This is a genomic window from Azospirillum argentinense (assembly GCF_000632475.1).
Taxonomy (GTDB): domain Bacteria; phylum Pseudomonadota; class Alphaproteobacteria; order Azospirillales; family Azospirillaceae; genus Azospirillum; species Azospirillum baldaniorum.
The window spans coordinates 1,111,678-1,223,588 of the sequence record NZ_CP007793.1 but is presented as its reverse complement, the minus strand read 5'-3'; the positions used below and the strand labels follow the sequence as shown (position 1 = coordinate 1,223,588).

The 111,911-nt window shown below is 68.1% G+C and carries 103 protein-coding genes, 2 tRNA genes and 1 pseudogene (2 of these 106 only partly in view); 49 read left to right on the top strand and 57 right to left on the bottom strand.

Annotated features, from left to right (window positions below; all coding sequences use genetic code 11):
- Both ABAZ39_RS05740 and ABAZ39_RS05735 read left to right on the top strand, forming a co-directional pair.
- Positions 1-423, top strand: the 3' portion of a protein-coding gene (locus tag ABAZ39_RS05740; protein ID WP_038527610.1) for a DUF488 domain-containing protein. Its footprint begins 45 nt before the window's first position; only the last 423 of its 468 coding nucleotides appear in the window; the start codon falls outside the window, past its left edge; its stop codon occupies positions 421-423.
- 8 nt (positions 424-431) lie between these two features.
- Complete coding sequence (locus ABAZ39_RS05735; protein ID WP_038527608.1) at positions 432-881, top strand: GNAT family N-acetyltransferase; 450 nt, start codon at positions 432-434, stop codon at positions 879-881.
- Between the two features lie 15 nt (positions 882-896).
- Here ABAZ39_RS05735 and ABAZ39_RS05730 read toward each other — a convergent pair whose 3' ends face one another.
- The 3 genes from ABAZ39_RS05730 to ABAZ39_RS05720 form a co-directional block, all read right to left on the bottom strand.
- On the bottom strand, positions 897-1,670 hold the full coding sequence (locus ABAZ39_RS05730; RefSeq protein WP_038527606.1) for a hypothetical protein: 774 nt from the start codon (positions 1,668-1,670) through the stop codon (positions 897-899).
- Between the two features lie 208 nt (positions 1,671-1,878).
- Positions 1,879-3,456: a cisplatin damage response ATP-dependent DNA ligase gene (locus ABAZ39_RS05725; protein WP_038527604.1), complete on the bottom strand. Its 1,578-nt coding sequence runs from the start codon at positions 3,454-3,456 to the stop codon at positions 1,879-1,881.
- A complete protein-coding gene (locus ABAZ39_RS05720) occupies positions 3,453-4,439 on the bottom strand; it encodes a ligase-associated DNA damage response exonuclease (protein WP_103038984.1) in 987 nt (328 codons plus the stop codon). Before ABAZ39_RS05720 ends, ABAZ39_RS05725 begins: the two co-directional genes overlap by 4 nt.
- 149 nt (positions 4,440-4,588) lie before the next feature.
- On the opposite strand from ABAZ39_RS05720, the gene ABAZ39_RS05715 reads away from it, so the two are divergent.
- Together ABAZ39_RS05715 and ABAZ39_RS05710 are read left to right on the top strand one after the other, a co-directional pair.
- Positions 4,589-5,509 (top strand): pseudouridine-5'-phosphate glycosidase, encoded by a 921-nt coding sequence (locus ABAZ39_RS05715; RefSeq protein WP_038527600.1) that lies wholly within the window; start codon positions 4,589-4,591, stop codon positions 5,507-5,509.
- Positions 5,510-5,619: 110 nt separating this feature from the next.
- Positions 5,620-6,033 carry a hypothetical protein gene (locus tag ABAZ39_RS05710; protein ID WP_038527598.1) on the top strand — a complete coding sequence of 138 codons (414 nt, stop codon included), beginning with the start codon at positions 5,620-5,622 and terminating at the stop codon, positions 6,031-6,033.
- Between the two features lie 78 nt (positions 6,034-6,111).
- Here ABAZ39_RS05710 and ABAZ39_RS05705 read toward each other — a convergent pair whose 3' ends face one another.
- The 4 genes from ABAZ39_RS05705 to ABAZ39_RS05690 form a co-directional block, all read right to left on the bottom strand.
- A complete protein-coding gene (locus tag ABAZ39_RS05705; protein WP_038527596.1) occupies positions 6,112-6,996 on the bottom strand; it encodes an S-methyl-5'-thioadenosine phosphorylase in 885 nt (294 codons plus the stop codon).
- Positions 6,997-7,073: 77 nt separating this feature from the next.
- On the bottom strand, positions 7,074-7,772 hold the full coding sequence (locus ABAZ39_RS05700) for a rhomboid family intramembrane serine protease (protein WP_051657825.1): 699 nt from the start codon (positions 7,770-7,772) through the stop codon (positions 7,074-7,076).
- A gap of 126 nt (positions 7,773-7,898) precedes the next feature.
- Positions 7,899-12,218, bottom strand: a complete 4,320-nt coding sequence (locus ABAZ39_RS05695; protein ID WP_038530814.1) for a translocation/assembly module TamB domain-containing protein — start codon at positions 12,216-12,218, stop codon at positions 7,899-7,901.
- 113 nt (positions 12,219-12,331) lie between these two features.
- Positions 12,332-14,260, bottom strand: coding sequence for an autotransporter assembly complex protein TamA (locus ABAZ39_RS05690; protein WP_247881633.1), 1,929 nt, complete (start codon positions 14,258-14,260; stop codon positions 12,332-12,334).
- Positions 14,261-14,531: 271 nt separating this feature from the next.
- Between ABAZ39_RS05690 and typA the strand changes: the two genes are divergently transcribed.
- Positions 14,532-16,358, top strand: a complete 1,827-nt coding sequence (gene typA, locus ABAZ39_RS05685; RefSeq protein WP_014240708.1) for a translational GTPase TypA — start codon at positions 14,532-14,534, stop codon at positions 16,356-16,358.
- A gap of 126 nt (positions 16,359-16,484) precedes the next feature.
- Positions 16,485-16,958 (top strand): OsmC family protein, encoded by a 474-nt coding sequence (locus ABAZ39_RS05680; RefSeq protein ID WP_038527594.1) that lies wholly within the window; start codon positions 16,485-16,487, stop codon positions 16,956-16,958.
- A gap of 55 nt (positions 16,959-17,013) precedes the next feature.
- On the opposite strand, the gene ABAZ39_RS05675 is transcribed toward ABAZ39_RS05680, so the two are convergent.
- From ABAZ39_RS05675 to ABAZ39_RS05670, 3 genes are all read right to left on the bottom strand, one after another.
- Entirely contained in the window at positions 17,014-17,196 is a 183-nt protein-coding gene (locus ABAZ39_RS05675; protein ID WP_038527592.1) for a hypothetical protein, read from the bottom strand.
- On the bottom strand, positions 17,196-17,372 hold the full coding sequence (locus ABAZ39_RS33895) for a CsbD family protein (protein WP_014240705.1): 177 nt from the start codon (positions 17,370-17,372) through the stop codon (positions 17,196-17,198). Before ABAZ39_RS33895 ends, ABAZ39_RS05675 begins: the two co-directional genes overlap by 1 nt.
- A 121-nt stretch (positions 17,373-17,493) precedes the next feature.
- A complete protein-coding gene (locus ABAZ39_RS05670) occupies positions 17,494-17,907 on the bottom strand; it encodes an HIT family protein (protein ID WP_081862896.1) in 414 nt (137 codons plus the stop codon).
- A 439-nt stretch (positions 17,908-18,346) separates the two neighbouring features.
- Here ABAZ39_RS05670 and ABAZ39_RS05665 point away from each other — a divergent pair, with 439 nt between their 5' ends.
- Positions 18,347-20,956 carry a glycosyltransferase family 2 protein gene (locus ABAZ39_RS05665; RefSeq protein WP_038527590.1) on the top strand — a complete coding sequence of 870 codons (2,610 nt, stop codon included), beginning with the start codon at positions 18,347-18,349 and terminating at the stop codon, positions 20,954-20,956.
- A gap of 108 nt (positions 20,957-21,064) precedes the next feature.
- Here the strand turns inward: ABAZ39_RS05665 and ABAZ39_RS05660 are convergent, their stop codons facing one another.
- Positions 21,065-21,349, bottom strand: a complete 285-nt coding sequence (locus tag ABAZ39_RS05660) for a hypothetical protein (protein WP_144243463.1) — start codon at positions 21,347-21,349, stop codon at positions 21,065-21,067.
- 300 nt (positions 21,350-21,649) lie between these two features.
- Here ABAZ39_RS05660 and ABAZ39_RS05655 point away from each other — a divergent pair, with 300 nt between their 5' ends.
- Positions 21,650-22,384, top strand: a complete 735-nt coding sequence (locus ABAZ39_RS05655; protein WP_246653612.1) for a Crp/Fnr family transcriptional regulator — start codon at positions 21,650-21,652, stop codon at positions 22,382-22,384.
- A 234-nt stretch (positions 22,385-22,618) separates the two neighbouring features.
- The gene (locus ABAZ39_RS05650) at positions 22,619-23,032 is read left to right on the top strand and encodes a response regulator (protein WP_038527588.1); all 414 of its coding nucleotides are present in this window, start codon (positions 22,619-22,621) and stop codon (positions 23,030-23,032) included.
- 25 nt (positions 23,033-23,057) lie between these two features.
- Here ABAZ39_RS05650 and ABAZ39_RS05645 read toward each other — a convergent pair whose 3' ends face one another.
- Positions 23,058-23,765: a Crp/Fnr family transcriptional regulator gene (locus ABAZ39_RS05645; RefSeq protein ID WP_038527586.1), complete on the bottom strand. Its 708-nt coding sequence runs from the start codon at positions 23,763-23,765 to the stop codon at positions 23,058-23,060.
- 162 nt (positions 23,766-23,927) lie between these two features.
- Here ABAZ39_RS05645 and ABAZ39_RS05640 point away from each other — a divergent pair, with 162 nt between their 5' ends.
- Positions 23,928-24,341 (top strand): hypothetical protein, encoded by a 414-nt coding sequence (locus ABAZ39_RS05640; protein ID WP_014240695.1) that lies wholly within the window; start codon positions 23,928-23,930, stop codon positions 24,339-24,341.
- Here the strand turns inward: ABAZ39_RS05640 and ABAZ39_RS05635 are convergent.
- Both ABAZ39_RS05635 and ABAZ39_RS05630 read right to left on the bottom strand, forming a co-directional pair.
- Positions 24,313-24,852, bottom strand: a complete 540-nt coding sequence (locus ABAZ39_RS05635; RefSeq protein WP_038527584.1) for an isoprenylcysteine carboxyl methyltransferase family protein — start codon at positions 24,850-24,852, stop codon at positions 24,313-24,315. The two genes, ABAZ39_RS05640 and ABAZ39_RS05635, sit on opposite strands and share 29 nt — an antisense overlap.
- 11 nt (positions 24,853-24,863) lie before the next feature.
- Entirely contained in the window at positions 24,864-25,913 is a 1,050-nt protein-coding gene (locus tag ABAZ39_RS05630; protein WP_038527582.1) for a type III polyketide synthase, read from the bottom strand.
- A gap of 166 nt (positions 25,914-26,079) precedes the next feature.
- Here ABAZ39_RS05630 and ABAZ39_RS05625 point away from each other — a divergent pair, with 166 nt between their 5' ends.
- Positions 26,080-26,805, top strand: a complete 726-nt coding sequence (locus ABAZ39_RS05625; RefSeq protein WP_051657822.1) for a DUF502 domain-containing protein — start codon at positions 26,080-26,082, stop codon at positions 26,803-26,805.
- A 21-nt stretch (positions 26,806-26,826) separates the two neighbouring features.
- On the opposite strand, the gene recG is transcribed toward ABAZ39_RS05625, so the two are convergent.
- The 4 genes from recG to cobU form a co-directional block, all read right to left on the bottom strand.
- A complete protein-coding gene (gene recG / locus ABAZ39_RS05620; protein ID WP_038527581.1) occupies positions 26,827-28,908 on the bottom strand; it encodes an ATP-dependent DNA helicase RecG in 2,082 nt (693 codons plus the stop codon).
- Positions 28,909-29,275: 367 nt separating this feature from the next.
- On the bottom strand, positions 29,276-30,733 hold the full coding sequence (locus tag ABAZ39_RS05615; protein ID WP_038527579.1) for a cobyric acid synthase: 1,458 nt from the start codon (positions 30,731-30,733) through the stop codon (positions 29,276-29,278).
- A 3-nt stretch (positions 30,734-30,736) separates the two neighbouring features.
- On the bottom strand, positions 30,737-31,348 hold the full coding sequence (gene cobO / locus ABAZ39_RS05610; protein ID WP_038527577.1) for a cob(I)yrinic acid a,c-diamide adenosyltransferase: 612 nt from the start codon (positions 31,346-31,348) through the stop codon (positions 30,737-30,739).
- Entirely contained in the window at positions 31,345-31,869 is a 525-nt protein-coding gene (gene cobU / locus ABAZ39_RS05605) for a bifunctional adenosylcobinamide kinase/adenosylcobinamide-phosphate guanylyltransferase (protein WP_038527575.1), read from the bottom strand. The genes cobO and cobU overlap by 4 nt, the downstream gene beginning before the upstream one ends.
- Positions 31,870-32,077: 208 nt before the next feature.
- On the opposite strand from cobU, the gene ABAZ39_RS05600 reads away from it, so the two are divergent.
- From ABAZ39_RS05600 to ABAZ39_RS05590, 3 genes are all read left to right on the top strand, one after another.
- Positions 32,078-33,073 (top strand): extracellular catalytic domain type 1 short-chain-length polyhydroxyalkanoate depolymerase, encoded by a 996-nt coding sequence (locus tag ABAZ39_RS05600; protein ID WP_247881632.1) that lies wholly within the window; start codon positions 32,078-32,080, stop codon positions 33,071-33,073.
- Between the two features lie 86 nt (positions 33,074-33,159).
- Complete coding sequence (locus ABAZ39_RS05595) at positions 33,160-33,435, top strand: hypothetical protein (protein ID WP_038527573.1); 276 nt, start codon at positions 33,160-33,162, stop codon at positions 33,433-33,435.
- A gap of 64 nt (positions 33,436-33,499) precedes the next feature.
- Positions 33,500-33,883, top strand: a complete 384-nt coding sequence (locus ABAZ39_RS05590) for a hypothetical protein (protein WP_038527571.1) — start codon at positions 33,500-33,502, stop codon at positions 33,881-33,883.
- Positions 33,884-33,899: 16 nt separating this feature from the next.
- On the opposite strand, the gene ABAZ39_RS05585 is transcribed toward ABAZ39_RS05590, so the two are convergent.
- Entirely contained in the window at positions 33,900-34,358 is a 459-nt protein-coding gene (locus ABAZ39_RS05585; RefSeq protein ID WP_038527569.1) for a hypothetical protein, read from the bottom strand.
- A 163-nt stretch (positions 34,359-34,521) separates the two neighbouring features.
- Between ABAZ39_RS05585 and ABAZ39_RS05580 the strand changes: the two genes are divergently transcribed.
- The gene (locus ABAZ39_RS05580; RefSeq protein WP_038527567.1) at positions 34,522-35,175 is read left to right on the top strand and encodes a DsbA family oxidoreductase; all 654 of its coding nucleotides are present in this window, start codon (positions 34,522-34,524) and stop codon (positions 35,173-35,175) included.
- Complete coding sequence (arfB, locus tag ABAZ39_RS05575) at positions 35,175-35,594, top strand: alternative ribosome rescue aminoacyl-tRNA hydrolase ArfB (protein WP_014240675.1); 420 nt, start codon at positions 35,175-35,177, stop codon at positions 35,592-35,594. The genes ABAZ39_RS05580 and arfB overlap by 1 nt, the downstream gene beginning before the upstream one ends.
- Positions 35,595-35,600: 6 nt before the next feature.
- Here the strand turns inward: arfB and ABAZ39_RS05570 are convergent, their stop codons facing one another.
- Positions 35,601-36,044, bottom strand: coding sequence for a PRC-barrel domain-containing protein (locus ABAZ39_RS05570; RefSeq protein WP_014240674.1), 444 nt, complete (start codon positions 36,042-36,044; stop codon positions 35,601-35,603).
- A 157-nt stretch (positions 36,045-36,201) separates the two neighbouring features.
- On the opposite strand from ABAZ39_RS05570, the gene ABAZ39_RS05565 reads away from it, so the two are divergent.
- Positions 36,202-38,082, top strand: coding sequence for an AI-2E family transporter (locus ABAZ39_RS05565; RefSeq protein ID WP_038527563.1), 1,881 nt, complete (start codon positions 36,202-36,204; stop codon positions 38,080-38,082).
- Positions 38,083-38,085: 3 nt separating this feature from the next.
- Here ABAZ39_RS05565 and ABAZ39_RS36410 read toward each other — a convergent pair whose 3' ends face one another.
- The 4 genes from ABAZ39_RS36410 to ABAZ39_RS05545 all read right to left on the bottom strand — a co-directional run bounded on the left by ABAZ39_RS36410 (position 38,086) and on the right by ABAZ39_RS05545 (position 43,937).
- Positions 38,086-39,069: an ACT domain-containing protein gene (locus tag ABAZ39_RS36410; RefSeq protein WP_081862893.1), complete on the bottom strand. Its 984-nt coding sequence runs from the start codon at positions 39,067-39,069 to the stop codon at positions 38,086-38,088.
- 4 nt (positions 39,070-39,073) lie between these two features.
- The gene (gene mfd, locus ABAZ39_RS05555; RefSeq protein ID WP_038527561.1) at positions 39,074-42,700 is read right to left on the bottom strand and encodes a transcription-repair coupling factor; all 3,627 of its coding nucleotides are present in this window, start codon (positions 42,698-42,700) and stop codon (positions 39,074-39,076) included.
- A gap of 10 nt (positions 42,701-42,710) precedes the next feature.
- Positions 42,711-43,013 carry an FAD assembly factor SdhE gene (locus ABAZ39_RS05550; RefSeq protein ID WP_038530795.1) on the bottom strand — a complete coding sequence of 101 codons (303 nt, stop codon included), beginning with the start codon at positions 43,011-43,013 and terminating at the stop codon, positions 42,711-42,713.
- A 132-nt stretch (positions 43,014-43,145) separates the two neighbouring features.
- The gene (locus ABAZ39_RS05545; protein WP_038527559.1) at positions 43,146-43,937 is read right to left on the bottom strand and encodes a crotonase/enoyl-CoA hydratase family protein; all 792 of its coding nucleotides are present in this window, start codon (positions 43,935-43,937) and stop codon (positions 43,146-43,148) included.
- 199 nt (positions 43,938-44,136) lie between these two features.
- On the opposite strand from ABAZ39_RS05545, the gene ABAZ39_RS05540 reads away from it, so the two are divergent.
- From ABAZ39_RS05540 to ABAZ39_RS05530, 3 genes are all read left to right on the top strand, one after another.
- Positions 44,137-44,733 (top strand): hypothetical protein, encoded by a 597-nt coding sequence (locus tag ABAZ39_RS05540; protein WP_038530793.1) that lies wholly within the window; start codon positions 44,137-44,139, stop codon positions 44,731-44,733.
- Positions 44,734-44,908: 175 nt separating this feature from the next.
- Entirely contained in the window at positions 44,909-46,207 is a 1,299-nt protein-coding gene (gene egtB, locus ABAZ39_RS05535; protein ID WP_038527557.1) for an ergothioneine biosynthesis protein EgtB, read from the top strand.
- Between the two features lie 99 nt (positions 46,208-46,306).
- Positions 46,307-46,639 carry a (2Fe-2S) ferredoxin domain-containing protein gene (locus tag ABAZ39_RS05530; protein ID WP_038527555.1) on the top strand — a complete coding sequence of 111 codons (333 nt, stop codon included), beginning with the start codon at positions 46,307-46,309 and terminating at the stop codon, positions 46,637-46,639.
- A gap of 89 nt (positions 46,640-46,728) precedes the next feature.
- Here ABAZ39_RS05530 and ABAZ39_RS05525 read toward each other — a convergent pair whose 3' ends face one another.
- Complete coding sequence (locus ABAZ39_RS05525; RefSeq protein ID WP_014240665.1) at positions 46,729-47,892, bottom strand: nicotinate phosphoribosyltransferase; 1,164 nt, start codon at positions 47,890-47,892, stop codon at positions 46,729-46,731.
- 365 nt (positions 47,893-48,257) lie between these two features.
- On the opposite strand from ABAZ39_RS05525, the gene ABAZ39_RS05520 reads away from it, so the two are divergent.
- The 3 genes from ABAZ39_RS05520 to ABAZ39_RS05510 all read left to right on the top strand — a co-directional run bounded on the left by ABAZ39_RS05520 (position 48,258) and on the right by ABAZ39_RS05510 (position 51,315).
- Positions 48,258-48,785: a flagellar basal body-associated FliL family protein gene (locus tag ABAZ39_RS05520; protein WP_081862892.1), complete on the top strand. Its 528-nt coding sequence runs from the start codon at positions 48,258-48,260 to the stop codon at positions 48,783-48,785.
- 111 nt (positions 48,786-48,896) lie between these two features.
- Complete coding sequence (gene gor / locus ABAZ39_RS05515) at positions 48,897-50,249, top strand: glutathione-disulfide reductase (protein WP_038527553.1); 1,353 nt, start codon at positions 48,897-48,899, stop codon at positions 50,247-50,249.
- A gap of 169 nt (positions 50,250-50,418) precedes the next feature.
- Positions 50,419-51,315 carry a manganese catalase family protein gene (locus tag ABAZ39_RS05510; protein ID WP_038527551.1) on the top strand — a complete coding sequence of 299 codons (897 nt, stop codon included), beginning with the start codon at positions 50,419-50,421 and terminating at the stop codon, positions 51,313-51,315.
- An 82-nt stretch (positions 51,316-51,397) separates the two neighbouring features.
- Here ABAZ39_RS05510 and ABAZ39_RS05505 read toward each other — a convergent pair whose 3' ends face one another.
- Positions 51,398-52,741 (bottom strand): AmpG family muropeptide MFS transporter, encoded by a 1,344-nt coding sequence (locus ABAZ39_RS05505; RefSeq protein WP_038527549.1) that lies wholly within the window; start codon positions 52,739-52,741, stop codon positions 51,398-51,400.
- A 217-nt stretch (positions 52,742-52,958) separates the two neighbouring features.
- Between ABAZ39_RS05505 and ABAZ39_RS05500 the strand changes: the two genes are divergently transcribed.
- Complete coding sequence (locus ABAZ39_RS05500; protein WP_014240660.1) at positions 52,959-54,344, top strand: class II 3-deoxy-7-phosphoheptulonate synthase; 1,386 nt, start codon at positions 52,959-52,961, stop codon at positions 54,342-54,344.
- Positions 54,345-54,432: 88 nt separating this feature from the next.
- On the opposite strand, the gene ABAZ39_RS05495 is transcribed toward ABAZ39_RS05500, so the two are convergent.
- The 6 genes from ABAZ39_RS05495 to ABAZ39_RS05470 form a co-directional block, all read right to left on the bottom strand.
- On the bottom strand, positions 54,433-54,885 hold the full coding sequence (locus ABAZ39_RS05495) for a flagellar basal body-associated FliL family protein (protein ID WP_038527547.1): 453 nt from the start codon (positions 54,883-54,885) through the stop codon (positions 54,433-54,435).
- A gap of 140 nt (positions 54,886-55,025) precedes the next feature.
- The gene (gene gabD / locus ABAZ39_RS05490; RefSeq protein WP_038527545.1) at positions 55,026-56,519 is read right to left on the bottom strand and encodes an NADP-dependent succinate-semialdehyde dehydrogenase; all 1,494 of its coding nucleotides are present in this window, start codon (positions 56,517-56,519) and stop codon (positions 55,026-55,028) included.
- 141 nt (positions 56,520-56,660) lie between these two features.
- A complete protein-coding gene (panC, locus tag ABAZ39_RS05485) occupies positions 56,661-57,551 on the bottom strand; it encodes a pantoate--beta-alanine ligase (RefSeq protein ID WP_051657820.1) in 891 nt (296 codons plus the stop codon).
- Between the two features lie 152 nt (positions 57,552-57,703).
- The gene (locus tag ABAZ39_RS05480; RefSeq protein ID WP_014240656.1) at positions 57,704-57,868 is read right to left on the bottom strand and encodes a hypothetical protein; all 165 of its coding nucleotides are present in this window, start codon (positions 57,866-57,868) and stop codon (positions 57,704-57,706) included.
- Between the two features lie 231 nt (positions 57,869-58,099).
- Positions 58,100-58,174, bottom strand: a tRNA-Val gene (locus ABAZ39_RS05475).
- 132 nt (positions 58,175-58,306) lie between these two features.
- Positions 58,307-58,381: transfer RNA gene (locus ABAZ39_RS05470), tRNA-Val, on the bottom strand.
- Positions 58,382-58,546: 165 nt separating this feature from the next.
- Between ABAZ39_RS05470 and ABAZ39_RS05465 the strand changes: the two genes are divergently transcribed.
- Positions 58,547-59,452, top strand: coding sequence for a DUF3108 domain-containing protein (locus tag ABAZ39_RS05465; RefSeq protein WP_160174801.1), 906 nt, complete (start codon positions 58,547-58,549; stop codon positions 59,450-59,452).
- Between the two features lie 4 nt (positions 59,453-59,456).
- Here ABAZ39_RS05465 and ABAZ39_RS05460 read toward each other — a convergent pair whose 3' ends face one another.
- Both ABAZ39_RS05460 and ABAZ39_RS05455 read right to left on the bottom strand, forming a co-directional pair.
- Positions 59,457-59,735, bottom strand: a complete 279-nt coding sequence (locus ABAZ39_RS05460; RefSeq protein ID WP_038527542.1) for a hypothetical protein — start codon at positions 59,733-59,735, stop codon at positions 59,457-59,459.
- 144 nt (positions 59,736-59,879) lie between these two features.
- A complete protein-coding gene (locus ABAZ39_RS05455) occupies positions 59,880-60,560 on the bottom strand; it encodes an HAD-IA family hydrolase (RefSeq protein ID WP_038530783.1) in 681 nt (226 codons plus the stop codon).
- Between the two features lie 306 nt (positions 60,561-60,866).
- Between ABAZ39_RS05455 and glmU the strand changes: the two genes are divergently transcribed.
- Together glmU and glmS are read left to right on the top strand one after the other, a co-directional pair.
- The gene (gene glmU, locus ABAZ39_RS05450; RefSeq protein ID WP_038527540.1) at positions 60,867-62,222 is read left to right on the top strand and encodes a bifunctional UDP-N-acetylglucosamine diphosphorylase/glucosamine-1-phosphate N-acetyltransferase GlmU; all 1,356 of its coding nucleotides are present in this window, start codon (positions 60,867-60,869) and stop codon (positions 62,220-62,222) included.
- 57 nt (positions 62,223-62,279) lie between these two features.
- Positions 62,280-64,106, top strand: a complete 1,827-nt coding sequence (gene glmS / locus ABAZ39_RS05445; RefSeq protein WP_038527538.1) for a glutamine--fructose-6-phosphate transaminase (isomerizing) — start codon at positions 62,280-62,282, stop codon at positions 64,104-64,106.
- Positions 64,107-64,183: 77 nt separating this feature from the next.
- Here the strand turns inward: glmS and ABAZ39_RS05440 are convergent, their stop codons facing one another.
- A complete protein-coding gene (locus ABAZ39_RS05440) occupies positions 64,184-65,431 on the bottom strand; it encodes an amidohydrolase family protein (RefSeq protein ID WP_038527535.1) in 1,248 nt (415 codons plus the stop codon).
- A 79-nt stretch (positions 65,432-65,510) separates the two neighbouring features.
- Between ABAZ39_RS05440 and ABAZ39_RS05435 the strand changes: the two genes are divergently transcribed.
- The gene (locus ABAZ39_RS05435; protein ID WP_038527532.1) at positions 65,511-65,909 is read left to right on the top strand and encodes a nuclear transport factor 2-like protein; all 399 of its coding nucleotides are present in this window, start codon (positions 65,511-65,513) and stop codon (positions 65,907-65,909) included.
- A 32-nt stretch (positions 65,910-65,941) separates the two neighbouring features.
- Here the strand turns inward: ABAZ39_RS05435 and ABAZ39_RS05430 are convergent, their stop codons facing one another.
- On the bottom strand, positions 65,942-66,646 hold the full coding sequence (locus tag ABAZ39_RS05430) for a GntR family transcriptional regulator (protein ID WP_038527529.1): 705 nt from the start codon (positions 66,644-66,646) through the stop codon (positions 65,942-65,944).
- Positions 66,647-66,879: 233 nt separating this feature from the next.
- Here ABAZ39_RS05430 and ABAZ39_RS05425 point away from each other — a divergent pair, with 233 nt between their 5' ends.
- The 3 genes from ABAZ39_RS05425 to ABAZ39_RS05415 all read left to right on the top strand — a co-directional run bounded on the left by ABAZ39_RS05425 (position 66,880) and on the right by ABAZ39_RS05415 (position 69,563).
- Positions 66,880-67,722, top strand: a complete 843-nt coding sequence (locus ABAZ39_RS05425; protein ID WP_038527526.1) for an ABC transporter ATP-binding protein — start codon at positions 66,880-66,882, stop codon at positions 67,720-67,722.
- Between the two features lie 3 nt (positions 67,723-67,725).
- The gene (locus tag ABAZ39_RS05420; protein ID WP_038527523.1) at positions 67,726-68,499 is read left to right on the top strand and encodes an ABC transporter permease; all 774 of its coding nucleotides are present in this window, start codon (positions 67,726-67,728) and stop codon (positions 68,497-68,499) included.
- A 98-nt stretch (positions 68,500-68,597) separates the two neighbouring features.
- Positions 68,598-69,563 (top strand): ABC transporter substrate-binding protein, encoded by a 966-nt coding sequence (locus ABAZ39_RS05415; RefSeq protein WP_247881631.1) that lies wholly within the window; start codon positions 68,598-68,600, stop codon positions 69,561-69,563.
- A gap of 270 nt (positions 69,564-69,833) precedes the next feature.
- Here the strand turns inward: ABAZ39_RS05415 and ABAZ39_RS05410 are convergent, their stop codons facing one another.
- From ABAZ39_RS05410 to ABAZ39_RS05375, 8 genes and pseudogenes are all read right to left on the bottom strand, one after another.
- Positions 69,834-70,958: an AI-2E family transporter gene (locus tag ABAZ39_RS05410; protein WP_200885628.1), complete on the bottom strand. Its 1,125-nt coding sequence runs from the start codon at positions 70,956-70,958 to the stop codon at positions 69,834-69,836.
- Positions 70,959-71,024: 66 nt separating this feature from the next.
- On the bottom strand, positions 71,025-74,150 hold the full coding sequence (locus ABAZ39_RS05405) for an efflux RND transporter permease subunit (protein ID WP_038527517.1): 3,126 nt from the start codon (positions 74,148-74,150) through the stop codon (positions 71,025-71,027).
- Entirely contained in the window at positions 74,147-75,262 is a 1,116-nt protein-coding gene (locus tag ABAZ39_RS05400; protein WP_038527514.1) for an efflux RND transporter periplasmic adaptor subunit, read from the bottom strand. The genes ABAZ39_RS05405 and ABAZ39_RS05400 overlap by 4 nt, the downstream gene beginning before the upstream one ends.
- Before the next feature lie 50 nt (positions 75,263-75,312).
- The gene (locus ABAZ39_RS05395) at positions 75,313-76,425 is read right to left on the bottom strand and encodes an efflux RND transporter periplasmic adaptor subunit (protein WP_051657818.1); all 1,113 of its coding nucleotides are present in this window, start codon (positions 76,423-76,425) and stop codon (positions 75,313-75,315) included.
- A 27-nt stretch (positions 76,426-76,452) separates the two neighbouring features.
- Entirely contained in the window at positions 76,453-77,664 is a 1,212-nt protein-coding gene (locus ABAZ39_RS05390; RefSeq protein WP_081862891.1) for an acetate/propionate family kinase, read from the bottom strand.
- A gap of 7 nt (positions 77,665-77,671) precedes the next feature.
- Positions 77,672-78,601 (bottom strand): annotated as a pseudogene (locus ABAZ39_RS05385) (bifunctional enoyl-CoA hydratase/phosphate acetyltransferase); the annotation flags it as partial.
- A 42-nt stretch (positions 78,602-78,643) separates the two neighbouring features.
- Positions 78,644-79,120, bottom strand: coding sequence for a hypothetical protein (locus ABAZ39_RS05380; RefSeq protein ID WP_038527507.1), 477 nt, complete (start codon positions 79,118-79,120; stop codon positions 78,644-78,646).
- A 47-nt stretch (positions 79,121-79,167) separates the two neighbouring features.
- Positions 79,168-81,390: a DUF3141 domain-containing protein gene (locus ABAZ39_RS05375; protein WP_247875049.1), complete on the bottom strand. Its 2,223-nt coding sequence runs from the start codon at positions 81,388-81,390 to the stop codon at positions 79,168-79,170.
- Between the two features lie 985 nt (positions 81,391-82,375).
- Here ABAZ39_RS05375 and ABAZ39_RS05370 point away from each other — a divergent pair.
- From ABAZ39_RS05370 to ABAZ39_RS05360, 3 genes are all read left to right on the top strand, one after another.
- Positions 82,376-82,777: a Rap1a/Tai family immunity protein gene (locus ABAZ39_RS05370; RefSeq protein WP_038527504.1), complete on the top strand. Its 402-nt coding sequence runs from the start codon at positions 82,376-82,378 to the stop codon at positions 82,775-82,777.
- Between the two features lie 86 nt (positions 82,778-82,863).
- Complete coding sequence (locus ABAZ39_RS05365; protein WP_038530771.1) at positions 82,864-83,148, top strand: YMGG-like glycine zipper-containing protein; 285 nt, start codon at positions 82,864-82,866, stop codon at positions 83,146-83,148.
- Positions 83,149-83,301: 153 nt separating this feature from the next.
- Entirely contained in the window at positions 83,302-84,126 is an 825-nt protein-coding gene (locus ABAZ39_RS05360; protein ID WP_200885627.1) for an aminoglycoside adenylyltransferase family protein, read from the top strand.
- Positions 84,127-84,154: 28 nt separating this feature from the next.
- On the opposite strand, the gene ABAZ39_RS36060 is transcribed toward ABAZ39_RS05360, so the two are convergent.
- Positions 84,155-84,700 (bottom strand): hypothetical protein, encoded by a 546-nt coding sequence (locus ABAZ39_RS36060; protein ID WP_051657816.1) that lies wholly within the window; start codon positions 84,698-84,700, stop codon positions 84,155-84,157.
- Positions 84,701-84,921: 221 nt separating this feature from the next.
- Positions 84,922-85,770, bottom strand: coding sequence for a DUF2092 domain-containing protein (locus tag ABAZ39_RS05350; RefSeq protein WP_051658071.1), 849 nt, complete (start codon positions 85,768-85,770; stop codon positions 84,922-84,924).
- Positions 85,771-86,250: 480 nt separating this feature from the next.
- On the opposite strand from ABAZ39_RS05350, the gene ABAZ39_RS05345 reads away from it, so the two are divergent.
- The 3 genes from ABAZ39_RS05345 (at position 86,251) to ABAZ39_RS05335 (ending at position 90,428) form a co-directional block, all read left to right on the top strand.
- Complete coding sequence (locus ABAZ39_RS05345; RefSeq protein WP_137103079.1) at positions 86,251-86,874, top strand: hypothetical protein; 624 nt, start codon at positions 86,251-86,253, stop codon at positions 86,872-86,874.
- Positions 86,875-86,998: 124 nt separating this feature from the next.
- Complete coding sequence (locus tag ABAZ39_RS05340; RefSeq protein ID WP_051657815.1) at positions 86,999-88,912, top strand: esterase/lipase family protein; 1,914 nt, start codon at positions 86,999-87,001, stop codon at positions 88,910-88,912.
- A 25-nt stretch (positions 88,913-88,937) separates the two neighbouring features.
- Complete coding sequence (locus tag ABAZ39_RS05335; RefSeq protein WP_051657814.1) at positions 88,938-90,428, top strand: hypothetical protein; 1,491 nt, start codon at positions 88,938-88,940, stop codon at positions 90,426-90,428.
- 20 nt (positions 90,429-90,448) lie between these two features.
- Here ABAZ39_RS05335 and ppk2 read toward each other — a convergent pair whose 3' ends face one another.
- Entirely contained in the window at positions 90,449-91,279 is an 831-nt protein-coding gene (ppk2, locus tag ABAZ39_RS05330; protein WP_038530758.1) for a polyphosphate kinase 2, read from the bottom strand.
- Between the two features lie 115 nt (positions 91,280-91,394).
- The gene (locus tag ABAZ39_RS05325) at positions 91,395-91,646 is read right to left on the bottom strand and encodes a hypothetical protein (RefSeq protein ID WP_014239554.1); all 252 of its coding nucleotides are present in this window, start codon (positions 91,644-91,646) and stop codon (positions 91,395-91,397) included.
- A 518-nt stretch (positions 91,647-92,164) separates the two neighbouring features.
- On the opposite strand from ABAZ39_RS05325, the gene ABAZ39_RS05320 reads away from it, so the two are divergent.
- Positions 92,165-94,057 (top strand): tetratricopeptide repeat protein, encoded by a 1,893-nt coding sequence (locus ABAZ39_RS05320; protein ID WP_038527498.1) that lies wholly within the window; start codon positions 92,165-92,167, stop codon positions 94,055-94,057.
- A gap of 15 nt (positions 94,058-94,072) precedes the next feature.
- The gene (locus ABAZ39_RS05315; RefSeq protein ID WP_103038957.1) at positions 94,073-94,498 is read left to right on the top strand and encodes an EF-hand domain-containing protein; all 426 of its coding nucleotides are present in this window, start codon (positions 94,073-94,075) and stop codon (positions 94,496-94,498) included.
- Positions 94,499-94,604: 106 nt separating this feature from the next.
- Here ABAZ39_RS05315 and mepK read toward each other — a convergent pair whose 3' ends face one another.
- Positions 94,605-95,189, bottom strand: a complete 585-nt coding sequence (mepK, locus tag ABAZ39_RS05310) for a peptidoglycan L,D-endopeptidase MepK (RefSeq protein WP_247875149.1) — start codon at positions 95,187-95,189, stop codon at positions 94,605-94,607.
- Between the two features lie 370 nt (positions 95,190-95,559).
- Here mepK and ABAZ39_RS05305 point away from each other — a divergent pair, with 370 nt between their 5' ends.
- The 4 genes from ABAZ39_RS05305 to ABAZ39_RS05290 all read left to right on the top strand — a co-directional run bounded on the left by ABAZ39_RS05305 (position 95,560) and on the right by ABAZ39_RS05290 (position 98,407).
- Entirely contained in the window at positions 95,560-96,879 is a 1,320-nt protein-coding gene (locus ABAZ39_RS05305; protein ID WP_038527489.1) for a pentapeptide repeat-containing protein, read from the top strand.
- A 97-nt stretch (positions 96,880-96,976) separates the two neighbouring features.
- Positions 96,977-97,258, top strand: a complete 282-nt coding sequence (locus ABAZ39_RS37650; RefSeq protein ID WP_081862890.1) for a rubredoxin — start codon at positions 96,977-96,979, stop codon at positions 97,256-97,258.
- A 50-nt stretch (positions 97,259-97,308) separates the two neighbouring features.
- On the top strand, positions 97,309-97,764 hold the full coding sequence (locus tag ABAZ39_RS05295) for an Lrp/AsnC family transcriptional regulator (protein WP_038527484.1): 456 nt from the start codon (positions 97,309-97,311) through the stop codon (positions 97,762-97,764).
- 19 nt (positions 97,765-97,783) lie between these two features.
- Positions 97,784-98,407 carry a LysE/ArgO family amino acid transporter gene (locus ABAZ39_RS05290; protein ID WP_038527481.1) on the top strand — a complete coding sequence of 208 codons (624 nt, stop codon included), beginning with the start codon at positions 97,784-97,786 and terminating at the stop codon, positions 98,405-98,407.
- Between the two features lie 32 nt (positions 98,408-98,439).
- Here ABAZ39_RS05290 and ABAZ39_RS37380 read toward each other — a convergent pair whose 3' ends face one another.
- Positions 98,440-98,568, bottom strand: coding sequence for a hypothetical protein (locus tag ABAZ39_RS37380; protein WP_256380053.1), 129 nt, complete (start codon positions 98,566-98,568; stop codon positions 98,440-98,442).
- Positions 98,569-98,891: 323 nt separating this feature from the next.
- On the opposite strand from ABAZ39_RS37380, the gene ABAZ39_RS05285 reads away from it, so the two are divergent.
- A complete protein-coding gene (locus ABAZ39_RS05285; RefSeq protein WP_308217004.1) occupies positions 98,892-99,923 on the top strand; it encodes a patatin-like phospholipase family protein in 1,032 nt (343 codons plus the stop codon).
- Between the two features lie 6 nt (positions 99,924-99,929).
- Here the strand turns inward: ABAZ39_RS05285 and ABAZ39_RS05280 are convergent, their stop codons facing one another.
- Both ABAZ39_RS05280 and ABAZ39_RS05275 read right to left on the bottom strand, forming a co-directional pair.
- On the bottom strand, positions 99,930-100,889 hold the full coding sequence (locus ABAZ39_RS05280; protein ID WP_038527479.1) for an SAM-dependent methyltransferase: 960 nt from the start codon (positions 100,887-100,889) through the stop codon (positions 99,930-99,932).
- 9 nt (positions 100,890-100,898) lie between these two features.
- Positions 100,899-101,876 (bottom strand): alpha/beta hydrolase family protein, encoded by a 978-nt coding sequence (locus ABAZ39_RS05275; protein WP_038527476.1) that lies wholly within the window; start codon positions 101,874-101,876, stop codon positions 100,899-100,901.
- Between the two features lie 202 nt (positions 101,877-102,078).
- Between ABAZ39_RS05275 and ABAZ39_RS05270 the strand changes: the two genes are divergently transcribed.
- Together ABAZ39_RS05270 and ABAZ39_RS05265 are read left to right on the top strand one after the other, a co-directional pair.
- Positions 102,079-102,345, top strand: a complete 267-nt coding sequence (locus ABAZ39_RS05270) for a (2Fe-2S)-binding protein (protein WP_038527473.1) — start codon at positions 102,079-102,081, stop codon at positions 102,343-102,345.
- A gap of 560 nt (positions 102,346-102,905) precedes the next feature.
- The gene (locus ABAZ39_RS05265) at positions 102,906-103,226 is read left to right on the top strand and encodes a hypothetical protein (protein WP_038527471.1); all 321 of its coding nucleotides are present in this window, start codon (positions 102,906-102,908) and stop codon (positions 103,224-103,226) included.
- Positions 103,227-103,245: 19 nt separating this feature from the next.
- Here the strand turns inward: ABAZ39_RS05265 and ABAZ39_RS05260 are convergent, their stop codons facing one another.
- The 3 genes from ABAZ39_RS05260 to ABAZ39_RS05250 all read right to left on the bottom strand — a co-directional run bounded on the left by ABAZ39_RS05260 (position 103,246) and on the right by ABAZ39_RS05250 (position 107,767).
- Positions 103,246-105,009: a sensor histidine kinase gene (locus ABAZ39_RS05260; RefSeq protein WP_038527468.1), complete on the bottom strand. Its 1,764-nt coding sequence runs from the start codon at positions 105,007-105,009 to the stop codon at positions 103,246-103,248.
- A 132-nt stretch (positions 105,010-105,141) separates the two neighbouring features.
- Positions 105,142-105,744, bottom strand: a complete 603-nt coding sequence (locus tag ABAZ39_RS05255) for a response regulator transcription factor (RefSeq protein ID WP_038527465.1) — start codon at positions 105,742-105,744, stop codon at positions 105,142-105,144.
- Positions 105,737-107,767, bottom strand: coding sequence for a sensor histidine kinase (locus ABAZ39_RS05250; RefSeq protein ID WP_051657812.1), 2,031 nt, complete (start codon positions 107,765-107,767; stop codon positions 105,737-105,739). Before ABAZ39_RS05250 ends, ABAZ39_RS05255 begins: the two co-directional genes overlap by 8 nt.
- Positions 107,768-107,917: 150 nt before the next feature.
- Here ABAZ39_RS05250 and ABAZ39_RS05245 point away from each other — a divergent pair, with 150 nt between their 5' ends.
- From ABAZ39_RS05245 to ABAZ39_RS05235, 3 genes are all read left to right on the top strand, one after another.
- Positions 107,918-108,928: a TRAP transporter substrate-binding protein gene (locus ABAZ39_RS05245; protein WP_038527462.1), complete on the top strand. Its 1,011-nt coding sequence runs from the start codon at positions 107,918-107,920 to the stop codon at positions 108,926-108,928.
- 119 nt (positions 108,929-109,047) lie between these two features.
- Positions 109,048-109,746 (top strand): TRAP transporter small permease, encoded by a 699-nt coding sequence (locus tag ABAZ39_RS05240; RefSeq protein ID WP_103038948.1) that lies wholly within the window; start codon positions 109,048-109,050, stop codon positions 109,744-109,746.
- Positions 109,743-111,041: a TRAP transporter large permease gene (locus tag ABAZ39_RS05235; RefSeq protein ID WP_038527456.1), complete on the top strand. Its 1,299-nt coding sequence runs from the start codon at positions 109,743-109,745 to the stop codon at positions 111,039-111,041. The genes ABAZ39_RS05240 and ABAZ39_RS05235 overlap by 4 nt, the downstream gene beginning before the upstream one ends.
- A 91-nt stretch (positions 111,042-111,132) precedes the next feature.
- Here the strand turns inward: ABAZ39_RS05235 and ABAZ39_RS05230 are convergent, their stop codons facing one another.
- Both ABAZ39_RS05230 and ABAZ39_RS05225 read right to left on the bottom strand, forming a co-directional pair.
- On the bottom strand, positions 111,133-111,489 hold the full coding sequence (locus ABAZ39_RS05230; RefSeq protein WP_038527454.1) for a zinc ribbon domain-containing protein YjdM: 357 nt from the start codon (positions 111,487-111,489) through the stop codon (positions 111,133-111,135).
- A gap of 119 nt (positions 111,490-111,608) precedes the next feature.
- On the bottom strand, positions 111,609-111,911 hold the end of the coding sequence (locus tag ABAZ39_RS05225) for a methyl-accepting chemotaxis protein (protein WP_081862889.1). It continues 1,311 nt past the right edge of the window; only the last 303 of its 1,614 coding nucleotides appear in the window; the start codon falls outside the window, past its right edge; its stop codon occupies positions 111,609-111,611.

Sequence of the window (111,911 nt, the reverse complement as noted above, 5' to 3'; positions counted from 1 at the left end):
GCTTCCTTCGACTCCGTTCTGCGTGCATTGAAGGCGCGGAGCGTCGGGGTCCTCCTCGACGTGCGTGAGTTGCCCTTGTCCCGCCGCGCCGGCTTTTCCAAGAGGCCGCTGTCCGCCGGGCTGGAGGAGGCCGGAATCGGCTACGTCCACCTGAAGGGGCTGGGCACGCCCAAGGAGGGGCGCGTCGCCGCACACCAGGGCGACCTGGACCGTTTCTGGTCGATCGTGGATGCGAAGATGCAGACCCCGGAAGCGGAGCATGACCTGAACCGCGCCGCCGCGCTGGCGCGGGAACGCCCGGCCTGCCTGCTCTGCTTCGAGGCGTCGCCGCACCTCTGCCACCGGCTCCGCGTCGGTGAATTGCTTCACAGCCGTTTCGGCTTCACGGTGGAGCATCTGACTCCCGCCGAACCCTCCTTTTAAGGCCCGACATGCACTCCCGCTGGTACCGCTTCGCCGATTTGTCCGCCTGCACCTTCCACGACATGCTCCACCTCCGCCAGAGCGTTCTGGTGGTGGAACAGGCCTCGCCCTTTCCCGACCTCGACGGACGCGACCCGGTGGCGCAGCATCTGGCGCTGTACGAGGGCGACGCACCGACACCCGTCGGCTACGCCCGCATTTTCGGTCCGGATGCCGACACCGGCACGACCTCGTTCGGGCGGTTGGCGGTCGCTCCGGCGTGGCGCGGCAAGGCGTTGGGCCGTCGGCTGGTCGCGGAATGCCTGGAACGGCTGGCCCAGGAATGGCCAGAGCACGACGTGCAGATCAGCGCGCAGCTTTACTTGGAGAGCTTTTACGGCGGCTTCGGCTTCCGGCGCGTCAGCGAGATTTACGACGACGTCGGCATCGACCACATCGACATGCGGTTGAGCCGATAGGAATGAAAATCCTGTCTATTTCCTGGCCTCGGCCAGGATATCGCCGGCTTCCTTGCGGATGACGTTCAGGTTCTTCAGCAGGATCGCCAGCGCCTGATCGTAGTTGAAGGCCTCCTCCGACTCGTCCGGGATGTCGGTGTCGTCGGCGGCGACAGAGACCTTGGCCTTCTTCTTCACGGTCGCGAAATACTCGCTGCCGGTGTTCTCGAATCCCTTGATCGCCTTCTGCAGGGCATCGACGTCGTTGGCCCGCGTGGCGGCGTCCAGCGCCTTCGTCGCTTTCTCCAGCCCGCTCGACGCCCGGAAGGCGAGCAGGAAACCCTCGGCGGGCTTCTTCTTGCCGGTCAGCGCCTCGAACATCTTCTTGGCGGAGGTCCAGTCGGCGAAGAAGGTGGTGGCGGGCATCTCCTTGGCGCTGCCCGCCTTCTCCAGCTTCTTCAGGACGGACTGGCTTTCCAGCTGGGCCATCTGCTCGACGTTCATGGCGCCGCCCAGCATGTCGGCCGCCACCTCGACCGCGCCCTCGTTCTTCGCCTTCTGCGCCTTGACGATCACCGCGCTGAGCTTCGCCCGGAAGATCTTGGTCGCCTGGAGCAGATCGGCCAGCGCCGCGCGCAACGCCTTGGCGTCCCCGGCCTTGTAGGCCTTGTCCCAGGCCGCGGCAGCCTTCTCCACATCGCCCGACTTCTTCACCACCGCCAGGGCGTCGCCCGAGTTCGGGATCTTCTTGGCCTCGGCCTCGCACTTCGCCTTGTGCTTCTTGAATTCGGGAGCGGCGGCGAACGGCATGGTCAGGTCTCCGGCTTGATGTCTTCCACCCCGCTCGACCGCAGCGAACGGTTGCAGAAGACTAAGCGCCATCCCGCCGGCGTCAACGCGGACCCGGTTCAAAATGGAAGAAGCGGCTCCGCCCAGCTTAGAGCTCCTATCAAAACCCGTGGAAAGTGGGCTGAAGCCGTTGATTTACCTCAGCCCTACCCGGTTTTGATCCGCACTCTTAGCCGACGACCATCGCCTGGAGCGTTTCCAGCCGGTCGGCCTCCGCCGCCGGCTTGTCCCAGCGGATGCGGTGGACGCGCGGAAAGCGCATCGCCAGACCGCTCTTGTGGCGGTTCGACGGGTGCACACTGTCGAAGGCGACCTCCAGCACCAGCCCCGGCTCGACCTCGCGCACCGGGCCGTAGCGGCGGGTGGTGCGGTTGCGCACCCAGCGGTCGAGTTCCACCAGCTCCGCGTCGGTGAAGCCGAAATAGGCCTTGCCCACCGGCACCAGCTCCTCGCCGCGCCAGACGCCGAAGGTGAAGTCCGAGTAATAGCTGGACCGCTTGCCGTGCCCGCGCTGGGCGTACATCAGCACGGTGTCGAGGGTCAGCGCCCCGCGTTTCCATTTGAACCAGGGCCCCTTGGGACGCCCAGCGACGTAGACGCTGTCCTTGCGCTTCAGCATCAGCCCTTCGATGCTGTTCTCCCGGCTGCCCTCGCGCAGGCCCTTCAGCGCCTCCCAGCCCTCGAACGGCACCAGCGGCGACAGGTCCATCCGCCGGGGCCGCACCGCGTCGTGCCAGCGCTCCAGCCGGGCGCGCCGCTCGGTGAAGGGCAGGCTCCGCAGATCCTCCTCGCCGTCGAACAGGATGTCGTAGAGCCGCACCCAGGCGGGAAACTCCTTGAGCATCGCCGCGGTGACCGTCTTGCGGTTCAGCCGCTGCTGAAGGTCGTTGAACGGCGCGATCTCGCCCTCGTCGCGGGCGACCAGCAATTCGCCGTCCAGCACGGCGTCGAAGGTCATGTGGTCGGCGATGTCGGGAAAGGCGCCGGACACGTCGTCGCCGGTGCGGCTGTAGATGCGCCGCTCGCCGCCGCGGGCCGCCAGCTGCACGCGGATGCCGTCCCATTTCCACTCCGCGGCGTAGTCGGCCGGATCGAGACCGCCCATATCCTCCTCCTCCAGCGGATGGGAGAGCATCAGCGGGCGGAAGCCGGCCCCCTTCCCCGCCGCCGGCCGGTCGGACCTCCCCTCCAGCCAGGCGAACAGGTCCGCGTAGGGCGGGGTCAGCCCGTGCCAGCACTCCTCGATATCGCCGAGATCGACCTTGCCCCACTCCGCCAGCGCCGTCTTGGCCAGCCGCGCCGACACGCCCACCCGCAGGCTGCCAGTGATGAGCTTGAGCAGCGCGAAGCGGCCCGAGGAATCCAGCGTGTCGAGCCAGCCTTCCACCAGACCCATCACCTGCCCGCGCTTGGCCGCGCGCAGAGTCTCCACCACCTCCGTCATGGACGGCGGCAGGCTGTTCGCCCGCTCCGGACGCTCCGGCCAGATCAGCGCCACCGTCTCGGCAAGGTCGCCCACATAATCATAGGACAGGGCAAAAAGCTCGGGATCGACGCGGGTGGCGACCAGTTGCCGGATCGCCGCCGGCTTGGCCTCGTGGAAGACCAGCGATTCCGTCAGGGCCGCCAGAGCCCAGCCACGGTCGGGGTCGGGCGTGGTGGCGAAGAAGTCGGCCAGCAGGCGGATCTTCCCGTTGCGCGCCGGCATGAAGACCAGCCCGTCGATCAGCGCGGAGAAGTTCCTCACGCACCCTCCTCCTCAAAGCCGACCAGGGCCAGGGCGCGGGCGCGGATGCCGCGCTGGGTCGCGTGGTGGACCAGCGCCTCCTCCCGGCCATGGGTCACCCAGACCTCGGGCGCGGCGACCTCGTCGAGCGTCTGGACCAGTTCGTCCCAATCGGCGTGGTCGGAAATGACCAGCGGCAGTTCCACGCCGCGCTGGCGCGCCCGCTGACGCACCCGCATCCAGCCGGAGGCCATCGCCACCACCGGGTCGGTCAGCCGCCGCGCCCAGCGGTCGGCCACCGCGCCCGGCGGGGCCAGCACCAGGGCGCCCTTCAGCTCCTCCTTGGCCGCCACGGTGGCCGGGCGAAGCTCGCCCAGGGGCACGCCGAAGCCCTCGTAGAGCTTGCAGATCGGCTCCAGGGCGCCGTGCAGATAGATCGGCCGGTCGTAGCCGGCGGCGCGCAGCAGGGAGATCACCCGCTGGCATTTGCCCAGCGCGTAGGCCCCGACGACATGGCTGCGCTCGGGAAAGATCGACAGCGAGTGCAACAGCTTGTCGATCTCCCCCAAATCCGGCGGGTGGCGGAAGACCGGCAGGCCGAAGGTCGCTTCGGTGATGAAGACGTCGCAGGGCACCGGCTCGAAGGGCGCGCAGGTTCGGTCGAAGCGCCGCTTGTAGTCGCCGGACACCACCACCCGCGTGCCCGCATGCTCCAGCACCACCTGCGCGCTGCCCAGCACATGGCCGGCGGGGACCAGACGCACCGTCACGTCGCCGATGCGGATCGCCTCGCCATAGTCGAGCGTCTGCGTCGCCGCCCCCGCCCCCTCGCCCAGCCGTTGCCGCATGATGGCGAGCGTCCCGGCGGTGGCGAGCACATGGGCGTGGCCGGGCCGGGCATGGTCGGAATGGCCGTGGGTGACGACCGCGCGCTCCACCGGGCGCAGCGGGTCCACGTAGAAGCCGCCGGGCTCGACATAGAGCCCCTCGGGGCAGACCTTCATCCAGCGTTCGGCGGGGGGGCGGGAGGGGCTTTGTGCAGGCATGTGCTGCAATATAGGCCGTCCTCGCGAAAGGACAAAATTCCGATTCCTAAGGTTGCGCCGGCGCAAACCACAGCGCAGGATGCGGGAGAACGAGGGAGATTCCGACCATGCACCACCGCCTGTCCCCAACGCCCGAGGTCGCCGCCGCCCTGGCCGAGGGCCGACCCGTGGTGGCGCTGGAATCCACCGTCATCTCCCACGGCATGCCCTACCCGAAGAACCTGGAAACGGCGACGGCGCTGGAGGACGCGGTGAGGGCCGAGGGGGCGGTTCCCGCGACCATCGCCGTTCTCGATGGGCGCATCCGCGTCGGGCTGGACGGTGAGTCTCTGGAGCGGCTCGCCAAGGGCGGCACCAGCGTCATGAAGCTGAGCCGTCGCGACCTGCCCGTCGCGCTGGCGACCGGGGCGCTGGGGGCTACCACCGTGGCCGCCACCATGATCGCCGCAAGGCTGGCCGGGATCGCCGTCTTCGCCACGGGGGGCCTGGGCGGGGTGCACCGCGGCGCCGAAACCAGTTTCGACGTGTCGGCGGACCTCGACGAGTTGGCCCGCACCAGAGTCTGCGTCGTCTGTGCGGGCGCGAAGTCGATTCTTGACCTGCCGAAGACGCTGGAGGTGCTGGAGACCCGCGGCGTCCCCGTCCTGGGTCTGGGCACCGACGCGTTTCCGGCCTTCTACAGCCGCAACTCTGGTCTGCCCGTCTCTCATCGCTGTGACAACGTGCATGAGGTCGCGGCGATCCTGAGGGCCAAATGGGAGCTTGGGCTGGAGGGTGGCGTGGTCCTCGCCAACCCCATCCCGGAGGCCGACGCGCTGGATGGCGAGGTCATGGAGCGGGCCATCGCGCAGGCGCTAAAGGATGCGGAACATCATGGAATCACTGGAAAATCCGTGACGCCTTTTCTCCTTGCGGCGCTGGAGCGGATCACCGGCGGGCGCAGCCTGACCGCGAACATGGCGCTGATCCGAAACAACGCCGTGACTGCGGCGCAGCTGGCAGCGGCTTACGCGGCGCTGGCCTCCTGACCGGTCATAGGCCGTTACGCATAAGAGGTAAGCCATCCGTGACGTCCGGATTTAAGTCCCCGTTAACCGACGCCGGGTGAATCTGCGCTCGTTCTTCAGCGGAGGTCTCTATGCGTGCGCCCAGCCCGTCGAACCTGGTTTCCCGGATGATCGCCATGGCCGCCCAGCCCGACGAGGGCATCGGCGACACCGACAACCGCCCGGCTGCGCGGGTCAAGAAGATCGTCTGGGCCTCCCAGGCGGCGAAATTGCGGGGTTCCCTCTCCTCCCGCCTCGTCCACGAAATCGAGTGCGCGGTGTCCGCCGACCTCGACAGCATGGAACTGCCGGAAGTGTTCTTCACCTCCGTCGAGTTCGCCGGCCGCGTCATCACCTGCGACCTCGACGCTTCGGGCACCGCCTCGATCTTCGGCCTGATCGATATCAGCGATTACGACGAGCTGGTGGAAGAGGCCGGCGACGACGCGCTGTTTGGCGTCGATTGGGACGGCGTCTACGTGACCCCGGCACGCACCCGCCACTGAGGCTTTCCACGCGACCCAAGGAAAAAGCCGCGGGACCCGGACGCACGCCGGGTCCCGCGGCTTTTTGCGTTGGCGTCCTCAGCCCAGCGCGCGGGCGAGGATGACGTCGAGAGCCTTCAGCATCTCCGGGTCCCGCTTGTCCGGCGCGGTCATGATCGCGTGATCGAGCGCGGTGTGGCAGCCCTGGGCGCACAGCCCGTCACGCGCCTGGACCTTTGGCGCGAGCGTCTTGACCAGCGACCGGGCCTTGCCGGCGTTGGCGACCACCACGCGGATGACGGCGTCCACGGTGACGTGGTCGTGCTCCGGATGCCAGCAGTCGAAATCGGTGACCATGGCGACGGTCGCGTAGCACATCTCCGCCTCGCGGGCGAGCTTGGCCTCCGGCATGTTGGTCATGCCGATCACGTCACAGCCCCAGCTCCGATACAGCTCGGATTCGGCCTTGGTCGAGAATTGGGGGCCTTCCATGACCATGTAGGTGCCGCGGCGCTGGTGCGGCACCTTCAGCTCCACCAGCGCCTCCTCGATCAGGTCGCCCAGCCGCCCGCAGACCGGATGGCCCAGCGCCACATGCGCCACCAGACCGGTGCCGAAGAAGCTCTTGCTGCGGGCGAAGGTGCGGTCGATGAACTGGTCGATCACCACGAAGGTGCCCGGCGGAAGATGCTCCTTCAGCGAGCCGACGGCGGAGACCGACAGGATCTCGGTCACGCCCAGCGCCTTCAGCGCGTAGATGTTGGCGCGGAAGTTCAGCTCGGACGGCGCGATGCGGTGACCGCGGCCGTGGCGCGGCAGGAAGACCAGCTTCTGGCCGTTCAGCTCGCCCGTCAGCAGCTCGTCCGACGGGTCTCCGAAAGGCGTTTCCACCTTCACCCAGCGTTGATTCTCCAAGCCATCGATGTCGTAGACGCCGCTGCCGCCGATCACGCCGAGCACCGGCGCGGACCCGGTTTCCGCCATAGTCACATGCCTCCGTCAATGGGAGGGCGCAGTATTCCGCCCCGGCCCGGCAAAGGCAACGGTCACGGCGGAGGCGGTCACAGCGTTCGCAGCAGAACCACCACCAGGGTCAGATAGACGGCGGCCTTCGCCGCGGTGCTGAGGCGCGCCACGCTCCACAGCGCCACGCCGGGGCGGCGGAACAGGGCGACCAGCGCCATCCCCGCGCCGAACCCGCCGAGATGGGCTGCCCAGGCCACATCGCCCAGACTGGAACCCGGAGCCGGCGGCATCAGCGTCATCGCCACGTTGATCGCCAGGAAACTGCCCACCACGAAGGAGGCGGGAACCCGCGGCCCCGGCGTCACGCCGAGCGTCGCCTGCGGGTGCAGCAGCAGAAAGGCCCCCATCACCCCGCAGATCCCCCCGCTCGCCCCGACCAGCGGTGCCATGGGATCGACGGCTAACGCTCCCTCCACCATGGCCCCCGACGCCGCGCAGAGCAGAAAGAACAGCAGGTAGCGCAGGCTGCCCATCGCCAGCTCGACCGCACCGCCGAAGGCCCAGAGCGCCAGCATGTTGCTGACCAGATGCACGATGTCGCTGTGGATCAGGACATGGCCGAACAGGCCGCGCCCCACCGCCCAGGTCGGTAGCGGCCCAGCCGTCTCCACCGTTCCGAAGAAATAGGCGGGAACGAAGGCGAGGGATTCCGGTGGCAGGCCCAGCACGAAGGCCAGCGTGCAGGCCATGACGATGCCCTGGTTGACGTAGGGAATCCTTCTGGCAGCGCGCACCGCTCCCCCTTCGCCGATGACCGAAGCCTTGGCGGCCCGGCCTTCATCCTTGCTCGATATGGGGGCTCTTGCGCCGATGACCAGCGCCCGAAAGCGGCTCGCAAGCAGGTTGGAAGGTCGGACCTATCAGTAATTCCACTCCCACTTGACGCCGACGCGGGTGTCGGAATCGGCGCCGACATCCGCCTGGGCCTTGATGTTCTTCGTGATGTCGACCTCGACGGTGGCGCGGCTCTGGTTCGCGCCAATGCCTTGCTCCACGCCGACATAGACGCGGTCGCTGACGTAGCGCCCGGCCTCCACCGCCCCGCCCTTGCCGTCGGCACCACCGGTGAATTCCAGCCGGTCGACACCGAGGCCGCGGCGCAGGTTGCCGAGCAGGCCGGGCCCTCCGCCGCCGAAGCCGGCCAGAGTCGCCGCGGACTGCGCAAGCTGGACCGCCTCCACCGCGTTCAGGTTGCCGACCGATTTCCCGAACAGCACCGCGGACAGCACCTCATCCTGCGGCAAGCCTTGCGGGGAGGTCAGCTCCAGCTTCGGCTGGCCGGCGGTGCCAGTGACCAGAACCTGGGCGGTCACATCGTTGGCGGTGGCCTCGGCCAGGAAGTCCAGCCGCGGGTCGATGGTGGGACCGCCGTCGAATTCGATGATGCCGCGCTTGAAGACGAAGGTCTTGGCGAGAAGGTCCAACTCGCCCTTCAGCATGTTCAGCCGGCCGCTGACCAGCGGCTGGCTGGAGGTGCCGGTGACGGCGAGTTGGCCGGCGAACTCCGCCTCCAGCCCACGGCCCCGGACGAAGATCTGGTTCTGCGCGTTGATCGTCAGGTCGAGGATCATCGCGAAGGCCGGCTCAGGCGCCGCCGCCTGCCCATTGCCCGCCTGCCCGTTCTTCAGGCTGACCGGCTGCGCCTTGCGGCCCTTGCCAACCTCGACGACCTTCAGGTCCACCACGTTGGGCGGGGTCTGGTTGGGAATCTGGATCTCGGCCCGCTCGATCCGCACAGGACCGGCCAGCCGCGGATTCAGGAAGCTGCCGGTCAGGGTCAGGTTGGTGCCGAGGGTGACCGCCGCCAGATCGTTCTGCACCAGCCGCGCCCGGTCGGCCTGGATGACGAGGTCGAGCTGCTGCTGCAGGTCCACGGCGGCGGGGCGGATCACGCCGCGGGCGCTGATCTCGCCGCCGTTGGTGGTCCGTCCGCGGAAGCTCTGGATGGTGAAGACGTCGCCGTCGCCGACGATACGGGCGTCGATGTTGCTGATGATGGCGCCGCTCGCCCGGTTCTCGTAGCGCCCGTTGGCCAGCGTCACCGTGCCGCCCAGCCGCGGGGCCGCCACGGTGCCGTCGACGCTGACGTCCAGCCGCAGCGTGCCGCGCGCCCGGTCGCCGCTCGCCGCCAGCAGGTCGTTGGCGAGCGAGGCGTCGATGGCGCCGCGCAGCGCCGCCTCCAGACGGCCGCGCTCCGGCACCGAGAAGGCCAGCGTGTCCGGGTTCATCGCCAGCGGCGCGGCGGCGGTCAGGGTCACCCGGCCGGCGTTGTTGCTGGTGGCGACGTCGCCGTCCACCGACAGGCGGGCCTCCCTCCAGCGAGCGTTGACGGTGGCGTTCAGGCCCGGCACGCCGGCCTGGGTGGTCTGCTGCGCCTTCAGGTTGGCGACGCGCAGCGTGGCGTCGGCCTGCGGGCGGCGGACGGTGCCACCGAGGGTCGCCTGCGCGTTCAGCGTGCCGTCCAGCCGGAGGGTCGGATTCGCCAGCCGGGCCAGCGCCATCGGCACGCGGTCGAGCCGCAGCTCGCCCGACAGTCGTTCCCCGTTCAGTCCGAGATCGGCGGCGAGCTGGGCGTTGCCGCTGACCAGCCGCAGGCCGGACACCTCATAGCGCCGCTCGCCCAGGGCGATGGCGGCGGGCTGGGTCAGCCGGAAGGATTCACCGCTGTAGCGCCCCTGGAGCCGGTCCAGCCGGATGCGGTTCAGCGCGCCGCTCTGGGTGAACTCCCCGGCCAGTTCGAGCCCCAGCGGGTCGCTTCCGGCCCCCGCCGCCTCCGCCCGGAAGGCCGCCTTGGCGAGCGAACCGTCCACGCTGGCCGTCACCCGGGACAGGTCGTTGCCGGCGGCGGCCCCATCCTGAAGCTCCACACGCGCCTTGCCGCTGGCGTTGCCCAGCGCGTCGGCGACATCGGCGTTGGCGGTCAGGCGGCGGGCGGCGAACAGCGGACCGCCCTCGCCTTCCACGCGGAGGTTGGTGGCGTTGGCGGTCAGGTTGGCCGCCTGCTTGCCGTTCGGCGCGTCGAGCGCGACGGTGAAGCCCGCCGCTCCGGTCAGTGGCACGCCGGCCAGCTCCGACAGCGCCTGAAGCTGCGGCAGGGTGCCGTCGAGCTTGCCGGTCGCCGTCATGACGTCGAGCGCCACGCGCACCGCCCCGGTGATCCGGTTCGGCCCGTTCGCCAGCGCGAGGTCGCTGATCCGCAACACCTGCCCATCCAGCGCGTAGGCGGCGTCGGCGGTCAGCCCGGCGCCGGCCAGTTCCGTGCGGGCCGACACACGCCCCTGCGGGGCGGCCGGCAGGTTCTCCGCGGTGGCGTTCAGCCGCGTGTCGCCGAAGCGGCGCCCCTGCACGGCGAGGTTCCGCGCGTGCAGCGCCGCTTCCGCCACCAGCGCGTCCAGCGGACCTCTCGCCGTCGCGTCGAGCGTCAGGATGCCGGCCATCTCCGTTCCGGCGGCGGTGCCCACCGGGGCGAGGTCGGCGATCTCCAGCCGGGTCTTGGCGTCCACCGCCCCGTCCACCAGGGCCGCATCACCCGTCAGCCGTCCATTGCGGCCATCCACCGTCAGGTCGGTGAGGCGCATGGCGCCGCCCGGCTCCATCACCGCCTGCGCGCCCAGGCTGACGTCGCGGCCAAGCACGCCGTCGGCGGGCGTTCCGGTTTGCAGACCACGCAGCGCGCCGCTGAGACCAGCCGTCAGCGTGCCGTCCTCCTGCCGGCGCACCGGCCCGGCCAGGGCCAGCGACCCGGCCAGCGGTTGCCCGGCGAGGGCGGAGAGACGCGACAAGTCGTCGGCGTTCAGCGACACCGTCACATCGGCGGTCTGGCCCCAGCCGGTCACGCTGCCCTGCGCCCCGGCGCTGGCCGCCGCGGTGGTCAGGGTCAACCCCTCGATCCCCACCGCCCCGGTGTCGGCGTTGATCAGCGCCCGCCCGTCCAGCCGCACCTCCGGCCCGGCCACCGAGGCCAGGGCGGGATCGTCGGCGGCGAGGTCGTGGATCAGCCCCTCCACCACCACGGTCAGCGCGTCCAGCGTGCCCTGAGCGGTGCCCGACACGGTGCCTTCCCGCCAGGCGATGCCGGGGGCGAAACCATGGAGGGTGGAGTCCGGCCCGGCCTGGACCTCGTAGCGCAGGTCGAGGCTGCGGCGGTCGGCGCCGACACGCCCCGAGAGATTGGCCGTGGCGGCGGCGGTCTCGACGGCCACCGGCTGCAGGGTCAGGGCGCCGTCCGGAGCGACCACCACGGTGCCTTTCAGCGCCGGCTGCGGCCCGGCCAGCGGCGCGATGTCGGGGCCGAGCAGGGACGCCACGTCGCCGCTCGCCGCGATGGAGACGGCGTGCCCTTCCGGCACCGCCTTGATCGTGGCGTCGGCGGCCAGCCGGGCGGCGTTCTCCGCCGCCGCGGTGAAGGTGCCCTTCCAGTCGTCCAGCGAGCCCTGCCCGTCCAGCGATGCGTTGACCGGCGGTGCGCCGGGGATGTTCAGCGCGGTGGCGATCAGCCCGCCCGCCGGCTCCGACGCCTTCAGATTCAGGTCGAGCCGCTTGTCGTCGGGATTGAAGGCGACGTCGAGCGCCACCGTGCCCGGCTGCTCGCCCAACCGGTCCACGTTCAGATGCGCTTCGAGCGACGACCCTCCGGAGGCGAGGTCCAGCGAACCGTCGATCTTCAGCCGCGCCTCCTGCCCGATCAGCGGCTCCGCCAGGACCAACTCGGCGATGGCCAGCTTGTCCACGGCGACGCCCACCGGCAGGCTGGGCAGCAGCGAGGTCGGCCCCTGGTCGGGCGGCGGCTCCGGCCCTTCGGTGGGCAACGGCGCCCGCACCACGACGACGCGCTGCGCCTCGATGGCGTCGGCCTTGGCCCGCCCGGTCAGCAACGCGGTCGGGGCGAGGTTGACCCGCAGATCCTCCAGCCGCAGCCACACGCCCTCGCGGTCGGCGACGGTGACGTCCGAAATCGTGAAGTTGATGGGGACCGCGCCGCCGATGGTGCCGATCCGGACCTGAAGGTCGGGGCCGTTCACCGCCTTCTCAATGGTCTGGGCGATCCAGCGCCGCACCGCGTTGGCTGGACCCCAGCCGCCCCCTTCGGTGTCGGCCGCGCGGGCGGCCTCCGTCAGGACCGCCCCGGTCAGGACGGCGAAGGCCAGAAGAAGGACGATCAGACGACGCAGACCCGACACCACGCACCCCGTTGCGGCATTCCCCGAATGGTATAACGGGAAAGAGCATGGGCGATCCCGATCCAAGTGGCAAAAATGCGACCCGGCCCGGCATCACCGGTTGAAAGGACGAATCAGAAGGCCTGACCCAGACTGAGATAGAGCTGCCACTTCGCATCGCCGGAATCGGCGTTCAGCGGGAAGGCAACGTCGGCCCGCAGCGGCCCGAAATCGGTGTAGTAGCGGGCGCCGATGCCCGCACCGACCTTCAACGGTTCCTTGAAGTCCGGGAAGGCGCTGTCGAAGACGGTGCCGGCATCGACGAAGGGCACGATGCCGACGGTCTCGGTCACCCTGACGCGCAATTCCAAACCGGCTTCGAACAGCGAGCGCCCCCCGGTCGGGTCGCCGTAGATGTCGCGCGGTCCGGCCTTCTGGAAGCCATAGCCGCGCACCGACCCGCCGCCGCCCGCGTAGAAGCGATGGTCCGGCGGAACCTGGTCCAGCGACGCCCCCACCGTGCTGCCGACGCCGATGCGCGCCGCCGCGACGTAGCGCCCGTCGTCGGACAGATCGCGGTAAGCCGACGCGTTGATCTGGAAGCTGGTGAAGATCGACTCCGTATCCCCGGCGTAGGGGAACCAGGGGGTGGCGAGCAGCGAGGCTCGGTAGCCCCTGGACGGGTTCAGCAGATTGTCCGAACCGTCCCAGGCGATGCCCAGCGGCACGCCGATGAAGCCGGTCTGGTACTCCCGCAGGTTGTTGCGGACTCGCCCCCGCTCTCCAGACACGCCGTAAGAGATCTTGAGCTGGTCGGTCACCTGCCGCTCCAGCGAGGCCGAGCCGATGGTGGCGACCCGGTCGTAGGCCGGCGGCTGCTCCGACGCGACCTGGAAATCCAGGATCAGCGACTGGCGCGGCGCCAGGAAGTCGGGCTTGCGGAAGTTGGCGGACAGGCGGATATCCGGGAGGTCCAGGCTGCCGCGCGGCCCCTGCCCGGCACCGTTGTCGCCGCCGATTCGCCCGACCTCGACGCCCAGCCGCAGCCGCTCCGCCCCGCCGAACAGGTTGCGGTGGCCCCAATAGGCCGAGCCGCCCACGCCATCCTCCGACGAGTAGAAGGCGCTGGCCCCGATGAAGCGGTGCAGCTTCTCGGCCAGGGTCACGTCCACCGGCGTGACGCCGCCCGGCCCCGGCTCCTCGGCCAGCCGCACCCGCACCGTGTCGAACACGTCGAGCTGGGCGATCTGCTGGCGCGCCCGGTCGACCTTGGCCGGGCTGTAGATGTCGCCCTGCTTCCAGGGCAGGCGCCCGCGGATCAGCCCCTCGTCGACGCTGGCCAGCCCGTCGATCTTCGTGTCGCCGAACATCACCAGCGGGCCGGGATCGACCGAGTAGGTGACGTCCATGCTGTGGTCGTCGTGGTCCACCACCACCCGCCGCTCGGCGACGGTGGCGAAGGGGTGGCCGCGGTCGGTCATCCGGCGCAGCAGCGCGGACTGCGCGTCCACCACCTGCGGCGCGCGCGCCCGCTCCCCCACCGGCAGGCCGATGTCGCCGGGGGTCACGTCGCCGCCCGGCAGCGGCGCGCCGTCAGTGGAGGCAATGGTGATGGTCTTGAAGCGGTAAGGCGTGCCGGGCGTCACCGCCACGGTTACCTTGGCCGGCGTCCGGGCCGCGTCCACCCGAATGTCCAGCACGGCGTCGTAGAAGCCGGCGGAGCGCAGCGCCGTCTGCAGACGGTCCCGGTCGCTGTCGGCCCGCCGCTCCAGCCCCAGCACCGACGGCGGAGGGTCGTCCTTCAGGCTGACCAGCGAGGAGCTGTCGCGCAGCAGGTCGCGCAGCTCGTCGTCCTCCAGCCCGGTGAACTCCACCTCGTAGGGGATCTGTGGGCCAGGGGCGTTGGGAGTGGGGTCATCCTGCCCGGAATCGTCCTGCGCCGCTGGAGGCGGAGCCGCGTCCGGCACGGGGTCCTGCGCGCGCAACGGGTCGCCCGGCACGGCGACGAGCGCGCTGGACAGGAGAATGACGGCGAGGCGGGAAGCGGAAACGCGGCTGGTCATCACCGGACCATGTGGGATTCCGAGACGCAGACGCCAATGATTCGGTCGCCTTGGCGCAAGGAAATTCCGCATAGGCGCTTTGGGCGAGTTTCCCCCACCACGCCGCTTGCGTTATGAAGCCGGATCATTATATTGCGTCGCAACAGTTTCCCCGGCAGAGCCCCCCGATCGATCTCGGAGGGTTTTTTTGTTGTGCGCGGCCGACGTGCCGCGGTGTCGGGGCGGCATTGCGCAACGGAAGCCCCAGAGCGGATTTAAGAGTCCCCGACACATGAATCTTCGTAACGTCGCCATCATCGCGCACGTCGACCACGGCAAGACGACCCTGGTCGATCAGCTCCTCAAGCAGGCCGGTTCGTTCCGCGAGAACCAGCAGGTCGCCGAACGCGCCATGGACTCCAACGACCTGGAGCGCGAGCGCGGCATCACCATCCTGGCCAAGTGCACGTCGGTTCTGTGGAACGACCTGCGCATCAACATCGTGGACACCCCCGGCCACGCCGATTTCGGCGGCGAGGTCGAGCGCATTCTCTCCATGGTGGACGGCGTGGTCCTGCTCTGCGACGCCGCCGAAGGGCCGCTGCCGCAGACCAAGTTCGTGCTGGGCAAGGCGCTGAAGCTGGGCCTGCGCCCGATCGTCGTCATCAACAAGGTGGACCGTCCCGACGGCCGTCCGCACGAGGTGCATGACGAGGTGTTCGACCTCTTCGCCTCGCTCGACGCCTCGAACGAGCAGCTCGACTTCCCGACCCTGTTCGCCTCGGGCCGCAACGGCTGGGCGACCACGGACCTGGAGAACGGCGCCCGCGAGACGCTGACCCCGCTGTTCGAGCTGATCCGCGATCACGTCCCGCCGCCCAAGGTGGAAGAGGACCTGCCCTTCGCCATGCTGGCGACCACGCTGGAGGCGAACCCCTATCTGGGCCGCATCCTGACCGGCCGCATCCAGACCGGCAGCGTCAAGGTCAACATGGCCATCAAGTCGCTGAGCCGCGACGGCAAGCTGATCGAGAACGCCCGTATCAGCAAGGTGCTGGCCTTCCGCGGCCTTGAGCGCGTTCCGGTGGACGAGGCGCACGCCGGCGACATCGTCGCCCTGGCCGGCCTGACCACCACCACCGTGGCCGACACCATCTGCGCGCCGGAAGTGGCCGAGCCGCTGGCCGCCCAGCCGATCGACCCGCCCACCCTGGCGATGACCTTCTCGGTCAACGACAGCCCGCTGGCCGGCCGCGAGGGCGACAAAGTCACCAGCCGCATGATCCGCGACCGCCTGATGCGCGAGGCCGAAGGCAACGTCGCCCTGCGCGTCAGCGACACCGAGGGCGGCGACGCCTTCGAGGTGGCAGGCCGCGGCGAACTGCAGCTTGGCATCCTGATCGAGACGATGCGCCGCGAGGGTTATGAGCTGGCCATCAGCCGTCCGCGCGTGCTGTTCAAGACCGACCCGCTGAACGGCCAGCGCCTGGAGCCGATCGAGGAAGTCGTCGTCGACGTGGACGAGGAGTTCTCCGGCACCGTCGTTCAGAAGATGGCGGAGCGCAAGGCGGACCTCATCGAGATGCGTCCGTCGGGCGGCAACAAGACCCGCATCGTCTTCCACGCGCCGTCGCGCGGCCTGATCGGTTACCAGGGCGAGTTCCTGACCGACACCCGCGGCACCGGCATCATGAACCGGCTGTTCCACGGCTACGCCCCCTACAAGGGCACGATCGCCGGCCGGCGCACCGGCGTGCTGATCTCCAACGCCGACGGCACCGCGGTCGCCTACGCGCTGTGGAACCTGGAGGATCGCGGCCCGATGCTGATCGATCCGGGCGTTCCGGTCTATCAGGGCATGATCATCGGTGAGCACACCCGCGGCAACGACCTTGAGGTCAACGTCATCAAGGGCAAGCAGCTCACCAACATCCGCACCACCAGCAAGGACGAGGCGGTCCGCCTGACCCCGCCGATCCAGATGACGCTGGAGCGCGCCCTGTCCTACATCGGCGACGACGAGCTGGTCGAGGTGACGCCGAAGTCCATCCGCCTGCGCAAGCGCTACCTCGACCCGAACGAGCGCAAGCGTCACGCCCGCGCCGCCGAAGCCAGCTGAGGCTGACGGGCAAGGCATTGTTGAGATCGCGGGAGGGCTTCGGCCCTCCCGCTTTTTTTATGGCCCGTTTTCTTTTCAGCGGCGGTGACCGCGGTTACCCTCCCGGAAACACATCCGGAGGGACCAATGTCAGGGCGCGAACACCAGTACGGCACGACGGTGACCTGGACCGGCAACCAGGGAACCGGAACCTCGGGCTACAAGGCGTACAGCCGCGATCTTGAGATCACCACGCCCGGCAAGCCGCCGATCCCCGGCTCGTCCGACCCGGCCTTCCGCGGCGATCCCGCGCGCTACAACCCCGAAGACATGCTCGTGGCCTCGCTCTCGGCCTGCCACATGCTGTGGTACCTGCATCTGTGCGCCGTGAACGGCGTCAGCGTGACCGCCTACACGGACGATGCCGGCGGAACGATGGCCGAGGAGGCGCACGGCGGGGGCCGCTTCACCGACGTCGTCCTGCGCCCCCAGGTCACCCTCGCCCCCGGCAGCGATTCCGCCAAGGCCGTGGCCCTGCACCACGAGGCCCATGAGAAATGCTTCATCGCCAATTCGGTGAATTTCCCGGTGCGGGTCGAGGCGCGGATCACCGTTGAGTGACAAAGAAAAATGAATGACAAAGAAAAACCCCCTTCCGGATGGAAGGGGGCGATTCCTAGTCCCGCAAGCTCTTCTTCTTGATGTCGGGCTTCTCGCCCAATTCGTCGAACTTCTCCTGGACCGGCTTGTCGGGGTCGCCCGAGGCCTGCCCGGTTTCCTCGATGAGCTTGTCCTCGATCCGCTGTGCGGCGTCGGACGGGGCATCGTCCTTGCGATGCCCCCGCTCCTCCGTGCCCATCACTTGTCGCCTTTGAGGATGTCCTTCACCTTGCCGACGACCTTGTCCAGCTTGCCCTCGGCCTTGTCGGCGCGGCCCTCGTCCTTCAGATCCCGGTTGCCGGTCAGGTCGCCGGCCTGCTTCTTGACTTCGCCCTTCAGCTCCTTGCCGGCACCCGTGATGCGATCGGTGTTCATGGTGCCCTCTCCTTTGATCGTTGAATGTTTCAGCGACCGTAAACAGGGCCGCAGGAGAAACGTCACGCCTTCGCTTGGTCGCAAAAGGAGAGGGTACCGTCGCGTTCGGCTTTGTCTGGCCTCACTTTTGGCCCAACTCCTCCCCGATCTTTCGGGTAAGGCTGTCCCGCTCCTCCGGGCTGTAGCGCTCCGCGAAGCCCGACCCCCAAACCGGCCCCGGCCACGCCGGGTCCGTCCTGGAGCGGGCGATGACGTGGATATGAAGCTGCGGAACCAGATTGCCCAGGGCCCCGACGTTGATCTTGTCCGGGCTGAACAGGGTTTCCAGCGCTCGCGAGGCCTGGGCGATCTCGTCCACCAGCCGGTGCTGGTCCTCTCGGGACAGCTGGTGGATCTCCGTCAAGCCATGCCGGGCGGGAACCAGGATCAGCCAGGGCCACACCCGGTTGTCCATCAAAAGGACACGGCACAGCGGCCATTCGGCGATCGGGGCGGTATCGGCCTGCAAACGGTCGTGGAGATGGAACATCGTCATGGGGTCCCGTGTCTTCCCTGTGCTGACTTCCCTTCGGCCCGTAAGGATTTCCTTGCGGTGTCCGGGGAAGAAAACGCCCATCCGGCACGTTCGTCCAGTGGGGATTGCTGCGGCTGCAGGTCTGGGCACCGGCGCGTCGGAGTGGGACTGGTTGCGGGACTAGGAAAAATGTATAAACTGCCGCACGATCTTTATTCGGTCCGGTGATGTTCTGGTCGGAGGCGTTCGGTCTTTCGGCTTATACGGATCGCGCGGCGGATTGAGGCGTGTCCTGCAACCAGGGTGGTGGGTACGGGTGTTCGGTCCGAAGGCGGTGTCGGGGCGGCGAGTCCCCCTGCGTGCCGATCCGGTTGAACCCCTTCGCTGAAGTGAAAGATGCCCGGCCGGGGCGGACAAAGCCAGGACGGCCGGCAGACGTTTGGGACAAAGAAAGACGGTCATGCGCAAGTCGGCGATCGCGGCTCTTCTTCTCGTGATCCTGGGCAACATCGGAGTCTGGGCGCTGTGGAACCGCCCGGTCGCCGAACGGTCCTGGGGCGGCGCCATCAGCGGCGTCGGCTACACGCCCTTCCACCCGGACAAGAGCCCGTCCAAGGGCGACAAGGCCTCGGCGGAAGACATCGAGAAGGACATGAAGGCCCTGGAGGGGTCGGTCAAGGGCGTGCGCATCTACTCCACCACCGACGGGTCGGAGCAGACGGCGCCCATCGCCCGCAAGTACGGGATTCCGATCACCGCGGGCGCCTGGATCGCCGGCAAGCCGGAGATCGACGAGCCGGAGATCAACGGGCTGATCAAGCTGGCGCGCGACAACAACAACGTCCGCCGCGTCCTGGTCGGCAACGAGGCGATCCTGCGCGCCGACGTCACCGTCCCGCAGGCCATCGAATACATCAAGCGCGTGAAGAAGAAGGTCAATGTCCCGGTCTCCACCGCGGAGCCGTGGCACGTCTGGCTGGAGCATCCGGAACTGGCCGACGCCGTGGACTTCCTGGCCGTCCACCTGCTGCCCTACTGGGAAGGCGTGCCCGCCGACCAGTCGGTCGATTACGCCATGTTCCGCTACAACGAGCTGAAGACCAAGTTTCCGAACAAGCACATCCTGATCTCGGAAATCGGCTGGCCGGCCGACGGCCCGTGGCGCCGCGGCGCCGAGGCGAGCCAGGTCAACCAGGCCAAGTTCATCCGCACCTTCCTGAACGTCGCGGCGCAGAACAAGCTCGACTACTTCATCATGGAGGCCTTCGACCAGCCCTGGAAGCGGGAGATCGAAGGCACCGCCGGCACCAGCTGGGGCCTGTGGGACGCGTGGCGCAAGCCGAAGTTCCCGATGATCGGCGAGGTGACGGAGCTGCGGAACTGGCCGCTGCTCTGCGGCATCTCCATCGCGGTGGGCTTCCTGCCGCTCGTCTTCTTCTTGTGGCGCCGCGGCGGCGACCTGAAGTTCGGCGGACAGGTCTTCTACGGCGCGATGATCCAGGGCGTGTCGTCGGTGCTGGTCTTCACCTTCACCGCGGCCAGCGTCGCCGGCCTCGCCACCACCACGGAAATCGCCTGGGGCATCCTGGTCTTCTGCCAGCTCGTCCTGCTCGCCGTCATGCTGATCGACGGGCTCGAACTGACGGAGGTCGTCTGGCAGGACCGCTTCAAGCGCAAGTTCCAGCCTTGCTCGGCCGCCCCCCTGCCCAACGCGCCGAAGGTGTCCATCCATGTGCCCTGCTACAACGAGCCGCCGCACATGGTCATGGAGACGCTGGACGCGCTGGCCCGGCTGGACTACCCGAACTACGAAGTCCTGCTGCTCGACAACAACACCAAGGACCCGGCGGTGTGGCGCCCGGTCGAGGAGTACTGTCGCAAGCTGGGGCCGAAGTTCCGCTTCTTCCACCTGGACAACTGGCCGGGCTTCAAGGCCGGCGCGCTGAACTTCGGGCTGGCCCAGACGGCGCCGGACGCCCAGCACATCGCCGTCATCGACAGCGACTATCAGGTCCATCCCGACTGGCTGAAGGCGACCATCCCGCATTTCGACCGGCCGGAGGTCGGCTTCGTGCAGTCCCCGCAGGACTACCGGGACTGGAGCCACGACCTGTTCCAGCGGATGATCAACTGGGAATACGCCGGCTTCTTCCATATCGGCATGATCCAGCGCAACGAGCGCAACGCGATCATCCAGCACGGCACCATGACCATCATCCGCAAGTCGGCGCTGGAGGAGGTCGGACGCTGGGGCGAGTGGTGCATCACCGAGGACGCCGACCTTGGCCTGCGCCTGTTCGAGCACAAGTACGAGGCCGTCTACATGCCGGAGAGCTACGGCAAGGGCCTCGTCCCCGACAGCTTCTCCGCCTACAAGACGCAGCGCTTCCGCTGGGCCTACGGCGCCGTTCAGATCCTCAAGCACCACTGGCGCGATCTGCTGCCGGGCGGCACGCGCCTGACCGCCGGGCAGAAGTACCACTTCGTCACCGGCTGGCTGCCCTGGTTCGCCGACGCCGCCCACATGATCTTCGGCATCGCCGGCATCATCTGGTCGCTCGGCCTGCTGGCCTTCCCGAAGTATTTCGAGTTCCCGCCCAGCGTCTTCATGATCCCGACGCTCAGCGTCTTTGCCTTCAAGGTCGGCGCTTCGCTTTGGCTGTACGAGGCGCGCGTGAAGTGCGGCTTCTGGGACAAGGTGGGGGCGGCCATCGCCGGCATGGCGCTGACCCACACGGTGGGTCGCGCCATGTGGCTGGGCATGCTCACCTCCGGGCGCCCCTTCGTCCGCACGCCGAAGTGCGAGAACCAGCCGGCGCTGATGCAGGCCTTCCTGATGGCGCGGGAGGAGATCGCACTGCTGCTGGGCCTGTGGGGCGCCGCGTTGGCCATCGTGGTGGTGTTCGGTCACGAGAACCGCGACGCCTTCATGTGGTCGGGCCTGCTGGTCGTGCAGTCGCTGCCCTACCTGTCGGCCTTCATCACCGCCCTGATCAACGCCTTCCCCAACATCGGGCTGGGCAAGCAACGGCCGGAGCCCACGGAAGCCGCCAAGGCCGGGGCGGACTGACCACACCCACCCATCGGATCATCGGCCCGGATCGCAAGCATGAAGAGAGCCCCGCCGGAATGGCGGGGCTCTCTTCGTTTCGCCCGGAAAGGCGTCCCGTGCGCGTTCTCAGTCCTGGGAACCGCCGTCTGCCATCTGCCCGATCCCGATCTGCACCGATGCGGGATGGGTGGCGTTCACCTGAATCATCAGGCGCTCGACGATCTGCAACGCCAAGCGATGCAGGTTCGGGTCCTCGCCCTTTGGATCGCGATTTTGGTGGGCGGCAGCGGCGTCCTCGAGCGCTGCATGCGCTTCCTCGAGCCGTAAGACACCGCGTTCCACCAATGCGAGCATAAGGGATTCACAAATCGAGAGGGCAGCCAGTCCCGCCGCATCCCGCTCCGCCGCCATGCCGCCCCCCGCACTCATCTGTTACCACCGACGGCCGTTCAAAACCCCATACGGCCAATGCCACCAACAGTTTTGTATATGATCCCTCACCTGTCCGGTCGAGAAAATCTAACCCCCATTAACCTATGTTATAGATGGTTTTATCGTTTGGCTTAATCGTTCGAGGCCGCCCGGAATTGGGCTGGCAGTGGCACTCGCTTCGGGGCCATAACAATTGGACGATCAAAGGCTGGAACAGAAATGACCCGCGCCCAGGCCAACATACCGTCATCTCCACTGGGGCGCAAGATAACCAGTTACATGAGCCTGACAGACGAGGAGAAGAGTTTCCTCAACGAGTTGGAGCGCAATGTTACCCGGCACGGTTCGCGTTCTGATCTGCTTCAGCAGGGAGAACGCTACGGTTGCGTGCGGGTGATGCGCAAAGGTTGGGCAATCCGTCACAAAGCGCTTCCCGACGGGCGGCGGCAGGTCGTCAATTTTGTCCTGCCCGGGGATATCATCGGCTTTTACTGCAACCTGTTCGAGACGGCGGACCATGGCGTCACCACCCTGACCCCGGCGGAGGTCGCCAACTTCCAGCCGGAACGAATCATCGAACTGTTCAAGCTCTTCCCCCGTCTGGCCGCCGCCCTCGCCTGGTCGGGCGCCAAGGAGGAGGCGATCATCGCCGAACGCCTGCTCAGCGTCGGGCGCCGCACCGCGCTGGAGCGCACGGCCCACCTGATCGTGGAACTGTTGCGGCGGCTGAGCATCGTCGGGCTGGTCGAGGAGGGGCGCTTCACCCTGCCGGTCACCCAGGAAATCCTGGCCGACGCGCTGGGGCTCAGCATCGTCCACATCAACCGGACGCTCCGGCGGTTGCGCGACATCGGGCTGATCGATCTGGCCGGGCAACAAATCACCGTTCACGATGTGAAGCAGCTCGCCTCGGTCGGCCAGTTCGACGAGCTGTACCTGCATCTGATCCAGGCGCCCAAACAGCTGGAGCACGCCTTGGACGCCAAGTCCGACCGGAAGCGCGCGGGGGACTGATCGGATTTGCGATCCTCTTCGATATCCCCTTCCGATTAACCTATGACAATGCGTCGGCGCGCCGTTCGATATAGAATCTTAATTACCTGCACAGATAACCAAGCAGACGGACCACGGAGCGGACAGCGGCCACCCCCGCAACAGCTTTCCCAAACAGGCCGGACGGGCGGTATCGGGCAACCGGCATCGCCGTCCCGCTGTTCACCGGTTTCCCCGCTGTTCATTGGATAACGCATGACCGACGCCCCCCTCGCCGGCCGATCCGCAAGCTCCGGCACACTGACCGTCGCCCTTCTCGAGGACGACATGGTGCTGTGCCTGTGCATGGAAACCCTGTTCGAGGATTGGGGAATGGTGTTGGTCAGCGCCCCGACGCCAGCCGCGCTGCTGGACGCGCTGAACGGCGGGGCGCTCCCCGACATCCTGGTCGCCGATTACCATCTGGGACGTCACGGCAAGGCGCCGGAATCGGTCAGGGAGGTTCTGGCGGACGTCGGTTCCGCCCTGCCCGTCATCATCACCACCGGCGATGAATCCGTGGCCACCAAGGCGGAGATCCGCGCCGCGGGCTGGCATTTCCTGCCCAAGCCCTACGATCCCGAATCGCTTCGCGCCCTGATCCTCACCGTTCTGGGGCGGGAGGACTGAGGGGCCGTTTCCAGGCAGCGTTCCGTCAGGCGCCGGCCCGGACGTCCTCCACCAACGCTTCCAACCGGTCCAGGTCGCGGACGACCAGCGCGTCGGCCCGCCGCTCCACCAACCCATCGCGGGCGAGGTCGTTCAGCACGCGGGCGACCGTTTCGCGCGCGGTGCTGACCCGGCTGGCAATGTCGGCATGGACGGGGATCGGAGCGATCACCGCCGTCGCCCCTTCCACCCGCCCCCGCTTGGCGAGCCGCAACAGTTCGGCGTGAACACGGTTGTTGGCGCCCAGCGTCGACAGTTCCATCACCCGGTCGGTGGCGATGCGGACGACCCGGCACAGCCGCCTCATCACCGCCATGGCGAGGTCCGGGTGACCGGACACCAGTTCCTGAAAGGGCCGGGGCGCCAGGAAGGCGATCAACGTCCCCTCCTCCAAGGCCATCGCGGAGGCCGAGCGGGGAAGCCCGTCGATGGCAGCCATCTCGCCCAGGAAGCCGCCGGCCTCGATGTCGTCGAAGCTGATCTCGCGCCCCGCCGGGGAATGGCTCAACACCCGCACGCGCCCCTGGACCACCAGCGCGACGTCCCGCGACTCGCCCTGGTGGTCGATGATCTGCTCGTTCGCGTGGAAGCGGCGCCAGCGGCACTGGCGCGCCACGGCGGCGCGCTCCTCCGCGGACAGCGGGCTGAGAAGCGTGATTTCATCCAGCCGGGAAGCTCCAGCGTCGGCAGGCACGGGGTCGCATCCTTTTCTGACAACCGCCCTCAAGCGCAGCGCGGAGCATAGCCGGGCCTGCGCAAAGGTGGAACCGTCTCCCTCCAACGGGTGGCGCTAACGTCCCGTTAACCCTGAAAGCGGCAGAACGGACGGGACGCGCCCACCGGAATTGAGAGAGCCATGTCGTTCCAACTGCCCTCCGGCCCCGTTCCCCGCAGCCTGATCCCCTACGCCGGCCGCGTGGATTCGCAACGCCTGCTGTCGGTCGTCGCCATCCCCTTCGCCGCGGCCATCGCCATGGCGACCGCCGTGGCGGCGATGGGCGGCGTGACCGACCCCATCGCCGAGGCCGGCGGGCCGATGTACTTCGTCCTGAACTTCGTGAAGTTCTGCTATCTGGCGGTGTCGATGGCCCATCTGTCCGGTGCCCTGGCGGAGCGCGCCAACGGCGGCCTGCCCGCCGGCCTGTGGCTGGACGAGATGGACCGCGAGGAACCCGAGTCCCGCGAATCCTTCTGGCATGCCTTTCCGAACCACCTCGACGGGGCGGCCATTGCCGGCTGCGTCACGATGCTCTGCTTCCTGCTGACCTGAGCGCGCGCCGTCCGGACAGCGCGCCGTCCTCGACACGGATGCGGTGCAGGGTCAGCGGCACGTTCAGCAGCGTGGCCAGCACCGCGATCCACCACGCCCCGAAGACCAGGGGCAGCACGGCCAGTTCGCCCGCCACGACCAGATAGTTGGGGTGGCGGACCCAGCGGAACGGCCCGCGCCGCACCAGCGGCGCGCCGGGCAAGGTGACGATGCGGGTGGTCCAGAACCGCCCCAGTGTGGCGATCACCCAGACCCGCCCGGCCTGGAGCAGCACGAACAGGGCGAGCAGCCAGCCGTTGACCGGCGCGTCCGCCGGAACGACGGCGAACAGCAAGGCCAACCATCCGGCGTGCAGCCCGACGAACAGCGGGTAATGGGCGGCCCCGACCTCCTGCGCTCCCTCGGCCAGCAGGCGGCGCGTGTTGCGTTGGGCGACGACGAGTTCGCCCAAGCGCTGGGCGGCGACCAGCAGCAGGATGACGTGGGGCCAGCCCAGCGGCAGCGTTTCCATTCCAAGCGCTCCTAGAGGTCGACCTGGGCCATCGCAGCCGTGAAGCCCGGGCCGAGCGCGGTCATCAGATGCGGGCCGCGGGCGCCGGACGCGATGCGCCGCTCCAGCACGAACATCACGCTGGCCGCCGACATGTTGCCGCAGCGGCGCAGCACCGCCCAGGCGTCGTCCAGCCCGGCGGACACCGGGGTGCAGACCTCCTCCAGCGCGTGCAGCACCTTGGCGCCGCCGGGGTGGACGATCAGCCCGACGAGATCGCCGCGGGCCAGCCGCCGCCGATCCAGGAAGCCGTCGAGCACCGATTCCAGCCGGTTGCGGATCAGCGCCGGGATGCTCTGGCTGAAAATCACGCCGAGACCGTCATCCTCGACCCGCCAGCCCATTACGTCCTGCGTTCCCGGCCAGGTGTGTTCCGCCCCATCCACGAGGCGCGGTTCTTCTCCCTCTGCATCGGCGCGCAGCACCGCCGCCGCCGCGCCGTCTGCGAACAGGGCGCTGGCGACGACGTTGGTCGGCGTCGCTTCGGCCGCGCGGAAGGCCAGTGTGCAAAGCTCGACCACCAGGAACAGCACCGTCCGCCCCGCCATCGCCTGGGCGATCTGCCCGGCGCGGGTCAGCCCCAGCACGCCGCCGGCGCAGCCCAGCCCGAACAGCGGCAGACGCACCGTGTCGGGGCGGAAGCCCATGCGCTCCAGCAGAAGGGCCTCCAGGCTGGGCGTGGCGATTCCGGTGGTCGAGGCGCAGACGATGGCGTCCACGTCCTGCGGCCTCAGGCCGGCATGGGCCAGCGCCCGCCCCGCCGCTTCCTCCAGCAACGCCAGAGCGCCGTCTCGGAAGGCGGCGGTGCGCTCCGGCCAGCCGCGCGGTTCCATGTACCAGTCGATGGGCATGACCGCGTGGCGGGTTTCGATGCCGGTGTTGGCAAAGACCGGCACCAGCCGTTCGAAGTCGCGCATTCGCGGCCCGAAGACGGCCCGCGCGACGCCGAGCGCCTCGTCCTGGCCGAGACGATGGGGCGGCAGGGCCGTGGCGAGCGAGAGGATGCGGGGGGTGTGGGTCATCCTCAGCGATGTGATGCGCGCGGGGGTGGCGGACCAGCCCTCCGGAGGGAGTTCCTTCGCTTTCTCCCCGACGACTCTTTCCCGTCGTCCGATACGTCGTTGTGGATTGAGCAGGAGCCATGTCCTGTATCACTATAGCGGGCGTCGGATTTTCGGGGGTGGGGCGGTGGATCGGAACGAGCAGGACAGCCAGAGCGCGGCGGACGAGAGCACGTCCCACCGGCCCGCCGGCATCGGGCTGATGGGGCGGCTGCGCGCCTATTTCCTGGCGGGCGTTCTGGTGACGGCGCCGATCGCGGTCACGGTCTATCTCGGCTGGTGGCTGCTGGCCTTCATCGACGGGCATGTGCGCCCGCTGATCCCCTCCGCCTACAATCCCGAGAATTACCTGCCCTTCTCGATCCCCGGCATCGGGGTGCTGACGCTGATCATCGTGCTGACCCTGATCGGCGCCTTCGCCGCCGGCTATGTCGGGCGGCTGGTGGTGCGCATCGGCGAGGGCGTGGTGGAGCGCATGCCGGTCGTCCGCTCCGTCTACGGGGCGGTGAAGCAGATCGTCGAGACGGTGCTCGCCAAGAAGTCCAAGGCCTTCCGCGAGGTGGTGTTGGTCGAGTTCCCGCGCCATGGCATGTGGTCGCTCGGCTTCATCACCGGCGGCGCCCATCCGGAGATCCAGAAGATCTCCGAAGAGGAGATGGTGCACGTCTTCATCCCCTGCGCCCCGCCGACCGCCGGCTATCTGGCGATCCTGCCGCGGCGCGAGGTGACCGTTCTGGACATGACGGTGGAGGACGGGCTGAAGCTGGTGATGTCCGGCGGCATCGTCACCCCACCCGACCGCAAGCCCCGCGAGGTGAAGGCCGCGCTTCTGGACGAGCGCAAGCGGGCGTGAGAATGTCCTGACACGCTTTACTTACCCCGACCGCAACGTCTTGGCCGCCGCGTCCCGTTCGAACAGGTACAGCAACGTTCGCAGCGCCTGACCGCGCTCGCCAGCCAGATCGGGATCGCGATCCACGATCAGCTTCGCGTCGTCGCGGGCCGCCCCCAGCAGGTCGCCGTGCACCGCCAAATCGGCCATGCGGAACTCCGGCAGGCCTGACTGGCGGGTGCCCAGCACCTCGCCGGCGCCGCGCAGCCGCAAATCCTCCTCGGCGATGACGAAGCCGTCCTCGGTGTCGCGCATCGTCTTCAGCCGGGCGCGCGCCGTCTCGGTCAGTTGCGGGTCGAACATCAGCAGGCAGGAGGACGGCTTCTCGCCGCGCCCCACCCGGCCGCGGAGCTGGTGAAGCTGGGCGAGGCCGAAGCGTTCGGCGTGCTCGATCACCATGACGGTGGCCTCGGGCACGTTCACCCCGACCTCGATGACCGTGGTGGCGACCAGAACGTCCAGGTTGCCGGCCTGGAAGGCGGCCATCACCGCGTCCTTGTCCGGCCCGCGCATCTTGCCGTGGACCAGCCCCACCCGGTCGCCGAAGGTGGCGCGCAGGAAGGCGTGACGCTCCGTCGCGGCGGCGAGGTCGGTCTGTTCCGATTCGTCGACCAGCGGGCAGACCCAGTAGACCCGCGCGCCCTCCTGCACCTTGCGGTGGATGCCATGGACCACCTCCTCCAGCCGGTCGAGCGCGATGGTCACGGTCTGGATCGGCTTGCGCCCCGCCGGCTTCTCGGTCAGGCGCGACACGTCCATGTCGCCGTAGGCGGTGAGCGTCAGCGTGCGCGGAATCGGCGTCGCCGTCATCACCAGCACGTCCACCGCCCGCCCCTTGGCGGAGAGTTGGAGCCGCTGGTGGACGCCGAAGCGGTGCTGCTCGTCGATCACCGCCAGCGCAAGGTCCTTGAAGGCAACATCCTCCTGGAACAGCGCGTGGGTGCCGACCAGCAGCGGCAGCTCGCCCGAGGCCAGACGGTCCAGCACAGCCTGCCGCGCCTTGCCCTTGTCGCGCCCGGTCAGCAGGGCGAGGTCCACCCCCGCCGCCTTGCACAGCGGGGCGAGGCTTTCGGCGTGCTGGCGGGCCAGGATCTCGGTCGGCGCCATCAGGGCGGCCTGATGGCCGGCCTCCACCGCGTTCAGCATCGCCATCAGCGCGACCACCGTCTTGCCGCTGCCGACGTCACCCTGGAGCAGGCGCAGCATCCGCCGCTCCGCCGCCATGTCCTCGTAAATCTCCGCCAAGGATGTGGCCTGGGAGTTGGTCAGCGAGAAGGGCAGCGCCGCGGCCACCTTGGCGCGCAGCCGCCCGTCGCCTTGGATGACGCGGCCCGACAGGCGGCGCTGCTGCATGCGGACCAGCGTCAGGGCGAGCTGGTTCGACAGCAGCTCGTCATAGGCCAACCTTCGGCGGATCGGGTTGGTCGGGGCGAGGTCGGCCTCGTCCTCCGGCGTGTGGGCGCGGCGGATCGACTCGTGCCACGTCGGCCAGCCGTTGCGCGACCGCCACGCGGCGTCCTGCCATTCCGGCAGTTCCGGCACGTCGTTCAGCATGGCGCGCACGGCCTTGCGCAGCGTCTTGGCCGGAAGCCCGGCGGTCATCGGATAGACCGGCTCCACCGCCTCGATCTCGTCCTTCGACTCCAACGGGACCACGGCGTCGGGGTGGGTGATCTGCGGCGTGTCGTGGAACCACTCGACCTTGCCGGACACCACCACCGTCTTGCCGACCGGCATCTGCCGTTCCAGCCAATCGCCCTTCACATGGAAGTAGATCAACTCCAGCACGCCCGTCTCGTCGGTGCAGCGGACCTTGTAGGGATGGCGGGAATTGTGCGGGGCGGCGTGCGAATCGATGCGCACCGTCATGGTGGCGATCCGCCCGTTCGGCGCCTCGGCGATCTTCGGGGCGTAGCGGCGGTCGATGACGCCGCACGGCAGGTGCCACAGAAGGTCCACGACCTGCGGACCGGCCAGCTTTTCGACGAGCTTGCCCAGCCGGGGACCGAGGCCGGGGAGCGCCGTCACCGGGCGGAACAGGGGGAAGAGAACGACGGGACGCACGGGAATGGAGTCTCGGCAGCGGGGATACGGGGGCCTGTGGCACCCATTCAAGCCCGCCGAGGGGGCTCCGCGTCAAGCGCGGCGGTTTCCGAAAAAGGCCGGGGAGGGAAAAGAAGACGGCGGTGTGCAAGGGTTCGGGGGGAAGCCTGGGCGGGGGACGCCGATCCAAGGCAAAAACCCGATGCACACCGCCGCAAGAAACGATCCGAGGGTATGCGGGAACATTCCGGATCGTGTGTGGCCGGCGGCGGGAACCGCCGGTGGATGACTCGCCAGTAATCAAACGTCGTCAATGACTGCAGTTGTAGCGTCGCCCGCCTGACCCCAGCGTTGCGGGATCATGAAATCCGTTTCATGAAGCTGCCGCTCACCGCGCCGCGGCCAGCAGGGTGTCGATGTCCACATGCTCCTCCAGCCGGGCGGCGATGCGGTCGAGCGCCTGTTCGACCGTCGCCGCGTAGGATTGGCCGGACGCCTCACCGCCCAGCCCCGCCAGGAAGGCGGCGCGGAAGCCGTCCGTCCCGAACAGTCCGTGCAGGTAACAGCCCATCACCCGCCCGTCGGCGGACACCGCGCCATCCGTCTGACCGTTCGCCAGGGTCAGCATCGGGCGGGCGCGGTCCGGCCCCTCCGTGCGGCCCATGTGCATCTCGTAGCCGGCGACCGCGGCCCCCGTGGCGGCCTCCGTCCCGGTTGCCTCCTCCAGCACCTTCGGCCCCTTCAGCACGGTGTCCACCTCCAGCAGGCCCAGCCCCTCGGCCTCGCCCGGCGGCCCCTCGATGCCGTCCGGATCGGCGATTCGCCGGCCGAGCATCTGGTAGCCGCCGCAGATGCCCAGCACCCGCCCGCCGCGCCGGCGATGGGCGGCGAGATCGACGTCCCAGCCCTGGGCACGCAGCACCGCCAGATCGGCGATGGTCGCCTTGCTGCCCGGCAGGATGACCAGATCGGCGTCGCCCGGCAGCGGCTGGCCGCGCGGCACCATGGACAGGGCCACGTCCGGCTCCTGGGCCAGCGGGTCGAAATCGTCGAAGTTGGCGATGCGCGACAGCATCGGTACGGCGACGCGCAACCGCCCCCCGGAGCGGGTCTTCCAGGTGTCCAGCGCCACCGCGTCCTCCGCCGGCAGCAGGGCGGCATCGACCAGCCAGGGCACGACGCCGAAGCTCGGCCAGCCCGTGCGCTCCGTGATGACCGAGAGGCCACCGTCGAACAGCCGCACGTCGCCGCGGAACTTGTTGATGAGGAAGCCGGCGACCAGCGCCCGCTCCTCCGGTGGAATCAGGGCGTGGGTGCCGACGAGGCTGGCGATCACCCCGCCGCGGTCGATGTCGCCGACCAGCACCACCGGCACGCCGGCCGCGGTGGCGAAGCCCATGTTGGCGATGTCGCCGGCCCGCAGGTTGACCTCGGCCGGGCTGCCCGCCCCCTCGACCACCACCACGTCAGCCTCGGCCTTCAGGCGCTCGAAGCTGTCGAGCACGGTGGGGAGAAGCTGCCCCTTGCGCGACTGGTAGTCGCCGGCCCGCGCCGTGCCCGCCACGACGCCGCGCACCACCACCTGGGAGCCGACGTCCGACTGTGGCTTCAGCAGCACCGGGTTCATGTGGACGGACGGCGCTACCCCGCAGGCCCGCGCCTGGAGCGCCTGGGCGCGCCCGATCTCCCCGCCGTCGGCGGTGACGGCGGCGTTGTTGGACATGTTCTGCGGTTTGAAGGGCCGCACGGTCAGGCCGCGGCGGACCAGCGCCCGGCACAGCCCGGCCACCAGAAGCGACTTGCCGACGTCGGAGCCGGTGCCTTGGAGCATGATCGCGCGCGGCATGGCTCAGAACTCGATGCCCGGCTGGGCCTTGATGCCCGCCTGGAAAGGGTGCTTGACCAGCGTCATCTCGGTCACGAGGTCGGCGGCCTCGATCAGCTCCGGCTTGGCGGTGCGGCCGGTGACCAGCACATGCAACCCCTCACGCCGCCCGGTCAGCACCGGAAGCACCTCCTCCACCGGCAGATAGCCCATGCGCAGGACGATGTTCAGCTCGTCCAGCACGACGAGGCTGTATTTCGGGTCGGCCATCAGTTCCTGCGCCTTGGCCCAGGCGGCCTTGGCGGCGGCGATGTCGCGCTCGCGGTCCTGGGTCTCCCAGGTGAAGCCCTCGCCCATCGTGAAGAAGTCCACGAGGTCGTCGAAGCGCTCCAGCGCCACCGTCTCGCCGGTGGACCAGGCGCCCTTGACGAACTGCACCACCCCCACCCGCATGCCGTGCCCGGCGGCGCGCAGGATCAGGCCGAAGGCGGCGGTGGACTTGCCCTTGCCGTTGCCGGTGTTGACCATCAGCAGGCCCTTCTCCTGCGTCTTGCTGGCCATCACCCGGTCGTGCAGCGCCTTGCGCCGCTTCATCTTCTCGGCGTGGCGCTCGTTCTGGTCGGCGTCTTCGGTCATGGTGTCTCTCCCTTCAGCAGCAGCGGCAGCCCGGCGGCGACAAAGGCCACCCGCTGGGCCACGGCGGCGATGTCCTGATGCAGCCGCCCCGCATGGTCGCGGAAGCGGCGGGCCAGCGCGTTGTCCGGCACGATGCCCAGCCCCACCTCGTTGGAAACCAGCACCACCCGCCCCTCCACACCGGCCAAAGCGGCCAGCAGCTCGGCGGAGCGGACGGGCACGTCGGCGTCGGCCATCATCAGGTTGGACAGCCACAGCGTCAGGCAATCGACCAGCACGCCCGTCCCGGCACCGGCGTGGCGGCGCAGCGCGCCGGGCAGGTCGAGCGGCTCCTCCACCGTCGTCCAGCCGGGGCCGCGGTCCTCCTTGTGACGGGCGACGCGGTCGGCCATCTCGGAGTCCCAGACCTGGGCCGTGGCGATGTAGACCCGCGGGCCGGGCGATGCGGTCACCAGTCCCTCGGCGTAGCGGCTCTTGCCGGAGCGGGCGCCGCCCAGGACGAGGGTGATGTCGGTGCTCATGACGGTCGGCTCACCTGGACGCTTGCGGGTATTGGGCGACGCTTGGCGGACGGGCGCTTGCGGAACCGGATGGTTAGCGCAGTTGGCGCCCCGGCGCAAACCGCCATGGAGTTGCCGGAGCGGAGTGCAGATCGGAGGTTGTCCTCCGCCACCTCCGTCCCGTACCATCCGCCGCCTTCCCTCCCGAACGATCCCGGAGCCGCCGATCGTGACCGACACCACCCGGCCCCGCCCGGCCCTGGCCCGCGCCGCAGCCTTCCTCCGGCGCCTCGCCGGCAAGCTGTTCCGCCGCGGCGCGCCCGTCCCTCCGCCCCCGCCGAAGCCCGTCCCCGTGACGGAGCCGATGGAATCCGGGATCTTCACCGGCGACTCCGGCTCGCTCGCCTATCGGCTGTTCGTGCCGAAGGGTGTGGCGGCGGGCCCCCGCCCACTGCTGGTCATGCTGCACGGCTGCACCCAGTCGCCGGAGGACTTCGCCGTCGGAACCCGCATGAACCGTCTGGCCGAGGAAGCCGGCTGCCTCGTCCTTTATCCGGAGCAGACCCCCGCGGCGAATGACAAGAAGTGCTGGAACTGGTTCAACCCCGACCACCAGCGCCGCGAGCGCGGCGAACCGGCGCTGATCGCCGGAGCCACCCGGCAGGTCCTGGCGGAGCAAGGGGCCGACCCGCAGCGCGTCTACGTCGCCGGGATTTCCGCGGGCGGGTCCGCCGCGATGGTCCTGGTGACGACCCACCCCGACCTGTTCGCCGCGGTGGGCGTCCATTCCGGCCTGCCCTACGGCTCGGCCAGCGGCGTGCCGTCCGCCCTGCTGGCGATGAAGGCCGGCTCCTCGCCCGGCCAGCGTCCGGCAGCCGGGGCTCCGGTGGTTCCGGCCATCGTCTTCCACGGCGACGCGGACAAGGTCGTGCACCCGCGCAACGGCGACCATGTGATGGCGCAGGCCACCGCCAACGCCGAGGGACTGACCGCGAAGACCGAGGAGGGACAGGCACCCGGCGGGCGCGGCTTCACCCGCACCGTCCACAAGGACCGCGATGGAGCAACGCTGTTCGAGCAGTGGATCGTCCACGGCAGCGGCCACGCCTGGTCTGGCGGCAGCCCGGACGGCACCTACACCGACCCGCAGGGGCCGGACGCCGCGCGGGAGATGCTGCGCTTCTTCCTGTCCCACCGGCACGCCGAGCCCGCAGAAAGCTCGTGAGTCCGCGGTTACCACTTTTGCACAGCCGAATTCGCGACGTCCGTGCCATAAACTTCCTCAGCACCCACCAGCCCACCGATCCGGCCATGCGCGTCACCGCTCTCCGCCTCGCTGCCCTCGGCGCCCTCGCGCTGTGCCTGTCGGCGTCGCCCACGGTCCAGGCCGCCAACGTCTCCGCCGGGCAGGCCGAGGCGAAGGAGGCCGCCAAGTCGCTGGGCAACTGCACGCCCGCCAAGGTGGAGGTGATGAGCTACGTCACCGGCCGATCCGGCCAGACCGTGTTCAAGGTGGGCTGCACGGAGGACAAGGACACCTTTGTGCTGGTGCAGTGCCGGTCGCGAATCTGCACGCTGCTGCGCTGATTCACGGCTTCTTAATGAGGTTCGCCTGGAATCGGATCGAACACGGGACGGGGTGCGAAGGGTGATGAGGCTCGCTCAGTCAATCGCGGTGCTGGCGTTGGCGGTGGTCCCGCTCGGCGCTTGCGGCGGGCCGATGATGGTCGCCAGCCTCGGCGCCGATCTTGCTTCCGTCACCAGCACCAAGAAGACGCTTGGTGATCACTTGGTGTCCGCCGCAACCGGGCGCGACTGCTCGTCCGTGTCCTTCTCGGAAACCGGGCATTACTGCCCGGAGAAGGTGTACGTCGACCGTTCCCGTGTCTATTGCTACAAGACGCTGGCCGATGTGGATTGCCACCACATCCCCGACCCCCACCGCAACGGCCACACGGCCCTGGCGAGCCCGCCGCCGGACATCCGGCCGGAACCGCGGCAGCCGGGCTGGATCGAACGGATGACGGCGGAGTAAGCCCCCGCGCCGTTCCTCAGCGCATCTTCTTCGCCACGAAGGCCTTGGCGAGGGTCATCATCGCCTTTTCATGGCTGACGCCGCCCTGCCCGCCCTTGCCGGCGGGAACCACCATGGTGGCGGACTTCACCGGAGCGGGTGAACCGGCGCGGCCACGCGGCGCCGGTGCGTCCTCACCGGGATCGCGGCCGAGGCGGCTCAGCACGTCGGCCAGCGCCTCCTTGCTCAGCGCCGAATCCGCGGAACCACGGGACCGGCCCGGCTGCGCGGGCGCAGACCGGCTGGGCGCCGACGGGCGGACGCCCCGCTCGATCGCCGCCGCGGCGATGGCCTTCAGGAAAGGCTGCGAGATGCCCAGCAGGAGCTGCGGGTCCTCGACCGCCCAGGCCATCAGAAGCTTCTGCGCGGTCGCCCGGCTCCCCTTGGCCGCCACCAGCGCGTCGCGCACCTTGCCGTCCACATAGGAATTCGCCATCGCCACACGCCTCCGACCGCCGCGGACGCTCATCCGCGCAACAGGGCGACTCTCCGGCGGCAAGGGTTAACAAAGGGTTGCAAAGGCGGTTGCCCGAACGCGGCAGGGCGCCCCATGGGCAGGGCGGTTGCGCGGCGGGGCGGGAATGGGGGATAGTGGGCCTATGCTGATCGAAACCTATGCCGACCTGATCTGCCCCTGGTGCTACATCGGAAAGCGGCGGCTTGCCCGCGCCCTGGCCGACCGGCCCCGCGTCCAGGTGGAATTGCGCTGGCAGCCCTTCCAGCTCAACCCGGACATGGCGGCGGGCGGCATGGAGCGCAGCGCCTATCTGGCGGCCAAGTTCGGCGGCACGGAGCGGGCGCGGCAGATCCATCTGGTGGTCGAGGAAACGGCGGAGCGCGACGGCCTGCCGCTGCGGCTGGACCGCATCCGGCGCACGCCCAACAGCTTCGACGGTCACCGGCTGATCCGCATCGCCACCCGCCACGGGCTGGGCGACCGGATGGCCGACGCGCTGTTCCACGCCTATTTCGTGGACGGGCTGGACATCGGCGACCGCGACACGCTGGCCGCGACCGCCGCCGGCCTGGGCTTCGATTTCGCGGAGATCAAGACTCTGCTGAACGGCGATGCGGAGACCACGGCGGTCTTCAATGCCGACGCCACGGCGCGCCAGCTCGGCCTTCAGGCGGTGCCCTGCTACATCTTCAACCGGCGTTACGCGCTGTCCGGCGCGCAGGAGCCCGCCAGCTTCCTCCCGCTTCTCGACCTCGGGGTGGAGGAGCAGGAAGGCGTGACGGCGGCGGCCGACTGATGATCCGGGTCACCCCGCGCATCAGCCTGGACGAGAGCGAGCTTCAGGAAAGCTTCATCCGCGCGTCCGGTCCCGGCGGCCAGCACGTCAACAAGACGGACAGCGCCGTCCAACTGCGCTTCGACGTGGCGGCCTCGCCGAACATCCCGGACGACGTGAAGGCCCGGCTGGTCCGGCTGGCCGGCTCGCGCATGACGGCGGCGGGCGTGCTGATCATCGTCGGCGACACCTACCGCAGCCAGCTGCGCAACCGCGAGGACGTGCGGGAGCGGCTGATCGACCTGATCCGCGACGCGACGGTGGTGCCGAAGAGCCGCCGCCCGACCAAGCCGACCCTTGGCTCCAAGAAGCGTCGCCTGGAGGCCAAGGGTCAGCGGTCGGACATCAAGCGTCTGCGTTCCGGCAAGCCGGAGGACTGACGCCGCTTAGTGCGGGGTCTTCTGACGGTTCAGCGAGACCATGTTCCCGCCATACTGGAACTCCGGCAGGTTGGCGAACTGGTCCTTGGTCAACTGGGTCGCCACGAGGGCGTCCTGCTGCTGGTTGTAGCGGACGTTGTCGATGTCCAGCGCGACGTTGTGCCCGCCGATGCCCATGATGCCGCCGGTCGAGACCACCAGCTGGCTCGGGCGGTTGCTGCGGTTGAACAGCACGTCCTCGACCTGCCCCACCTTCTGCCCGTCATAGGCGACGACCGACTTGCCCAGCATGGCCTGCGGCTCGATCCGCGAGGCGGTCTGGAGCGATTGCTCGGACATCGGGCGGGATGCCTGCTCGCTTCCCCCACCGAACCAGCTCGACGTCTCGGCGCAGCCCCCCAAAGCCAAAAGCGCGACCGCCGACAGGACCGGAACAGCAACCTTACGCATAGCCCCCTCCTTCTGACGAGATAACCACGCGGGTTTAAACAGGCCGTCGACCGCAATCGTCACGGTGTCTTGCGGCGATCACGCCCGACGCGCCGGAACGCGCCGCGTCCGGCCGCGTTCTGCACTCTCTCAACTCTCCCCCGAGGCTCCGCAGATCATGGCCGAAGACACCGCCCGCCGGTTGCAGGCCCGCCCCATTCCGGTGCCGAAGGCCGCCCCTCCCGCCTCCACCCAGACGACGCTGCTGGTCATCGCGCTGGTGGTGGCGACCCTGTATCTGGGAAGCGACATCCTGGTCCCCATCGCGCTGGCGGTGCTGCTGACCTTCGTCCTGGCGCCCATCGTCAGCCGGTTGGAGCGGCTGCGCCTGGGCCGGGTGCCCTCGGTGCTGGCTGTGGTCGTGCTGGTTTTCGCGGGGATTGCCGGCTTCGGCATGGTGGTCGGCGGGCAGATCGCCGATCTCGCCAACAACCTGCCCAGCTACCAGAAGAATGTGCATGACAAGCTGGATTCGCTGCGCTCCCGCGCCACGTCGGCGGGCAGCGGCGGGGTGGTGCAGCAGGCCACCGAAGCCTTCCGCGACCTGAAGCAGGGTCTGGAGCAGGTGACCGGCGACACCCCGCCCGCCGCCACGGCTCCGACCAGCGCCCTGCCCGCCCCCGGCGCCGGCGCCGCGCGGGAGCCGGTGCCGGTGCGGATCGAGCAGGACGGCTCCGACGCGCTGACCATCATCAGCGACGTGCTGGGGCCGGCCATGGCCCCGGTCGCCACGGCGGGCATGGTATTGGTCTTCACCATCTTCATGCTGCTGCAGCGCGAGGATCTGCGCGACCGGCTGATCCGGCTGGCCGGGTCCGGCGACCTCAGCCGAACGACGGAGGCGATGAACGACGCGGGCGAGCGGGTCAGCCGCTATCTGCTGATGCAATGCGTGGTCAACGTCACCTACGGCCTGCCCATCGGGATCGGGCTGTGGCTGCTCGGCGTGCCGAATCCGCTCTTGTGGGGCATGCTGGCGACGGTGCTGCGCTTCATCCCCTTCCTGGGGCCGGCGATCGCCGCGGCCTTCCCGATCCTGCTGTCCTTCGCGGTCGATGCGGGATGGACCCTGCCACTGCTCTGCATCGCCCTGTTCGTGGCGGTGGAGCTGTTCTCCAACAACGTGGTGGAGCCCTGGCTCTACGGCTCGGCCACCGGTCTGTCGTCGCTGGCGATCATCGTCGCGGCGGTGTTCTGGACGACGCTGTGGGGGCCGGTCGGGCTGCTGCTGGCGACGCCGTTGACCGTCTGCCTCGTCGTGTTGGGGCGGCACGTTCCGCAGCTTCATTTCCTGGAGGTGATGCTGGGCGACCGGCCGGTCCTGCCCGACGAGGCCAAGCTGTACCAGCGTCTGCTCGCCCGCGACCCCATCGAGGCCATGGAGATCGCCGAGGAGAAGATGAGCAAGGGCGGGTTGGTCGAGGCGGGACACGGCCTGCTGATTCCCACCCTGTCGCTGGCCGAGCAGGACCGCCAGCGCAACCGCCTGAATCCGGAAGGGCGACAGGCGGTGGCCGAGGGCATGACGACGCTGCTGGACGAGATGATGGAGTCCTCGCCGCCTGCCGCGGAGGACACGCCGCTGGTGCTGTGCATCGGCGCCCGCAACGACCTGGACGAGGCGGCGGCGGCTCTGCTCGGCCACATGCTGCGCCCACGCGGGCTGCGCGCCGACGTGATCCCCTGCGAGAAGGTGTCCGTCCGCTCCATCGCCGCTCTGGCCCCGACCGGCGTGTCGGCGGTGGTGCTGTCCTACCTGAACCCGTCCGCCCTGTCGCACGCCCGTCGGCTGGTACGCCGGTTGCGCCTGCATTTCGGCCCGAACGTGCCGATCCTGCTTTGCCTGTGGAGCGCCCATCCCGAAGCGGACGCGCCCGAGCACGCCATATCCCAGACCACCGCCGACCGCGTCGCCACCAGCCTGACCGGCGCCGTCACGCAGTTGGAGGAGCTGGGCGTGCTCGCCGTCGTCGAAGCGGAGAAGGCCTCTCAGGCATAAGGGTCAGGACGGCGCCACGACGGTGCAGACGCGCTTCAGCGCGTCGGCTGCGCGCTCCACGTCCTCGTCACGCACCAGCACGTAATCGGTGTCGTAGGTGGACATGGCGAAGATCGGCACCCGCGCCTGGGCCAGCGGCACGGCGATGCGCGCCAGCACCCCGAACAGGGAAAAGTCCAGCGGCCCCTCCACCTTGAAGGCGCGCCAGCCACGCTCCGCCGTCACGCCCTCCGGCACGCGGGACTCACGGCAGAGAATCGACAACTCCTCCCCCGTGCGGGTCGCGCTGACCAGCGGGTCGGTCCAGTCGAGCCAGCCGGGCATCCCGTCCCCCGGCGCCAGCCGCGCCACCGCCAGCCGGTCGGGCAGGACCGATAGGGTCAACGGCTTGGTCTCCGGCAGCAGGGCGGCGTCCAGGGTCGCGCGATCCACCTCGAACGGCTTCAGGATGCGTTTGGCCCGTGCGGCCAGCGACGGGATGCGCGAGCGCATGGCCCGGCCCAGCATGTCCGCCGCGACCGGGCGAAGCTCCGGATCGTCCGCCGCCAGATCGACCATGGCCTGAAGCGCGGCGCTCTGCACGATCCGGCTGGCCCGGTTCTCGAACCAGCCTTCCAGAAGCGCCACGGCGCGCCCTCGCTGCTCCTCCGTCAGGGTCAGGCGGGGAAGGATGGCCGCCAAGTGCCAACGCACCTCCGCCTGCTCGATCGCCGCGGCGTCGGTCAGCAGCCGTTCGGCGAAGGCGTCCAGCGGACGGGCATCGCCGCGCGACACCCGGTCCAAGGCGTCGGCGGCGCGCATCCGCACCCCGGCGTCGCCGTCGAACAGGCAGGCGACCAGTTCCGGCAGCCGGGCGGGATCGGCGGCCACCGCCTCCGCCACCGTGGGAATGCTGCCGAAGGCCCGCCGGTCGCCGCCGAGCGCCAGGGCCTTCGCCAGGCCCTTGTCCCTGGGCCCGATATCCTTGGGCCCCCCATCCTTTTTCATCGCCTCAGCGCCGCCCGAAGGGACGCGAGGGAATGTTCCGCCCGAACTTCGACCCGGCCTTCAGCGCGCTGGGACGCGGCGGCGGTGGAGGCGGCGGTGGCGGAGGCGCCTCGCCCTTTGGCACGGCGCCGCCGCCGGCCATCTGGGCGAGATCGCTCATCAGCCGGTTGACGCCGCGCACCCGCTGGGCCTCATCGGCCCATTCGCGGGTGTAGACCAGCTTGTGGTCGGGCCGCAGCTTCATCAGGCTCATCTGCTGGCTGATGTAGGTCAGCAGCTTGGCCGGCTCGGCGTAGCTGTTGTTGCGGAAGGTCAGAACGGCGCCCTTCGGCCCGGCGTCCACCCGTTCCACCCCCGCCTGACGGCAGAGCTGCTTGATGGTGACGACGTCCAGCAGGTTCTCCACCTCGCCCGGCAGCTTGCCAAAGCGGTCGATCAGCTCCGCCGCGAAACCGTCGATCTCCGCCCGGTCCACCAGATCGGCGATGCGGCGGTAGAGCGACAGGCGCACCGTCAGGTCGGGGACATACTCCTCCGGGATCAGCACTGGGGTGCCCAGGTTGATCTGCGGGGTCCAGGGCTGGTCCTCCGCGCCGCTCGGCACCTGCCCGTCCATGTTGGCGCGGGCGTTGGCGACGGCCTCTTCCAGCATGTGCTGGTACAGCTCGACGCCGACCTCCTTGACGTGGCCCGACTGCTCCTCGCCCAGCAGGTTGCCGGCGCCGCGGATGTCCATGTCGTGGCTGGCCAGCTGGAAGCCGGCGCCCAGGCTGTCCAGCGTCTCGATGACGTGCAGCCGCTGCTGCGCCGTGCCGGGCAGCGGCTTGTTCGGCGCGTAGGTGAGGTAAGCGTAGCCGCGCACCTTCGACCGGCCGACGCGCCCGCGAATCTGGTAGAGCTGGGCTAGGCCGAACATGTCCGCCCGGTGCACGATCAGCGTGTTGGCGTTGGGGATGTCGATGCCGCTCTCGATGATGTTGGTGGCGAGCAGCACCTCGAACTTGCCCTCGTCGAAGGCGGTCATCACCTCTTCCAGCTCGCTGGCCGGCATCTGGCCGTGGGCGGTGACGATCTTCACCTCAGGCACCAGCTCGCGCACCCGCTCGGCGACCTTGGGCAGGTCCTCCACGCGGGGGCAGACGTAGAAGGTCTGGCCGCCCCGGTAATGCTCGCGCAGGATGGCCTCGCGCACCACCACCGGGTCGTAGGGCAGCACGAAGGTGCGCACCGCCAAACGGTCCACCGGCGGGGTGGCGATCAGCGACAGCTCGCGCACGCCGCTCAGCGCCATCTGGAGCGTGCGCGGGATCGGCGTGGCGGTCAGCGTCAGGACGTGCACGTCGGCGCGCAGCTCCTTCAGCCGCTCCTTCTGCTTCACGCCGAAATGCTGCTCCTCGTCGACGATGACCATGCCGAGCTGCTTGAACTGCACGCCCTTGCCAAGCAGCGCGTGGGTGCCGATGACGATGTCGGCGGTGCCCTCCGTCAGCTCCTGCTTGACCTTGGTCTGCTCCTTGGGCGTCACCATGCGCGACAGTTGCACGACGCGCAGCGGCAGCCCGGCGAAGCGCGTCGTGAAGGTCTTGAAGTGCTGCCGCGCCAGCAGCGTGGTCGGCACCACCACGGCGACCTGCTGGCCGCTCATGGCGACGAGGAAGGCGGCGCGCAGCGCCACCTCCGTCTTGCCGAAGCCGACGTCGCCGCAGACCAGCCGGTCCATCGGACGGCCCGAGCCGAGATCGGTGAAGACCTCCTCGATGGCCTTCAGCTGGTCGTCGGTCTCCGGATAGGGGAAGCGGGCGGCGAATTCCTGATAGACGCCTTCCGGCGTGTAGACCGGATCGGCCTTCTTCAGCATGCGCTCGGCGGCGATCTTCAGCAGCGCCTCGGCCATGTCCTTCAGGCGCTTCTTGACGCGGGCCTTGCGGCCCTGCCAGCCGGCCCCGCCCAGCTTGTCGAGCTGCGCATGCGCGTCCTCCGACCCGTAGCGGGTCAGCACCTCGATGTTCTCGACGGGGACGTAGAGCTTGTCGCCGCCCTCGTAGATCAGCCTCAGGCAGTCGTGCGGCGCCCCGGACACCTCAAGCGTCTCCAGCCCGTCGTAGCGCCCGATGCCGTGGTCCATGTGCACCACGAGGTCGCCGGAGGCCAGCGCCGTGTATTCGGCGATGAAGTTGGCGGCCTTGCGCTTCTTCTTCGCCGCCGGGCGGACGAGGCGGTCGCCGAGGATGTCCTGCTCGGTGATGACGGCCATGTCGGCGGAGGTGAAGCCGTGCTCCATCCCCAGCACGATCATGCCGATGATGTGGCGGTCGAAGCGGCGGACGTCCTCGACGCTCTCCGCCGGCTCCAGCCCCGGAATGCCGTGGTCGCCCAGCACCGTCATCAGACGGTCGCGGGAGCCCGCGGAATAGCCGGCCACCAGCACGCGCCGCCCGTCGGCCCGCAGCGCCCGGATGTGGTCCTTCACCGCCTCGAAGACGTTGACGTCGGGGCGAGCCCGCTCCTCGGCGAAGTCGTGGCCGCGGCGCCCGCCGGCGTCCAGCGTTCCCTTGATGCCCGGCGGCGTGCCGAAGGGCTGGAGCTGCGCCACGGCGTGGGCGGCGAACAGGTCGTCCCAGGCCTGGGCGTCGAGGAACATCATGCCGACCGGCACCGGCTTGTAGACCGGCGAGCCCGTCCGCTTCTCGATGACGATCATGCTCTCGCGGGAGGCGTGGAAGTCCACCACCTGCGCGATGCGCGAATCGCGCGCCTCCGTCGCCTGATGGTCCAGCGACAGGATGGCCTTGGGCATGTAGGCCAGCAGCGATTCCATCGTCTCGTGGAACAGCGGCAGCCAATGCTCCATGCCGCCGTACTTGCGCCCGGCGCTGATCGCCTCGTAAAGCGGGTCGTCGTCAGTGACGGCGCCGAACAACTCCCGGTAGCCGGAGCGGAAGCGGGCGATGCCGGCCTCGTCGAGGAAGACCTCCGACATCGGCTTCAGGTCGACGCCGTCGCGCTTGTCCGTGGTGCGCTGCGACATCGGGTCGAAGCTGCGCACGGCCTCCAGCTCGTCGCCGAACAGGTCGAGGCGCAGCGGCTCGTCGGTGCCCGGCGGAAACAGGTCGACGATGCCGCCGCGCACGGCGAACTCGCCCGGCTCGCGCACCGTCTGGGCGCGGGTGTAGCCGTTGCCGGCCAGATAGCGCTGCAGCTTCTCCAGGTCGATTCGGTCGCGCAAGCGTGCCGAGAACACCGCGTCGCGGAAGGCGGCGCGGGGCGGCACCTTCTGCACCATGGCGTTGACGGTGGTCAGCACGACCAGCGGCGGCGCGTCCGCCTTGCGCGCCATAAGGCGGGTCAGCGTGTCGATGCGCTTCGCCACGATGCCGCCGTTGGGCGACACCCGGTCGTAGGGCAGGCAGTCCCAGGCCGGGAAGACCTGCACCTCCAGCGACGGCGCGAAGAAGGCCAGCGCCTCCGCCAGCTGGGCGGCGCGGGTGTCGTCGAGCGCGACGTGGAGGAGTCCGGCGCTCCCCGCCCGCTTGGCGAGGTCGGCGAGGACGCGGGCGTCATGACCGGCGGGGGCGCCGCCGACCAGAAGGCGGCCGGAGCGTCCCGGCTGCAACTGTTCGAAGCTGGGCAAGGATCGGGCCTCAGGACCCCTGACGGGGCGTGTAGCGGAACTTGGTCAACAGCTGCATGACGTCGGTGTCATGCTCGGCGGGCAGCGGCTCGCGCCCGGCGTACCAGTTGTAGAGGTCGGGGTCGCTGAGTTCGAGCAGCGCCTCGTAACGGTCGAGCTGCGCGTGGTCGAAGTCCGGGACGTGAGCGTCGGCGAAGCTGCCGATCAGCAGGTCCATCTCGCGCATGCCGCGGTGCCACGACCGGAAGCGCAGCCGCTTGCGCCGGTTTTCCAGGGACTCGCCGCTCTCGGACAGGGTGTTCTCGTCGCTCATGCCATCCACGCCAAAAAGCCCCGGCCCCGGAAGATAGGGGGCGGAGCGGTCCACATCCACCCCCGCATCCTGCACACCGGCGCGCCCGCGCGCAAACCGAAACGCCGGACGATCCCCCGGAAGGAGCTTGATTCAGCGCGCCAGCCACGCCTCCAGCCCGTCGCGCAGGTCTGCCCCCGGCGCCAGCCGGGCGAAGCGTTCCGTCTCCACCGCCAGCCCTTCGCCGATGGTCATGTTCAGCCCACGGGTCACCGCCCCCAGGATGCCGGACACCGCCGCCGGGGAGTGTCGGACGATCCGCCCGGCCAGTTCGAACGCCGCGGGCAGCAGCGCGTCATGGGCCACCACCTGATTGACCAGCCCCACCGCCAGCGCCGTCGCCGGCGGGAAGGCGTCGCCGGTCAGCAGCCATTCCAACGCCCGCTTCCGCCCGGCGTTGCGGGGAAGCCGCTGCGTTCCGCCGAAGGTCGGCATCATGCCGAGCTTGATCTCCGCCTTGGAGAAGGTCGCCCGCTCGCTGGCCACGGCGAGGTGTGCCGCCTCCAGGATCTCGCAACCGCCGCCGTAGCAGATGCCGTTGACCGCGGCGATGATGGGCTTGGGGAAGGCCTCGATCCGCGCGCACAGGGTCTGGCCGGGCCGGAAGGCGCGCACCGCCGCCTCCGGTCCCCGTCGGACGGCCGGGGTGAACTCCGCGATGTCCGCCCCGGCGGAGAAGGCCCGCTCCCCGGCGCCGGTGACGATGATCGCCCGCACCGCCGCGTCGGCCTCCAGCGCGTCCAGCGTGTCGAGCATGGCGGCGGCCAGCGCCGTGCTGATGGCGTTCAGCTTGGCTGGGCGGTTCAGGGTGAGGGTGGCGATTCCCCCGGCGGTGACGCACAGCACGGGGTTGGCGGGGTCAGCGTGTTTGGTCGTCAGGGACATGGCGCGTTCCTTTTGTCCTGCGTTTGGGATGCCCCACTGTCGAGCCCGAGCCACGCTCCTGACAAACGAGTACGCCGCGTGTTCGGGTGAGCAACGCTCATCTGAAACCGGGCCTCCGCCGCAGGCCAAAGCGTCACCTTGACAGAATCACGACAGTTGGTACACTGAACAGTCCCAGCCACTTGTCGTGGAGGTCGCCATGACCGACGGATCGATCGGACGCCCGGAACCCCTGGTCCGCTCGGCTGGCGTGGTGGAGCGCACCGGCAGCGCGACCGACCGCAGGAAACGGCGACAGAATCGGCAGGACCTGCAACAGCAGGAACGCGAGCAGCAGGAGCGCCGCGACCAGGACGAGGCCAACCACAAGCGGCGGCGCCTCTACGACCTGCTGTTCGACGAGATCGATGAGCTGGACACGCTGAACGCCGGGCAGCGGGCGCGCATCAAGCAGAATCTACGCGCGCAGCTCGCCAACCGCCGTCCGCCGCCGCACCTCGCCCCCAACCTTGCCCAGCCGCCGCCGGCGGACGAGGACATCGAACGCATCGCGGCGGAACTCCTCGAAAAGGCCGTCGCGGCCCACTCGGTCGATCACGACCACATCGTCGACATGGCGGCGCCGACTCATCCGGCGCTTCCGCCCGGACAGACGGCGGAGAATGTGGCGCTCGCCAACCAGCTCCGCGATTGCCTGGAACAGCGGACGACGACATCGCGGCGCGTCGCCGTGTATCTGCGCCTGCTCCTGACGCTCGAAGGCGCCTTCCGTCCGCATCTGGTGGTGGACGCCTGACCCCAAGCCCACCGCGGGTGCGATGCGCGAATTCGGAGAAAGCCCCCCTCCGATGCGCCACCCAGGATGGTTGGACCATGCGGCACAATGGACCTGTTGTTTCTCCGGCGGAGTCCGGGCGCGTTCCCGCGCCGTTCCCGCCGCGGAAAACCCGCTCCCGCAGGGAGGTTCCCCCGTGCCCGACACCCATCTCGCCACGCACGCCCAGCCGTCCGGCGACGCCCTTCGCCAAGCCCTTTCCACCCGTTTCCAGAAGATCCGCGCCCGCACCGCCGAACTCGCGGCCCCCTTGTCGCCGGAGGATCTGATGGTCCAGTCGGTGGCCGATGGCGCGCCGGCCAAATGGCACCTCGCCCACACGACGTGGCTGTTCGAAACCACCGTCCTGGTGCCCTGCAACCCCGGTTACCGCCCCTTCGACCCGGCCTTCCTGACGCTGTTCGCCGCGCGCGACGACCGGTTCGGCAGCCACCAGCTTCCCTCTCCCACCCTGCGCCTGCTTTCCCGGCCCAACGCAGCGGAGGTGATGCGCTACCGCGACCATGTGAACGCCGCGGTGCTGCACCTGCTGAACCAAGCCGACGAGACAGAGTTGCCGGAGATCGCCGACCGTGTGATCGTCGGCATCACCCACGAGCGGCGCCACCAGGAACGGCTGCTGACCCACATCAAGCACGCCTTCTGGAGCAACCCGCTGCGCCCCGCCTACGACCAGCCGCCGCAGGCCGTGCCGGCCCCGCCGCAGCCGGAACGCTGGATTGAGCATGAGGGCGGCCTCGTCGAGATCGGGCGGACGGAGGACTGGGCCGGATTCGACCATGAGGGGCCGCGCCACCGCGTCCATCTGGAGCCCTTCCGCCTCGCCGCCCTGCCGGTGTCCTGCGGCGCCTTCCGCGACTTCATCGAGGACGGCGGCTACGCGAAACGCTCGCTCTGGCTCGCCGACGGCTGGGAGGCGGTGCAGACCGAGGGTTGGCAGGCCCCGCTCTATTGGGAATGGCGCGACGGCGCGTGGCAGATCTTCACCCTCTACGGCATGCGCGCGCTCGATCCCGCCGAGCCGGTCTGCCATGTCAGCTGGTTCGAGGCCGACGCCTTCGCCCGCTGGGCCGGCAAGCGCCTGCCCGAGGAGGCCGAATGGGAGGCCGTGGCGTCGCGCTGCGACAGCATGGGCAACCTGCTGGGCACCGGCCACCGCCATCCGCGCCCCAGCACCTGCCACGGCGACGGCCCCTGGCAATTGTTCGGCGACGTGTGGGAATGGACGCGCAGCCCCTTCACACCCTACCCCGGCTACCGCCTGCCGGACGGGGTGGACGAGGCCGTCCATGGCCGCTTCATGATCAACCGCATGGTGTTGCGGGGCGGCAGCTGCGTCACCCCCTTCGACCACGCCAACCCGACGACCCGGCATTACCTGCGGCCGGAATCCCGTTTGTCCTTCACCGGCCTGCGGCTGGCAGAGGATGCCTGATGAATAGGACAGCCGAGACATTGGAATCGTTTTAAACGGTAGCGCTGCACCGCAGCAAGCTCTATAACCATAATTAAATTATGGCCTATGGAGCCTTCGATGTCTCTCGACCTGCCTCAGGTGTTCCGCCACCACGTCTTTTGTTGCGCCCAGCAGCGCCCGCCCGGCCACCCGCGCGGGAGCTGTGCGGCGAAGAACGCCCACCCGCTGTGGGAGCAGCTCGGCCAGCGCATCCAGGCCAAGGGGCTGCTGGACGTCGGCATGGCTTGGACCGGTTGTCTCGGCTTCTGCTCCGCCGGGCCGCTGATGGTGGTCTATCCGGAGGGGCTGTGGTACCGCCCGGAAACGCCCGCCGACATCGACGAGATCGTCGACTCGCACCTCGTCAACAACACGCCGGTCGAACGGCTGGTGATGGTGCTGACCCGCTGAACGCAAAGGCTGAACGCAAAAGCCCCTCCGCGGCATAGCCGGCGGAGGGGCGTTCTCCTTGCGGAACGACAGTGTGCGAAACGACGATGCTACTTGCGGAACAGGAACTCGCGGCCGACCTTCACGCGCTTCTCGCCGTCGTACTCGATGATGTCGGCGGTGGCGTAGGTCTCGGTCCAGCGCTCGGGCAGATAGCTGCCGGTGCCGATGATGTCGACGGGGGCGTTGGCCTCCGCCATCAGGCGGCATTTCGCCGGGCCGAAGCCGGAACTGGCGACGATCTTCACCGCCGGGAATCCGGCCTCGTCCAGCTTCTCGCGCATGAAATGGATCGCCGCGGCCGACACGCCGGTGCCGATCAGGTAGCGAAGCTGCGTCTCGTCGCGGTAGCCGCGGATGGAATGGGGCGCGTGCCGCTCCAGCACCGCGTAGGAACCCGGCGGGTCCAGCCCTTCCAGGAAGCGCCCGCCCGGCGTGTCGAGCCGCACCGCCAGCTTGCCCTGCGCGGCGAGACCGGGGAAGCGGCGGCAGACCTCCAGCGCGTCGGTCACCTCGCGCCCGAAGTAATCGACCAGGACGGTCAGCGGCAGCTCGGGGAAGGTCTCGTGGAACATCTCCGCCGCCCGCACGGTCGATCCGGCATAGCCGATCAGCGCGTGCGGCATCGTGCCCATGCCCTTCTTCTGGCCGAAGAAATGGGCGGTGGCGTCGGTGGCGTTGCCGATGAAGCCCTTGGCGCCGACCTTGCGCTTCGCCCGGTCCGACCCGACCGAGGCGGCGTAGGCCATCATCTCCTCCATCTCCGTGCCGGCGCAGTGGCGCGCCTCCATGGCGAGGAAGGCGGTCTTCGGCAGGTCGGCGCACATGGTGAAGGCATTGTAGGCGCCGACGCAGGCGGGGCCGAGCTTCTGCAGGATGATCGTCTCGGTGTCGACCAGATGGTAGAAGGAGCCGGTGATGTAGAGGATCGGCTCGCCCGCACCGACCCACTTTCCTTCCGGATAGTTCAGGACGATGTCGAGGTCGAAGCCGCGCTCCCGCGCCACCGCCTCCAGCCATTCGATGGCGAGTCGCGGCGCGCAGACCACCGGGCGGCGCATGAAGATGGCGTAGGTGACCTTCTTGTCACCGAATTTCCCGACCGCCTCCTTGGTCCGCTTGAAATAGGTGTCGGTCCATTCGGTGATGGCCGACGCGGGCGGATGGCTGGCGGGCGTGTGACTGGCCGGCGGCTGGTTCCTGGTCTCGTCCATGGCGATGTCCTTGTCTTCCCGCTCTTGCCCTTCACGATGGCCCCGTCCGGAGGCCGCCCCCGCGGCGGGAGAACGGCAATCCGACTGAGAAACCAGCATTATACGCCCCGGCCCTCCGGTGGAAGAGGCTTCATCCGCTTCGGCCAACCGCCGCAAGCAATGGTGATTTACCGAAAATACACTACGAAATCCGGCGCATTTCAAACACAAAGAAGCTGAGAAGAGATGCGCAATTCCTGACTGTAATGCGCTGTCACCAAAAAGTATAAAATACCTGTATTTGACGGCTTTCTTTTACCCATCCACCATACACCCAAGAACAGGCACCACCCCCTTCCGGTGCCGGGAAAAGCGACGAGGTCGGCATGAGCCGGACAATCCGCCAGAACGCGCCGAACATTGCGGCAGGCTCCTCGACGATGGGTCCTTCGACGGCAGCCCCCTCGACGCTGGATCGCCTGAGCCGGCGGGTGGTGGTCGGGCTTCTCTGCACCATGGCCGGTCTGGCCGCCGCGGGCACCGGCGGGGCCTTCCTGCTGAAGCCCGGCACGGCGCAGGCCGGGCGCGTGGTAGGGGACACGCTGCGCACCGCCGCCAACTACGCACGGCTGCCGGCGATGATCTTCACGCTGAGCGACGGCGACCGGCTGCGCGAGCTGCGGGTCCGCGTGGTGCTCGACATGGAGCCGACGGCCCCCGCCAAGACGGTGGAGAGCTATGGACCGCGCATCGCCAGCGCCATGACCAACGTGATGCTGGAAACCGACCCCGGCGAGCTGCGCGGCCGCAACGGCGCCTTCTACATCAAGGACGCGGTGATGCGCACCGCCGCGAAGGAACTCGGCGCGATGAAGATCCGGCAGGTGCTGGTCCAGGAACTCGTCATGCGCTGACGGAAGGCCCGCTCCGCCCATGCCGATGCCGGCCCTCCAACGCTCGACAGGGGAGCCGGAATGGGGAACACTCCCCTCCCGTTCGGATCTTGGGATTGCAAGGAGACGGCCGTGGCCGAGTTCGATTTCGACCTGTTCACCATCGGTGCCGGCTCCGGCGGCGTCGCGGCCAGCCGGCGGGCCGCGGCCATGGGGGCCAAGGTCGCCATCTGCGAAGGCAGCCGGGTCGGCGGCACCTGCGTCATTCGCGGCTGCGTGCCGAAGAAGCTGCTGGTCTATGCCGCCCAGTTCCGCGACGCCTTCGAGGACTCCAGCGCCTATGGCTGGTCCACCACCATGCCGGCCTTCGACTGGGCGACGCTGATCGGGCGCAAGGACGCCGAGATCGACCGGCTGAACGGCATCTACATCAAGATGCTGGAGAACTCCGGGGTCACCCTGCACACCGGCTTCGGGCGGCTGATCGACCGCCACGCAGTGGAGGTGGCGAACCAGCGCTACACCGCGAAGAACATCCTGGTCGCCACCGGCGGCTGGCCGGCGCTGCCCAAGATTCCGGGCATCGAGCACGCCGTCACCTCCAACGAGGCGTTGCAGCTCGGCACCCTGCCCCACTCCGTCATCATTCTCGGCGGCGGCTACATCGCCGTGGAGTTCGCCGGGATCTTCCGCGGCCTGGGCGCCGAGGTCACGATCATGATCCGCGGCGAGGAGCTGCTGAACGGCTTCGACGACGACATCCGCGTCGCGCTGGCACAGGAGATGCGCAAGCGCGGCATCACCATCCTCACCCGCACCCAGCCGGTGAAGGTCGAGGAAGGCCCCGGCGGCTTCACCGTCACCGACCAGCTCGGGCGGGAGCATTCCGCCGGCCTCGTCATGGCGGCGACCGGGCGCCGGCCGAACACGCGCGACCTTGGGCTGGAGGCCGCCGGCGTGGCGCTGGACGACGCCGGGGCGATCCGGGTGGACGAGTATTCGCGCACCAGCGTGGACAACATCTTCGCCGTCGGCGACGTGACCGACCGCATGGCCCTGACCCCCGTCGCCATCGCCGAGGGGCGCGCCTTCGTGGAGACGCTGTTCAACGACAACCCGACCAGCATCAGCTACGCCAACATCCCGACCGCCGTCTTCTCCATCCCGCCGCTCGGCACCGTCGGCCTGACCGAGGCGGAGGCGCGGGCGAAGTACGCCACCGTGGACATCTACAAGGCCGGCTTCCGCCCGATGAAGCACACCATGTCGGGCCGCGACGAGCGCGTCCTGATGAAGCTGGTCGTGGACGGCGAGAGCCAGCGCGTGCTCGGTTGCCACATGATGGGCATGGACGCGCCGGAGATCGTCCAGGGGCTGGGCATCGCCCTGAACTGCGGCGCCACGAAGAGAGATTTCGACCGGACCATCGCCCTCCATCCCTCTACCGCGGAAGAGTTCGTCCTGATGCGCGAGAAGGTGTCCTGACGATCGGACATAAAACCAAAGGTCAGGAGCCCGATTTCCTGGAACGCTTCTAAGAAGCCTGTGTTGAGGGCACACGACGATGGCGGCGGCACTCACGGCGGCGGTCAAGCACCCCCGCGGAAGCCACCGCCTTCCATCCTTCATCAAGGCTCCCGGAGGGCTCCTACGCATGTTCATGCACAACAAGAACCTGATGTACACCGTCCGCGTCGCCGAACCGGACCCGAAGCTGGCCAGCCTGATGCTGGAACAGTTCGGCGGACCCCAGGGCGAGTTGGCGGCGGCCTTGCGCTACTTCACGCAGGGCCTTTCCGACGAGGACCCGGGCCGCAAGGACATGCTGATCGACATCGCGACCGAGGAACTGAGCCATCTGGAGATCATCGGCAGCATCGTCGCCATGCTGACCAAGGGCGTGAAGGGTAAGCTGGCCGAGGGCGCCGAGGAGGTCACCGACCTCTACGCCGACATCGCCAAGGGCAACGGCAGCCACACGCTGGCCCTGCTCTACGGCGGCGGCCCGGCGTTGACCAACTCCGCGGGCCAGCTCTGGAACGCCGGCTACATCGACAGCATCGGCGAGCCGACCGCCGACCTGCGCTCCAACATCGCCGCGGAATCGCGGGCCAAGATCATTTACGAGCGCCTCATCAACATCACCCCGGACCCGGGCGTCAAGGACGCGCTGACCTTCCTGATGACCCGCGAGGTGGCGCACCAGAAGATGTTCGAGAAGGCGCTCTATTCCATCGAGAACAACTTCCCGCCGGGCAAGCTGCCGGGCAACCCGGAATACACCGACAAGTACTACAACATGAGCCAGGGCGACGGCGACATGCGCGGCCCGTGGAACCAGGGCGAGCAGTGGGAGTTCGTGAACGTCACCCCCGACCAGGGCCCGGTCAGCGGCGGTGACGGCAACCCCTCGGTCCGGCTGGCGGCCGAAGAGATGAAGGCCGTCAACGAGGCCGCCAAGCGCACCATGTCGCGCACCGACGTGAACCCGGTGACGGGTGCCGACCTCGGCGCCGGCCCCGGCTCCGGCAAGATGACCCCGGTGAAGTAACCCCTACCGTCCCAATTCCCCTCCCCCGCCCAGCGGGGGAGGGTCAGGGTGGGGGCAAGTGTTGGATTGCCGACTTCCCCACCTAAACCTTCACAACCGCCTCATCCCGCCTTGGCCGCGTCATCAGCCACAGCAAAACCAGCAGCCCGGGCACCGCCCCACCGGTGGACAGCAGGAAGAAGCTGCTCCAGTCCATCCGCTCCGCCAGCCAGCCGGACGACGCCCCGAACAGGTCCCCGCCCAGCTTGTAGAAGCTGCTGAGCAGCGCGTATTGCGTGGCCGTGTAAGCGGTGTTGCACAGGCTCGACAGATAGGCGACGAAGGCCGCCGTCGCGATGCCGCCGCAGACATTCTCCAGCGCCACCGTCACCGCCAGCGCCGACACGTCGTGCCCGACCTGCGCCAGCATGACGTAGCCGAGATTGGACAGCATCTGCATCAGCCCGCCGACCAGCAGCCCGCGCAGCACGCCGATGCGCCCGACCAGCACGCCGCCGATCAGCCCTCCGATGATCGTCGCCCACAGGCCGAACAGCTTGGTGACGTTGGCGATCTCCGTCTTCTCGAAGCCGAGATCGACGTAGAAGGGCGCCGACATCACCCCGGCCAGCACGTCCCCCAGCTTGTAGCAGGCGATGAACAGCAGGACCGCCGCCCAGGCCGGGCGCGTCATGAACTCCACAAAGGGCGCCACGACGGCGCCGTAAATCCAGGCCAGCAGGTCCGCCTTCCAGCCCGTCAGGTGCGGGCGGGCGGCCAGCCAGTCGGCCACATGCTGCTCCCGCGCCTTGGACTCCGCGGTGTCCGCGACCTTCGGCTCGCGGTTCAGCAGGATCGTCACCATGCCGACCGCGACCAGCCCGGCCATGACGTAGTAGGCGACGTGCCAGCCGAAGAACTCCGCCAGGTACAAGGCCCCCGCCCCCGCCGCCAGCATGCCGAAGCGGTAGCCGAGCACGAGGATGGCCGCACCGGCGGCCTGCTGGTGCTCCTCCAGCACCTCGACGCGGTAGGCGTCGACCACAATGTCCTGGCTGGCCGAGAAGAAGGCGACCACCACCGCCAGCATGGCGGTCCACCACAGGTCGGTGACCGGGTTGGTGCTGCCCAGCCCGATCAGGGCCGCCATCAGCCCGGCCTGCGCCACCAGCGCCCAGCCGCGTCGCCGTCCGAACAGACGGGTCATCACCGGCAGGCGCAGCCGGTCGATCAGCGGCGCCCAGACGAACTTCAGGGCGTAGGGCATGGTGACCAGCGCGAACAGGCCAATGGCCGTCTTGCTGATGCCGCCTTCGCGCAGCCAGATCGACAGGGTGGACCCGGTCAGCGCCAGCGGCAGCCCTTCGGAAAACCCAAGGAACAGAATGGCCAGAACGCGCCGGTCAAGATAGACGGAGGCCGCCTGACCCCAGGAGGATGGTTTCACCCGCTCAACCCTTCCGCACACCTGCGTAACCGTCTGTATAAGCTCCAGCCGGACGCCCCGGCCAGCGCGCTTTTTCGGGCGCGACGCCGCATCATCCATTGCGGAAGTTGCGGTCGAAACTATGGAAAAATTTCCCGGCGACCGCTATACAGAGTACCCCTCTGGCCGCCATCCGGCCATCGAGAGGAACCCTTAGCACAAGGAAAGAGCGGGCGTCATGGTTGAGCGTTGGTCCCCCGACAGCTGGAGGTCGAAGCCGGCGAAGCAGCTTCCGACCTATCCGGACCCGTCCAAGGTCGAAGCGGTCGAGCAGCGCCTGTCCTCCTATCCCCCGTTGGTCTTTGCGGGCGAGGCGCGCCGGCTGAAGGACAGCCTTGCCGCCGCCGCCGCCGGCAACGCCTTCCTGCTGCAGGGCGGCGACTGCGCGGAGAGCTTCGCGGAGTTCCACCCGAACAACATCCGCGACACCTTCCGCGTCCTGCTGCAGATGGCCGTCGTGCTGACCTTCGGCGCCGCCATCCCGGTGGTCAAGGTGGGCCGCATGGCCGGGCAGTTCGCCAAGCCGCGCTCCGCCGACACCGAGGTGCTGGAGGGGATCGAGCTTCCGTCCTACCGCGGCGACATCATCAACGGCTTCGACTTCACGCCGGACGCCCGCGTTCCCGACCCGGAGCGCATGATGCAGGCCTACACCCAGGCCGCCGCCACGCTGAACCTGCTGCGCGCCTTCTCCCAGGGCGGCTACGCCGACCTGCACAAGGTCCATCAGTGGACGCTGGGCTTCGTTGAGCGCTCCCCCGCCGGTGAACAGTTCCGCGAGATCGCCAACCGGCTGGACGAGACGCTGGGCTTCATGGCGGCCTGCGGCATCACCGCCCAGACCACCCCGCAGATCCGCGAGACCGAGTTCTTCACCAGCCACGAGGCGCTCCTGCTGCCGTTCGAGCAGGCGATGACCCGCGTCGACAGCACCACCGGCGACTGGTACGACGTCTCGGCCCACATGCTGTGGATCGGCGACCGCACCCGCCAGCTGGACGGCGCGCATGTGGAGTTCCTGCGCGGCGTGAAGAACCCGATCGGCCTGAAGTGCGGCCCGACGACCGATCCGGACGAACTGATCCGCCTGATCGACCTGCTGAACCCGACCAACGAGCCGGGCCGCCTGACCCTGATCGTCCGCATGGGCGCCGACAAGGTGGCGGAGAAGTTCCCGCCCCTGCTGCGCAAGGTGCAGCGCGAGGGCCGCGTCGTCGTCTGGTCCAGCGACCCGATGCACGGCAACACCGTCAAGTCCTCCAGCGGCTACAAGACCCGCCCGGTGGAAAAGGTGCTGTCGGAGGCACGCGATTTCTTCGCGGTGCACGAGGCCGAGGGCACCCACGCCGGTGGCGTCCATTTCGAGCTGACCGGTCAGGATGTGACGGAGTGCACGGGCGGCGCCCAGGCGATCACCGACCACAAGTTGGCGCTGCGCTACCACACCGCCTGCGACCCGCGCCTGAACGCCAGCCAAGCGCTGGAGTTGGCCTTCCTGCTGGCCGAGGAGCTGAAGCGCGCGCGCCTGAAGCGCGATGCCGACCGCCGCGCCGCGGCGGAGTAAGGCGTTTCCCTGGGGGCGATTTTCCCCCTCCCCGAGGGACGGGAGGGACCCACGCGCAAGCGTGGGAGGGTGGGGGCAGCGCCCTCTCCTACCGCACCACCATCCGCTCCAGCAGCACCTCGCGCACGCGAATGGCCTGCGCTTCGCGTTTCATCACGCTCGCCACGGTGCTCTTGATCAGGTTGGCGCCCTCGGCCCCGTTCAACTGGCCAGGCTCGATCTGGCGCAGACGGTCGGCCATCTGGTCGGCGATGCGGGGGACGAAGGGCGTGGCCGGGTTCGGGTCCCCCGTGGGCTCGATCTCCAGCAGAATGCGGATGTCCACCAGACGCGCGTCGCTGCCGCCCAGCGTGAAGGTCATCGTCGGCAGGGACGCGTAGGTCTTCTGCGCCTTGCGGTCGCCACCGGCGCTTCGCGTGCCGGATGTGCCGGAGACCACCGTCCAGGTGCCCAGCGCGGCGAGCAGCACCAGAAACACCGCGACGAGGACGGGCATCAACGACACCGATTCCCCATCGGAGCGCCGCAGCAGGAACCGCACGGGCCGCCTTTCCCCCATCATTCCCCTGGATGGGGCATGGGCATATTTAATGATGATTTATCCTAGATAAAAAAACGGGGCCGGTCAAAGCGCGTCGCGCGACCAGCCCCGCTTTTTTACTTGAAATCAGCGCCCGTCCTTCAGCCGCCGATGCCGCCCATGCACAAATACTTGATTTCCAAGTAATCCTCGATGCCGTACTTGGAACCCTCGCGGCCGATGCCGCTTTCCTTCATGCCGCCGAAGGGAGCGACCTCGGTGGAGATGATGCCCTCGTTGATGCCGACGATGCCGTATTCCAGCGCCTCCGCCACCCGCCAGACGCGCCCGATGTCGCGGCTGTAGAAGTAGGCGGCCAGACCGAACTCGGTGGCGTTGGCCATGCGTACGGCCTCCTCCTCCGTCTCGAAGCGGAACAGCGGGGCGACCGGCCCGAAGGTCTCCTCGCGGGCCACTTTCATCGCCGGAGTCACGTCGGCGAGGATGGTCGGCTCGAAGAAGCTGCCGCCCAGCTCGTGCCGCTTGCCGCCCAGCACCACGCGGGCGCCCTTCTCCGTGGCGTCGCGGATGTGGTCCTCGACCTTCTCCACCGCCGCCATGTCGATCAGCGGCCCCTGCTGCGCCCCCTCCGTGGTCAGGCCGGGGCCGACCTTCAGCGCCTTCACCGCCTCGGCCAGCTTGGCCGCAAAGGCGTCGTAGACTCCGGACTGCACCAGCAGCCGGTTCGCGCAGACGCAGGTCTGGCCGGTGTTGCGGTACTTGGACGCGATGGCGCCCTTCACCGCCTCGTCGAGGTCGGCGTCGTTGAAGACCAGGAAGGGCGCGTTGCCGCCCAGCTCCAGCGAGATCTTCTTCACCGTGCCGGCGCATTGGGCCATCAGCTCCTTGCCGATCTCGGTGGAGCCGGTGAAGGTCAGCTTGCGCACCGTCGGGTTGCCGGTCATCTCGCCGCCGATGGCGCGGGCAGAGCCGGTGACGACGCTGAGGATGCCCGCCGGAATGCCCGCCCGCTCCGCCAGCACCGCCATGGCGAGCGCGGTCAGCGGGGTCGCGGTCGCCGGCTTGATGACCATCGGACAGCCGGCGGCCAGCGCCGGGCCAGCCTTGCGGGTGATCATCGCCGCCGGGAAGTTCCACGGCGTGATGGCGGCGGTGACGCCGATCGGCTCCTTCGTCACGACGATGCGGCGGCCCGGCAAATGCTGCGGGATGGTGTCGCCGTAAACGCGCTTGCCCTCCTCGGCGAACCATTCGATGAAGGACGCGGCGTAGGCCACCTCGCCCCGCGCCTCGGCGAGCGGCTTGCCCTGCTCCGCCGTCATGATGCGGGCGATATCCTCCTGGTTCGCCATCATCAGGTCGAACCATGTCCGCAGGGTCTTCGCACGCTCCTTCGCGGTCAGGGTGCGCCAGGCCGGCCAAGCGCGCTCGGCGGCGTCGATGGCGCGGCGCGTCTCGTCCGCGCCCATCATCGGCACGCTGCCCAGGACGCTGCCGTCGGCGGGATTGGTCACCTCCACGGTCTTGCCGCTGTCGGCGTCGATCCACCGGCCATCGACGAAGCACTGGAAGCGCAGCAGCTCGGCGTCCTTCAACCCAAGACGGCGGGCGGTGTCCACGGAATCGTACGGCATGGTGCCTTCCTTCCCTCGTTTCTTGCGCGCGGCCTCGCGGTCGGCCGCGCGTTCGGCAGAGAGTATAGGGCACCTCGCCCGCTCTGCGATCCTTCCCGTTGTGTGGGCAGGCCGCGCGGACCGGGGAAGAGAGGTCGGCGGTTACGCCGGAAGGACCGGCACGTTGTCGATCAGGCGGGCCTTGCCCATCCAGGCGGCGGCCAGCAGGCGAGCCGGACGCTCCGCGCGGGTCACCGGCACCAGCGTGTCGGCGTCGCGCAACTCGACATAGTCGATGGAGCCGAATCCGGCGGCGGTGATGCGCGTCCGCACCGCCTCCAGGGCCGTGGCGGCCTCCGCCCCGCCGGCCAGCGCCGTGGCGGCGTCGCGAAGCGCGCGGTTCAGCTCCGGCGCGCGGGCGCGCTCGTCGGCGGACAGATAGGCGTTGCGCGAGGACATGGCGAGCCCGTCGGCCTCGCGCACCGTCGGCAGCCCCTCCACCCGCACCGGGATGTCGAGATCGCGGGCGAAGCGGCGGATGACCATGAGCTGCTGGTAGTCCTTCTCGCCGAACACCGCCACATCGGGCTGGGCCTGCAGGAACAGCTTGGTCACGACCAGGGCGACGCCGCCGAACATCTGGGGCCGGAAGGTGCCGCACAGCCCCTCCGCCGGGCCGCCGACCGAGATGGCCGTGGCGAAGCCCTCCGGATACATCGCGCGCACCGTGGGGGCGTAGAGCAGATGGCAGCCCGCCGAGGCGAGCTTGCGCGAATCCCCGGCCTCGTCGCGCGGGTAGCGGTCGAAGTCCTCGTGCGGGGCGAACTGGGTCGGGTTGACGAAGACGCTGGCGACCACTTGATCGGCCAGTTCCCGCGCGCGGCGCACCAGGGCGAGATGGCCGTCGTGCAGCGCCCCCATGGTCGGCACCAGGGCCACCGTTTTGCCGTCGCGATGCCAGGCGGAGACCTGGGCGCGGAGATCGTCCACGCTGCGGACGACCGGCAGGGGCTGTTCCGACTCCGGCAGGCGGGCGGCGGCGAGGGAGGTCATGGCGGGTGCTCCACAGGCGTCATAAACGGCGCTGGGATAAACCGCCGGATCGGCGCTGTCCAGTCATGGAATTAACCGGGCGAGCCCAAATTTGAAATTTTTCCATCCTGCGGGCGGGTCGGACCGCGAAGCCCACCCCGCCCGCGGGCGGGTCAACGCATCAGCGTGACGACGACCAGATAGGTCAGGTTCACCCAGGCGCCGAGCGTGGCCAGGAGGACCAGGGTGGCCGGAGACAGGACCACCGAACCGAGGATCACGACGAGCGCCACGACCAGCAGGCCGAGAGCGAGAAGGGTCACGCGCGTATCTTCCATGTCACTGCTTCCAGATGATTGAGCAAATCGGATGCTGGAAGCGATAAACGAAAACCCCACGGGCTGTAGCTGATCTGAATCAACTGCGGTGGCGTTCGTCTCAAAAAGGCACACGCGACTGGGCAAAGGTATTTTGTGGTGTTGCGTCCAAGCACAGGGCCACGCAACCGGCGCGACGACCCATTACTGGCGAATTTCAACGATGTCTGGGAGAAGAGGCGGTGTTTGGGATGGTGGGCGCAGTAGGGATTGAACCTACGACCCCACCCGTGTGAAGGGTGTGCTCTCCCGCTGAGCTATGCGCCCATCCCAAAGAAACAACCGCTGACGCACCACAGAGACGACAACGCGGAGCCCGACGGACCCCGATCTTGATCGGCCCATATGGTGGAAGGGATGGTACCATCCGCAAAGCCCTCGAACCACCGGACTTTGGGATGGTGGGCGCAGTAGGGATTGAACCTACGACCCCACCCGTGTGAAGGGTGTGCTCTCCCGCTGAGCTATGCGCCCATCCCAGTAAAACCGCGTCGGCATCAGGCTCGTTTCGCTGTCGCGTCGTTGCCGCCGCTGCGGTGAGGCGGGTTTCTAAAGGCCCCGCCCCCTCCTGTCAAGCACCTGTTTCACACCAATATCAAAGAAGCCCTTCCGCCCGGAGCCCCCGATGAGCCAATGGACATGACGCACCGGACCGCGCTTCCCACCCAGTTTCCCGCCAAGCGCCCCCCGGCCGCCCTCGTCGCCGCCCTCATCGCAGGAATGTGCGCGGCGTTCGCCGGGCTGTTCCCCCTGCCCGCCCTGGCGCAGCGCTGGCAGTTGGACTACCGCGTCCATGTCGGCGGTGTGGCCGTGCTCGACGCGCGGGCAGAACTGATCCTGACCGAGGGCCGCTACAGCGTCCAGGTCAACGCCGCGACGGACGGCTTTCTGGGGCGCCTGTTTCCCTGGGAAACGCAATCCTTGAGCGTCGGCACGGTCGGGCCGGATGGCGTCGCCCCGATCCGCCACACCCAGTCCGGCGTTCTGCGCGGTTCCCCGCGGACCGTCACCTTGGACTATGGGCCGGGCGGCCGCGTCCGCACGCAGGTCTCCCCGCCCCCGGAGGAGGAGGACCGCGATCCCGTCCCCGAGGACCTCACCCGTCAGACCCGCGATCCGTTGAGCGGAGTCGTGGAACTGCTGCTGGCCGGACTTCACGGCGAGGGATGCCAGCGCACGGTGCCGATTTATGACGGGCGCCGCCGGTACGACATGATCTTCACGGACCGGGGAATGACCACGGTCGGGGCATCGCGCCATTCGGTGTTCTCGGGCGCAGCCCGGCAATGCCGGGTGTCCCACAAGCCGATCGCCGGCTACGAGCGCACGCCGCGCCAACCCTTCTGGCAGCGTGGCGGAGGCCGGGAGGAGCGCCCGCCCGTCGATCTGTGGATCGCTCCGGTGGAGGGGGCCGGCCCGCCCCTGCCCGTCCGGCTGGAGACCGACAGCGGATTCGGCGGGGTCGTCGTCCACCTCATCGCCGCCCGCAAGACCGATCAGACGGCGGAGCGTCCCGCCGAACCGGCGCCGTCACCGCTTCGTTGACGGGTCAGGCGCGCCCGACGCTGCCGCTGCAGGCGGTGGGATGATAGAGCAGTTCGGCCATCGGCCGCTCGGCCAGCGCCTGTTCGCACAGGCGGTTGAACTCGGCCATCTTGCGCTGGAGGTCGCTGTGGTAGGCCATCATCCGGTCGAAGTCGGCGGTGGCCGAGTCGATCTGGCTGTTGGCCGGGGTAAAATTGGCGGTGTGGCCTTCGATGGACAGAACGTCGGCGGAGAGGGTGTTGCCGGTCTGGGTCTTACCGGGGAAGGCAAGGATCTGGGCCATCGGGTGTCTCCTTCGCTCACCACCATTCGATGCACCCATCCAACTACATTTACCTTTCGTTAGCCACTGTTAATCTCTCGTTAACCATGACAAGAAGGAGACCTACGGCGAAGCCCTCGCTGGACCCGGCCGCGCGGCCGGCACTCAGGCGCCCAGCCGCCGCAGGGCGTCCGGCAGATCGGCGATGCGGTCGAGCAGGATGTCGGCGCCCAGCTCCTGCACCGGCATGCGGGGATAACCGTAGGTCATCGCCACCACCGGCACCCCGGCGGCACGGGCGGCCTTAACGTCGTTGCGGTTGTCCCCCACCATCGCGGCGCTGCCGCCGCCCAGCGCCTCGACCACCCAGGACAGATGGCGCCCGTCCGGCTTCTTCACCGGCAGCGTGTCGCCGCCGGCCAAAGCGCCGAACAGCGGCGACAGGCTCAGCGAGTCCAGCAGCTTGCGGGTGATCCGCTCCGGCTTGTTGGTGCACAGCCCCAGCCTGACGCCGCTGTCCGCCAGCACCCCCAGGGTTTCCGGGACGCCGGGATAGAGCACAGGAGGCTCGTCGTCCTGGAAATAGGCGTCGAGATAGTCGGCCAGGGCCGTCTTCAGAGCATCCTCGGTTAGGGCGTCGCCGGTCGCCGCGAAGGCCTGCCGGACGAGGGCGGCCGATCCGTCACCCACCATACCGCGCACCTGCTCCTCGCTGATGGCCGGCCGCGCGAAGCGGGACAAGGTGCGGTTGAGCACGCGGGTCATGTCCCGCGCGCTGTCGATCAGCGTGCCGTCCAGGTCGAAGACAACCGCGGAGAAGGGAATGGCGGCGGGCGCGGCAGACATCGGCAGAAGTCCCATGGCAATTCGAAGACAGGCGGATACCTCTTTCGATAGCACGGCCTTCCCCCGGCGGCGAGCCCCTGTTCCCGCAATCCACCGCCGGCATAGGCCCTTCGGTGTCGGCGGCGCGGGGTGCGTACACCCTCGGGCCGCAATTTGTGTATGTCAGATTGACACAAAAGTTGACTTGGGGTCCCGGCACCGGATGTGGCACTGAATGGCTGAAGACAGACGTTTTGTCCGGATTTTGATGCGCATGCTTTTCCGCCCGTCCGCCATAACCCGTTTCCAATACTGCAGGGATATCCGATGACTCAGCACCGCCCGCTCGCCTGCGTCATTCTCGCCGCCGGCAAAGGCACCCGCATGAAGTCGGACCTGCCGAAGGTCCTGCACCGCGTCGCCGGCCAGCCGATGGTCGGCCATGTCCTGTCCGCGGTGAGGGCGCTCGACCCCGACCATGTGGTCGTGGTGGTCGGCCCCGGAATGGACAATGTGGCCGACGCCGTCGCCCCCTACCCCACCGCCGTCCAGCACGAGCAGCGCGGCACCGCCGACGCCGTGCGTGCCGCCTTCGGCCTGCTGGAGGGCTTCGACGGGGACGTGGTGGTGCTCTATGGCGACACGCCGCTGGTCACGCCGGACACGCTGCGCGCCATGGTCGCCGCTCGGCGCCAGCCGAACGACCCGGCGGTCGTCGTCCTGGGCATGCGGCCCGACGATCCCGGCGCCTATGGCCGCCTGATCCTGAACGCCCGCGGCGGGCTGGAGAAGATCGTCGAGTATCTGGACGCCTCGGAAGAGGAACGCCAGGTCACCCTGTGCAACGCCGGGCTGATGGCCTTCGACGGCGCACGGATGTTCGACCTCATCAACCGCATCGGCAACAGCAACGCCAAGAGCGAATACTACCTCACCGACGTGGTGCAGATCGCCCGCAGCAACGGCATGGCCTGCGCGGTGGTCGAGGCCGCCCCGGCGGAGGTCGTTGGCGTGAATTCCCGCGCCGAGCTGTCGGAGGTGGAGAAGCTGATCCAGCGCCGCCTGCGCAAGGCCGCCATGGACAACGGCGCCACCCTGACCGACCCGGACAGCGTCACCTTCTGCGTGGACACCCGCCTCGGCCGCGACGTGATCGTCGGCCCGCACGTGGTGTTCGGTCCCGGCGTGGTCGTCGCCGACCGGGTGGAGATCAAGGCCTTCAGCCATCTGGAGCAGGTGCGGGTGGACAGCGGCGCCCAGGTCGGCCCCTACGCCCGCCTGCGCCCGGGGGCGGAGATCGGCCCGGACGCCCACATCGGCAACTTCGTCGAGATCAAGAACGCGAAGATCGAGGCCGGGGCCAAGGTCAACCACCTGACCTACATCGGCGACGCGCGGGTGGGGGCGAAGGCCAACATCGGCGCCGGGACCATCACCTGCAATTACGACGGCTACGCCAAGAGCCACACCGACATCGGGGCCGAGGCCTTCATCGGCTCCAACACCGCGCTGGTGGCTCCGGTCAGGGTGGGCGACGGCGCGATCGTCGGAGCGGGCAGCGTGGTCACCACCGACGTGGAGGGCGACGCTCTGGTCGTTGCGCGCGGGCGCCAGCAGGCTTACACCGGCTGGGCCAAGCGTTTCCGCGAACGGAAGCAAAACGAGAAAGCGAAAAAGGCGTAAGATTGCCCCGGTTGACCGTTCACCCGGCCCCGGCCATCATTCAGGAGTTGCAGGTTCATGTGTGGCATCATCGGCATCATCGGCACGCATGACGCGGCCCCCCGTCTCGTCGAGGGTCTCCGCCGCCTCGAATACCGTGGTTACGACAGCGCCGGCGTCGCCACGCTGGTCAAGGGCGGCATCGAGCGCCGCCGCGCCGAGGGCAAGCTGATCAACCTCGACGCCAAGCTGCGCGAGGCGCCGCTGCCGGGCGTGATCGGCATCGGCCATACCCGCTGGGCCACCCACGGCGGCCCGACCGAGAACAACGCCCACCCGCACGCCACCCACCGTGTGGCCGTGGTGCACAACGGCATCATCGAGAATTACCAGGAGCTGAAGACCGAGCTGATCGAGCACGGCTACGTCTTCGAGAGCGCCACCGACACCGAGGTGATCGCCCATCTCGTCACCTATTACATGGAGAAGGAAGGGCTGGGTCCGGTCGAGGCCGCCGCCGCCTCCTTCAAGCGCTTCACCGGCGCCTTCTCGCTGGTGCTGCTGTTCTCCGGCCAGGAGGACATGCTGATCGGCGCCCGCCACGGCACGCCGCTGGCCGTCGGCTACGGCGAGGGGGAGATGTATTTCGCCTCCGACGCCTTCGCGCTGGCGCCGCTGACCAACCGCATCTGCTATCTGGAGGACGGCGACTGGGTGGAGCTGACCCGCGCCGCCGCCGTGATCCACGACGCCACCGACGCGGTGGTGGAGCGTCCGGTGAAGACCACCGCCCTGTCCGGCGCGCTGATCGGCAAGGACGGCTACCGGCACTACATGCTCAAGGAAATCTATGAGCAGCCGCAGGTCATCGGCGACACGCTGAACGCCTACATCAACCCGGAGACCGGCCGCGTCACCCTGCCGGAGACCAGCTTCGACATCGCCAAGGCGACGAAGCTGACCATCGTCGCCTGCGGCACCGCCTATTACGCCGGCGTCGTGGCGAAATACTGGTTCGAGACGCTGGCCCGGCTGCCGGTCGAGGTCGACATCGCCTCGGAGTTCCGCTACCGCGAGGCGCCGATGCCCGAGGGTGGCGTGGCCCTGTTCATCAGCCAGTCGGGCGAGACGCTGGATACGCTGGAGGCGCTGCGCTACTGCAAGCGCCAGGGTCAGAAGATCCTGTCCATCGTCAACGTGCCGGAAAGCACCATCGCGCGCGAGTCCGACGCGGTGCTCTACACCATGGCCGGCCCGGAGATCGGCGTCGCCTCGACCAAGGCCTTCACGACCCAGCTCACCACGCTGGCCTGTCTGGCGGTCACGGTCGGTCACGACCGCGGCGTCATCCCGGCGGAGCGGATGCAGCAGATCGCCCAGGCCCTGCGCGAGGTGCCGGCCCGCGCCGCCGACGTGCTGGCCCACGACGAGCGCCTGCACGAGCTGGCGCAGGAGGTCGCGGAAGCCCGCGACGTGCTCTATCTGGGCCGTGGCGCCATGTACCCGCTGGCTCTGGAAGGCGCGCTGAAGCTCAAGGAAATCAGCTACATCCACGCCGAAGGTTACGCGGCGGGTGAACTGAAGCACGGCCCCATCGCGCTGATCGACGAGAGCGTGCCGGTCATCGTCCTGGTGCCGTCGGACAACCTGTTCGAGAAGACCGTGTCCAACGTCCAGGAGGTCTGCGCGCGGTCGGGCAAGGTGCTGCTGATCGCCGACAAGAAGGGCATCGACAAGCTGTCCGACAAGGTTCGCTGGTCGCTGGAGCTGCCGGCCTGCGATCCGCTGGTCGCCCCGCTGCTCTACGCCATCCCGGTCCAGCTGCTGGCCTACCACGTCGCCGTGCTGAAGGGCACCGACGTCGACCAGCCGCGCAACCTCGCCAAGTCGGTCACCGTCGAGTAAGGCGGTTCACCAAACAAAAAGCCCCCGTCCTAGCGACGGGGGCTTTTTACCGCCTGCGGGCAGCAGGGACGCCCGCGCTACCTCAGCAGCGTTGCTGCCGGTCGGACAAAGCTTTTGCGGCCGCGCTTGAACCCCATGAGAGGTGCGGCTATTCCGCCGAAGGCCTCGGCCTCGTCGTCGGCGTCGAGCACGATCAAGTCCGCCTGTCCGCCAACCGCGATGCCATAGTCCGCGATCCGCATCAGCCGGGCGGCCCCGTTGGAGACCATATCAAGGCAATCGCCGAAGCTCTCAGGCCCCAGATGCATGAGGTTCGCGTAGAGATTGCCCATCCGCATCAGCGAGCCGTCGCCAAAGGGCGTGAAGGGGTTCAGGACGTTGTTGGTCGCGACCGAGACGGCAACGCCGCCTTCCGCCAGCCGGTGAACCGGCGCCACCCCGCGCGGGGCGCGATGGTTGGCGTCACGCCCGTTGAGATAGAGATCCGTTGCCGGCAACGCCGTCACCCCCACCCCGGCATCGGCCAGGAGCGCGATCATCCGCTCCAGCGCCGCATCATCGATGGCGGCGAGCTTGGTGGCATGGCCGACGGCGACCCGCCCCTGCCAGCCCGCCGCCTTCGTCCTCCGGCAAATCTCTTCCAAGTGGGACCAGCTGGGATCGAGATCGAAATCCAGATGGAAATCGAGATCGACGTCGTGCGCCACCGCCAGGGCGAAAATCCGCTCCATGTGCAGGGAAGGATCGGCATCGGTGTAAGGACAACCGCCCAGGAGATCGGCCCCCTCCGCCAAGGCCTGGGTCAACAACCGCTCGACCGCCGGGTCATGGGTCATCCCCTCCTGCGGGAAGACGCAGATCGACAGGTCGATGGCGAAGGCATAGTCCCGCTTGAGCCGCTTCATGGCCTCGAAGCTGCGCAGGCCGACCAGTGGATCGAGTTCCACATGGGTCCGCATGTGCATGGTGCCCTGCGTGATCGCGCGCTCCAGGGTGCGTGCACCGCGTTCGTAGACATCCTCGATCGTGAAATCTCTTTTCAGGCGGGACACCGCGGCGATTGCCCCCTTGAGTCCACCACCGGCATCGCGGCACCGGCAGAGCAGACAGGATTTGTCGAGATGGATGTGCGTATCGACCAGCCCCGGCAAGACCAAGCGCCCACCGGCGTCCTCCTTGACAACGGCCTCAACGATGGCGGCATCCGTCAAGGCCGGGCCGATGGCGGCGATCCGTCCCTGCCTGACCGCGATATCCTGCAGGGTTTGCCCTCCCCTCAGGCGGGCGTTGCGCAGGAGAAGGTCGAAAATCTGGTTCTGCGGCATTTCAGATCCGGCGTGACATTTGCATGCATAAACAGTATGCACTTTCAATGCCAGACTGACCACACTTGCGGAGTTCCCAATGAGCGAGATGACCGAACGCGATCTGCAGGCCGTGAAGGACTACCTGGATGCGTCGATGGCCCCCGATCCCGTGCGCGCGGCGAAGCATGTGGCTCCGGGTTTCGTCTGCCGCTTCACCGGGCACCGCATTTTCGACACGCCGAGCGGCCCGACCGGCTTCAACGCCGCCCGCTACAAGTGGGTGAAGAAGAGAATCGAGCGCTATGACGTGGTGCCGGGCGAGACGGAAACCATCGTCTACAGCCTCGGCTTCCTGTACGGCGCCTGGCCGGACGGCACGCCCTTCGACAACAACCGCTACGTCGACCGCTTCGTGGTGCGGGACGGGCTGATCGTCGAAACCGATGTCTGGAACGACAGCGCCGAATGGATTCTCGACCCCTCCTGCGCCCGCTGACCTGAATGCCCTGACCTGAATGCTTGGCGCCCTTATTCGGTGTAGGGCGCCAGGATGTCCATGAGGTCGCGGCTCTTGGCGCCCGAGCTTTGCAGAAGCGCGCGGGCGGCCACAGCCTCCAGATGCTCGTCCATGAGGGCGCAGGCCTTGTCGGCGGGGCCGGTCCGGATCGCCTCGATCAGTTCCAGATGCTCATTCACCGCGCATTCGGACGAATGGGGCCGGCTGAAGACCGCCAGCGACAGTCCCGCGCGGTAGCAGATCTCCGTCACATAGCGGACCAGAACGGGCTTGCCGGTCATTTCCGCCAGCCGGACATGGAACTCCGTCGCAAGGCGGATCGAAATCCCCTCGGCGCCATGCCGGGCCTGATGTTCGGCTTCGACGATGGCCTTCAGCTGCTTCACCTGGGCCTCGGTCAACTTGCCGGCCAGATGCCGGACGACCTGACGCTCAAGATCGACCCGGATGTCAAAGATGTCCCGTGCATCCTCGAAGGACGGCACGGCGACCACGGCGATGCGGTTCCGGCGCAGATCGACAAGGCCTTCCGCCGCCAACTGCCCGAGCGCGCTGCGTGCGATGGTCCGGCTGACGCCGAAGCGCTCGCCCAGCGAATCCTCCGGCAGTCGGTCGCCCGGCGAAAGCGCCCGTTCGATGATGGCACGCCGCAAGGCCGTGCAGATCACCGCGACACGGTCGCCTCCGGTTTTCCTCGAACGCTTTTCCTCGACCATCGCCGCCCTCTCCTATCCCGCTCTGCATAAGGGAGGTCAGTCGGGAATTCAACTCGCCAAGTGCCGCATTTGAATGCAACAGCCTCATCACCCTGCACAAATCAAATGCATGCAATGATTGTACACACTTTTTCTTGCCAAAAGTCGGCCACCCCCGACGTGGCGCGCAGCCCGCCCCAGAAGCTGGCGCACCTGTTGCATACAGTTTACCAGTCCGTCACGAGGTGCGCCGCATGTCCCCATCCCAAGCCATCCAGCAAGGCCGTTCCGCCATCGCCGTCGAGCTTTCCCAGGCCGCCGTTTCGTTCGGCGCGCCGGGCAAATCGTTCGCAGCCCTGCAGGAGACGAACCTTCGGATTGCCGATGGCGAGTTTGTCGCTCTGGTCGGCCCGTCGGGCTGCGGAAAGTCGACGATCCTGCGGCTGACCGCCGGCCTGCTGCAACCGACCCAGGGGGCCGTCCTCGTCGGCGGGCGCGAGGTGGCGGCCAAGGCCCTGCGCATCGGCATGGCCTTCCAGAATCCGACCATGCTGCCCTGGCTCACCATCGAGCGGAACGTCATGCTGCCGCTGAAGATTGTGCGGCCCTTCCGCTCCGACTATCGCGCCAAGCGCAAGACGGAATACCGCGACCGCGTGCACGCCCTGCTGGCCGATGTCGGGCTTGATAAGTTCGCCGGCCATTATCCCTGGCAGCTGTCGGGCGGGATGCTGCAGCGCGCCAACCTCTGCCGCGCCCTCATCCATGAACCGAGCCTGCTGCTGCTCGACGAGCCGTTCGGCGCGCTCGACCAATTCACGCGCGAGGAGCTGTGGGGGACGATGCAATCCCTGTGGCTGAAGCGCAAACCCACCGTCCTGCTCATCACCCACGACCTGAAGGAGGCGGGGTTCCTCGCCTCGCGCGTCTGCGTGATGAGCGCCCGCCCCGGTCGCATCATCAACGACAGCGCCGTCGACTTCCCCCGTCCGCGCACGATCCAGATGACCTTCGATGCGGATTTCGTCGCCCTCAATCAGCGCCTGCGCGACCTCATCATCGACGCGCGCACCGACACCGCCATCCGCGGAGCCTGAGCCATGAGCTACGAACTGCGCCGCCGCCTCTGGGCCGCCATCCTCATCCTCGGCTTCTTCGCGGCCTGGGAATTCCTCTGCCTCGCCCTTCAGGTCTCCGATCTGGTCCTCCCCCGCCCGACCCAGGTCTTCGCGACGCTGATCTCCCGCCTCGGCATCCTCTGGCCCCATGTGCTGCAGACCCTCTGGACCACGATGATCGGCTTCATCCTGGGCGTCACCGTGGGGGTGGTGATCGGGGCGGCCGTCGGCGTCTCCCGCACCGCCTACGACACGGTCTATCCCCTGCTGATCGGCTTCTCCTCGATCCCCAAGGTCGCGGTGGTGCCGATCTTCGTGCTGTGGTTCGGATCGGGCGCGACGCCGGCCATCCTCACCGCCCTGGCGATGTGCTTCTTCCCGATCGTCGTCAACATCGCGACCGGCCTCGCCACCACCGAGCCGGAGCTGGAGGACGTCCTCAAGTCGCTCGGCGCCAGCAAGCTCGACATCCTGTGGAACGTCGGGCTGCCCCGCACCATGCCCTTCTTCTTCGCCTCGCTGAAGATCGCCGTCACCTTCGCCTTCGTCGGCAGCGTGCTGTCCGAAACCGTCGCCTCCAACAAGGGCATCGGCAACGTGATGATGACGGCCTCCTCGAACTTCGACGTGCCGCTGGTCTTCGCCGGCCTCTTCCTGCTCGCCGCCCTCGGCATCCTGCTCTACGTCGCCTTCTCGCTGGTCGAGGCGCGCGTCACCGGCTGGGCCACCCGTCGCCAGGGCTTTGCTTCCGCCTGACCCTTCATCCCGAATCGGAGCCTACCATGTTGAAAAAGCTTCTCTCGACGCTTGCGCTCGGTCTTTGTCTGAGTGGGCCGGGCCTGAGCGGGCCGGCGTTGGCCGAAACCAACATCAAGTTCACGCTCGGCTGGAAGACCCAGGGCTCCGACGCTCCCTTCCTGCTGGCGCAGCAGAAGGGTTACTTCAAGGCCGAAGGGCTGAACGTCACCATCGACCAGGGCGAAGGGTCGGCGGCCACCGTGACCCGCATCATGTCGGGCGCCTATGACGCCGGCTTCGGCGACTTCAACGCGATCATCCAGAACGCGGCGACCCGCCCCGGCGAGGTGCCGATCATGGTCTATCAGCTCTGGAACAAGCCGCCCTTCGCGATCGTCTCGAAGAAGGCGACCAACATCACCAAGCCCGCCGATCTCGTCGGCAAGAAGCTGGGCGGCGCCCAGGGCACCCCGACCACCCGCCTCGTCACTGTGCTCGGCACGCTCAACAAGGTCGATATGACCAAGGTCGCCATCGAGAACATGGGGCCGAACCTGCAGGAGCCGATGCTGATCAAGGGCGACATCGATGGCGCCCTGGTCTTCAACATCACCAGCTGGTTCAACCTGATCAACAACCGCCAGGACCCCGCCAAGGACTACAACTGGCTGCTGTTCGGCGAATTCGGCCTCGACCTCTATTCCAACGGCATGATGGTCTCCCAGAAGCTGATCAAGGAGAACCCGGACGCCGTCGCCGGCCTCGTCCGCGCGGTCAACAAGGCGGCGGTGGAGATCGGCATGGACGCCGAGGCCGGGGTCAAGGCGGTCCTTGCCTACGACAATCTGGCCAAGGAAGAGCTTGAACGCGCCCGCATGAAGTTCTCCTACGAGCAGCTCATCCTGTCGCCCGAAGTCGACCGGCTCGGCCTTGGCGATGTGGACGACGCCCGCCTGGCCCGCTCGATCGGCATCATGGTCGAAGGCTATCAGCTGACCGCCACGCCCAAGCCGGAACAGGTCTTCACCCGCCAGTTCCTGCCGCCGGCGGCTGACCGCAAGCTCGCCTACAAGGCCGACTGATCGCAGGACGAAGCCCGGCCGGAACAGCGGCCGGGTTTCACACATGAGAAAAGAGATGGCCTGTCCGTCGTCACGCCGCATTTCTGCGGGATCGGCGGCGATGCCATCTGGCTGGTGGCGGACCGGCAGGGGCGGCAACGCTGTTTCCTCGGCATCGGACAGGCGGCGGGCCGGCTTCCCGCCTATGAGGCTGCGATCCCCTTGCGCGGCCCCGCCTCGACCGTTAGCTCGGCCTGCGCACCGGTGATCGATGGCTTCGGCTGCGGACGCCTACTCCGCCACGGCATCGCCTGGCTCGTTTCCCCCGCTCCATTCCCGAATGAGGCCGTAGGCCACGGCGAGCAACGTCGGGCCGAGAAAGATGCCGATCAGGCCAAAGGCGACGAGACCGCCGACGATGCCAAGGAAAATGATGATGAAGGGCAGATCGCTGCTTCGACCGATCAGGATCGGGCGCAGGATGTTGTCGAGGCTGCCGACCAGCAAGCCGACCCAGGCCACCAGAAAGATTGCCATACCGGTGCGGCCCTGGCTGGCCAGCCAGATCGCGGCGGGCAACCAGATCACCGCCGGCCCCATCGGCACCAGCGTCAGGAAAAAGGTGATGAAGCCGAGAAGCAGGGCGCCGGGAAGCCCCGCGATCCAATAGCCCACCGTGGCGGCGATGGCTTGCACCAGCGCGGTGCCGAGCACGCCATGGACGACCCCGTTGATCGTATCCGCGGCAACGTCGAGGGATTGCCGCGCACGGGCACCGGCGATCCGCCCCACGATGCTGTGCAGCCGGCGCACGGCGGTGCGGCCGTCCCGATAGAGGAAGAAGGCGATCAGGACGCTCAGTGCGATCAGCGACGTTCCCGAGAGAAGATGCCCGCCGCTCGCCAGCACCCCGTCGCGGATCTGGCCGAGATAGGGCCGGAGCGTCGTGCGCAGGTTGGACTCGCCGCTCGCCAGCACGCTCCACATCTCCTGCAGCCGGTCCCCCAGGATCGGGAGGCCGACCAGCCAGTCCGGCAGGGGTGGAAGCCCCCGGTCCATGGCCGCGTGAAGCGTTTCGAAGACCCGGACGACATTTTCCGACAGCTTTATTCCAAGCGCGACCAGGGGGCCGACGAGGATCGCCATGATCGCCAGCGTCATGATCGCCGCCGCCAGCGTCGTGCGCCCACCGAGCGCGCGCTCGATGCGCCGGTGCAGCGGCCATGTGCTGAAAGACAGGATGATGGCCCAGAGAATCGCCGCGATGAACGGGCGCAACACGACGAAGCAGCCGATCAGCAGGACCAGCATCATGGACAGGACAAGCGCCTTGCGGACATAGCTCATCTCGTGCCGCTCCGGAACCTCCGAAGCGTCGGCTTGCGGCATGAACCGGTCGTGAATGAAGTCCGCCATGGCTTCTGTCCCCTTCAGCGCGCGCTGGTCCGAGCACCGCCGGTCTTGCGGAAAATCATCGGGTGGTCACACGCCGCTCGTCACTCCCTTGGTCGGCGCCGGGCCCGGCGGGTGCATGGCCTCGTCGTAGCGAGGCTTGGCGCGCTCCTCCGCCGCCGGTTCCCGGATCCGGAACCAGGCGACGTAGAGCGCCGGCAGGAAGAGCAGCGTCAGCAGGGTTGCCACGATCAGGCCGCCGATGATCGCGTAGGCCATGGGACCCCAGAAGACCTCGGGCGCAATGGGGATCATGCCCAGGCTGGCCGCCGCCGCCGTCAGCAGGATCGGCCGCACGCGGTGCATGGTGGCGTTGATGACGGCGTCCCAGGGATGTTCCCCCGCCTCCAGATGCTCGTCGATCTGGGCGATCATGATGACCGAGTTGCGGACGATCATGCCGATCAGCGCGACCACGCCCAGAATGGCGACGAAGCCCAGCGGCGTGCCGGTCGGCAGCAGCGCCGCGACGACGCCGATCAGGCCGAGCGGCGCCACGCTGATGACCAGGAACAGCTTCTGGAAGCTCTGAAGCTGAATCATCAGGATGGTCAGCATGACGAAGATCATGATCGGGAAGACGGCGGTGATCGAGGCCATGCCCTTGGCGCTGTTTTCCACCGTGCCGCCCGCCTCGACGGTGTAGCCGGGCGGCAGGCTGCGCCGCAGCTCGTCCACCGCCGGGGCCAGTTGCTGCACCACCGTCGCGGCCTGCAACGGGGGAACCAGATCGGCCTGGACGGTGATGGTCGGCAGGCGCGTCCGCCGCCAGACCACCGGCTGTTCCAGATCGTAGCGCATGGTCGCGACCTCGCCCAGCGGCACGGTGCGGCCATCCGGAATGGCGATCTGGAGGTTGCGCAACGTCTCGATGGAGCTGCGCTCCGCGTTGGTCGCCTGGGCAACCACGTCGATCAGGTAGATGTCGTCGCGCACCTGCGTGAAGGCGGCACCAGACACCGTGGCGTTCAGCGCCTGATTGAGCGACTTGGAACTGATCCCCAGCAGGCGGGCCTTGTCCTGGTCCACATCGACCCGCACCACCTTCGACGGCTCGTTCCAGTCGTAGTTGACCAGCAGCGTGTAGGGGTTGGTGCCGATGGTGTCGGCCATCCGGGCGGCGATGGCCCGCACCTCGCCCACGTCGGGTCCGGAGACGCGGTACTGGATCGGCCAGCCGACCGGCGGCCCCATCTCCAGCGGGCTGACCCGCGTGTTCAGATCGGAGAAGTTCTCGTTCAGCACCTTCTCCAGCCGGGCACGGACGGCCTCGCGGACCTTGTAGCCCTTGGTCACCACCACGGCCTGGGCGAAGTAGTCGTTGGCCAGTTGCACGTCGAGCGGCAGGTAGAAGCGCACCGCACCCTGGCCGACGTAGAAGCTCCACCGATCGACGTCCGGGTCGGCCGCCAGCACCTTCTCGAAGCGATCCACCACCTCCTCGGTCGACCGGATCGAGGCCGTCTGCGGCAGGGTCAGATTGACCAGCAGTTCCGGACGGTCAGAGGCGGGGAAGAACTGCTGCTGGACGAAGCGCAGGCCGAAGACCGATAGGCCGAACAGCAGCAGCGTCGCGACGATCACCACATAGCGCGCCCGCATGGCCAGGCGCAGGCTGCCCCGGAACATCCGCATCAGGCGCCCCGGCTCGCTGCCATGCTTCGCCTTCATGGTCTTGGGCAGCACGTTCACCCCGATGAGGGGCGCGAACAGGACCGCCACGATCCAGGAGAACAGCAGCGCCATCGCCACCACGGCGAACAGCGTGAAGCAGTATTCCGCCGCACCGCCCTGGGCGAAGCCGATGGGGATGAAGCCGGCCACGGTGATCAGCGTGCCGGTCAGCATGGGAAAGGCCGTGGAGGTGTAGGCGAAGGTCGCCGCCTTATCGAGGCTGAAGCCCTCCTCCAGTTTGGTGATCATCATCTCCACGGTGATCATCGCGTCGTCCACCAGCAGGCCGAGCGCGATGATCAGCGCGCCCAGCGAGATGCGCTGGAGCGTGATGCCGTAGAACTCCATGCCGATGAAGGTCATGCCCAGCACCAGCGGGATGGAGGTCGCCACCACCAGCCCGGCGCGCAGGCCCAGGCTGATGAAGCTGACCACCAGGACGATGACGACCGCCTCCTTCAGCGCCTTGGTGAAGCCGGCGACCGATTCCTCGACCACCACCGACTGGTTGGCGACGAGGTGGACGCCGATGCCCACCGGCAGGTTCGCCTCGACCTGCCGCATCCGCTCGCGGATGCCCTCGCCGAAGGTCAGCACGTTGCCGCCGGCCGCCATGGAGATGATCATCCCGATGGCCGGCTGCCCGTTGTAGCGGAACAGCGGCGACGGCGGGTCCGCGTAGCCGCGCCGGATGTCCGCCAGGTCGGCCAGCCGATAGAATTTGTCGTTGGCGCGCAGGCTGATGGCGCGCAGGCTGTCCTCCGACGTGAAGGCGCCGCTGACCCGGACCGAGATCTTCTCGTCGCCCGCCTGCACCACGCCGGCTGGAGCCACGGCGTTCTGCGCCTGAAGCTCGGCGATGACCTGCTCGCGGTCGATCCCCATCGCGGCCAGCTTGCGCGTCGAGAAGTCGAGATAGATCCGTTCGTTCTGGACGCCGACGAACTGGATCTTGCCGACGTCCGGCACACGCATCAGGTCGGCCCGCGCGGTTTCCGCATAGTCCTTCAACTCGCGGTAGCTGAAGCCGTCGGCGGTGAAGGCGAAGACCGTGCCGAAGGTGTCGCCGAACTCGTCGTTGAAGGCCGGCCCCTGCACGCCCTGCGGCAGGGTGGACTTCATGTCGGCGATCTTCTTGCGGACCTGATACCACAGGTCGGGCACCGCCTCGGCCGGTGTGTAGTCCTTCAGGTTGACGTAGACGACCGAGATGCCGGGCTTGGTGTAGCTCTTGACGTAGTCGAGATAGGGGATCTCCTCCAGCTTCTTCTCGATCGGGTCGGTCACCAGCTTCATGGTGTCCTCGATGGTGGCGCCGGGCCAGTTGGCCTGGACCACCATGGTCTTGATCGTGAAGGCCGGGTCCTCCTCGCGGCCGAGGCGCATGTAGGCCATGCCGCCCGCCAGCGTCAGAGAGATGATCAGGTACCAGACGAAGGAACGGTGGCGCAGAGCCCACTCGGAGAGATTGAAGCCGGTCATGGTGCCGCCGCCGTTTCGATTTTCTGGTTGAACCGGACCCGCTGGCCTTCGCTCAGGCTGTGCACGCCGGCGGTGACCACGACGTCGCCGCGGGTCAGGCCCTCGGTGACGATGACCGGGCCATCACCATCCCTGGGCCGGATCGCGACCGGCTGGCGCCGGACGGTCTGGGCCTTCGGGTCGACGAGCCAGACGAAGCTCCGCCCCGCCTCCTCGAACAGCGCCGTTCCCGGCAGCTCGACCACCGGGGCGGGCGGCTGCTTCAAACGGCCGATAACGGTCGCGCCGAGGCGCAGGGCGTCGGGCGGGTTGTCCAGAGCGATCCGGACGGTGTGGGTTCGGGTGACGGGATCGGCCTGGGGCGAGATTTCGCGGACGCGGCCCACCGCCACGATGTCCGGTGCGCCGGCCAGCGAGACGTCGATCACCGGGTCCTTCGGCGCCGCCCGGATGCCGGTTTCGGCGACGTTGAAGACGGCTTCGCGCTCCTCCGGCTGGGCGACGCGCACCACCATCTGTCCGGCTTCGACCACCTGTCCGGGCTCGGCCCCGATGGTGGTCACCACGCCATCCCGGTCCGCCCTCAGCTCCGTGTAGCCGACCCGGTCGCGGGCCGATTGCAGCGCTGCCTGCGTGGCGACGACCTTGGCGTCGGCGGTGCGCATCGCCAGCAGCGCCGCGTCGTACTGCGCCTGCGGGGCGTTGCCGTTGGCCAGCAGTTCCCGCTTGCGGGACTCCTCGTTGCGCGCCTGCACCTGATCGGCCTTGGCTGAGGCGAGGTTCGCCTCGGCGGTCCGCAGCGCGTTGCGCTGGTCCTGGTCGTCCAGTCGCGCCAGCACGTCGCCGGCCTTGACCAGACTGCCCACATCGACTTTGCGCTCGACCAGCTTTCCGGCGATGCGGAAGCCAAGGTCGGCGTCGGCCCGCGCCTCGATGGTTCCGGTGGCGGAACCGCCCATCCGGAAGGTCACCGGCTCCACGGTGACGGTCCGCACCGGGCGGATCACCGGCGCCGCGTCGGCGTGATGGCCGCCCTGCGGCTGACAGGCCGCCAAGGCGGGGGCCAGGGCCAGCAGCGCGACGAGAAGCAGCTTCGCGGGCGGCCGCCACATGGTTGGGGGCCGCAGGGTTGGGGGCCGCGTGGTTGGTCGCGCGATGCGGGTCATGCGCCGCTCCCCTGCTTGATGGTGACCTTCTGGTCCGGCCGCAGCTTCTGGACGCCGCCGACCACCACCAGATCGCCATCGCTGAGGCCGCTGGAGACGGTGACCGTGCCGGTGTCGTATTGCAGGACGGAGACGGGGCGCAGGCTCACCGTGTCGGCCGGCCGCGCCACGACCCAGACCGCCGGCTCCCCGTTCCCCGTCTGGAACAGGGCCGAGGACGGCAGATTGACCACCGGCCGCGCCGGCAGCTTGGCACGCCCGACGACGGAGGAGCCCAGCAGGAAGGCGTCGGGGGCGTTGGGCAGGGAGACCTTCACGGTGTAGGTCCGGGTCACCGGGTCGACCCCCGGAGACACCTCGCGGATCGTTCCTTCGGTGACGGTCTTGGCATCGTTGACGAGCCGTACCTCGACCGGCGGCAGGCCCTCCCGCCCCTCCAGCCGGATGCTGGCGCCCGGCACCTGGAAGACCGCCTCCCGCTCATTCGGGTCGGCGAGCCGCAGCACCGGCTGGCCGACGGCGACCACTTGGCCGGGCTCCGCCGCCTTCGCCGTGATGACCCCGTCGCGGTCGGCCCGCAGTTCGGTGTAGGACAGCGTGTCCCGGGCCGAGCCGAGCTGCGCCTCGGCGGAGTTCAGCTCGGCCTGCGCCTGCTGGAAGCGCTTCTGGGCGTTGTCGTACTGGACCCGGGTGGTGAAGCCGTTGGCGAGCAGGGAGCGCTGGCGCTCCTCCTGCGTCCGGCTTTGCTCGACAGCGGCCTGCGCCGCCGCCACATCGGACTCGGCGGACCTCACGGCGTTGGTCTGGTCCTGATTGTCCAGCCGCGCCAGCAACTGGCCGGACGTGACCGTCTGCCCCACCTCCACCAGCCGTTCGACAACCTTGCCACTGACGCGGAAGCCGAGATTGCTCTCGTGGCGGGCCTGGATCTCACCAGTCAGCGCGGCGGTGCGGTCGAACTGGCTCACCTGCACCGGCAGGGCGCGGATCAGCGTCGCCTCGGCCGGCGGCGGCGTCGGCTGCTCGCAGCCGAGAAGCAGGAGGCCGGCGAGGACCGCCGATCTGGAAGACCCAAAACCGGATGACCCAAAACCGGATGACCAGGACATGGTGCCTCTCTCCTTCTCGGGACCGTGTCACGCAGAGCGGTGGCGGCTGAGGATGGCGCGGGTGTGGAGCGCGATCATCCGTTCCTCGTCGGTCGGGATGACCCAGCCCTTGACCCGGCTGTCCGGCGTCGTGATGCACAGCGCGTTCGCGGTGTTGGCCGCCTCGTCGAGGTCGACGCCGAGCCAGCGCGCCCGCTCCGCGATGGCCTTGCGGATGGCCGGTGCCCGCTCACCGATGCCGGCCGTGAACACCAGCCCGTCGATGCCCTCCATGGCGGCGGCCAGCGCCCCAATGGCGAGGCTCGCCCGGTAGACGAAGCAGTCCAGCGCGAGCGTGGCGCGCGGGTCGGTGCTAGCCAGCAGGTCGCGGACGTCGTTGCTGATGCCGGACAGGCCCTTCAGGCCGCAGTCGTGGTAGAGCAGCCGTTCGATGGCGCGGGCGTCCATGCCCTTGTCCATCAGGTAGAGGACCACACCAGGGTCCAACTGCCCCGGCCGCGTGCCCATCGGCAGACCGTCCAGCGCGGTGAAGCCCATGGTGCTGTCGATGCTGTGCCCGTCCCAGATGGCGCACATGCTGGCCCCGCTGCCGAGATGCGCGACGACGACCCGCCCGCCGGCGATCCCAGGGGCGAGGTCCGGCAGGCGCCTGGCGATGTATTCGTAGCTCAGGCCATGAAAGCCGTAACGCCGCACACCCTCCCGGTGGAGGGTGTCCGGGATGGCGTAGCGGTCGGCCAGTTCGGAATGGTGGCGGTGAAAGGCCGTGTCGAAACAGACCACCTGAAGCACGTCCGGCAAGAGTTTCCGGATCGCCCGGATCGGCGCCAGATTGTTCGGCTGGTGGAGCGGGGCGAGCGGAACGTAGGTCTCCAGCGTCCCGATCACCGCGTCGTCCACCGCCACATGGCGGTCGTAGGCCGGCCCGCCGTGAACCACCCGATGCCCGACCGCAACCGGCATGGCGCCGCCCAGCCGCTCCCGCAGCCACGCGCCGAGAAAGGCCAGCGCGCCGGGAACCCCGTCGCCGGACTCCGTCGGCAAGGGCACGCCGCCGTCCCGGCTGCCGTCCTGGCCGCTCTCCTGAACGATCAGCCGGGGCGTCGTGCCGATCCCCTCGATCCGGCCGCGCAGGCGCACCGGCAGCGTTCCGTCCGCCGCGTCGAACAGCTGGAACTTGATGCTGGAGGAACCGGCGTTGATGACCAGGATCGTCTCGGTCATGCTCATCTCGGTCATGGCGGCTTCACCCCTTCACCGGCTGCTCGACCCGCTGCCGGTGCGCGTACAGCGCCGCCACGGCGCAGGAGGCCATGCGCGTCATGACGCTGTCGGCCCGGCTGGTCAGCACGATGGGCACCCGCGCGCCCAGCACGATGCCGGCGGCATCGGCGTTCGCCAGGAAGGTCAGGTTCTTGGCGAGCATGTTGCCCGCCTCCAGATCCGGCACGACGAGAATGTCGGCCTGCCCGGCGACCGGGGACGCGATGCCCTTGATCCTCACCGCCTCCGGGCTGATGGCGTTGTCGAGCGCCAGCGGCCCGTCCAGCAGGCCGCCGGTGATCTGCCCCCGATCGGCCATCTTGCACAAAGCGCCGGCCTCGACGGTGGAGGGAATCTTCGGGTTGATCGTCTCGACCGCCGACAGGATCGCCACCTTCGGCTGGGGATTCCCCAGCGCCCGCGCCAGATCGATGGCGTTCTGGATGATGTCGCGCTTGTCCTCCAGGGTCGGCGCGATGTTCACCGCGGCGTCGGTGATGAACAGCGGCTTGGCGTAGGTCGGCACGTCCATGATGAAGACGTGGCTGATGCGCCGCTCCGTCCGCAGCCCGCTGTCCTTCCGGGCCACCTCGCGGAGCAGCTCGTCCGTATGCAGGCTTCCCTTCATGAGGAGCTGGGCGCGCCCCTGGCGCACCATCTCCACCGCCATGGCGGCGGCGGCGTGGCTGTGCGGCACGTCCACGATCTCGTACGCGGCGATGTCCATACCGGCCTCGTCCGCCACGGCCCGGATGCGCGCGGCCGGACCGATCAGGATCGGGGTGATGAAGCCCTGACGGGCCGCATCGACGGCGCCGCCCAGGGACGAAGCGTCGCAGGGATGCGCCACCGCCGTGGAGACGGCGGGGATTTCGCGGCAGGCGGCGACCAGCCGCTCGTACTTTTCATGCCGATGGGCGGACGGTGGCGGGCTGCCGGCCATGACGCGCCCTCCTCACCAGCGCAGGTACAGCCCGACGTCCCCCGGCATTCCGCCGGGATAGTCCAGGATCTGCGCCCGCAGCTTGTAGCCCTTGGCCCTCAGATTCTTGTCGAAGACCTCGTAGGCTTCGCGGGCGTAGCCGGTCAGGGAATCCGGCCAGTCCGGCTCGAAATTGTTGATCGCCCGGCCGCCGTCGGTGCAGTAGCTGCTCGGGAAGCGCGCCACCTGGATTTCCTTCACGCCGCGCGACGCTGCGTCGCGCACCGCGCGGGTGAACCGCTCCTTGGCGTCGGGGCGGACGTGCTGGTTCATGAAGGCTTCGCGGACGGTGTCCTGTTCCTTCATGTGCTTCTTTTCCCGCTCCAGGGCTTCCTGGAGCAGCGCCATCTCGTGCTCCTCGCCGAGCTTCCGGAGTTCGTCGGGCGAGATCAGGTCGTCACCGATGTCGGGGGCGGCTGTGGTCGCCCTGGTCTGGTCCATGTTGCTCATGACGCGTTCCCCTTGTTGCTTGTCAGCCTCTTGTCTCGGCGCCGGGTTCACTTGGCCTTCGCGGTGCCCATCGCCCTGGGCGGCGCGTCCGCCCGGCTGATGTCGGAGGCGGCCTTGGCCAGCGACGCTCCGCCGGCCCCAGGCAGCACGCGCAGGGGCGGCTCGCGCTCGGCCTCGATGCGCTCCTCCTTGTTGTGCAGAAGGGCGTCCACCTGCCGGAGCCGGGCGCGCTGGTCGGGGGTCAGCGGCCCGGAGGCCTCCAGGACGCGCTCTGCCAGCGCCATCACCTCCTTGCGCTCCTTCTCGCCGTGCAGGAGCTTCGGCAGCGCGCTCATCGCCGTGTCTTCGTCCATCAGCATCAGGAAAACCTGTTCGCGGAAGACCGCGCGGACGGCGTCCACGGACAGGTGCTGGGTGCCGGGATGCTCCTCGCGGATTTTCCGCAGCATCTGGAAGGCGCGCTCGTCGAGGGCGCCCTCGCCGCGCCGCGCGTGGATCAGGACGCGGAACAGCGCCTCCCGCATCCCGCCCTCCTCGACGCGGCCCATGATCTCGGCCATCCGCTTCTCGACCAGGGCTTCGAACGCCTCATCGCGGACGTGCGGCGGCCGCGCGTCCTCGCCCGGCGCGGCCAGCCCGACCAGAGCCTGAAGGAGCGGCGCGTTGTAGAGGCCCATGAACAGGCGCTCGACGGCGCCGTCCCGCGCGTCCCGCCAGCGGTCGAGCCCCTGCACGATCTCGTCCGAGACGCGGTTCTGCGCGCTCAGGTACGGGTTGTCCGGGCTTACCGGGCGTCGGTGCTCGCGCACCCAGTCGGCCATGGGACCGACCGGCGCCATGAAGGGGTTGAGGTGCGAGAACAGGTAATACTGGCTGCGCGCCGGGTTCATCATCCGCAGCCATTCGGCGAAGGGCTCGTTGACCGTCGCCTGGATGGAGGGCCGGGCGAAGGTGGCGTACAGGCCCTTGTTGATGTCCGAGATGCGGGCCACCGCGGCGAAGCGCCGGTCGTCCTCCGGCGTGTTGCCGCCAAGCCCGCGGATATCGTCGAGCGTGCGCGGCTCGAACCGCGTCACGTAGTCGCCCGCGACCAGATCGGCACCAGGGACCTTCGGGTCCTTCGGCTGAAGGATCATCTCGTAGAGACCGGGCGGCAGCAGGTCGATGAAGTCGATGTTCTCGACGAACTCCGACGTCTCCTTGCGGGCGACGCGGCCGGACACGAAGATGCCCAGGTGCCCGATGTCGTGATGGAGGTTGTAGACGATGGTCTGCTCGTGCGCCCGGATGTCCTCGACGTCGCTGTAGAGGTCGAGGATCCAGCCCAGAGCCTGTTGCGGCGGCGTGATGTTGTCGCCGAAGGACGCGAAGACCAGGATGGGCGAGTGGATGTTGCGCAAATCCAGCCGGCGCCCGTTCCGGACGATGCCGCCGCTGGTCATCTTGTTGCCGACGAACAGCTCGTCGGTGATGGCCTCGATCTCCTCCCCGTTCATCAGGAAGAAGCCGCTCCACCACTTTTCGAACTCGAGGTACCGGTCGGCTTCCGTGTCGATATGGGCGTACAGGTTGTACGCCTTCTTCCAATAGGTGTTGGCCGGGTCCAGCTTCTCGAAGTTGCCGACCAGATGCGCCCCGTCGAAGCGGCCGTTGCCGAGATCGCTCGCCAGGGCGGCAAGCCACGCTCCGCCATAGAGACCGCCGAGGTAGCGCATCGGGTTCCGCCCCTTCACGCCGGCCCAGTAGGACAGCGGGGAGCCCGCGATGATGATCGGCCCCATCAGGTCGGGCCGGACCGCGCTCAGCGCCATCACCGCCCAGCCAGCCTGGCAATTGCCGATGACGCACGGCTTGCCGCCCGCATTGTCGTGCAGTTTTCCGACATGCTCGATGAAGAAGGCCTCCGCCTCACCCACGTCGGCGAGGGTCTGGCCCGGCTCCGGTTCGGGATGGAAACCGATGAAGTAGCAGGGGTGGCCGGCGCGCAGAGCGGTGCCGATCTGGCTGTCCGGCTTGAACCCACCGATCCCGGGTCCGTGACCGGCGCGCGGATCGACGATCACGAACGGGCGCTTGGCCGGGTCCGTGCCGACAGCAGGGTCCGGCAGGATGTGAAGCAGCATGTAATTGCACGGCCGCTTCAACTTCCGCCCTTCCATCACGACCTCGTAGGGAAAGGTCAGGACGGGCGGCTTTCCTTTATCGGCATGGTCCATGAACTGGTCGCCGCGGCGCCGCAGGACATCCAGGAATAGGACCCAGCGCTGCATGGCATCGACGCCATAGTCGAAAGCGTCTTGAAACGGGTTGGGAAGATTGAACGGGTTGGGGAATGCGGGCGTCTGCCAACCATCCGCGCCTTTCCCGGCCGCCGTCTCTTCGACCGGCTTTGCCTCAGCCTGTCTCGCCCCTGCTGATTTTGTCCCTGCAGACTTTAGTGCGGTCCCGTTTTCTGCGGGTTCGACGAAGGGGCCGAGAAAGGGAAATGCTGCGGTCCAGGCGGAAAACCAGCTCGCCAGAGGCTGCTGTTCCGTCAGGGGACGCACCCGCCGATTTTTCATCACATGTCCTCTTTGGCTGTACGCTCCTGCGCCGGCTGTGCGTTGCTGTGCCGACCGGCTTCTTTTGCATCCGCGAAGGCGTTGCGACGCCGGCGCTGCGGATACCGACCCATGATGAGAATGTGAGGGGCCAAGGCGCTGGCTTTAGACGCGGGAAATACTGCACCGCATCATCCGCCGCGTTGAAGCATGCAACTGTTGGCACTGTTACCGTATCAGGCCGCGTTCCCTTGGTGGCTCATTCCCGAAACAATGCGGCGCTCCCAGCTTCCGGTGGGGGTTTGGGCCTTGGATTTTCCTTGAATGAGATTCGGATTTTGGGAAACCCAACTCGGCGGATCTTTGTACAATTTTTCTTAATTATTTTATATAATTCTTCTTTTATTAAGAAATAAGACACTTGCAAGGGGGTAAATTCTGTCTTCTCATCAATACTTCAATCAGAACACGACCCTCTTCACATGACCGTTACGGTGGGCGTTACTGTAGCATGACTGCGCTTTGGCTTGGAGGAATGCTACCTTCCAAAGCACAATGTCTTGCGAGTTAAGTTCGCCCCGACCTGTGCACCCCGTCCATCCGATCGGCGGTCCATCGATTTCGCATCGGGCCGGCCGGTTCGTCGGGGAAGCGTCTCCTGTCCCTGAAAATCCGCGTACGAAAAGCCGCCCACAAAAAGCGCTGGGAGCAAACCATGAAACACCGAACCAAGGTCGCTCTGGCCGTTGCCCTCACGGCGACGGTGATCACCGCCGCGAACGCGCAGATGGCGCCGGCCCCCACGGAAACCAATTTTCAGGTCCGGACCACGGGCGACCTTGTGCGGCTGTGCGAAGCCACGCCAAACGACCCGACCGGCATCGCGGCGCTCCATTTCTGCCACGGCTTCGCCATCGGCGCCTATCAATACCATCAGGTCGTGACGGCCGCCGAAGGCAAGCGCCAGCTGGTGTGCGCGCCGACGCCACCGCCCTCGCGCAACGACACCGTTTCCGCTTTCGTCACCTGGGCAAAGCAGAATCCCAAGCTGATGGACACGCCGCCGGTGGATGGGCTGTTCCGCTTCCTGTCCCAGCGCTACCCCTGCCGCGCCTGATCCCGCCGGCATCCGCTTCCTCCCCCGCGGTCCACGGCCTTCGATCAAAGGCCAACCAGGATGGGCCAATCAGGATGGGAAAGACCATGAAACCCACACAAATCCTCCGCGTCGCCATCGTCGCGCTTCCCCTTGCGGCGTGCTCCGACATGTCACCGACCCAGCAGCGCGCGCTCACCGGCACGACCGGAGGCGCTGCCGGCGGAGCGCTGATCGGCGCCATCGCCGGCAACGCCGGCATGGGTGCGGCCATCGGCGCCGGCGCCGGTCTGGCCGGCGGTCTGCTCTACGACTATCACAAGCGGACCGAGGCCTCGGCCTACCAGCGCGGCGTCCAGCAGGGGTCCACCCAGCGAAGCGGCACCCAGTGACCCTTCATGCGCCGACGGGGACGCTCTCGCCATGCCGCCGATCCCACTGGATGGCAGGCGCGCCCTCGTCACGGGCATCGCCAACGACCGCGCAAAGGACGATCGCGAAGCTTGGCCGGCCGCTGTCACGCCGTGACGTTGCTATGCTGCGACGTGGCTGGCATTCTGATGGCGATGATACCGTTCCTGGCGCATGAACCACGATCCTGCGAGCAGACCGTCGCCGCGGCGGCGGTTGTCCGCGACGTTCTCGGCGCCGCCGCCTCAGCCGCGTGGCTCTACGGATCGGCGGTCGCGGGTGGCCTGCGCCCGAACAGCGATCTCGACATCCTCGTCGTCACCGAGCGATCGCTGTCTGACAATGAGCGCTTCGCGATCATCCGTCAGCTCTTGCCGATCTCGGGAAGCGCCACCGTTGGCGTGCCGGGCCGCCCCATCGAACTCACCATCCTCGCCCGCCCGGCCCTGATCCCATGGCGCCACCCCGGCTGCCTTGAGCTTCAGTATGGCGAATGGATGCGCGCCGAGTTCGAGCGGGGCGACATGCCCGAATGGCCATGCCGAGACCCCGACGTCGCTGTCCTGATCGAAACGGCCCGCCGCGGCGCCCTGCCGCTCTTCGGCCCGCCCGTCGCCGCGGTCCTCGATCCGGTGCCGCGCGCAGACCTCGTCCGGGCCATGGTGGACATGGTGCCGATCCTGATTCCGGGCATCGAAGAGGGGGACGACAGGCGAAACGGGCTGCTGACCCTGGCGCGCATCTGGACGACGCTCACGACCGGCGAAATCCTCCCGAAGGATCAGGCCGCCGATTGGGCGCTCGCGCGTCTGCCCGAGGAGCACCGGCGCGTTCTGGCGCACGCCCGAGCGGCCTATCTCGGCGAGGAGCGGGAGGATTGGAGCGATCTCGCGCCGGGGGTGCGGCCGCATGTCGACCACGTCATCGCACGCATTCAAACCCTGACGGCCGGAACATGATCGAGCTGGCGGATCACGCTCCAAACGGTCAGTAACCGGGAGGCGGCGTGACGGTGACGTAGGTGACGCTGCCGTTCACATAGCTGCGGTTGTACCAGGTTCCGCTGCAGCCGTAGTAGCTGACGCCGCCGTACGGCACGACGGTGGGGGTGCAGGGAAGCACCGTCACGTAGTTGGGACCCGCCGTGGCCGCACCGGCGATGTAGCCGGCGGTCGCTCCCACCGCAGCACCCGCGAGGGCCCAGCCCCAATCGTCGTCGTCGTCGTAGTAGTGATGACCGTCCCAGTCGTTGGCGATGTTCTGCGCCGCGTAGGCCCGCGATTCCGTGCGCTCGGTCTGGCCTTGCTGGCGGGCTTCCGTGCGTTCGGTCTGGCCCTGCTGGCGCTGGCCCTGCCGCTCGGTCCGCTCCTGCTGGCCCGAAGTCCGCGTGTCGGCCCGGGCTTCCGTGCGCGTCTGCTTCGTCTCGGCGCGCTGCGCGGAACGCTCCGTAGCGCCGGACTGCCGGGACGCCGTCTGCGCGGAGGCCGTCCGCTGGCTCGACCGCTGGGTGGCGCCGGCCTGCCGGGCTCCCACTCCCGCCGTGGATCGTCCCGCCGAGGAACGTTGAGCGGAAAAGCCGCCCCCCGCCGCCGGGCCGGATCGGGAGAATCCCCCGCCGCCCCCTCCTCCTCGGCCGCCGCCTCCACCGCGACCACCGCCGCGGGCATAGGCATCCGCGACCGATCCGGCCACCAGCAACAGGGATGCGGCGATGGAAAAGATAATCCGTGACGATTGCCGTGACGACGACCTGTTCATTTCGGCGCTCCTTCCGAACCACCGGCCGCGTTGCGGCGGACACGGATCATGACCGGAATGCGTTCCGCGCCGTCGGGAGGATGGAAGGCGAGCTGCGCCGGTTGGACGTCCGGGTTGAGGTTCCAATCGGAAAAGTCGGCCCGGTACTGCGGCTCGCCCTCGTCACCCTTGTAGGTGATGGTCACACGCTCGGGCAGCGGCGGGCCTTCGGTGGCGATCCAGATCTGGAAGTCGACATCCTCGGTCCGCCCCGCCAGGTGATCAGTCGGCACCGAGGTGAGCATGTCCCGCTCCACATAGTCGAGCGTTTGAAGGCGTTGCTCCAGCTCATCCGGCAACGTGCTGACCAGCAGCAGCGCCAGCGGCAGCCGCACCTGAAGATCCTGGACCAGATAGCGCACGGCGTCGTCGATGGTGCCGGCCCGTTCGATCTGGGCGTAGACGTTCTCGTCCGCGTTGAACACGGAGATCGCCTTGCCGTCGAACGTCACCAGCGACCGTTTCCCGTCGCTCTCCTGCGCTTCGACCCGCAGCCCGTCGGGACGGTTCAGGGTGAGGGCGCGCCGCTCGCCGAACGTGATCTTCTCCCCCGTGTCCTGAACCACGTCGTAACTGGCCCGGATGGTCACGGTGAAGCGCTGGGCCTGGGCGAGCGTGTCGGCCATGCGCGTCAGGACGGTCATCGCTTCGTCGTCGATCGGCGAGTCATCCGGCTCGTCCTGCTCGACCGCTTGCGGCGGGTTGTCGGACGGCGGCGCCTCGGTCCCGAAGGCCGGCCCGACCAGGGCGAAAATGCAGAGCGCCGGGCACAGCGCCGACCGTATCAGCCACCTGGGTCCGTTCATCGACATCCCTCCTGCCCCGCCTCCTGCCCCGGACGCTGCGCCGGCGGCATTGATGAGGGGCCTGGAGTCATTGAGCCGCGTGGAACGGAACCATTGAAAGTAGCAGCCACGGTCGATGCAGGCCGCTACGGTAACGCTGTCCAAATTGCCGGTGCGCCCGGAGCCGGTCGAGGCCCTGTTGGGCGGACCACGGCGAGTGCGCCAAGTACGCTACCGTAACATCCATTACGGTAACCGAGACCGCGAAAGCCGTCCGATGCTTAGGCTCGTCATCGGGCCGGGTGTGTCCTGAACAGTCGGTCCAGCGGCAGGGATCAGCGAAAGCCAAGCTACCGTAGAATACTCGTCAAAGACGGCGTCCCAGGCTACAGGACTTGGCTGTGGACGACAACGCACCACACCGGACGACCCCAGTTCCGCACCCCAACTTCGCGTTTCGAAGACGGCGCTGGGGTATGCCAGGCAAAACAGGAGGACAGCATGAAGCGTCGTGCAACCTTGCCAACGGCCACCGCCACCGCAGTGGGCATCCTCTGCGGCGTACTCCTGGTGCCGGGCACCGTCCCGCACCCGGCGTCGGCGCAGGACAGGCCCGTTCTGACGAACGTCATTCCGGAAAGTGCCGCCGTCACGCTCCACGCAAAAATCACGGCCATCGATGCGGCCAAGCGGAAGGTCACGCTGGCCGGACGGTCGGGCACGCCGGTCACCGTCATGGCCGGGCCGGCGGTGCGCCTGGAGATGCTGAAGGTGGGAGACACCGTCGACGCGCAGTTCTACCGCTCCGTGGCCTTCATGGTGTCCCAACCCGGTGCGCCCGTGCCCGAGGACGAGATCCAGCAGACGGTCGCGCGCTCGGTCGAGGCGCCGGGTGGCATCGGGGTGCAGGTGACACGGCTCAGCGGGCTGGTCGTCGGCATCGACCTTGGCGCGAACAGCATCGACCTCGTCAATCCCAACGGCGGCGAGGTCTACACCGTCAACGTGACGGACCCCGCCCGTCAGGCGAAGCTTCCCTCGCTGAAGGTCGGCGACACGATCACCGCTGTCGTCAGCGAAGCCCTCGCGGTGTCGATCGAGCCGGCGCGCAAGAGCTGGTTCTGAACGGCGGTTCTCGCGAACGCAGTCGAAGTGGCGGGGCCAAGAAGCACGGGCGGAGGGCATGGGAGTGCACGCAAGCCAGGATGCCCGGCCGGTGGCGGCGACGGGCGGCGCAGGAGCCCGCGGGATGAGGCACCCGCCCCTTCCGAGGGGCTTCGCCGTCGCGGTCCTGCTGGTCTGGACGCTTCTTGCCGGCGGATGCGCGACGGCGGTCAGCGTCGAACGCGTGGACCACGGCACCGTCCACCAGCAGCTCACGCACAACGTTCTGTCCGCGCACGCGCTCAGCGATCCGACCCACAACGTGCTGCGCCGGTGGTCCCTGACGGACCGCTTCCTGACGCAGCCGGAGAACGCCATGGCCGACCTCCGCGCGCTGGTCACGCAGGGGCATGGCGGCGCCGACGAGATCTTCGCCTTGGCCGAGATGTCGTTCCTGCACGCCGAGGAGCGGGGAGGGCCGCCTTACTATCTGGCGTCCGCCCTCTACGCCTACGCGTTTCTCTTTCCGGGAGGACTGGACCAGCCGCCCAGCCCCTACGACCCCCGGTTCCGGCTGGCCACCGACCTGTACAACCGTAGCCTGACCTCCGGGCTGGCGACGGAGGACCGAACCGGCATCGCCATTCGGGAGGCCCGCCACCCGCTGCCGTTCGGTGAGTTGGACGTGACCTTCGATTCTCGGGAACTGGTGTGGGGCGGGCGCCAGCTGACCGGTTTCTTTCCGGTCGCCGAACTGCAGGTTCACGGCCTCGACGCCCGTTATCGCCAACCCGGCATCGGCGCTCCCTTGGCGGCGGGGACCACGCAGGGCACCCTGGCGAAGGGCTTCCAGGTCGCCCCGCGCGTCAAGACCCCCGTGACCGCGCTGCTGCGCATCCCCGATCCTCGGCGCCAGATCATGGGCGGGCAGGTGCGCGCGCAACTCGAACTCTATCCCGCGTCCGAAACCGAAGCGGTGCTGATCGACCGCCAACCGGTGCCGCTGGAGGTCGAGCACACCGCCACGCTGGCCTACATGCTGGACGGCATGCCGGTCTGGGAATTCGAGTTCGGCGGCTTCCTGCGCGGCGGCCTGCTGGACAAGATGCCGTCCCGCCTCGTCGCGCTGGAGCCGTACCGGTCCGGCCGCATTCCCGTCGTCTTCGTCCACGGGACGGCATCGAGCCCGGTGCGCTGGGCCGAGATGCTGAACGATCTGAGAAGCGACCCGCGCATCCGCGACCGCTTCCAGTTCTGGTTCTTCAGCTACGAAACGGGCAACCCCGTTCCCTACTCCGCCCTTCTCCTGCGCGACGCGCTGCAGGAGGCGGTGTCCACCCTGGACCCGTCCGGGCGGGATCCGGCGCTGCACGAGATGGTCGTCATCGGACACAGCCAGGGTGGCCTGCTGACCAAATTGACGGCGGTGGACACAGGTGCCCGGCTGTGGAACGCGGCGTTCCGCAAGCCGCCGGACCAGCTTCAGCTCGACCTGGAAACGCGCGACCTGCTGACGCGCGCCCTGTTCATAAAGCCGGTTCCGTCGGTCAAACGCCTCGTCTTCATCGCCACGCCGCACGGCGGCAGCTACGTCGCCGGCAACCGGATCAGCCAGTTCGTCGCAAGTCTGGTGCGGTTGCCGGGACGCCTGCTGAGAGTGAGTTCGGAAATCGGCAAGCTGGACGACGCCAGCACCACGCTTGCCGGACAGACGGGGTTTGGCAGCGTCCACGCTATGACCCCCGGCAGCCTGCTGGTCCAGACCCTGGCGCGCACGCCCATCGCCGCGGGGGTCAAGGCGCACTCGATCATCGCGGTGCGCGGCGACGGGCCGGTCGAAACCGGCGACGACGGCGTCGTGGAGTACAAGAGCGCCCACATCGACGGAGTCGAGTCCGAGTATATTGTGCGTTCCGGGCACTCGACGCAGTCCGACCCGCGCACGATCGAGGAGGTGCGCCGCATCCTTCTCCTCCATTGGGATGAGTCCTGCACGAAACGCAACGCGTGCGGACCACCGGGCACCGGCGCCCCGCGCGTCGCGAGCCGGACCCGTTGACGGTGGCTCCCATGATGGGCTTGGCATGATGGGCCTGGTACGCGCCGTCTCCGCTCTCATCCTGTCCAGCGCCCTGCTGTGCTCCGCGCCTTCACGGGCGGACCTGCGGGCGGATGAGGCGCCATGGCTGCCCGTCTCGCAGGTCATGGCCGAACTGGCCCAGAATCCGGAATTCGTGGAGGCCCTGTACCGGCGCCTGGGGCGCAATCCGAAGGCGGGCGGCATCCTGGGACCGGACGAGATCAAGCGGCTGCGCGAAATGATCCTCGGCAAGGATTTCGAAGGGCTGGACCGGTTTCCCGGGCTGACGGTCCAGGGAATGGGCCGGTCCGTGCGGCTTGCCGGAGCCATGCTGAGCCGGTCCAGCGATGATGACCTCCCACCAGATCCCGCGACGGCCGAGCAGACGGCCGAGCAGACGGCCAAGGAAATGGCCAAGGAGATGGTCGAGGAAGGGCTGGGCATTCCCGCCGTCGGCACCCCCCCGGCGCCGGATGCCTATCTGCGCCCGCTGGGCTTTGGGTTGGAAGCCGGCGACCGCGTCGATCCCGCGTTGGCCGAACGCTACGCCGATGGCCTGCGCCTGGCCGAACTGCTCAACCGCCTTTCCCTGAACGCGCCGGGCGGCGGAGAGCGGTACCGGGTCGTCCTTGTTGAAGGCCAAACTGACGGCCGGAGGTTGGACACGCCCCGCGCCCTGATGGAAGCGTTGGCGCGGAACGGCCACGACGTGGAGGTCCGCGATTCACGGTATTTCGCCAATTTCGGCGACCTGATCTACCATGGCCGCGACGTCCTGACGCCGTTCTGGATCGACACCCGCCTGCCGGTCCCCGGGACGAACCGCAACCTTCTGGTTCCGGTCAGCCATTCCCAGCACGAACTCATCGTCCGCGGCCCGGTGGTCAACGCGGATCTGTCCTTCTATTTCGGAATCGACGGCCAGGCCGTGTTCCGCCCGAGCGTGACGCGCGATCAAGCCTGGGTCATGGGCAGGGTGGCGCACCGCTACCGCGGGGAGGAGGCTATGGAGGTGATCCGCCTCGCCGGCGTCATTGTGCGCGCCTACGATGTGATCAAGCGGCGCCATCCGGAGCTACCGTTCGGCGGCTACTACGCGCTGGGCGTCTGCAACGACGTGAACGCGATGATCGAGTTGCGCATGCGGGGCGAAACGACCCTGTTCCCGCTGACGCTCGATCCGCAATTCTTCACGGACACAGGCGAGGTCGGCCGGCTTGCCGAGAGCCTGCCGTTGGACAGTGGATGGCGGGCGGCGGCGGACCCGCGGCGCGTTCTGGGGTCCCTCCCCGTGGACGACCTCGCCGCGCTCCCCCTCCCCTCGCTGAGGGAGGATTTGGAGAAGGTCCGCGCGGCGTGGGAGGGCGGTCGTCTCCAACGGCCGGGTGTCGGCGGCATCACCCTTCTCATCGCCCTTCTGGGAGCCGTGATGGCCGCACTTCTCGCCGCCGGCCTGTGGTCGGTTCGCCTGTGGCTTGTTCGGCGGCGGCGCTGACCGAGGATGACCGGCCGGCCTCACTCCGTGGGCCATTGCAGCTCCGGAATGACCTTCAACGGGTAGTTGGGCTTCTCGTAGCCGTCCGGGTCCTGGCGCTTGGGCAGCTTCACGGTTTGCCTGGGCAGCTCTTCGTAAGGGATATGGTCGAGCATGTGGCGGATGATGTTCAGGCGCGCCCGCCTCTTGTCGTCCGACCGCGCGACGAACCACGGCGCCCAGGAGGTGTCGGTCTCCACGAACATGTCGTCGCGGGCGCGTGAATAGTCGTACCAATGGCCGTAGGACTTCAAATCCATCGGCGACAGCTTCCAGACCTTCCGCCCGTCGTTGATCCGTGCCTCAAGGCGGCGCGTCTGCTCTTTCGGGCTGACTTCGAGCCAGTATTTCAGCAGAACCACCCCGGACTCGATGATGGCCTTCTCCACGCTCGGGACGGCGTCGAGAAACCGCTTCGCCTGTTCCTCGGTGCAGAAGCCCATCACCCGCTCGACTCCGGCGCGATTGTACCAGCTCCGGTCGAAGATGACGACCTCCCCGGCGGCGGGCAGGTGCGGGATGTAGCGCTGAATGTACATTTGCGACTTTTCGCGCTCGGTCGGGGTGGGTAAGGCGACAACACGGAACACGCGCGGACTCACGCGCTCGGTGATGGCCTTGATGGTTCCGCCCTTGCCAGCGGTGTCGCGCCCCTCGAAGACGACGCAGACCTTCATGCCTTTGTGAACAACCCACTGTTGCAGCTTCACCAGTTCGACATGAAGTTCCGCAAGCGCACTTTCATAGTCCCGCCGCTTGAGCTTTGGTTGCGCGCACTCCACGCGATGGGCGGTCTTCAGCTTCTTTGCCATGCTCATCATCCTCGCGGACGGGTTTTGGGTGTGATCCGTGACGGGACTGGCGATTCATTGGCAGAAACGGCGAGCAGAAAACGGCGAACAGACTTGGCGGCAGCTTGGCGGATGGTCATACACCATCGATCCGGCTCTGGAGTTCGAGCAGAATTTCCTGCTCAAGATCCGCGATAAGCGCGCGGCACGCGGCGGTGCGTTTCGAGCGTCGCCCGCTGTTCGACGCCTCCCAACCCCGCAAAATCTCGACGGCCTCTCCGTAGTCTTCGCAGAGACTGCGAAAGAACCGGTTGTCCGCGCTGTGTTGTTTGATCATCTCCTCCAAATCCGGGAACCGCTCCACGACGTGCCGCAGCTTGTCCGACATGGGCGAGTCTCCCCGGTTCTGGAAGAGCGCCGGGGTGCCTGCCTTGTTCCGGACTTTGCTCTTGACCAACCTGCACCGGATCGTCCGCCGCCTTGAAGGGTGAAACGGTTGGCTTTGATACCGTAACAGGCAAAAAGAACGGCTTTGTGCGCGTCACGAAAAAGGTAAGGGCTATCATTCCGGACGAAGTAATGAAGCCAGGGCGTGGGCGTGAAACGGCTATACCGTCAGTGAGTGTTCCAGTCTCCATTTCTTAGGAATAAACTGCACCCTGCCCTTGTCCGGCATGGGTTTCTGCAATGATCGCACCCACCGCTCATGACCAGAAACTTGTTTTGTATTCGAACGAATTTTCTCGATCTTGCGTCGTGCGTCTCGTGATCATGACGTCTACAGCTTCCAGTGCCTGGCCCCAGCGCCTGGCCAATGTAGACCGTCCCGGCATGGACCGCATGGTGTAGCAACCCCTTGCCCTGTGGGCACGGTTGCCGGATGGACTTAACGGAAAGAGGGCGCTCGTGCTTCACGCCTCCGAGGAACCGCAGGCCACTGATTTACCAGCCTCCGCCATCACGGCACCGCTCATCGATGCGGCGTTGGCGCGCGTGCTGGTCAGCCGCAGCCTGCGTGGTTCCGCCCGTGGCCGCCGCTTTCTGCAATTCATCGTGCAGGAGGCTCTGGCCGGGCGCGCCAACCGCATCAAGGCCTACACCATCGCCATGGACGTGTTCGACCGCGACGCCAGCTTCGACCCGCTGCTCGACCCGGTGGTCCGCATCCAGGCCGGCCGCCTTCGCCGCGCCCTGGAGCATTATTATCTGACCGAAGGCGCCGCCGACCCCCTGCGCATCGCCATTCCCAAGGGCGGCTATGTCCCCCAGTTCTCCCTGGTGCCGGTCACGGCCGGGGCCGACCTTCCGGACGAAGCCTCCGGTCCGGCATCCGTGCCAACCCGTGCGAGGCTGACCCTGCCCCGCGCGCCGCTGATCCTCGGACGCCGCATCGACCTCCCGTTCCGCTGGCTGGCCATCGCGGCCACAGTCATGGGTCTGGCCCTCTTGCTTCTGGCCGTGGCCGGTCTGGAACTCTTCGCCGGGTGGCGCGGCGCCACTCCCGACCCGTCGAGGAGCGCCCTGGAGCGCGCCGCGGCGCCGGCCGCACCACAACGCGCGGTGCGCGGTCCGGCCCTGTTGGTTCTGCCGTTCACCAACGGCTCCGGCGACCCGACGCTCGACCTCGTCGCCGACGGCATCACCGAGGATCTCGTCGCGGCGCTCGTCCGCTTCGACGATTTTCTGGTCTTCGGCGCCGACACAAGCTTCCGCTACCCGTCGGCACCGGCGTTGCGCGAGGCCGTGCCGACCACCCGTGTCGACTATCTTCTGAAGGGCAGCGTCACTCAGACCGGTGACTACATCCAGGTGACGGCCACGCTGATCGCGGCCAAGGACCATCGCTACCTGTGGTCGGACAGCTTCCGTCGCGCTGCCACGCCGACCAAGCTGCTGGACCTGCGCCACGACATCGCCGTTCAGGTCACCCGCACCCTGGCGCAATCGGACGGCGTGATCGAACGCGAGGAAGCGCGGGCCAGCGGCGAGCATGCGCCACAGGATCTGTCGTCCTACGCCTGCCTTCTGCGCACCCGTCAATATTGGCGCCAGTTCAGCGCCGCCCTTCACGCCGAGGTGAGGGACTGCCTCGAACGGACGACCAGGAGCGACCCCGGCTATCCGGAGGCCTGGGCGGCGCTCGCCATGGTCACCATCGACGAGGCCCGGCTCGGCTTCAACCCCAGTCCGGCCCGGCCCAACCCGATCGATGACGGGCTGCGGTTGGCCGAACGCGCGGTGGCGTTGGCCCCGGACAGCGCGTTGTCGCATCAGGCGCTTGGGCTTGCTTGGTGGCTACGCCGAGAGCCGCAGCGCAGCATCGCCGCCTACGAGCAGGCGCTCGCGCTAAACCCGAACGACAGCGCGATCCTCGCCGACCTGGGGCGTTGCTACAGCCTGACCGGCGAGTGGGAGCGCGGGATTCCGCTGATCCGCGAGGCCTTCACGCGCAACCCGGCGCAGCCGAGCTGGTACCGCATCGTGATCGCCACCTATCATTATATGAATGGTCGCTACGACGACGCGCTCGAAGAGATGCGGCGGGCCAATCTGGGGCGCGAGGTCATTCTCGGCCATGTCGCGCTGGCGATGATACACGGCCAGACCGGAAACCGGACCGAGGCGGCGAAAGAGGTCTCCGAAATCCTGCGGCTCGACCCGAACTTCCCGATCAAGGTGATTGCCGAATTCGAACGTCGCAACATCCACCCGGACATCATCGTCCGGATCGTTGACGGCCTGCGCAAGGCCGGTCTTGCCATTCCACCGCCGCAGATGGCCGACGGGGAGAAGCTCTGAAAGGGGAGATCGGCCATGGCCGCAAAGGTGCGAATGGCGTTCATATTGACTGTGGCTCTGACGGCGATTGTGATTCTGGCGGCGCTCACGCCCATGACGGCGGCCGCTGCGACGGCTTCCGTGGAGAATGCGCGCGACGCCAGGATTTTCGAACTTCTCGACGACGATCAGAACGGCAGCGTCTCCATGATGGAGTTCAAGAACAACCAAATGTTGGTGTTCTATATTCTGGATCGCAACAAGGACTTGGCCCTGACCGCCGATGAGACATTTCTGCCGGCCGACGTGTTCGCGAGCATCGCCGGAGCCGATGGCAAGATCGACACTCTTGAGTTTCTCGAAATCGTCGATTCCGCCTTCAAGCAGGCCGACACCAATCACGATGAACTCCTCGACCGGCAGGAATTCATCGCGCTGCTCCATCGTGTCCGGAACCGATGAGTGAGTTGGCGGGCCAGCAGGACAGCTATGGACGGGGAATGGCGGTCGCCAGATTGCCCCGATGGGTGAAATCAAACGTTATGCCGGACCCCACAAAGGACGCCGGTCAGGACGCCCATTGGCGCTTCGGACCGACGTCGACATGGACGAAGTTGCTGTCCGGGTAATAGCCAACGCCGCCCCCGCGCAGGCTGAGCGCCGCGCGCTGCAGCGTGCGCAACGGCAGGCCGGGCACCCGCAGGTCGATGGCCTTGCCCTGCATATGGAAGCTGTTCTGGGCCACGCCGCTGCCGTCCTGCTCGCGCAGCCAGGCGTTGGATTCGGGAGAGCGGTAGCCGGAGATGATGTGCACCGGCGTCTTGCCGCCGACCTTGCGGGTCAGGGCGTGCAGCAGATCGAGCAGCTTCGGGTCAATGGGATGCACGGCCCCGGTGCGGTGGTCGCGCAGCAAGTGGTTGATCTCGCGCAGCCCGTCGCGCTGGTAGCGGCCCTTGGACCAGTATTCCGCCCGCACCCGCTCACCGGTGTGGAGGTTGAGGAGGACCAACTGCCGCGGCGGGGCGCGCAACGCCGCCTCCGACACCTCCGGGGCCATCACCATCCCGGCGGCGGCCGTCGCCAGACCGATGCGCAACAGTTCCCTCCGGCCGAGCTTGGCTGCTGGGGTCGGTTGGAATTTGGCCTCGGTCATCATGCCTCCATGGGGTCCCGAACGGGGCGGCGCATAGAGCACCCCCTTTTTGTCCGATGACTTTTGGCGGCAGAGCCCCCGCTTCTGTCAAGAAACCAATGGTTAACGTCTTTAAAACGCCCAGACTTGCTGGGCTTGCCGGGGCGGCCATACAACGGCGGGGAAGGCGGCGGAGTGCGTTACAGGGATGAAACACAGCGGAGCGCGCTTCCGATTCGCCCGAGTCCCCGCCGGAACCGGTCGTGACAAGGCCAGGGCAAAAAACGGCAACCATAAGAGGTACTGCCGCGATCTTTACCGTTTAGCCTTCGGTAAGGAATCTACCCCCATAGTTTGGATAGTGGAAACAACCCCCGTCAGATTCCTGCCCGTGTCCCCCGTCGCCACCGCCCCTGCGCCGGCACCCTCCTATCTTCGGCCCGATCAATTGGCCGAGGTTCTGGACCGGCACGCCCGCTGGATCAAGGGACAGCCGGGCGGCGCGCGCGCCAATCTGGCTCTGGCGGACCTGGAAGGCGCCGATCTGTCGCAGCGCGACCTGCGCGGTGCGCGGCTGGTCGGGGCCAAGCTGGCGCGCTGCCGGCTCAGCGGCACCAATCTGGCCGGCGCCGATCTGTTCGGCGTGGACCTGCGCGACGCCGACATCACCCGCGCCAATCTGATGCAGACGGATTTGCGCGGCGCCCGACTGCGCTCCGCCGATTTCTCGAACGCCAATCTGCGCGACGCCGACCTGCGCGCCGGAACGATGGAGCCGGGTGGCACCGCCCGCCGCGGCACCGGTCCGGACGCCCATCCAGACGTCCAGGACGCCGAAGCCACCCGGCAAACCCACCGGACCGCCCTGGCCCGCCTTCAGGGCGGCGTCACGGCGGAAGGCGGCATTCCGACCGACCTGACCGGCGCCGTGCTGGCCGGCGCCAACCTGACGGACGCCGACCTGTGCGGGGCGGTGCTTCAGAACGCCGACCTGAGCGGCGCGGTGCTGACCGACGCCAACCTGTCGGGTGCGCGGCTGAACGGGGCCAACCTGACCGGTGCCCTGCTGGACGGCTGCACCTTCGACAACGCCGATCTGGTCGGCACCCGGATGGTCGATTGCGATCTCTCGCAGGCCAAGCTCGGCTCCGCCTGCCTGACCCGCCCGATCGACAGCATGGGGTCGGAAATCCAGCGGGCGATCTTCGACCATGAGCGCTGGATCGACAGCGTCGGCCAGCGCGGGGAGCGCGCCGAACTGGACGGCACCGACCTCAGCCGCGCCGACCTGCGCGGCGTCAACCTCAGCGCGGCCTCGCTGCGCGGCGCCAACCTGTCCGACGCGGCGCTGACCGGCGCCCGGCTGATGATGGCCGACCTGTCCGGCGCCAATCTGGAGCGCGCGAACCTGATGGGGGCCGACCTGTCCGGCGCCAACCTCAGCTTCGCCCGTCTGACCGGGGCCGACCTGACGCGGGTCAACCTCGGCCCGGCGGAGATCAAGGACCCCAGTGGGCGTCCCACGGGTCGCTCCTGGGCGGCCAATCTGATGGGCGCCGACCTGCGGCAGGCCATGCTGACCGACTCCCGCATGGTTCAGGCGAACCTGACCGACGCCGATCTGGAGAACGCCGACCTGGACGGGGCGGATCTGGCCGGCGCGAAGCTCCAACGCGCCCATCTCAAGGGCAAGGCGCCGCGGCGGCGCTGAGCCGCTTCCCTTCGTTTCCCTTCGCTCCACGACCGTCATCATCCCGCAAAGGATCGTGGGGCATAGTGCGGCACCTCGATCCGCCGGACGGTCCGCCATGCCCACCCTTCCCCGCCCCCTTCGACGGCGGGACGCCTTGCGCCTGATCCCCGCCGCCATCCTCGCCCTGTTCGTCCGCCCCACGCGGGCCGAGAACTCGCGTCTGTCCGAAATCTGGCGGTGCGGCGGCGGCGACTGCCCCGGCTACGAGTATCACCCCCACGACGGCGACCCGGAGCACGGCGCACCGGCGGGCACCGCCTTCCAGGATTTGCCGGCGGACTGGTTCTGCCCACGCTGCGGCGCCGGCAAGCCGGATTTCCGTCGGATGGGCGATTGATCGGAAAATTGACCTTTCCATGACCTCCATGATCGGCAATTATTGCCGTTATGGACGATACAGACCGCAAAATCATCGCGCACATCCAGCAAGACGGACGCGCTTCCTACGCCGACATCGGGACGGCGGCCGGACTCTCGGTGTCCGCCGTGAACGAGCGGCTGAAGAAGCTGCAGGCCAATGGCGTGATCCAGGGTTGGGGGGCGCGGCTGTCGCCCAAGGCCGCCGGGCTGGACGTGCTGGCCTTCGTCGAGGTGCTGCTCGACCGTCCGGAGCATGACGCGCCTTTCCGCGACGCCATGCGCACCACGCCGGCGGTCCAGGAGTGCCACCACGTCACCGGGGACTGGTCCTATCTGCTCAAGGTGCGCGTGGCGAACACCGAGGCGCTGGAGCGCTTCCTGTCCGACCGGCTGAAGGCACTGCCCGGCGTCGTGCGCTCCCACACCGTGATCGCGCTCTCCTCGGTCAAGGAAACGCCGATCCTTCCCATCGTGTCTGACTGACCCACCCGGAGCACCCGCCATGGACACGCTGCCTGCCCTGCTGAAGGGTCTGATCATCGGATTCAGCATCGCCGCCCCGGTCGGGCCGATCGGGCTTCTGTGCATCCGGCGCACCCTGGCCGACGGGCCGGCGCATGGCTTCGTCAGCGGGCTGGGTGCTGCCAGCGCGGACGCGGTCTATGGCGCCATCGCCGGCTTCGGGGTGGTTCTGATCACCGACGCGCTGCTGGGCGCGCAGGTGGCGCTGAAGCTGGTCGGCGGGCTGATGCTGCTGTGGCTGGGCTGGAGCACCCTGCGCGCGCGCCCGGCGGAGCGCGCCGCGGACGCCCGCGGCGGTGGCGGCCTGACCGGGGCCTATGCCTCCACCTTCGCGCTGACCCTCGCCAACCCGGCGACGATCCTCAGCTTCGCCGCGGTGTTCGGCGGGCTGGGCGTGTCGGCGGGGGACGGGAGCAGCACCGGCGTGGCCGCCCTGCTCGTCGCGGGCGTCTTCACCGGGTCGGCGATGTGGTGGTTGGGGCTCAGCGCCTCGGTCGGGGCGTTCCGGCGCCGGGTCACGCCCGCCGCCATGCTGTGGATCAACCGCGTCTCGGGTGCGGTGCTGGGAGTGTTCGGGATCGCGGCCCTCGCCTCCCTCCTGTAAGGGGACGGGATACGCCGGTCACCCGGAGCAAATCAGAACAGTATTGTCACCGGGCCGCCCAACGCGACCGCGGCGACGATCAGAATGGCCACCGCCGTCAGCTTCTCCGCCGCCGACCAGCGCTGCCAATCCTTCTTGAAACTCTTGAGATCCTGGGCCATGGCAACCTCCGCCATCCCTGACTGTCCGTGTTGAGAGCGACATTGGACGCTTCCAGTTGATGTTTGGTTAACGTCGCCCGGAAACTCTTTCATCCATCGCAATGCCACAGGTAATCGGAAGAAAAACTGATGCAAGTCAAATAGAGGGCAAAAGCGGGTACAATTTTCGGCATCCCCCATGAGGAGCCCCCCGGGCGCGACCCGCGTCCCCCGGATGGAAGGGTTTCCACCGACGGTCCGATGCCCCAAATCCCTTTGGACACCCATCGACGCGTCGGCGCCGGACAAGCCTGACCAAGCCCACAAGACATGAGGTGCTGGCGGTGAGCGGACTGAAGATCGGACTGGCCCTGGGCAGCGGGGCGGCGCGCGGCTGGGCGCACATCGGCGTGTTGCGCGCGCTGGAGGAGATCGGGGTCGAGCCCGACGTGATCTGCGGAACCTCCATCGGCGCTGTGGTCGGCGCGGCCTACCTGACGGACCAGCTGGACGAGTTGCAGGCCTGGGCGCAGAGCATGGGCTGGCTCGGCATGCTCGGCATCATCGACCTGACCTTCCGCCGCGGCGGGCTGCTGGCCGCCGACCGTACCTTCGACCGCTTCCGCAACCACCGCACCGAAGTCACCATCGATCAGCTGCGCAAGCCCTTCGCCGCGGTCGCCACCGACCTCGGCACCGGACGGGAAATCTGGCTGCGCGACGGTCCGATGCTCAGCGCGGTGCAGGCCTCGGCCGCCATGCCCGGCCTGTTCCCGGCGGTGCGGCGCGACGACCATTGGCTGGTGGACGGCGCGCTGGTCAATCCGGTGCCGGTGTCGCTCTGCCGCGCGCTGGGCGCGGACGTGGTGATCGCGGTCAACCTGAACAGCGAGCTGTCGCCGCTGAGCCGCCCCTCCGGTCGCGGCGCCGCCAAGCTGCGCAAGGCGGCGGAGGCGAAGCCGGCCCAGATGCAGGCGGCCCAGATGCAGCAGGCCCAGGCCCTTCAGGAAGAGGCGATGGCGCCGGCGGGGGATGCGACCTCGCCGGTTTTCTCCACCTTGACCTCGCAGATCGCCTCCTGGATGGGGCGGCGCCCGGCGGCGCGCACGCGCTTCCTCGCCGACCAGCTGACGCGCGCCCCGGCTTCCAACGTGCCGCCCAACGTGATGGACGTAATGGCCGGGTCCATCGACATCATGCAGGACCGCATCACCCGCTCCCGCCTCGCCGGCGAGCCGCCGGACGTGCTGATCGCGCCCCGCCTCGCCCACATCGGCATCCTGGAGTTCGACCGCGCGGAGGAGGTGGTGGAGATTGGCTACGGCGCCGCCTCGATCCTCAAGCCGGCGCTGGAACTGGCCCTGCGGCGGGCGTAGCCGCGCTCAGACGGGAGCCGCCGGCCACATCCAGGTCAGTTCGTGCTTGTTGTGGTTCAGGTGCAGCACCCGCCCGCCAGGGATCGCGGCGAAGGCGCGGGCCGTCTCGTGGTCCGTCTCGGCCTGGAACTTGAGCGTGCAGATGAAGCGCTTGGCCAGCCCGCTCTCCATCCACTGGTTCACCAGCCGCAGCAGGCGCGTGGGGTAGCAGATCACGTCGCAGCACAGCCAATCCACCGGCCCGACGTCCTGCGGCTTCAGGCCGAAGGCGCTCTCCTGGCGGAACTCGATGCGCGGCAGGGCGGCGATGGCCGGGTCGAGCGGCGCTTTGTCGACGCTGACCACGCTGGCGCCCAGTTCGTGCAGCACCCAGCTCCAGCCGCCGGGGCAGGCGCCGAGGTCGATGCAGCGGTCGCCCGGCCCCGGCTGTTCGCCGAACAGGGTCAGCGCTTCCCACAGCTTCAGATAGGCGCGGTTGGGCGGCACCGTCCGGTTCTCGACGAAGGTGACCTCGCCGTGGCGGTAGGGGCTGGAACAGCGCGCCGCCGCGACGATGGTGTTCTCGTCCAGCAGCGTCCAGGAGCCCAGCGGCGCGGTCGGCAGCGGCGACGGGAAGACCACCGGCTTGGCCGAGACGTGAGGCAGGTTGTCCTGGATCAGGCTGGCTCGCCGGTGGTGGCGCAGCGTCCAGAGCGCCCAGTTGCGCTGGATGGAGCGGAGCGCCCGCGCGCCCTCCTTGATCGACGCGAACTCGATCCGCACCGGGTCGTGCCAGATGTTCTGCGCCCAGGCGGCGGGACGCGCCGGCCCGTCGGCGAAGACCAGCCGGTCCTCCACCGTCGCCACGTCGCCCAGTTCGGCCACGAGGTCCTGAACGAAGCCCTCGGGCGCCAGATAGATGGTCTGCCCCAGGGGGGTCTGCGCCGGGGTCGCGCGGGCGGGTGAACTGTCGGATGAGTCGCTCATGCCGAGGGGCTAGCGCCCCTGGCGTTCGATTGCAAGAGCGCGGTCGAAGAAATCGGCGATCTCCGCGTTCAGTCGCTCGTGGAAAGCCGCCCGATCGAAGCCCGGCGGGTCCCAGGCGGGCGGCCCGACCTCCGCCGCGATGGCGGCCGGAACGGGCATCAGGAAGGCGAAATGCCCGGCGTCGCGCACGACCTCGTACTCGGGAGGCACGGGCAACCGGTCACGCAGGTCCTCGGGCTGGGAAGCCGCGATCTGCTCGTCCCGCTCCGCCCGGTACAGGCGGACGGGGATCGTCACCCCGGCGAGGCCGTCCTTGGAGAAAGGAACGCCGACCGGCGCCATCAGGACGGCGGCACGGATGCGCGGGTCGCGCGCTTCGATGCGGGCCGGCGTCTCCTCGTTCCCAAGATGGCAGAAACGCTCACCGGCGGGCGAGGTTCGGCAATGGGCGGCGATGCGTCCCAGCTCCGCCACCCCGCCGGCCGCCACCAGAACCGTGTATCCGCCCGCCGAGAAGCCGAGGGCGCCGACGCGTTCGCCATCGATGCGCCCGGCCAGGTCCGGCTCCGCCAGAACATGGTCGAGCGTGACGGAAAGCTGGGCCGGGCGCTTGCGCCACATCCGCTCCGTGCCGGCGTCCCGGTCGTCGTCGAAGGCGTTGCCCCGGTGATGAACCGCCGCGACCACGTAGCCCCGCCGGGCCAGAGCCATGGCGGTGTCCGCATGGCCGAAGGCGCTCCCCCCGGACCCGTGGGACACGACCACCAGCGGGTGGCGCCCCTCGGCCACCGGCCCGCCTTCCGCCACTTGGAACGTGAAGGGGCCGCGCCGCACCGGCGTTTCCGGTGCGTCCGTCGGATACCAGACCACCGCGCGGGCCATGCCGCCGTCCGACGGGTCAGTGAAGGCCAGCACGCGCATGCCCACCTCCGCCGCGGCAGCGCCCGCCCAAAGGACCACGACCCCAGCGATCGGCAGCCACCCCATTCGCAGCACCGCATCCTCCCACCGCTTGAAGAAAGGCGTCGACGATGGAGGTAGCCGCATCCCCCGTTCGCCAGGGCTGTGACATTCCGCCGCAATCCGCTCAAATTTGGCTGTCATGATTCAGATCAATTGACAATCATTCTCAGTCGCAGCACATTGGCCCCCAGCAAGACCGCACAACACGCACCGCTGCCGGGGGCCCATGTACGTCTGCATCTGCCACGCGCTGAACGACAAGCAGGTTACCAAGGCGCTGGAGAATGGCGCCCGCACCCCGGCCTCCGTCTTCCGGCATTACGAGCGTCAGGTTCAGTGCGGCAAATGCGTTCCGATGATGCGGGAGATGGCCCAAAGCCATTGCGCAAACCAGTGCCAGGCCTGCCCCAGCCAAGCCGCGACGCAGCAGCCTGTCCTGCTGCCGGAGCCAGCCAACGCCGAAAGCTTCCCCTACGGCGTCGCAGCGGAGTGATGGGCCTCGCCCTTTCCCACCCCACCAAGTTATTTCGATAACCCCCGCAGTTCCGCTCAGTTGAAACACAGCAATCGCCGCCCGATTGCCGCCGAGTGCTCTTTCAATCCGGGACGCTATGGAATTATTTCGGAACGGAACAGCCTTTTCGCGCCTTTTTCTTCCGTTCGATAGCGGTTCACCCCTTCCTTTTGGCTGCGACAAATCGCCATAGACTTATACCCCTGGCCCGCTTGACGGGGCGGGGCCGATCGTGCAGAAAGAGTCCAACCCGGATTCAAGAAATCCGAAGCATTCGGAGCGGCATGGAGCGCTCCTGACTGGACGGGACACACAAAAAAACAAGTCGTCTGGAACTGGAATTGCTTTTCATACGTCTATGAAAAGCAACCGGATTGATTCCTTATTTTGGCACCGCAGCAATGAATTTTTGCAATGCACATACTTTTTGAAAACAGGAACCCAACGCAAGGCGCCAACCTGGAACACCGATCGGACGCCCAGTCGAAGGGTCCCGGAGCAATCCGAAGGCCCGGGCAATCAGAAGGGAGAAGCGAGAGATGAGCCGCCGCAACCGGCACGCCCATGACGCCAAATGCCGTACCCTGCTTCAGGCGACTGCCGACCGGCTGGACCGGTTGCGGTCGCAGGTGGAGCGGTTCGGTCTTGAAGGTCACGAGGGCATGAGCCGGGACGAGTTGGAGCGCACGCTGGACGCCCTGCGCGGCCAGCACAACAGGCTGTCCGCCCGCGTCGAGGCGGCGCGCATCGCCACGGATGACGCCTGGACCTTTGCGCGGGCGATCGCCGATCAGGCTGCCGCCGAATTGGCCGACGGCCTCGACGGCATGGAAGCCCGCCTGAAACGCGTGGCGGCCTGACCGCGGCGGCCGGGCCGATTTAATCGGTCTTGAGCAGCACGACGGTCCCCTGTCCGGCCGCCGGAGCAGCAGCCGGCGCGCCGGGCAGGATGATGCGCACCACCGTGCCCTCTCCGGGAGCGCTGCACAGGTCCAGCCGCCCGCCATGAGCCTCGACGAAGCGTTTGGCGAGCGGCAGCCCCAGCCCGGTGCCGGAATGGGCCTTGGTCATGTAGCTGTTCACCTGACGGAAGGGCTCCAACGCGATCTGGATGTCCTCCGGGGACATGCCGATGCCGGAATCGGCGACGGTCAAAACCACGCAGCCCCCCTCGTCGCGCACCGCATCCGCGCGCACGCAACCGCCTGCCGGCGTGAACTTGATGGCGTTGGACAGCAGGTTCAGCACGGCCTGCCGCAGACGGATGGCGTCGGCCATCACCGTCAGGCCGGTTTCGACGGGCGCGCTCTCGACCCGCACGCCCTTCTGACCGGCCAGCGCCTCCATCAACTCCAGGCACTCCCCCAACAGCACGGCGACGCGCACCGGCTCCGGATAGAGTTCCAGCCGCCCCGCCTCGACCTTCGCCATGTCCAGCACGTCGTTGACCAGCGACAGCAGATGCTGGCCGGAGGCATGGATGCTGGCGATGTAATCCTGGTGCTTCGGCGGGCTTGGGCCGAACAGTCCGGACAGCAGCGCCTCGCTGAAGCCGATGATCGCGTTCAGCGGCGTGCGCAGTTCGTGGCTCATGTTGGCCAGGAAATCGGATTTGGCGAGATTGGCGGCCTCGGCATGATCCTTCTCGGCCTCCAGCCGGCGGCGCTGCTCCGCCAGCATGGCCTCGCGGGCGATGCGGGCCTCGCGTTCCGCGTGGCGGCGGCGGCGGACGTGGCGCGTCACCACCAGCGACAGCACCAGCGTCGCCAGACCGGCGCCCGCCGCACCGGCCAGGATGGTGGTGCGCGTCCGGTTCAGTTGGCTGCTGATCTGCTCGAACGGGACGGCCATGATGATCGACCAGCCGGTCTGCTGCGACCGGTGAACGAGAACCAGCGCCTCGTGCCCCTCCCGCGTCGTTGCCGAAAACAGCCCCGGAGTCTGCCCCATCAGCCGGGGCACCATCATGTCCCTCACCCTTTGGCCGACATGCTGATCCGGATCGTGGGACCGCGCGGCGATGACCATGGCGGGGTCGACGACCGACACCGTCCACGCTGCGGGGATTCCGGACCCGCGCAGCACGGCGTCCAACCCGTCCAGCCCGACCGCCAGCGACAGCACATGCCGGACCGGTGTTTCCGCGGGAGTGCCCGGGTCCAGGATCGGCGCGCGGACGATCAGCGCCGGACGCCCCGGCGGCCCGCCCGGCGGCAGGACACCGCCGAGCACCATCCGCCGCAGGTCGGCCGCCTGCCGGGTCACATCGTCCAGCCGTGGCGGTGGCAGGGACGCGCCCAGCGGGTACTGGGTGTGGAACAGGAAGGACATGTCCTCCACCCTGACCAGTCCCATCGCCAACCAGCCGGGTTGACTGCGCACGGCCTCCGCGGCTTCCGATTTCAGCAAGGCGAGATCGTTCACCGTTTTGCGGCTCAGCGCGGCCAGAAGCTCAAGAGGACGGGCCTTGCTTTCCAGGTCCCGGTCGATGGCGACCATCACGGAACGGGCCTGCGCCGCCAGTTCCGCCGCCAGCACGTCCTGCTGCCGGAGATCCAGAATCCAGACCACCACCACCAGGAACACCAGCAGCGGAGCGATGGCGGCGAGCCCCAGGCCAAGCGTCGATGAGGGCAGTCGCAAGACACTCTCCGACCGTTGACGGAAACGGAATGGCGTTCGGACTGGAAGGGGAAAGGCGGCGCGCTTCCCCCACCAATGGGTCGCCTGCATCCGCCCGCCTGTCAAGCCCGCGAGTTGTCCGTCCCCCCTCGCTCACCCCACCGCCGCGAGAATCCGGGCGAGCTCCACCGCCGTCTTGACGCCCATCTTCTCGAAGACATGGGCGCGGTGCACTTCGACGGTCCGCATGCTGATCCCCAGCTCGTCGGCAATGACCTTGTTCAGCTTGCCGGCCACCACCAGACCCATCACCTGCCGTTCGCGCTGGGTCAGGGTCGCCAGCCGGGCGGCGACACCGGCCTGCCCGGCCTGCCGCGCCCGCTCCCCGGCGTCGAAGGCCAGCGCCTCGATCACCCGGTCGACGAGGTCGTTGTCGTTGAAGGGCTTCTCCACGAAGTCGCGGGCGCCCTTCTTCAAGGCCGACACGGCGATGGGCACGTCGCCGTGGCCGGTCAGGAACAGAACGGGCATCCGGCAGCCCATGGCGGTCAGCCGGTCGAAAAGCTCCAGCCCGCTCATCCCCTCCATGCGGATGTCCAGCAGAAGACAACCGGTCATCGCAGGGTCGTAGTCGACGAGGAACGCCTCCGCCGACGGCCAGGAGGCCACCGGGACGTTGCGCGACTGGAACAGCCAGCCCATGGCGTCGCGGATCGCCTCGTCGTCATCGACGATGTGCAGCTTCGGCTCACACATCGGCGGCTCTCTCGTCGTGGGAATTCGCCACGCCGGTCATCGGCGATTCGGACAGGACCGGCAGGGAGAAGAGGAACACGGTGCCGCCATCCAGCGCGGGCTCGAACCACAGGCGCCCCTGATGGTGCTCGATGATGGACCGGCAGATGTTCAGGCCCATGCCCATGCCCTCGGTCTTGGTGGTGAAGAAGGGAGAAAACAGTTTTTCCGCATTTTCGGACGAAATGCCACAACCGCGGTCCTGGATGCGCGTCAGGACCGCCCCGTCCATCGCCTGCACCGTGACGCTCAGGCGGCGGCGGTCGCGACGGGTCGCCGCCATGGCTTCGATGCCGTTGCGCATCAGGTTCATCACCACCTGCTGCAACAGGATGCGGTCGGCCATCACCGCCGGCAGGCCGCGCCCCAATTCCAGCACCAGCTTCACCCCCTGCTGGCGGGCATCGGCCTCCATCAGCGCCACGCAGTCCTCCAGCATCTCCGACAGGCAGCAGAGAGCGACGTTCGGCTCGCTCTTGCGCACGAAGTCGTGGATCCGCCGGATGATCTGGCCGGCCCGCCTGGCCTGACCCGACAGCTTCTCCAGCGCCGTCGCCAGCTCGTCCGGCCGGATGCTGCCGGCCTGGAGGCGGTTGAGACAGCCGGTGCAGTAGCTGGCGATGGCCGACAGCGGCTGGTTCAGCTCATGCGCCAGGGTCGAGGCCATTTCGCCCATGGTGATGAGCCGCGCCGTCTGCTGAAGCCGCTCTTGCTGCTGGCGGGCCAGTTCCTCCGCCCGCTTGCGCTCGGTGATGTCGAGGACGGAGCCCATCCAGCCGGTGTGCCGCCCCTTGGCGTCGATCAGCGGGGCTTCGTAGATCAGCGCGTCGAACCGCTCGCCGTTGGCCCGGCGGAAACGCAGTTCGAAGCCGTTGGCCGGCGCGTTGCCGGCCAGCACGGCGCGGAAGACCTCCTCGGTGTGGACCAGATCCTCGGGCAGCCAATAAGGCATGACCGGCCCGGCCCCCACCAGCTCCTCCGCCGACCAGCCGACCATGCGGCAGAAGGCCGGATTCACGTAGATGATGCGCCCGTCCAGGTCGCGGGCGCGCATGCCCACCGTCAGGCTGTCCTCCATCGCCTTGCGGAAGGCGTGCTCGGCGCGCAGGGCCTCCTCCGCCCGGATTCGCCGGGCGATGTGGCGGCGCACCGCCCACAGGCTCCACAGGGCCGACACGGTCAGCGCGAAGATGGCGGCGATCAGGATGTTGCGCCCGAGGTTGCCGGACAGCTGATGCAGCGTGGCGACCAGGGCCAGCCCATGCCCCGGCGGATCGAAGGGCACGACGTGGCTGCGCCGCGGCTCCGGCATGGCGATGCGCGACTTGGTCCCCAGCACCGCCCCGTAGGGGTCGATGACCTCCAACTGGTAGCGCTGGGCGAACCACCAGGGCACGTGATGGGTCAGCAGGGCGTCGATCGACAGCACACCGGCGAGCGCGCCCGCGAACTCCTCCCCGCGGAAGATGGGGATGACGATCTCGAAGGCGGTGTCCGCGGCCCCCAGCCGGTAGGGCGCCGAATAGGCCCGGCGGCCCGAGGAACGGGCGATCAGGAAGGCGTCGGCGCGCGGGCTGGGTCCGAAGGCGTCGTCCAGCGCCGGGCCATCGTCCACCGGCGGTTCCGACCGCACCGGGCGGCCCTGCGGGTCCAGCCGCACCACCCGCTGGATCGCCGGATTCACCGTCACGATGTGGCGCGCCATCACCGAGTAGTTCACCGGTGTGGTGTCCTCGCGCCCCAGCGATTCGGCGAGATACTGCAGCTTCTCCTCGTCGGAGGTGAGCTGGAAGTGGAGATTCTGCTCCACCCACAGCACGTCCTTGATGAGGGTGAGCGTCTCCTCCTCCCGCTCGCTGCGGTGGAGCACCCACAGGAAGACGCCGAACAGAAGGACGACCAGCGCCATCGCCACGATGGGCATCGCCTGCACCGGGCCGCGCTGGCCAAGGCCATGGGCGGCGCTGGCCGCACCGCCGGTCATGGGGGGGAGAGGTGTTGGCACGGCAACCAATATGTCACGTTCGTAGCTACGGATTTCCACAATAGCGTCGGGGGCGAAATTATCGAACAATGAAAGAATATCAAAGGCCGGACCATCAGTCTGACCAATAACAAGTGGAGGATGACCCCTATGAAGTTCGTTTCGCTGCTGTGCGCCACCGTCGCCGCCGGCTGCCTGATGGCCGCCACCGCCGCCACCGCGCAGGAGCCGATCGTCATCAAGTTCAGCCACGTCGTCGCTCCGGAAACCCCGAAGGGCAAGGCCGCCGAGAAGTTCAAGCAGCTGGCCGAGCAGCGCACCGCCGGCAAGGTGAAGGTCGAGGTCTATCCGAACAGCCAGCTCTACAAGGACAAGGAGGAGCTGGAGGCCCTGCAGCTCGGCGCCGTGCAGATGCTGGCCCCGTCGCTGGCCAAGTTCGGCCCGCTGGGCGCCAAGGAATTCGAGATCTTCGACCTGCCCTACATCTTCCCCTGCAAGGCCGCCCTGGTGAAGGTCACCACCGGCACGATCGGCAAGCAGCTGTTCCAGAAGCTGGAGAACAAGGGCATCACCGGTCTGGCCTATTGGGACAACGGCTTCAAGATCATGAGCGCCAACAAGCCGCTGCACGCCACGACGGACTTCAAGGGTCTGAAGATGCGCATCCAGTCGTCGAAGGTGCTGGACGCGCAGATGCGCGCGCTCGGCTCCCTGCCGCAGGTGATGGCCTTCTCCGAAGTCTATCAGGCGCTGCAGACCGGCGTCGTCGACGGGACCGAGAACCCGCCGTCCAACATGTACACCCAGAAGATGCACGAGGTGCAGAGCCACGCCACGCTCTCCGACCACGGCTATCTGGGCTACGCGGTCATCGTGAACAAGAAGTTCTGGGAAGGCCTGCCGGGCGACGTCCGCACCCAGCTCGACGGCGCGATGAAGGAGGCGACCGAATACGCCAACAACATCGCCCAGGAAGAGAACGACAAGTCCCTGGAGGCGATGAAGGCCACCGGCAAGACCAAGTTCTACGAGCTGACCAAGGAAGAGCGCGCGTCGTGGCGCCAAGCCATGCTGCCGGTCCACGAGGACATGGCGTCGCGCGTCGGCAAGGAACTGCTGGCGAGCATCAAGACCGAGACCGACGCCGCCAAGTGCGAGTGATCGAGAGCGTCTGATCGGGCGGCCCGACCGCCCGGTCCAATCAAGCAAGACCAACGCACAGCCTTCGGCAAGCGCCCGCTCATTCGACGCGGGCGCTTCCTCCTGCGCGCGGAGCCACCATGCCCATGAAAATCCTAGACCATCTGGAGGAGATTCTTATCGCCTTCCTGATGGCTGCGGCGACGACGATCATCTTCATCTCCGTCGCCCACCGTTACGCCGCCGGTTTCCCCATCATCCAGGACTACATCCTCCACTGGAATCTGGCCTGGGCGCAGGAATTGTGCATCTACATGTTCGTCTGGATGGCGAAGTTCGGCGCCGCCTACGGTGTCCGTACCGGCATCCATGTGGGTGTGGACGTCCTCATCAACAAGCTGTCCACGCCCCTGCGCGCGAAATTCATCGTGTTCGGCCTGCTGGCCGGCGCGACCTTCACCGGCGTGGTCGGCACGATGGGGTCCACCTTCGTCTGGCACATGTCGGAAACCGAGCAGGTGTCGGCCGACCTGGAATGGCCGATGTGGATCATCTATCTGGCGATCCCGCTCGGCTCCTACCTGATGTGCTTCCGCTTCCTTCAGGTGATGGTGAACTTCCTGCGCACCGGCGAATTGCCGCACCACGACCACGGCCATGTCGAGGGTCTGGAGGAGGACATCACCGACCCGCAGCGCGCCGCGCAGGACGTCAACTGGTACGAGATGGACGACAACCTGCACCCGCACGACATCGCCCATCACGAGGGCCGCAAGCCCGACAACGGCCCCGGCAACGGCCCGGCCGCCGGTAAGGGACCGAAGGAGAACGACCGATGAACGCCGCCATCATCTTCGGCCTTCTGCTGACCCTGATGCTCACCGGCATGCCGATCTCGATCTCGCTCGGCCTGACGGTTCTGACCTTCCTCTTCACGATGACCCATGTGCCGATCGAGGCCGTGGCGCTGAAGCTGTTCACCGGCATCGAGAAGTTCGAGATCATGGCGATCCCGTTCTTCATCCTGGCCGGCAACTTCCTGACGCACGGCGGCGTGGCCCGGCGCATGATCAACTTCGCCACGGCGATGGTCGGCCACTGGCACGGCGGTCTCGGCCTTGCCGGCGTGATGGGCTGCGCCCTGTTCGCAGCGGTGTCCGGCTCCAGCCCGGCGACGGTGGTGGCCATCGGCTCCATCGTGCTCCCGGCGATGGTGGCCCAGGGCTTCCCGCGGCAGTTCGGCGCCGGCGTCATCACCACCTCGGGCGCGCTGGGCATCCTGATCCCGCCGTCCATCGTGATGGTGATGTACTGCGTCGCCACCAGCGGCAGCCCGCACTCAGCCTCGGTCGGCCAGCTCTTCATGGCGGGCGTCATCCCCGGCCTGATGCTGGCCTTCGTGCTGGGCGGCGTCACCTGGTACCGCGCGCGCAAGTTCGGCTATCCGCGCCTGCCGAAGGCCAGCGCGGGCGAGCGCTTCAAGGCCTTCCGCGAGGCGATCTGGGGCCTGTCGCTGATCGTCATCGTCATCGGCGGCATCTATTCCGGCGTCTTCACGCCAACCGAAGCCGCGGCGATGAGCGCCGTCTACGCCTTCATCATCGCGGTCTTCGTCTACAAGGACATGCCGCTGCGCGGCGTGCCGAAGGTGCTGCTGTCCTCGGCCAGCATGTCGGCGATGCTGCTTTACATCATCACGAACGCGGTGCTCTTCTCGTTCGTGCTGACGTCGGAGAACATCCCGCAGGCCATCGCCGACTGGATCGTCGGCCAGGGCCTGGGCGTGATCGCCTTCCTCCTGGTGACCAACCTGCTGCTGCTGATGGCCGGCAACTTCATGGAGCCGTCGTCGATCGTGCTGATCATGGCGCCGATCCTGTTCCCGGTCGCCATGAAGCTGGGCATCGACCCGGTCCATTTCGGCATCATGATGGTCGTGAACATGGAGGTCGGCATGTGCCACCCCCCGGTGGGCCTGAACCTCTACGTCGCGTCGGGCATCACCAAGATGGGCATCACCGAACTGACCGTGGCCGTCTGGCCGTGGCTGCTGGCGATGCTGGGCTTCCTGGTGCTGATCACCTACGTCCCGATCATCTCCACCTGGCTGCCGCGCGCGCTGGGGATGATGTAATCCCCCGTTGCCGGGCGAAAGCCCATAAGAAAAACCCCTCGCCGGAGCGCTCCGGCGAGGGGTTTTCCTTTTCCGGGGAAGCCGGGGAACGTCAGGCCTTCTTGACGAATTCCGACTTCAGGTTCATGGCACCGATGCCGTCGATCTTGCAGGCGATGTTGTGGCCGTCGGCCCCGTCGACCAGACGGATGTTCTTCACCTTGGTGCCGCCCTTGACGACCAGGGACGAGCCCTTGACCTTCAGATCCTTGATGACCGTCACCGCGTCGCCGTCGCTCAGCGCGTTCCCGTTGGCGTCCCGTACCCCCTGGTCCGCCGCCGCGTCCGCACCCGCGCCGCCTTCGGCCTGCGGGTTCCATTCATGGGCGCATTCGGGGCAGATCCACAGCATGCCGTCCTGATAGACATGCTCGGAGTTGCATTTCGGGCACTTCAATCCGTCGTCCATATCATCCTCGCCTTTCGGGAGCGGCATCCTAGTGCGGCGAGGCGAAAAGCGGAAACGCAACTTGCCCGCGGCGGGCATGCGCGCCCATCGCAGGCAAGTTGCGTGTCGTCGCGGGCCGTTTACGCCGCCTTGATCGAGGCCAGGAACCTCTGCACCTCGTCACGCAGATCGACGAAGCGCGCCTGGAGGGTCTGGGCGACCTCCACCGACTCGCGGGCCGCCGTCGCCACCTCCGACGAGGCGCCGGAAGCGACCGCGATGCTGCGCGTCACGGTGTCGGCCTCGCCGGCCACGGTGCGGACCTTCTCGGCGATCTCGCCCGTCGCGGCCAACTGCTGCTGGACCGAGGCGGCGATCTCCGCCGAACGCTGGCTGAGCTGGCCGATGGTTTCGGTGATGGCGCCGATGGCGGACACGGTCTC

Bases quoted from the DNA above. Each gene is read 5' to 3' on its own strand.
- ABAZ39_RS36410 (WP_081862893.1), bottom strand. From the start codon at position 39,069: ATGAAAAAGGATGGGGGGCCCAAGGATATCGGGCCCAGGGACAAGGGC.
- ABAZ39_RS05570 (WP_014240674.1), bottom strand. From the start codon at position 36,044: ATGCGTAAGGTTGCTGTTCCGGTCCTGTCGGCGGTCGCGCTTTTGGCT.
- ABAZ39_RS05650 (WP_038527588.1), top strand. From the start codon at position 22,619: ATGACCGACGCCCCCCTCGCCGGCCGATCCGCAAGCTCCGGCACACTG.
- ABAZ39_RS05500 (WP_014240660.1), top strand. From the start codon at position 52,959: ATGGTTGAGCGTTGGTCCCCCGACAGCTGGAGGTCGAAGCCGGCGAAG.
- ABAZ39_RS05340 (WP_051657815.1), top strand. From the start codon at position 86,999: ATGAGGCACCCGCCCCTTCCGAGGGGCTTCGCCGTCGCGGTCCTGCTG.
- ABAZ39_RS05670 (WP_081862896.1), bottom strand. From the start codon at position 17,907: ATGACGATGTTCCATCTCCACGACCGTTTGCAGGCCGATACCGCCCCG.
- ABAZ39_RS05465 (WP_160174801.1), top strand. From the start codon at position 58,547: ATGACGCACCGGACCGCGCTTCCCACCCAGTTTCCCGCCAAGCGCCCC.
- ABAZ39_RS05690 (WP_247881633.1), bottom strand. From the start codon at position 14,260: ATGACCAGCCGCGTTTCCGCTTCCCGCCTCGCCGTCATTCTCCTGTCC.
- ABAZ39_RS05395 (WP_051657818.1), bottom strand. From the start codon at position 76,425: ATGTCCTGGTCATCCGGTTTTGGGTCATCCGGTTTTGGGTCTTCCAGA.
- ABAZ39_RS05735 (WP_038527608.1), top strand. From the start codon at position 432: ATGCACTCCCGCTGGTACCGCTTCGCCGATTTGTCCGCCTGCACCTTC.
- typA (WP_014240708.1), top strand. From the start codon at position 14,532: ATGAATCTTCGTAACGTCGCCATCATCGCGCACGTCGACCACGGCAAG.
- ABAZ39_RS05640 (WP_014240695.1), top strand. From the start codon at position 23,928: ATGTCGTTCCAACTGCCCTCCGGCCCCGTTCCCCGCAGCCTGATCCCC.
- ABAZ39_RS05380 (WP_038527507.1), bottom strand. From the start codon at position 79,120: ATGAGCAACATGGACCAGACCAGGGCGACCACAGCCGCCCCCGACATC.
- ABAZ39_RS05335 (WP_051657814.1), top strand. From the start codon at position 88,938: ATGATGGGCCTGGTACGCGCCGTCTCCGCTCTCATCCTGTCCAGCGCC.
- ABAZ39_RS05660 (WP_144243463.1), bottom strand. From the start codon at position 21,349: ATGGCGGCGGAGCGGGATGCGGCGGGACTGGCTGCCCTCTCGATTTGT.
- ABAZ39_RS05510 (WP_038527551.1), top strand. From the start codon at position 50,419: ATGTTCATGCACAACAAGAACCTGATGTACACCGTCCGCGTCGCCGAA.
- ABAZ39_RS37380 (WP_256380053.1), bottom strand. From the start codon at position 98,568: ATGGCCCAGGATCTCAAGAGTTTCAAGAAGGATTGGCAGCGCTGGTCG.
- ABAZ39_RS05370 (WP_038527504.1), top strand. From the start codon at position 82,376: ATGAAACACCGAACCAAGGTCGCTCTGGCCGTTGCCCTCACGGCGACG.
- ABAZ39_RS05410 (WP_200885628.1), bottom strand. From the start codon at position 70,958: ATGGCGGACTTCATTCACGACCGGTTCATGCCGCAAGCCGACGCTTCG.
- ABAZ39_RS05265 (WP_038527471.1), top strand. From the start codon at position 102,906: ATGAGCCGCCGCAACCGGCACGCCCATGACGCCAAATGCCGTACCCTG.
- arfB (WP_014240675.1), top strand. From the start codon at position 35,175: ATGATCCGGGTCACCCCGCGCATCAGCCTGGACGAGAGCGAGCTTCAG.
- ABAZ39_RS05275 (WP_038527476.1), bottom strand. From the start codon at position 101,876: ATGGGGTGGCTGCCGATCGCTGGGGTCGTGGTCCTTTGGGCGGGCGCT.
- glmS (WP_038527538.1), top strand. From the start codon at position 62,280: ATGTGTGGCATCATCGGCATCATCGGCACGCATGACGCGGCCCCCCGT.
- ABAZ39_RS37650 (WP_081862890.1), top strand. From the start codon at position 96,977: ATGCCCACCCTTCCCCGCCCCCTTCGACGGCGGGACGCCTTGCGCCTG.
- ABAZ39_RS05595 (WP_038527573.1), top strand. From the start codon at position 33,160: ATGCGCGTCACCGCTCTCCGCCTCGCTGCCCTCGGCGCCCTCGCGCTG.
- ABAZ39_RS05520 (WP_081862892.1), top strand. From the start codon at position 48,258: ATGAGCCGGACAATCCGCCAGAACGCGCCGAACATTGCGGCAGGCTCC.
- ABAZ39_RS05350 (WP_051658071.1), bottom strand. From the start codon at position 85,770: ATGAACGGACCCAGGTGGCTGATACGGTCGGCGCTGTGCCCGGCGCTC.
- ABAZ39_RS05550 (WP_038530795.1), bottom strand. From the start codon at position 43,013: ATGAGCGACGAGAACACCCTGTCCGAGAGCGGCGAGTCCCTGGAAAAC.
- ABAZ39_RS05230 (WP_038527454.1), bottom strand. From the start codon at position 111,489: ATGGACGACGGATTGAAGTGCCCGAAATGCAACTCCGAGCATGTCTAT.
- ABAZ39_RS05480 (WP_014240656.1), bottom strand. From the start codon at position 57,868: ATGGAAGATACGCGCGTGACCCTTCTCGCTCTCGGCCTGCTGGTCGTG.
- ABAZ39_RS05630 (WP_038527582.1), bottom strand. From the start codon at position 25,913: ATGACCCACACCCCCCGCATCCTCTCGCTCGCCACGGCCCTGCCGCCC.
- cobO (WP_038527577.1), bottom strand. From the start codon at position 31,348: ATGACCGAAGACGCCGACCAGAACGAGCGCCACGCCGAGAAGATGAAG.
- ABAZ39_RS05365 (WP_038530771.1), top strand. From the start codon at position 82,864: ATGAAACCCACACAAATCCTCCGCGTCGCCATCGTCGCGCTTCCCCTT.
- ABAZ39_RS05435 (WP_038527532.1), top strand. From the start codon at position 65,511: ATGAGCGAGATGACCGAACGCGATCTGCAGGCCGTGAAGGACTACCTG.
- ABAZ39_RS05680 (WP_038527594.1), top strand. From the start codon at position 16,485: ATGTCAGGGCGCGAACACCAGTACGGCACGACGGTGACCTGGACCGGC.
- ABAZ39_RS05245 (WP_038527462.1), top strand. From the start codon at position 107,918: ATGAAGTTCGTTTCGCTGCTGTGCGCCACCGTCGCCGCCGGCTGCCTG.
- ABAZ39_RS05565 (WP_038527563.1), top strand. From the start codon at position 36,202: ATGGCCGAAGACACCGCCCGCCGGTTGCAGGCCCGCCCCATTCCGGTG.
- ABAZ39_RS05250 (WP_051657812.1), bottom strand. From the start codon at position 107,767: ATGACCGGCGGTGCGGCCAGCGCCGCCCATGGCCTTGGCCAGCGCGGC.
- ABAZ39_RS05315 (WP_103038957.1), top strand. From the start codon at position 94,073: ATGGCCGCAAAGGTGCGAATGGCGTTCATATTGACTGTGGCTCTGACG.
- glmU (WP_038527540.1), top strand. From the start codon at position 60,867: ATGACTCAGCACCGCCCGCTCGCCTGCGTCATTCTCGCCGCCGGCAAA.
- ABAZ39_RS05530 (WP_038527555.1), top strand. From the start codon at position 46,307: ATGTCTCTCGACCTGCCTCAGGTGTTCCGCCACCACGTCTTTTGTTGC.
- ABAZ39_RS05675 (WP_038527592.1), bottom strand. From the start codon at position 17,196: ATGGGCACGGAGGAGCGGGGGCATCGCAAGGACGATGCCCCGTCCGAC.
- ABAZ39_RS05405 (WP_038527517.1), bottom strand. From the start codon at position 74,150: ATGACCGGCTTCAATCTCTCCGAGTGGGCTCTGCGCCACCGTTCCTTC.
- ABAZ39_RS05655 (WP_246653612.1), top strand. From the start codon at position 21,650: ATGAGCCTGACAGACGAGGAGAAGAGTTTCCTCAACGAGTTGGAGCGC.
- ABAZ39_RS05585 (WP_038527569.1), bottom strand. From the start codon at position 34,358: ATGGCGAATTCCTATGTGGACGGCAAGGTGCGCGACGCGCTGGTGGCG.
- ABAZ39_RS05345 (WP_137103079.1), top strand. From the start codon at position 86,251: ATGAAGCGTCGTGCAACCTTGCCAACGGCCACCGCCACCGCAGTGGGC.
- ABAZ39_RS05375 (WP_247875049.1), bottom strand. From the start codon at position 81,390: ATGCAGCGCTGGGTCCTATTCCTGGATGTCCTGCGGCGCCGCGGCGAC.
- ABAZ39_RS05425 (WP_038527526.1), top strand. From the start codon at position 66,880: ATGTCCCCATCCCAAGCCATCCAGCAAGGCCGTTCCGCCATCGCCGTC.
- ABAZ39_RS05240 (WP_103038948.1), top strand. From the start codon at position 109,048: ATGCCCATGAAAATCCTAGACCATCTGGAGGAGATTCTTATCGCCTTC.
- ABAZ39_RS05720 (WP_103038984.1), bottom strand. From the start codon at position 4,439: ATGAAGGTCTGCCCCGAGGGGCTCTATGTCGAGCCCGGCGGCTTCTAC.
- ABAZ39_RS05705 (WP_038527596.1), bottom strand. From the start codon at position 6,996: ATGGCGGAAACCGGGTCCGCGCCGGTGCTCGGCGTGATCGGCGGCAGC.
- ABAZ39_RS05400 (WP_038527514.1), bottom strand. From the start codon at position 75,262: ATGTGGCGGCCGCCCGCGAAGCTGCTTCTCGTCGCGCTGCTGGCCCTG.
- ABAZ39_RS05525 (WP_014240665.1), bottom strand. From the start codon at position 47,892: ATGGACGAGACCAGGAACCAGCCGCCGGCCAGTCACACGCCCGCCAGC.
- ppk2 (WP_038530758.1), bottom strand. From the start codon at position 91,279: ATGGCAAAGAAGCTGAAGACCGCCCATCGCGTGGAGTGCGCGCAACCA.
- gabD (WP_038527545.1), bottom strand. From the start codon at position 56,519: ATGCCGTACGATTCCGTGGACACCGCCCGCCGTCTTGGGTTGAAGGAC.
- ABAZ39_RS05665 (WP_038527590.1), top strand. From the start codon at position 18,347: ATGCGCAAGTCGGCGATCGCGGCTCTTCTTCTCGTGATCCTGGGCAAC.
- ABAZ39_RS05635 (WP_038527584.1), bottom strand. From the start codon at position 24,852: ATGGAAACGCTGCCGCTGGGCTGGCCCCACGTCATCCTGCTGCTGGTC.
- ABAZ39_RS05440 (WP_038527535.1), bottom strand. From the start codon at position 65,431: ATGCCGCAGAACCAGATTTTCGACCTTCTCCTGCGCAACGCCCGCCTG.
- ABAZ39_RS05730 (WP_038527606.1), bottom strand. From the start codon at position 1,670: ATGCCGTTCGCCGCCGCTCCCGAATTCAAGAAGCACAAGGCGAAGTGC.
- ABAZ39_RS05460 (WP_038527542.1), bottom strand. From the start codon at position 59,735: ATGGCCCAGATCCTTGCCTTCCCCGGTAAGACCCAGACCGGCAACACC.
- cobU (WP_038527575.1), bottom strand. From the start codon at position 31,869: ATGAGCACCGACATCACCCTCGTCCTGGGCGGCGCCCGCTCCGGCAAG.
- ABAZ39_RS05255 (WP_038527465.1), bottom strand. From the start codon at position 105,744: ATGTGTGAGCCGAAGCTGCACATCGTCGATGACGACGAGGCGATCCGC.
- ABAZ39_RS05390 (WP_081862891.1), bottom strand. From the start codon at position 77,664: ATGACCGAGATGAGCATGACCGAGACGATCCTGGTCATCAACGCCGGT.
- ABAZ39_RS05545 (WP_038527559.1), bottom strand. From the start codon at position 43,937: ATGTCCCTGACGACCAAACACGCTGACCCCGCCAACCCCGTGCTGTGC.
- ABAZ39_RS05455 (WP_038530783.1), bottom strand. From the start codon at position 60,560: ATGTCTGCCGCGCCCGCCGCCATTCCCTTCTCCGCGGTTGTCTTCGAC.
- ABAZ39_RS05580 (WP_038527567.1), top strand. From the start codon at position 34,522: ATGCTGATCGAAACCTATGCCGACCTGATCTGCCCCTGGTGCTACATC.
- ABAZ39_RS05270 (WP_038527473.1), top strand. From the start codon at position 102,079: ATGTACGTCTGCATCTGCCACGCGCTGAACGACAAGCAGGTTACCAAG.
- ABAZ39_RS33895 (WP_014240705.1), bottom strand. From the start codon at position 17,372: ATGAACACCGATCGCATCACGGGTGCCGGCAAGGAGCTGAAGGGCGAA.
- ABAZ39_RS05295 (WP_038527484.1), top strand. From the start codon at position 97,309: ATGGACGATACAGACCGCAAAATCATCGCGCACATCCAGCAAGACGGA.
- mepK (WP_247875149.1), bottom strand. From the start codon at position 95,189: ATGACCGAGGCCAAATTCCAACCGACCCCAGCAGCCAAGCTCGGCCGG.
- ABAZ39_RS05235 (WP_038527456.1), top strand. From the start codon at position 109,743: ATGAACGCCGCCATCATCTTCGGCCTTCTGCTGACCCTGATGCTCACC.
- ABAZ39_RS05710 (WP_038527598.1), top strand. From the start codon at position 5,620: ATGCGTGCGCCCAGCCCGTCGAACCTGGTTTCCCGGATGATCGCCATG.
- ABAZ39_RS05715 (WP_038527600.1), top strand. From the start codon at position 4,589: ATGCACCACCGCCTGTCCCCAACGCCCGAGGTCGCCGCCGCCCTGGCC.
- panC (WP_051657820.1), bottom strand. From the start codon at position 57,551: ATGACCTCCCTCGCCGCCGCCCGCCTGCCGGAGTCGGAACAGCCCCTG.
- ABAZ39_RS05290 (WP_038527481.1), top strand. From the start codon at position 97,784: ATGGACACGCTGCCTGCCCTGCTGAAGGGTCTGATCATCGGATTCAGC.
- ABAZ39_RS05615 (WP_038527579.1), bottom strand. From the start codon at position 30,733: ATGCCGCGCGCGATCATGCTCCAAGGCACCGGCTCCGACGTCGGCAAG.
- ABAZ39_RS05590 (WP_038527571.1), top strand. From the start codon at position 33,500: ATGAGGCTCGCTCAGTCAATCGCGGTGCTGGCGTTGGCGGTGGTCCCG.
- ABAZ39_RS05280 (WP_038527479.1), bottom strand. From the start codon at position 100,889: ATGAGCGACTCATCCGACAGTTCACCCGCCCGCGCGACCCCGGCGCAG.
- ABAZ39_RS05420 (WP_038527523.1), top strand. From the start codon at position 67,726: ATGAGCTACGAACTGCGCCGCCGCCTCTGGGCCGCCATCCTCATCCTC.
- ABAZ39_RS05430 (WP_038527529.1), bottom strand. From the start codon at position 66,646: ATGGTCGAGGAAAAGCGTTCGAGGAAAACCGGAGGCGACCGTGTCGCG.
- ABAZ39_RS05540 (WP_038530793.1), top strand. From the start codon at position 44,137: ATGACCGACGGATCGATCGGACGCCCGGAACCCCTGGTCCGCTCGGCT.
- ABAZ39_RS05325 (WP_014239554.1), bottom strand. From the start codon at position 91,646: ATGTCGGACAAGCTGCGGCACGTCGTGGAGCGGTTCCCGGATTTGGAG.